Below are 113,976 nucleotides of genomic sequence, written 5' to 3' on the forward strand. Positions count from 1 at the left end.
TGCAGCGCCGGGTCCGCGCCTGCTTCGAGGCGGGCGCCCTCGCCACCGGCGCCACCCTCGAACTCACCCAGCACGGAAGGGACTTCGCGGATCTGCGCCAGGACCCGTTCCTGACCGAGGCCTACGCGGCGGCCGCCCGCTCCCTCGGCCGCACCCCGCTGTCCCGGCACGGCGCCACCACCGCGTCCACCGACATGGGCAACGTGTCCCGCCTCCTGCCCGCGATCCACCCCACCATCGGCTACGACACCGAGGGCGCGAGCCAGCACACCGTCGAGTTCGCGGCACACGGCACGACCCCCGGCGCGGACCGTGCGGTGACCGACGGGGCGTCGGCGCTGGCCCTGGCCGCGGCTGCCGCGGCGACGGACGAGGAGCAGCGGAGCCGGCTGCTGAGCGGTGTCGAGCACCGTCGGGCCCAGCGGCAGGCGGCCACCGACTCTGCCTGAGCGGGCCGACGACCGCCCACAAGCCGGTCCGACGCCGTCCGACATTCGAGCGCGGCTTGACGAAACGGCCCTGCGGACGGCTCAATTGGTCCATGACTGCCCAGCGCTTGGTCTCGCGTGACCACATCGACTTCGGTCGGGTGTGGTCCGCGGCGTGTTGCGCCTGAATCGGCAGCGGGCCCTCTGACCGGCCCTTTTCTTCCTTGGTGATTTCTCGGTGACTCCTCGGCGGCTCCCTCTGTGACCCCGCCCGGGCCCGAGCTCTGACGCCTCGCGCGCGCTGCCACACCACCGCATCCCACGACGCCCCGCGTCGTCACGCCCGTATCGACCCGTCTGTATGACGAGTCGTCAATTCCGCCTGCGCGCACGGCTGTTCCGGCCTGCCCGCACGCGGTTTTCGCCGCCTGAGAAAGGCCCACCCCATGCCCGTGGAATTCCTCGGCATCGCCGCCACCAACGACGGCTCCGAAACCACCTCCCGTTCCGGCGCCGCCTTCGACAAGGAGTACACACTCCGTCTCGCCCGCGCCCATGAGGACCACGACTGGGACCGGGTGCTGTTCGCGTACGGCTCCGGGTCGCCCGACCCGGCACCGGCCGCCGCCTACATCGCGAGCCACCTCGACCGCCTGCAGATCCTGCTCGCCCACCGGCCCAACGTCTCGTACCCCACCTTCGCCGCCAAGACCTTCGCCACCCTCGACCGGATCAGCGACGGCCGGCTCACCGTCCACTTCATCACCGGCGGCAACGACCAGGAACAGGGCCGTGAGGGCGACACCCTCACCAAGGACGAGCGCTACAGCCGCACCCGCGAGTACATCCAGCTCGTCAAGAAGATCTGGACCACCCACGAACCCTTCGACCACGAGGGCGAGCACTACCGCTTCCACGACTTCGTCAGTGATGTCTTCCCGGTCCAACAGCCGCGGCCCGGCGTCTCGTTCGGAGGTTCCTCGCCCGCCGCGTACGCCGCCGGGGGAGCGGAGGCCGACATCTACTGCCTGTGGGGCGAGCCGCTGGCCAAGACCGCCGAGCAGATCGAGACCGTGAAGGCCGCCGCGAAGGCCGCGGGCCGCACCGACGTCCCGCGCATCCAGGTCGCCTTCCGCCCCATCATCGCGCCGACCGAGGAGCTGGCCTGGGAGAAGGCGCACCGCACGGTCGGCGCGATCAAGGCCAGGAAGGAGCGGGGCGAGCGCATCGGCAGGCGTCACCACGGACACGCCGAGCCCCAGAACACGGGCTCCCAGCGGCTCATCGCCATCGCCGAGGCAGGGGAGCGCTACGATCGCGCCCTGTGGACCCCGACGGCCGCCGCGACCGGCGGCGCGGGCAACTCCAACGCCCTCGTCGGCACCCCGGAGACCGTGGCCCAGGCGCTCCTCGACTATTACGACCTCGGCGTCGACATCCTCTCCGCGCGCGGCTACGACCTGCTGGACGACGCGATCGACTTCGGCCGGTACGTGATCCCGATCGTGCGCGAGGAGGTCGCCAAGCGCGACGCCGAGCGCGCGGCACGCGGGACCGGGGCGGCGGCGGTGGGCGCGTGACCTCCCTGGCCCAACCACCCGCCCCCTCAGGGGATATGACGGTCGTTCACGTCCCCGTATCCGACCCGCGTGTCGAGCCGCTGCTGCGCGAGCTCGGCGACGAGTACTCGACCCGGTACGGCAAGGACGCCCACGCCGAGATCGCCCGTTACCCCGACGAGGAGTTCACACCTGCCCACGGCGGGCTGCTGCTCCTCGTCCTCGAGAACGGTGAACCCGTCGCGGGAGGCGCCTTCCGCCGCTACGACGCCGACACCGCCGAGCTGAAGCGGATCTGGACGCACTCCGCCCACCGGCGGCGCGGCCTCGCCCGCCGCGTGGTCGACGAGCTGGAGCGCGAGGCCGGCGAGCGCGGCTACCGGCGGATCCACCTCACCACCGGGCCCCGCCAGCCGGAAGCCCGCGGCCTCTACCTGGCCACCGGGTACACGCCGCTCTTCGACACCGAGGCCGATCCCGAGTCCATCGGTCCGCTGCCGTTCGAGAAACACCTCCTCGGCGCCGCGCCCACCGGACAGACCCCGGACGACCCGGCCTCCCTCAAGGTCGTCCCCGTCCGCCACTACGCCCGCTGGGTCGCGGCAGCCGCCGTGCTCGTCCTGGTCGCCCAGTTCGCGCACGGCCTGCTGACCAACCCCGTATGGGAATGGGACGTCTTCCGCGACTACGTCCTGTCCGAGACGATCGTGCAGGCCGTCTGGGTCACGCTCCAACTCACCGCATACGCCACGGTGTTGGGATTCCTGCTCGGTACGGTGCTGGCCTTCATGCGGCTCTCGCAGAGTCCGGTGCTGCAGACCGTGGCCTGGACCTACATCTGGATATTCCGGTCCATCCCGATGATCGTCCAGCTCGTCTTCTGGTTCAATCTCAGCGCGCTCTACAAGGAGTTGGGCCTCGGCATCCCCTTCGGCCCGGTGTTCTGGTCCGTCGACAGCAACAGCCTCATCGGCACCATCGGCGCCGCCATCATCGGCCTCACTCTGCACCAGGCCGCGTACGCCGCGGAGATCGTGCGCGGTGGTGTCATCTCCGTCGACCGGGGCCAGCTGGAGGCCGCCGCCGCCCTCGGTATCCCGCGCCTGCGGCAGATCCGTCGGATCGTGCTGCCGCAGGCCATGCGCGCCATCCTGCCGACGGCGGGCAACGAGATCATCGGCCTGCTCAAGGGCACATCGGTGGTCTACGTGATGTCCATCGGCGAGCTCTTCTACCAGGCCCAGGTCATCTACGGCCGCAACGGCCGGGTGATCCCGCTGCTCCTCGTCGCCACCGCCTGGTACGTGGTCCTGACCTCACTCCTCTCCATCGCCCAGCACTACGTGGAACGCCGATACGCCCGGGGCACCGCCCCGAAGACCCTCCGGGCCCTGGGAGGCCGACGATGAGCAAGCCCATGGTGGACATCCAGGACGTCCACAAGAGTTTCGGCCCGCTGGAGGTGCTGCGCGGCGTCGACCTGCGCGTGCACGCCGGTGAGGTCACCGTGATCCTCGGCCCGTCAGGATCGGGGAAGTCCACGCTGCTGCGCACCATCAACCACCTGGAGAAGGTGAACAGCGGCTGGATCAGCATCGACGGCGAACTCATCGGCTACCGCCGCCAGGGCGACAAGCTGCACGAACTGCGGGAGAAGGACGTCCTGAAGCAGCGCACCCACATCGGGTTCGTCTTCCAGGACTTCAACCTCTTCCCGCACCTGACTGTTCTCGACAACCTGATCGAGGCCCCCGTCTCCGCCCTGCGCCGTCCGCGCAAGGAGGCGGAGGACACCGCCCGGACGCTGCTCGAACGGGTGGGGCTCGGCGACCGGGCCGATTCCTATCCGCGCCAGCTCTCCGGCGGCCAGCAGCAGCGCGTCGCCATCGCCCGCGCGCTCGCCCTCGAACCCAAGGTGCTGCTCTTCGACGAGCCCACATCGGCGCTCGACCCGGAACTGGTGGGTGAGGTCCTCGATGTCATCAAGGACCTGGCGAGCACCGGAACCACGATGATCGTCGTCACCCACGAGATCGGCTTTGCCCGCGAGGTCGCCGACACCGTGGTGTTCATGGACGGCGGTGTCGTCGTGGAGCAGGGGACACCCGCGGCCGTCCTCGACGCCCCGCAGCACGAACGCACCCGTGCCTTCCTCTCCAAGGTCCTGTAACGCCCTGCGCCGATAACCCTCTGCGCCGATAACCCTCTGCGCCGACCACCCCTGCTCTCTGCTCTGCCGTCTGCTTTGCACACAAGGAGAACGACCGTGCCCCTCACCCTCACCCTCGCCCACCGGCGCCGCACCACCACCGCGGCCGCGCTCTCGCTCGCGGCCACCCTGCTCCTGGCCGCCTGCAGCAACCCCTCCGACGGTGGCACGACCGAGGTCGCGGACGGCTCGGGCGCCAAGGCGAAGATCAACCTCAGTCCCGAGCAGCACCGCGTCACCACCGGCAAGGTCGACTCCATAGCCGACGAGGTGCCCGAGCGGATCCGTAAGAGAGGCACCCTGGAGGTCATCGGCTCCTCCAGCTCCGCCGCGCCGCTCGGCTTCCACGCCACCGACAACAAGACCGTCATCGGTGTCGAGCCGGACCTCGCCCATCTCGTCGCCGACGTCCTCGGCCTCAAGGTGCGCCGCACCACCGCCTCCTGGGAGAACATCTTCGTCGGCCTCGACAGCGGCAAGTACGACGTGGGCCTCAGCAACATCACGGTCACCGAGGACCGCAAGGAGAAGTACGACTTCGCGACCTACCGCAAGGACAACCTGGGCTTCGAGGCGAAGAAGGGCAGCGGCCTGAAGGTCAGGGGGCCGAAGGACGTGGCGGGCAGGACGGTCGCCGTGGGCAGCGGCACCAACCAGGAGAAGCTGCTCATCGAGTGGAGCAAGGCGAACGTGAAGGCGGGCCGCAAGCCGGTCGACATCAAGTACTACCAGAACGACAGCGACACCTATCTCGCCCTGCAGTCCGGCCGCATCGACATCTATCTCGGCCCCAACCCGACCGCCGCCTACCACGCGGCCAGCACCGGGAAGACCGAGGTCGTCGGCACGTACTCGGGCGCGGGCGCCGAGCTCCAGGGCCTCATCGCCGCCACCACCAAGAAGGACAGCGGGCTCGTGAAGCCGCTCGCCGCCGCGCTCGACCATGTCATCGACAACGGCAGCTACGCGAAGGTCCTCAAGCGCTGGGGGCTGTCCGACGAGGCCGTGACCAAGTCGAGGATCAATCCGCCCGGCCTGCCGAAGACCGGCGAGTAGTCACTCCTGTCGGCTCTTCCCGACCTGTCCTACAGACCTGTCGGCTCTTACAGAAAGGCACCTTCGTGTCTCCCTCGCCCTCTCCCCATCTGCACCTCGCCGTCGCCCTCGACGGCACCGGATGGCACCCCGCTTCCTGGCGCGAGCCGGTGTCCCGGCCGCGCGAGCTGTTCACCGCCGCCTACTGGGCGGAGCTCGTTGCCGAGGCCGAGCGGGGCCTGCTCGACTTCGTCACCATCGAGGACGGACTCGGCCCGCAGTCCGCCCACTTCCTCGAACCGGACGAGCGCACCGACCAGGTCCGCGGCCGCCTCGACGCCGTACTGATCGCCTCGCGCATCGCCCCGCTGACCCGGCACATCGGCCTGGTCCCGACCGCCGTGGTCACGCACACCGAACCGTTCCACCTCTCCAAGGCGATCGCCACCCTCGACTACGTCAGCGAGGGCCGCGCGGGGCTGCGTGTGCAAGTCACCGCCCGCCCGAGCGAGGCCGCCCACTTCGGCCGCCGCACCATCGACCGCATCGACGCCTACGACAGCCCGGACGCAAGGGAGTTGGTGACCGAACTCTTCGACGAGGCCGCCGACTACGTGGAGGTCGTGCGGCGGCTGTGGGACAGCTGGGAGGACGGCGCCGAGATCCGGGACGCCGCGACGGGCCGCTTCATCGACCGGGACAAGCTGCACTACATCGACTTCCAGGGCAGCCACTTCAGCGTCCGCGGCCCCTCCATCACACCCCGCCCGCCGCAGGGCCAGCCGCTCGTCACCGCCCTCGCGCACGACACCGTCCCGTACCGCCTGGTGGCCCGCGCCACCGACGTCGGATACATCACCCCGGGCGACACCGAGCAGGCCCGTGCCATCGTGGGCCGGATCCGCGCCGAGCAGGAGACGGCCGGGCGGGCCGGGGATCCCCTGCATGTCTTCGGCGACCTGGTGGTGTTCCTCGACGAGGACCCGGCCGCCGCGACCGCCCGCCGGGACCGGCTCGACGCCCTCGACGGAGCGCCGTACGTGAGCGACGCCCCGACCTTCGCGGGCACACCCGCACAACTCGCCGATCTCCTCCAAGAGTTGAACGGCGCCGGCCTCACGGGATTCCGGCTGCGCCCCGCCGTCGCGGGACACGACCTCCCGGCGATCACCCGGGGCCTCGTCCCCGAACTCCAGCGCCGTGGTGTCTTCCGCCGCGCGTACGAGGCCGACACCCTGCGCGGCCTCCTCGGCCTCGACCGCCCCGCCAACCGCTATGCCGCCGCGTGAGCCGGAGGGAACCCTCATGACCAAGCCGCTGAAGCAGATTCACCTGGCCGCCCATTTCCCCGGCGTCAACAACACCACCGTGTGGAGCGACCCGCGGGCCGGCAGCCACATCGAGTTCGGCTCCTTCGCCCACTTCGCGCGCACCGCCGAACGCGCCAAGTTCGACTTCCTGTTCCTCGCCGAGGGGTTGCGCCTGCGCGAACAGGGCGGCGAGATCTACGACTTGGACGTCGTAGGCCGGCCCGACACCTTCACCGTCCTCGCCGCGCTCGCCGCCGTCACCGAGCGCATCGGACTCACCGGCACCATCAACTCCACCTTCAACGAGCCCTACGAGGTGGCCCGCCAGTTCGCGAGCCTCGACCACCTCTCCGGCGGCCGCTCCGCCTGGAACGTCGTCACCTCCTGGGACGCGTTCACCGGCGAGAACTTCCGCCGCGGCGGCTTCCTCCCGCAGCGCGAACGCTACTCACGCGCCCGGGAGTTCCTCGCCACCGCGAACGAACTGTTCGACTCCTGGCACGACGACGAGATCCTCGCCGACCAGGAGACCGGAGCCTTCCTGCGCGACGCCAAGGCAGGATCCTTCGTCCACGCCGGACAACACTTCGACATCCACGGGCAGTTCAACGTCCCGCGCTCCCCGCAGGGCCGCCCGGTCGTCTTCCAGGCCGGCGACTCCGACGAGGGTCGCGAGTTCGCCGCGGCCGAGTCCGACGCCATCTTCAGCCGGCACGGCACCCTCGACGCGGGCCGGGAGTTCTACGCGGACGTGAAGTCCCGCCTCCCCAAGTACGGCCGCGGCAAGGACCAGTTGCTCATCCTGCCCGCCGCCACCTTCGCCCTCGCCGACACCGACGCGGAGGCCGAGGAACTCGCCCGCGAGGTGCGCCGCCACCAGGTCAGCGGGGCCACCGCCCTCAAGCACCTGGAGTTCGTCTGGAACCGGGACCTGTCCTCGTACGACCCGGAAGGGCCGCTGCCCGACATCGACCCGGACGTCGGCGACACCCACATCGCCGAGGGTCGCGCCCAGGTCCGCATGTACCGGGACCCGCTGGCCACCGCCCGCGAGTGGCGCGAGCTCGCCGCCGCCAACAAGTGGTCCATCCGCGACCTCGTCATCCACACCGGCAACCGGCAGAACTTCGTCGGGGCCCCGGCCACCATCGCCAAGACCATCAACGAGTACGTCCAGGCCGACGCCGCCGACGGCTTCATCCTCGTCCCGCACATCACCCCGGGCGGCCTCGACGAGTTCGCCGACAAGGTGGTCCCGCTCCTCCAGGAGCAGGGCGTCTTCCGTACGGAGTACGAGGGCACGACGCTGCGCGACCACCTGGGCCTGGCCCATCCCGACGACGCCCCCGCGCCCACCGAGGAGTTCTCCCGTGTCTGACATCCCCCTCGCCGTCCTCGACCTGGTCCCGGTCCCGTCCGGCTCGACCGCGGGCGACGCCCTGCGCAACTCCATCGACCTCGCCCAGCAGGCCGAGCGGTTCGGCTACGCCCGCTACTGGTTCGCCGAGCACCACCTCAACCCCGGCGTCGCCGGCACCTCGCCCGCCGTCGTCCTCGCCCTGACCGCGTCCGCCACCGACACCATCCGGCTCGGCTCCGGCGCCGTACAGCTCGGACACCGCACCGCGCTGTCCACGGTGGAGGAGTTCGGCCTCCTCGACGCGCTGCACCCCGGGCGCATCGACCTGGGGCTCGGCCGCTCGGGCGGACGGCCGCCCGCGCAGCCCGCGGAGCCGACGCCGACCGCGACCCCGGTCGTCGACGGCGCCGCCCCCAACGGCCTCGTCATCCCGCCCCGCTTCTCCTTCGAGTACCTCCTCGGCTCACCCCGCGTCGCGCTGCAACGCAAGCTGCTCCAGCAACCGGGCGCGCAGGCGCAGGACTACGCGGAGCAGATCGACGACATCCTCGCCCTGTTCGCCGGCGCCTACATATCCCCGGACGGGGTCGAGGCGCACGTCGTGCCGGGGGAGGGGGCCGACGTCGACGTGTGGATCCTGGGCAGCAGCGGCGGCGAGAGCGCCGAGGTGGCGGGCGCGCGCGGACTGCCGTTCGCCGCGAACTACCACGTCAGCCCCGCCACGGTGCTGGAGGCGGTGGAGGGCTACCGGTCCTTCTTCCAGCCCTCCGACACCCTCGACAAGCCGTACGTCAGTGTCTCCGCGGACGTGGTCGTCGCCGATGACGACGCCACCGCCCGCGAACTCGCCACCGGCTACGGCCTGTGGGTGCGCAGCATCCGCAACGCCGAGGGTGCCATCGACTTCCCGACGCCGGACGAAGCGCGTAAGTACGAGTGGAGTGACGCCGACCGGGCGCTCATGCAGGACCGCCTCGACACCCAGTTCGTCGGCTCGCCGACCACCGTGGCCCGCCGCCTCGCCCAGCTCCAGGAGGCCACCGGAGCCGACGAGCTGCTCATCACGACGATCACCCACGACCACGCCGACCGGGTCCGCTCCTACGAGCTGCTGGCCGAGGAGTGGAAGCGCTCTTGACGCGGCGTCCCGGCGGCCACACACTCCTCTAAGGGAATCCTAGTGAAACGGTAGGGAATCATGGGTGGTGCGGCGTGCGAGCTCAGCGGCGAGGCCGCCCGCGCCGCCGTCGGGGCACTGCCCCGGCTCACGTCCCGCCGTCACATCGATCTGGCACGGGTCTGCAGTGCGGCGAGTTCTCGCCACGGTGGCGGTCAACTCGCCGCCCACGCCTGACACTTCCGTACGCATGCCCGTACGCCCGTGATCGAGCACCCCCAGGGAGACGCATGTCCGCACCGGCCCCTTCCGCCGTGCCCACCTTCCGGAGCAGGATCGGCTGCGACGCGCGCAGCGGCTACTACGCCGCCCCGCACCGCTACCGCCTCCACCTGTCGCCGTCCTGCCCGCACTGTCTGCAGATCGCCGTCACCCACAGCCTGCTCCGCCTCGACGACACCCTCCCGGTCACCCTGCTGCCCGCCGCGTCCGACACACTCGGCGGCGGGCACCGGGCCCTGGCTCCCCTGTACGAGGCCACGTCCCACCAGTACCCCGGACCGGCCCTGGCGCCGGTGCTCAGCGACGACTGGACCGGGCGGATCGTCAGCACCCACCCGGGGGACATCCTGCGCGACCTCGCCCGGCACTTCGGCGAACACGGCCCCGACCTCCTTCCGCGCGGCACCGAGGACGCGATCGACGCGGTGGGCCGCCTCTGTGAGCGGGGCATCACCGCGTCGGCCCGGCGCGGCGACGACACCGGGCTCGCCACCCTGCTGCGTGCGCTGAACGTCCTCGAACGACGGCTCGCGGGCAGGGAGTTCGTACTCGGCGGCCAACTCACCCTCGCCGACGTGCGGTTGTGGTCGACCCTCGTGCACCCGGACACCGCACACCGGACGACGGGTCATCCCCGGCTCTCGGCGTACCTGCGCCGCCTCTCCGAGCACCCCGCCTTCGCGCCGCACCTCGCGAGCTACTCCTTCGCGCTGGCCTGACGCGAGTTGAACTCCTCGACGTTCTTCTTCTGCTCCTCATAGCTGTCCGTGAACCGGGTGTCCCCGGGCGCGACCGTCACGAAGTACAGCCAGTCGCCCTTGGGCGGGGCGATCGCCGCGTCGATGGCGTCCTCCCCCGGATTGCCGATGGGGGTGGGCGGCAGGCCCTTGTGTTCGTACGTGTTGTACGGGCTGTCGGTCCTGGTGTCGGCGTGGCTGGTGTCGAGGGTCGAGCGGTTCAGGGCGTAGTTGATCGTGGAGTCCATCTGGAGCTGCATGCCCTGGTCGAGCCGGTTGTAGATGACCCGGGCCACCTTCCCCATGTCCTCGTGGGTGTCGGCCTCCGCCTGCACGATGCTCGCGATGATGACCGTCTCGTACACGGATACGCCGTTGGTGTCCGCGCCCTTGGTGACATGGTCGGCCTTCAGCCGCTGGTTGGCGGTGTTGTTCATGTAGGAGAGAAGGGACGCCGGAGTGGTGTTCTTGTCCACGGGGTACGTGGCCGGGAACAGGTAGCCCTCGGGGTTGCCGTCCGCCGCGCTCGGCAGGGTGAAGTGCGCCTTCGACGCGGCCTTCTTCGTGGTCCCGCCGTCGACGGCGAGCGCCTTGTCCACGGCCTCGTACACCTGACTCGCGCGATACCCCTCGGGGATCACGAGCTTCTCGGACCGGGTGGCCTCCTTCCCACCGAAGACCACCACCAACGTCACGACTACGGCCGCGACGACCGCGAGAACCACGACGGCCAACACGATCAGCTTGCCGCGGCGGCTCAGCCGACCCTTCTTCCCTGTCTTGTCCTCAGGCACAGGGGAACGCTAACCCGATCAAGCCCCGCCGGCGATTGAGGCGCGGGGCCCGGGGCAGAGCCCCGCGACCGCAACCACGCCACCGGCACACCTCACCGCACCCGCAACGCCACTGCCAACAGCGCCGCGTCCGCCGGCCTCCGTAGATCCCGACCCGTCAGCTCGTGAAACCGGTTGAAGCGGTGCTGCACCGTGTTGCGGTGGCAGTAGAGCGCGTCGGCCGTGTCCGCGATGGAGCCGGAGCCCGACAAATGGATGCGGACGGTGTGCAGCAGACGGTCCGCCTCGGTGCGGGTGACACCGGGCCCGCGCAGTGCGCCCAGCACATCCGCGGCCAGGTCGCGGCCGAAGTCACCGGCGCGGTGGGCGAGGACGTCCAGCCAGCTGTCCTCCAGGAGCCGCGGCGAGCGCGTGTCGGCGGGCAGCACCTGCGCCGTCGCCACCGCGAGCACCGTGGCCCGCGGCACGGCGGCGAGCCCGGCCGCCTGCGGGGCCACCCCGCACGGCGAGTCCTGCAGCTGGTCCAGGACGTACGGGCGGGTGATCCGGCCGCTGAGCTGCACCACCAGGACCGCGTCCCCGCCGACCATCTGCTGCTGTACCGCCGCCCCCGCCCCGCGCAGTGTCAGGCCCGCACGGTGCAGTCCTGGCCCGGCCGCCGCGGACGACGCCGCGCACAGGAACCGGCCGTCGTCCGCGAGACCCAGGGCGCGGCCCGCGTCGCGTACGACGGTCGGGTTGCGGCCCTCCGTCTCCAGGAGCCGGGCGAACCACATGCGCCGCTCGTCCTCCTCCCGGCGCCCCATCTCCAGGACCGTGCGCTGATACGCCGTCATGATCCCCGTGACATGCCGCTCGACCGCCTCCCACACGTGGTACGCCGAGCCCGCCAGATCGGCCATGTCCTCGGGTCGCGCCCGGTTCACGAGCGCCTGCCACACCACCCGGAAGTCGAGCCGCGCCGCCTCAAGCAGGGCGTCGAGCGGGACGCCCTGCCGGGCACGCTCCTCACCGACCCGCCGTGAGACGTCCGTGATGTGCGGCGGCACCGGCAGCCGCGCCACCGTACGGAGCAGCAGCTCGAAGGCCTGCCAGGCCGAATCGCGGAACTGGACGTCCGGCACCTGGGTCGCGTACGAGGTGCGCAGCGGGCCGACCATTCCCAGCCATTCGCCGATCAGGTCGTCCACATTGTCCAGGCACTGCCCGGCGAGTTCCGCGATGCGCGGCGAGGTCGGGGGCAGGCCGGAGAGGCCCTGACCTTCGGAATTGTGCATGTGACCAATTCTCGGTGGTGCGAGGGCGATGTTTCAACGTTGGTTTGGTGCCCGTAGCCAAGGATCCTGGTGCGATCCCTGGGCGGAGCGTCCGGGGCCCGCCGACCAGGAGGGCCATCCGACCGTGCACTTGACCCCTCGTGAACAGGAACGGCTCCAGCTGTTCACCGTCGCCGAACTCGCGCGCAGGCGCCGAGCCCGCGGCCGCCGCCTGAGCGCCCCCGAAGCGATCGCCCTGATCTGCGACGAGATCCTGGAGGCCGCCTGGGACGGGCTGAGCCTGGACGAGGTGATCGAGACGGCGGAGCGGGTGCTCACCGTCGACGACGTGCTGGACGGGGTCGCCGACATCGTGACGACCGTGCAGGTGGAGGCGCTGTTCCCGAGCGGCACGTCCCTGGTCGCCGTCGACCGGCCGATCGGTCCCGCCAGCGCCGAGGGCCCGGGCGCCGTGCGCACCGCCGAGACTGCCATCGAGATCAACGTGGGGCGGCCGCGCACCACCCTCACCATCCGCAACACCGGCGACCGCGTCGTCTACATCTCCTCGCACTACCCGCTGCACGAGGCCAATCAGGCGCTGGAACTCGACCGCGAGGCCGCCCGCGGACTGCGGCTCGACATCGCCGCCGGCACCGCCCTCGCCTTCGAACCCGGCGAGAAGCGCGAAGTCGTCGTCATCCCCGCCAGCCGCAAGACCCGTACGACCCAGGAGCGCGCATGACCAGCGTCGACCGCCGCACGTACCACGCCCTGTACGGGCCCACGACCGGCGACCGGATCCGGCTCGGCGACACCTGCCTGTGGGTGGAGGTCGAGGCCGACGACGGCACCCCCGGCGACGAACTCCTCGGCGGCTGCGGCAAGACGGTCCGCGACGGCCTCCTCGCCTCACCGCGCTCGGACCGGGACTCCGCCCTCGACATGGTCGTCGCCGGGGTAGTCCTGATGGACCCGGTGCTCGGTGTGCGCAAGACCGACATCGGCATCAAGGACGGGCGGATCGTCGCCGTCGGCGGGGTCGGCAACCCGGACGTCATGGACGTCGAGTACGCCATCGACTCGCACACCTCCGTGGTGCCGGGGGAGGGGCTCATCGCCACACCCGGCGTCGTCGACAGCCACGTCCACCTGTCCTCGCCCGAGGTCGCGCCCGCCGCGCTGTCCGCCGGAGTCACCACGCTCGTCGGCATGGGGCTCGGCGGCGTCTGGGAGATCGGCTGCAACCCCACCCACAACCTGCACACCCTGATGAGCGCCTGGCAGGACACGCCGCTGAACATCGCCTTCCTGGCCCGCGGTTCGTCCAGCTCGCGGGCGCTGCTCGACGAGATCACCCTCGCCGGGGCCGGCGGCTTCAAGATCCACGAGGACTTCGGGGCGACCCCGCGCATCATCGACACCTGCCTGGACACCGCGGAGCAGGCCGACCTTCCGGTCGCGCTGCACACCGACTCCATGAACGAGTCGGGGTACTTGAGGGACACCCTCGGCGCCACCCGCGGCCGCACCGTGCACGCGTACCACGTGGAGGGCGGCGGCGGTCACCCCGACCTCCTGGAGATCCTCTCCGAGCCGAACATCCTGCCCTCGTCGACGACGCCCACCGTGCCGTACACCCCCAACACGGTCGGCGAGCTGTTCCCGATGACGATGACTGTGCACCGGCAGAACCACGCCTCCGCGAGCGATGTCGCCATCTCCAAGGGCCGGATCCGCGAGCACGCCATCGCCGCCGAGAACGCCCTGCACGACCTCGGCGCCATCTCCATCGTCAACTCCGACTCCATGGGCATGGGCCGGATCGCCGAGACCGTGCGCAGGACGTGGCAGCTCGCCCACGTCCAGGCGCTCGCGAACGGCGGCGGGGGAGTGGAACACCCCGACAACGCACGGGTGTTGCGCTACCTCGCGAAGATCACCCTCAACCCGGCGCTCGCGCACGGCCTCGCCCACGAGGTGGGCACCGTGCAGGCCGGGCGGATGGCGGACCTGGTGCTGTGGGACCCCAAGTGGTTCGGCAGCAAGCCCGAGTTGGTCATCAAGTCCGGGTTCGTGGCGTGGGGCAACACGGGCTCGGGGTCGGGTTCGACCCGGCTGACCCAACCGCGTTCCTACAAGCCCTACTTCGGATCCCTTGGCGCCGCGCCCGCCCGGCTCGCCAAGGTCTTCGTCGCCGAGGCCGCGCTCAACGACCGCGCCGCGCGGGCGGCCCTGCCGAGCGGACTCTCGTACGCCCCGATCCGCGACAGCCGCGGCCTGACCCGCGCCGACATGCTGCACAACACGGCGACGCCACGGGTCGTGGTGCCGCGCGAACCCGCGCCGGTCCTCGTCGACGGGGTCGAGACGGGGACACCGGCCGCCACCGTGGTGCCGCTCGCGCAGCTGCACCACTTCGCCTGATCCCGAGGGGGCATCCGTCACATGCAGCTCGATCTGCTCGTCCGCAACGCCCACATCCGCACCCTCGACCCCGAACGGCCCACCGCCACAACTATGGGCGTCATCAACGGCGTTGTCGTAGGACTCGACGAGGACGTGGCCGGACTTCCCGCGCGCCGGACCCTCGACGCGGGCGGCGCCACCGTCGTCCCCGGCTTCAACGACGCGCACTGTCACACCTCCTGGTTCGGCCTGAACCTCACTCAGCTCGACGTCTCCACGGCCCGCTCCGTCGACGACGTGTACGCCGCCGTGGCCGCGCACGCCGAAGGGCTCGCCCCGGACGCCTGGGTGCTGGGCGCCGGGCTCGACCACAACAACTGCGGGGGCCACTGGCCGCACCGCGACGCCCTCGACCGCGCGGCGGGCGGCCGGCCCGTCTGGATCAAGCACACCTCGGGGCACGCCTGTGCCGTCAACACGCCCGTGCTGCACGCAGCCGGAGCGCTGGAGGACGGGTTCCGCGATCCGGACGGCGGAGTCGTCTCCCGCGACGAAAACGGCCGCCCCGACGGCTTGTTGGAGGAGACGGCCCAGAGCCTCGCGCAGCGCCAGGTGCTGCCGTACCCGGTGGAGACCGTCGCCGACGCCGTCGGCGCGGCGACCCGGCACTACCTCACCGAGGGTGTCACCAGCTTCACCGAGGCCGGGATCGGCGGCGGCTGGATCGGTCAGACGCCGGTCGAGCTGGCCGCGTACCAACTCGCCCGTGAGACCGGCCGATTGCACACCCGCGCCCAGTTGATGGCCGCCTCCGACGTGCTGCACCCGCTGACGGCGCACACCGACGACGACATCACCCTGGGGCTCGACCTCGGCATGCGCACCGGCTTCGGCGACGACATGCTCTCCCTCGGCCCGGTCAAGATCTTCCTGGACGGCTCGCTGCTCGGGAGGACGGCGGCCGTCACCGAACCCTTCTGCGGCTGCCCCCACAACGAAGACCGGCCCACCGGCTACTTCCAGGGCGACGCCGGATCCATGACCGACCTCGTCGTCGCCGCGCACCGCTCCGGCTGGACGGTGGCCGCGCACGCCATCGGCGACCGCGCCGTCGACCTGGCCCTCGACGCCTTCGCCCGCGCCCACAAGGAACGGCCGCGGCCTGGCGTCCGCCACCGTATCGAGCACGCCGGTGTCGTCCGCCCCGAGCAGCTCGCCCGCTTCGCCGAACTCGGCGTCGTGCCCGTCCCGCAGCACAACTTCCTGCACACCTTCGGCGACGCCATGGCCACCGCACTCGGCCCCGAACGCACCGCCTGGTCGTACCGCATGAAGTCCTTCACCGACCTCGGGCTGCCCGTCCCCGGCAGCTCCGACCGGCCCGTGGCGCCCGGCGCGCCGCTGCCCGCGATCCAGTCGATGGTCGTGCGCCTGACCGAAACAAAGGTGCCGTACGGTCCGGACGAAGGCGTTCCGGTCCTTGCCGCGCTGCGCGCCTGGACCGAGGGCTCGGCCCTCGCCACCGGCTTCGGCGGGCGCAAGGGGCGGCTCGCCCCCGGGTATCTGGCCGACCTCACCGTCCTGGACGGCGACCCCGTCCGCACGGACCCCGACCGCATCGGCGCGATCGGCGTCCTCGCCACCGTCGTGGGCGGCGACCCCGCCCACGACCCGCACAAGCTCACCCGCACTCCCGCACGCTCCGGTCCCCCTTCCGCTCCGGCCACCCAGGCCGCCCCTCCCCAGGAGACCCCGTGAGCACGACCACCAAGCCCCCGGTGAAGGACATCAGAAGGCTGTTGTTCGCCGCGTTCAGCGGCACCGCCCTGGAGTGGTACGACTACTTCCTCTACGGCACCGCCGCCGCGCTCGTCTTCAACAAGCTGTTCTTCACCGACATGAACGCGGCCGCGGGCACCCTCGCCTCCTTCGGCACATTCGCCGTCGGTTTCGTCGCCCGGCCCATCGGCGCCGCGATCTTCGGCCACGTCGGCGACCGCTACGGGCGCAAGGTGTCCCTCATCATCACCGTCGTCATGATGGGCGCCACCACCGGCTGTATCGGCCTGCTGCCCACGTACGGCACCATCGGCATCTGGGCGCCGATCCTGCTCACCGTGCTCCGCTTCGTGCAGGGCATCTCCGTCGGCGGGGAGTGGTCGGGCGCGATGCTGCTCACGCTCGAGCACACCCCGAAGGAGAAGCACGGCAGCTACTCCTCCGTGCCCCAACTCGGCTCACCGGTCGGCACGTTGATGTCCAGCGGCGCCTTCGCCGTCGTCGGCATGCTGCCCGACGACGCCTTCTACTCGTGGGGCTGGCGGCTGCCGTTCCTCGCCGCGTTCCCGCTGCTCGGCTTCGCGCTCTACCTGCGCGTACGCATCGAGGAGTCCCCGGTCTTCCGTGCGATGCAGGAGGACGCGGAGCGCGACGGGCCGCCGCCCGCGCCGCTCATCGAGGCGTTCCGCCGCACCTGGGGCCGCATGGTCGTCGGCGTCGGAGTCGCGCTCCTCGGTGTCGGCGGCTTCTTCCTCATGACCACCTTCATCATCAGCTACGGCACCGGCGAACTCGGCATCGACAAACAGACGATGCTCAACGCGACGGTGGTCGGCGCCCTCGTCGAGATCATGGTCATCATCGCCGGCGGACGGCTCGCCGACCGCATCGGCTCGTGGAAGGTGTGTGCCATCGGCGCCGCCGTCACGATGGTGGCCGCGTTCCCCGCCTTCTGGCTCGTCGACACCAAGCAGACCCCGCTGGTGTACCTCGGCGTCGCGCTCGGTATCGGCGCGCTCTCCATCCCGTACGGCCCGATCGGCGCGGTCGTCGCCTCGCTCTTCCCCGAGGAGTTCCGCTACAGCGCCGTCGCCATGTCGTACAACCTCGCCGGCGTCCTCGGGGGCTTCATCCCGCTCATCGCGGCCTCGGTCACCGGCGCCGCGGACGGCGCCTCGTGGGGCGCCGCACTGCTCCTCGTCGTCGTGGCCGCCTGCACCGTCGCCGGGGCCGTCGCGGCCGGCACGGTACTGCGCCGGCACGGCTCCCTTCCCTCCAGCGACACACTGAACGCAAAGGTTGCAGCATGACCGTGCATCACCCTGCCCGCACCGGCGGCCAGGTCCTCGTCGACCAGCTCCGGGCCCACGACGTCGACACCGTCTACGGCGTGCCCGGCGAGAGCTACCTCGCCGTCCTCGACGCCCTGTACGACGCGCCGGTCCGCATGGTGGTGTGCCGCCACGAAGGCGGCGCCGGGTACATGGCCGAGGCCTCCGGCAAGCTCACCGGGCGCCCCGGCGTGTGCTTCACGACGCGGGGGCCCGGCGCCACCAACGCGTTGGTCGCCCTGCACACCGCCCACCAGGACGCCACTCCGCTGGTCCTCTTCGTCGGCCTCGTGCCGCGTGACCACACTCACCGGCACTCCTTCCAGGAGCTGGACCTGCGGGGCACGTTCGGCACGAACGCGAAGCTCGTCGAGACCATCGAGGACGCGGCCCGCATTCCCGAGTACGTGGCCCGCGCCTTCGCCGTCGCGAGCAGCGGGCGGCCGGGGCCTGTCGTCCTCGGGCTGCCGGAGGACATGCTGACGGATGTCGTCGAGGTGGCCGACGCCCGGCCGCTGCCGGTGCCGCAGGGCGGCGTGTCGGCCGAGGAACTGGCTGTGCTGGAAAGCCTGTTGGCCACCGCCGAGCGGCCCGTGGTGCTGCTCGGCGGCAGCCGCTGGACGGACCGGGCGCGCGCCGACGTGCGTGCGTGGGCCGAGGCCTGGTCGCTGCCCGTCGCCGTGGACTTCCGCTGCCAGGACCTGATGGACAACGAGGCCGAGGTCTACGTGGGCAACCTCGGCTACGGGCGCGCCAAGCCGCTCGCCGAGCTGGTGCGCGAGGCGGACCTGCTGCTGAGCGTCGGCACGGCGCCGGGGGACGTCTCGACGGACGGGTACCGGATGCTGCCCACGGTCGGCGGCGACGTGGCGGGCCCGCGCCTGGTGCAGGTGCTCCCCGAGGCGCAGCCGCCCGGCGTCGTCCACCACGCCGAACTCTCCCTGCTCGCCGCCCCCGAGGCGTTCGGCACCGCGATACGCACCTTGCGCCCCGCCGCGCCCGTGCCCTGGGTGGAGCGCACCAAGCAGGCCAGGGCCGCGCACCTGACCGCCCGCACACCGGAGCCGGACGGCGACCCGCTCGACCTCGGCGCGGTCTTCGCCCACCTCGACAGCCGGCTCCCGGAAGACACCATCGTCACGTTCGGCGCGGGCAACCACGCCATCTGGGCGCAGCGCTTCCTGACGTACCGCGACGGCATGCGCCAACTCGGCCCGCGCAACGGCTCGATGGGCTACGGCATCCCCGCCGCCGTGTCGGCCGCCATCGCGCACCCGGACCGCCGCGTCGTCTCCGTCGCGGGCGACGGCTGTTTCCTGATGAACGGTCAGGAGCTCGCCACCGCGATGGCCGAGGGGGCGGCCCCGCTGATCCTCGTCCTGGACAACGCCCAGTACGGCACGATCCGCGTGCACCAGGAGCGGGAGTACCCCGGCCGGGTGAGCGGCACGGCCCTCGGCAACCCGGACTTCGCCGTGTATGCCCAGGCCTTCGGCGCCCACGGTGAAACGGTCACCACGACCGAGGAGTTCGCCCCGGCCCTCGACCGCGCGCTGACGTGCGGCCGCGCTGCGATCATCCAACTCAAGGTGACGGAGGGACGGTTGTCCCCCGGCGTCACCGTCGACTCGCTGCGCGAGAGGGGGCGCGCCAAGGGCTGAGGCTCAGGGACGCAGATGGATCAGGGGCGCAGATGGATCAGGCCCGCCTCGGTGGGCCGGAATCCGCACGCCTCGAAGTAGAAGTCGCGGAGTTCGGGCTCGAAGTCGACGTGGAGCCACTCGCAGCCCGACTCCCGCGCACGGGACGCCGCGAGGCGCACGACCGCCGTGCCGATGCCGCGATGCTGGTGTGTGGCCCGGGTCTTGGTGTCGATCAGGAAGGCGTGGTCGCCGCCGTCCCACGCCACGTTCACGAAGCCGACGAGGAGCCCGTCACCGTCGCGGGCCGCCACCCAGCCGAGGCTGTACTTCTGGACCTTGACCCACCAGCCGGCGACATCATTGCCGCCGTGGGACCGGACCAGGTCGACCATCTCCTCGTCGGACACCGGGTCGCGCCATGTGTACGTGATCGCATCGTTCATGGGGCCTCACCCTGGCACAGGGCGTGATCCCCGCCACGTACGAAACGGTTTCGTTTCATCTCATCGGCAAGATACTCTGCCGACGTACGAAACCGTTTCGTTCGGCGCGGATGCCGTGCGTGAGAGATGTGGACGTGATGCTGCGTGCCCGAGACCGGCACCGTGCGGCGCAGACGCATGACGGCGGAGCGCGAGGCGGAGTTGTACGACGCCGTGCTCGGGCTGCTGCGTGAAGTCGGTTACGACGCGCTGACCATGGACGCCGTCGCGGCCCGCACCCGGTCCAGCAAGGCCACGCTCTACCGCCAGTGGGGCGGCAAGGCCGCGCTCGTCGTCAAGGCGATGCGGCACAACAAGCCGGTCGACATCGCCCAGATCGACACCGGCACCCTGCGCGGGGACCTCCACACACTCGCCGGCAGGCACGACGACTGCTCGGTCGAGGAGTCGACGGCGCTGATGCGGGGGCTCGCCATGGCGATGCACAGCGACCCGGATCTGCTGCGCGCGTTCCGGGAGTTGCTGATCGAACCGGAGCTGGAGGAGCTGGACCAGGTCCTCCAGAGAGCCGTCGCACGGGGCGAGATCCGCGAGGACAACCCGGCGATGGACTACACGCTGCACCTGATGGTCGGAGCCATGGCGACCCGCGGCGTGATCGACGAACTGCCGCCCACCCAGGAGTACCTCATCTCATACATCGACGCAGTGGTCCTCCCCGCCCTCTGCGCCTGATCCCCCCCCCACACACACCACAGACTCTCCCCGCACCTGACGCCACCGCTCACCGTCGTCGGGCCGAAGTCCCATGCCCAGCACCATTACGACCTGACCGGGAGTACGCCCTCGTGGCTCGATTCCTCTACAAAATGGGCCGATTCGCCTATCGGCGACGGTACGTCGTCGCCCTCTTCTGGGTGGTGGTCCTCGCCGCCGTGGGCGTGGGAGCCTCCCAGGCCCCCACGGCCGCATCCTCCTCCTTCTCGATCCCGGGCACCGAGGCCCAGAAGGCCTTCGACCTGCTCGAGCAGCGCTTCCCCGGCGCCAGCGCCGACGGCGCCACCGCGCGCGTCGTGTTCAAGGCGCCGGACGGGGAGAAGATCACCTCCGCCGCCAACCAGGGCGTGGTCCGCGACACCGTCAAGGAGCTCGGCGGCGGCTCCGAGGTCCAGAGCGCGACCGACCCGTTCAAGGCCAAGGCAGTCAGCCGCGACGGCACCATCGCGTACGCGCAGGTGTCGTACAAGGTCTCCGGCATGGAGCTGGAGGACTCCTCGCGCGACGCGCTGAAGGACGCCGCGCAGGACGCCCGTGACTCCGGCCTCACCGTCGAGGTCGGCGGCGACGCGCTGCAGGCCGTGCCCGAGACCGGCTCGACCGAGGTCATCGGCGTCGTGGTCGCCGCCGTCGTCCTCGTGATCACCCTGGGCTCGCTGATCGCGGCCGGACTGCCGCTGGTCTCCGCGCTGTTCGGCGTCGGCATCGGTGTCTCCGCCATCACCGCGCTCGCCAAGCCGCTCGACCTGGACTCCACGACGTCGACGCTCGCGATGATGATCGGCCTCGCGGTCGGCATCGACTACGCGTTGTTCATCGTGTCCCGGTATCGGGCCGAACTGGCCGAGGGCCGCGAGCGCGAAGAAGCCGCCGGGCGGGCCGCCGGTACCGCCGGGTCCGCCGTCGTCTTCGCCGGACTGACCGTCGTCATCGCCCTCGTCGGCCTCGCCGTCGTGAACATCCCGATGCTGACGAAGATGGGCTTCGCGGCCGCGGGGACCGTCGTCGTCGCCGTCCTTGTCGCGCTGACCCTGATCCCCGCCCTGCTCGGCATCGCCCGCAGCCGGGTGCGCCCCGCAGGCGCCAAGAGCAAGCGCAAGGAACGCAAGGCGCAGCGCGCGGCGCAGGAAAACGGCCACGTCCACGGGGAGCACGCCGAACCCAAGCCCGCCCTGGGCACCCGCTGGGCGCGCCTCGTCGTGAAGCACCCGGTCGCCGTGCTGCTGCTCGGCGTGATCGCCCTGGGCACGGCCGCCGTACCGGCGATGGACCTCGAACTCGGCCTGCCCGACGACGGTTCGCAGCCCACGAGCACCACCCAGCGCAAGGCGTACGACCTGCTGTCGGAGGGCTTCGGGCCCGGCTTCAACGGGCCGCTGATGGTCGTCGTCGACGCCAAGGACAGCGACTCCCCGAAGTCCGCCGTCGCCGATGTCACCAAGACCGTCAAGGGACTCGACGACGTCGCCGTGGTGACCCCGGCGACGTTCAACAAGTCCGGTGACACCGCGATGCTCAGCGTCGTCCCGAAGTCGAAGCCGACCTCGACGGACACCGAGGACCTGGTGCAGAACATCCGCGACGCGGGTGACGGCATCAAGGCCGACTCGGGCGCCGAGCTGATGGTGACCGGCACCACCGCGATGAACATTGATGTGTCGCAGAAGCTCAACGACGCGCTGCTTCCGTACCTCGCGCTCGTCGTCGGACTCGCCTTCCTGCTCCTGATCGTCGTCTTCCGCTCGATCCTGGTGCCGCTGAAGGCCGCGCTCGGCTTCCTGCTCTCCGTCCTCGCCGCGCTCGGCGCCGTCGTCGCCGTGTTCCAGTGGGGCTGGCTCGCCGACCTCATGGGCGTCGAGGAGACCGGGCCCGTGATGTCGATGATGCCGATCTTCATGGTGGGTGTCGTCTTCGGACTCGCGATGGACTACGAGGTCTTCCTCGTGACGCGGATGCGCGAGGCGTACGTCCACGGCGAGACGGCCAAGGACGCGATCGTCACCGGGTTCCGGTACAGCGCCCGCGTGGTCACGGCGGCCGCGGTCATCATGATGGCCGTGTTCGCGGGCTTCATCGGCTCGACCGAATCCATGATCAAGATGATCGGCTTCGGGCTCGCCGTCGCCGTCTTCTTCGACGCGTTCATCGTGCGCATGGCGATCGTCCCCGCGGTCCTCGCGCTCATCGGACGCGGCGCCTGGTGGCTGCCCAAGTGGCTGGACCGCGCGCTGCCGAACGTCGACGTCGAGGGCGAGGGCCTGCGCGAGCTCGACGAGGCCCGCGCGGCGCGGCCCGCCGACGAGGTGCGGGGCGGCGCCGTTCCGCACCCGACCGAGCCGGAGCGCGAGCTCGTGACGGCCTCGGTCGGGGCGCAGGGCGCGGCGCAGCCGCAGAAGCACCTGGCGACGGCGTCGGCCGCGGAGGTCGGCGGGGGCGAGCGCTCGTTCGCCCCGAGCGGCAACGGCATCCTCGGCGCCGTCCGCACGGGCGGCGGCGAGGCCGTGGCGCGCGCCGCGATCACGCTGATCTCGACGGGCGGCCGGCAGATCAGCCGCTCCGTCACCGACTCCGGCGGCTCCTACAGCCTCGACGTTCCCGGCGCGGGCACGTACGTGCTGATCGTCGCGGCCGACGGGCACCAGCCGCAGGCCTCGACGGTCACCGTGGACGGGGAACTCCTCTCCCACGACATCGTGCTCACCGGCACCGGCGGACTCGCGGGTCTGGTGCGGGAGTCCGGCGGTCGTCCGGTGCCCGAGGCGCTGGTCGTCGTGACGGATGTCCGCGGCGAGGTCGTGGCCACCGCGCGCACCGGACTGCACGGCGACTTCGCCTGCGGCGGTCTGGTGAACGGCATGTTCACGCTCGCCGTCAACGCGCCGGGTTTCCGGCCGACGGCGCAGCAGGTGGAGACCGGCGCGCAGGGCGTGACCCAGGTCGAGCTCGTGCTCGGGGTCGGCAAGCGGGTCCAGGGCGTGGTGCGCGCGGGTACGGACGACGGCCCGTTGGCCGACGCGCGGGTCACGCTGGTCGACGCGGCGGGCAATGTGATCGCCTCGACGACGACCGGCCCGGACGGCGCGTACGCCTTCACCGACCTGGACGCGGGCGACTACTCGGTCATCGCGACGGGGTACCCGCCGGCCGCGCAGACGCTGCGGGTGGGCGACGCGGAGCCGGGTGATCTGGACATCAGGCTGCGGCACCCGGGGGCGTAACCCGCTTCCAGTAGCTGTCCCAGGGGCGGCACCCGCCATCGTTGGCGGGTGCCGCCTTTACTGTTGCGCAGTACAGCAGTACGGGCCCGCCGCCTCCCCGGATATGGGAGCGTGGTGATGATCCTTTTCCTGAACTCCACGCAAGTTCCTGAACTCCACGAAAATTCCCGAACTCCACGCAAGAGAGAGCCCGTTACCGATGGACCTGGACACCCGCCGCAGACGGACGGCCCTGTTCCTCTTCTTCCTGATACCCGGCCTGTCGATGTCGTCATGGGTGACCCGCACACCCGATGTGCGGGACCAACTGGGCGCGTCGACCGCACAGATGGGGCTCATCCTCTTCGGGCTCTCGGTCGGCTCGATGATCGGCATCCTGTGCTCGGGAACGCTCGTCGGCCGGTTCGGCTCGCGGCCCGTCATGGGCGTGGCCACGGTGCTGATCACCATCAGCATGGCGGTCATCGGCCTCGGCGCGATGGCGTCCTCCGCGCCCCTCGTCACCGCGGGACTGCTCCTCTTCGGCGCCGGAATGGGCGGGGGAGAGGTCGCCATCAACATCGACGGCGCCGAGGTGGAACGGATCACCGCGCGCACGATCCTGCCGACGCTGCACGGCTTCTTCAGCCTGGGGACGGTCGTGGGAGCGGCGGTCGGCATCCTGTGCACGGCGGTCGAGTTCCCCGTGCAGTGGCACCTGATCGCCGTCGCCGTGGTCACCACCGCCATGTTCGGCTACGCGATCCGGGCCATCCCCGCGGGCGTCGGCAAGGCGTCGGCCGGCTCGCCGACGGAGGGCGCCGCGGACGGCGCGTCCAAGGCGAAGGTGTGGCGGGACCGGCAGTTGCTGCTCCTCGGAGGCATCATCCTCGCGATGGCGCTCGCCGAGGGAGCCGCGAACGACTGGCTGCCGCTGCTCATGGTCGACGGCCACGACATGGACCCCGCGCTCGGCTCGGCCGTCTACACCGGCTTCGCCGCCGCGATGACGATCGGCCGGTTCGTCGGCGGGTTCTTCATCGGTCGGCTCGGCCGCAAGCCGGTCGTCCGCGCGAGCGCCGTGTCGGCGACGCTCGGCATCGCCCTGGTCGTCTTCTCCGACTCCGCCGCCCTCGCCAGCGCGGCCGTGCTGTTCTGGGGGCTCGGTGCCTCGCTCGGCTTCCCCGTCGCGCTCTCGGCGGCCGGTGACTCGGGCGAGAACCCGGCGGCGCGGGTGAGCCTGGTGGCCATGCTCGGCTACGTCGCGTTTCTCGTCGGACCGCCGTGCCTCGGCTTCCTCGGTGACCACTACGGACTGCGGACGGCCATGGTGGTCGTGCTCGCGTTCACGACGATGGCCGTCTTCCTCGCTCCGGCGGTGGGCGCGCGTTCTTCGGCGACGGTGGCCTCGAAGAGCGATGACGAGCGGTCGCGGCAGCACTGCGAATGACCGCGGTGGGCCCCGCCCTTGGAGGCGGGGCCCGGTGCGACTACGGCAGCGTGTGCCCCGCCGCGCGGAACAGGCGGTACCACTCCTCGCGGGTCAGCGGGATCTCCGAGCCCGCCGCGGACTCGGCGACCCGCCCCGGGTTGGTGGTGCCGAGCACGACCTGCATGTCGGCCGGGTGCCGGGTGATCCAGGCGACCGCGATGCCGGTCGGTGTCACCTCGTACTTCGCGGCCAGCTCGTCGAGCGCGGTGTTGAGCTCCGCGTAGTTCTCGCGGTCGCCGATGAAGACGCCGTCGAAGAAGCCCTTCTGGAACGGCGACCACGCCTGAAGGGTCATCTTGTGCAGACGCGAATAGTCGAGCAGCCCGTTGTCGCGGCTCACCGACTGGTCGAGCCCGGCCATGTTCGCGGCGACACCCGAGGCGATCAACGGGGCGTGCGTGATGCTCAGTTGCACCTGGTTGGCGACGAGCGGCTGACGCACCGCCGTCTTCAGCAGCTCGACCTGGCCCGGCGTGTGGTTCGAGACACCGAAGTTCACGACCTTGCCCGCCGCGTGCAGCTCGTCGAAGGCCGCCGCGACCTCCTCCGGCTCCACGAGGGTGTCCGGGCGGTGCAGGAGTAGGACATCGAGGTAGTCGGTGCGCAGCGCCGCCAGCGACTCGTCGACGGTGCGCACGATGTGCTCGCGTGAGAAGTCGAAGAAGCCGGACCGGATGCCGACCTTGCTCTGGATGACGATCGACTCGCGCTCCGCGGCGCTCAGCGTGACCGCCTGCCCGAAGTGCTCCTCGCAGGCGTGCCGGGTGGGCCCGTAGATGTCGGCGTGGTCGAAGCTGTTGATCCCGGCGTCGCGGGCGCTGTCGTAGAGGACCCGGACGTCCTTGTCGTCCAGCTCCGCGATGCGCATCAGGCCGAGGACGACGTTGGAGGACGGCGCCTTGGCACCGGGGAAAGAGATCGATTTCATGGGGCCATCCTGTCCGAGTGGCCCCTCCCGATGCCAGTGTCCGCGGCTACGCGTCCTCTACGCGTCCTCGCCGGTGTCCGAAAGCGCGTACAGCTTCGGCAGGTTGACCACGATGGCCTCCTGCGTGCTGCGGGCGATGACGACCACGGCCTCGTCGGCCGGATCGGGGTTCTCCTCGCGGTGGGGCACGTAGGGCGGGACGAAGATGTAGTCGCCGGGGGAGGTGCGCAGCCTGACCTCCTCCTCTTCGGCGCCCGAGTCGTCGAGGAACACGAACTCCGGGTGCCCGCTCACCACATAGATGGCGGTCTCGGACTCGCCGTGGTGGTGATCGGAGGACGCGGTCGACGGGGCGACATGCGTCTGGCCCATCCACAGCTTCTCGGACCCCACCGTGTTCCCGCTGACGGCGGCGAAGCGCCGCATGCCGCCGCTCTGTGCGGTGTCGCCGTCCAGGGCGTCGGCGCGGACGTGGTGCAGCCGCGAACGCAGGGGAGTGGAAGGGGAGTTCGGGGCGTCGTGGAGATGGGGGTGGAAGCCCTCACCGGGTGTCGTCAGCGGCTCGGTCATGGTGGCGACGCTAGAGCGGTGAGAGAAAAGATGTCAAGAGGTGTCCATTGGCTCTCACCTGCGGCAATGTTCCCGCAATGTTCGGGGAGAGGGGGGCTCGGACCTTGCCCCGCCGCGGTCTTCGGGCATCATGTGGCCATGCATATCTCCGCGAAGGCGGACTACGCCACGCGCGCGCTCCTCGAGCTCGCCCGCGCCCCCGAACAACCGCTCACCTGCGAGGCCATCGCCGACGCCCAGGGGATTCCGTTCCGGTTCCTCAAATCGGTGGTGGGCGAGCTGCGCAGGGCCGGGCTCGTACGCAGCCAGCGCGGCTGCGTGGGCGGGTACTGGCTGGGTGTGCCGGCCGACGCGATCACGCTCCTCGATGTCACCCGCGCCGTCGACGGCGAGCTGATCACCCTGCGCGGCGAGCCACTGTCCGCGCTCGGCTACTCCGGCGCCGCACGCGGCTTGCCAGGGGTGTGGCGGCGGATCGAGGCGGACGCCGCGGCCGTGCTGGGCGGGGTGACCGTGGCGGCGCTGCTGGCGGAGGCCGAGGCCGAGCGCGGGGCCGAGAACGGGGCGGAGTCGGTCCCCGCCCAGGGCGCCGCGTGACCGGCGAACCAGTGGCTCCGCGGCTCGAAGTCGTCGAGTACACCGACCCGTTGTGCCCCTGGTCCTGGGGATCCGAGCCGACCTTCCGCAGGCTGCGGCAGGTGCTGGAGGGGCGGGTCCGCTGGCGTCGGGTGTACTGCATCCTCTTCGACGACGACGATGATCCGGCCCCCGATGCCGCCGCGGAGACCGCCTGGTACGCGCGCTACATCGAGGAGGTCGGCGCGCACACCCGGGCCCCGTATGCCGCCCGCCTGAGCCGGGTCGCGGCGAGCTCCTGGCCCGCGTCCCTGGTGGCGAAGGCGGCGGAGGCCCAGGGTGAGGAGGTGTCCGGCCGGGCGCTGCGCCGCTTGCGCGAGACCGTCTTCGTCCTCGGCGAACCGGCCGACACGCTCGACCTCGCCCTGAGCGCCGTACGCGACGTACCCGGACTCGATCCCGACCGCCTGCGGCGTGACGCCACATCAGAAGCGGTACGAGAGAAGGTCCTTGCCGATCGCGGCGAGGCCCGACGGCCGGTCGCGGAGGTGCTCGCGCCGCCTCCAGGTGACTCGCCGCACCCCGGCGCGGCCAAGGAGACGGACGACGGGACGGGGCTGCGGTACGCCCTGCCCACGGTGCTGGTGCGCGGGGAAGCGGGACATCGGGCGGTGCCGGGATGGCGGCCGTACGACGAGTACGTGGCGGCCGTGGAGGAGTTGAGCCCCGGCCTGACGAAACCGGCCCGGCCGCTGCCCGCCGATGAGGCGCTGCGCCGCCACCGCACCCTGACCGAACCCGAGCGTTCGGCCCTGGCGTGCGGGCCCTGGCCGCCCCCGGGCGCGGTCCGCGCCGACACCGCGAACGGCCCGCTGTGGCTCTGCCCGAGCGAGGCCGAGGTGCATCCGGCGACCCGCCCCCACGACAACTCCGGCCCCCTGGCACCGCGTTGACCAGCGACATCGGGGCGTCCCGCGTAATGAGACACCAATTGGTGTCCATTGACAGTCGGGGGCGGGGCAGGTCAGGATGTGCAGCATGCTGACGACGCACCCCGGCGTGGTGTGCCGCTACGTGGACCTGCGGCGCACGTGTAGCGCACTCTGTCGCTGACTTCCTCTCCCTCCACGTAGCCTCCCGCGTGCCTGAACGCTCTCCCTGGGATTCCCCGGGAGCCCAGGACGCCCCGGGCGCTCTTTCCTGACGGCCTGACGGCCGGCTCTTCGAGCCGCTCATCCGTCATGCCTCCTTCACCGCGTTCCACCCTGCCCATCGGTGTGCCCCGGCGCATCCCATGGGGTGGCTGCGCGTGCCTTGTCCTTCGCTCCTTCGCGCTGCCCTCGATGCGCGGGAGCCGTCGCAGAGAGACACACATGTCCGGACGCCCCATGCCCAGAATGCGCCGACGATCCCTGAAGGCCGCCGCCCCGGCCGCGGGGGCCGCCCTCCTCCTCGTCTCCACCCTCAGCGGATGCGGTGGCGACGGCGCCTCGGCGGCGGGCGGGGGTGCCACCCTGAAGTGGACCTCCACCTACTTCCCGACCCACTGGGATCCGGTGGTCGGCGGCAGCGGAGCCCAGTTCCGTGAACTCTCCATGGTCTACGCCTCGTTGACGCGCACCGACGAGAAGGGCGACGCGGTCCCGGACCTCGCCAAGAGCTGGGACTACAACAAGCGCGGCGACCGGATCACCTTCCATCTGCGCCCGGGACAGAAGTTCAGCGACGGCGAACCCGTCGACGGGGCAGCGGTGAAGGCGGCGATCGAGCGGGCCAAGAAGCAGAAGAACTCGGCCCTCTTCGGTGACCTCACATCGATCGAATCGGTGCGGGCGAAGGGCCTCGACGCGATCGTCGACCTCAAGCAAGTCGACTACCAGATACCGCAGTTGCTGGGGCAGCGCGTCCTCCAGATAGCCAGCCCCAAGGCGGCGAAGTCCCCCGCGAAGCTCGACCAGCAGCCCGTCGGCGCCGGACCGTTCACCGTCACCCAGCTCATCCCCGGCACCAAGGCCGTCCTGAAGAAGAACCCGAAGTACTGGGACGCCAAGAACATCCACATCGACCAGGTCGAACTGACCTCGGCGCCCGACGCCTCCACCGTCGTCTCCGGCCTGCAGACCGGCGTCTACAACTTCGCCGACATCGAGCCCAGCCAGGCCGACGCCGCCAAGAAGGCCGGACTCGACGTCTTCGTCCAGCCCGGCTTCAACGCCTCCAACATCAGCCTGAACGTCAACAAGAAGCCCTTCGACAACGACAAGGTCGTCGACGCGGTCCGCCATGCGATCGACCGTCAGGAGTTCGTGGACAAGCTGACGTTCGGCTACGGGGAGGAGACCGACCAGCCGTTCCCCAAGGGATACACGGCCTACGACCCCACGTCGGCGAACGCCTACCCGTACGACCCGGCGAAGTCGAAGAAGCTGCTCGCCCAGGCCGGCTACAAGGCGGGTGACATCAAGCTCGACCTCGTCATCCCGGAGGAGCAGCCCGAGGCCGAGATCGTCCAGTCGCAGCTCGCCAAGGTTGGCATCAAGGTCAACATCAAGATCGACAAGAACTGGGCGACACCGTTCTTCGCCAAGGACCTGACGTTCTCCCTGTACTCGACGACCGGCCGCGACTCCGCCGCGCAGACCCTCACCGCGCACTTCGGCCCCGACGGGCCGCTCAACCTCAGCACCCCGTACGAGCCGAAGGGCTTCGAGGACGCCATCGCGAAGGTCCGGGAGACCCGCATCGCCGACCCCGACTACCCGAAGGTGCTCCGGGCCGCGACCCGCGCGGGACTGAACAGCAAGGCGCTGGTCTTCACGTACTCCCAGCCGAACCTCATCGCCAAGAGCAAGACCGTCTCCGACCTCCCGAAGAACCCGGCCCACATCGACTGGACCGGCGTCACCATCAAGCCCGGGGCGTGAGCGGCATGCCAGACACCATGAGCGGCATGCCAGACACCGTGAGCGGCGTGCCCGACACCGTGAGCTTCATGCCTGACACGCGGAACAGGACCGCGCATGTACTGGGGCGCGTCCTGGCGACCGTCGGACGCTCCGTGGCGATCTTCATCCCGGTCTTCGTGGTGGCGACGTTCGTGACGTTCGCGCTGCGCTCGATGAGCGGACTCAGCCCGGCCCGCATCCAGTTGGGCGAGAAGGCGACCCCGGAGGCCATCGCCCGCGTCGAGTCCCAGTGGGGCCTCGACCGGCCCTTCCTCGCCCAGTACGGCGACTGGTTCAACGGCGTCCTGCACGGGCAGTTGGGCACCAGCTGGACGAACGGCTCCGACATCTCCACCCTCATCGGGACCGGCCTCGGCGTGAGCCTGTCCGTGGCGGGCGCCGCGCTCGTCATCGGCGTGGTCCTGGGCTTCGTCCTCGGCACCGTGGCCGCGCTGCGCCGGACCACCTGGATCGACCGGGCGGTCACCGGCTTCGTCACCGTGATCTCCGTGATGCCGGCGTTCGTCGTCGGCATCGTCCTGGTCACCGTGTTCGCCGTCGGCCTCGGCTGGTTCCCGTCCGCCGGATACGTGCCACTGGCGCAGGGGCTCGGACCGTGGTCGCTGCACATCCTGCTGCCCGCCCTCGCGCTCAGCTGCGACGTCGTCGCCGACGTGGCCCGCCAACTGCGCACGAGCCTGATCGCCGCCTCCCGCGAGAACTACGTCACCGGGGCCGTCGTCCGGGGCCTCAGCCCCCGACGGATTTTCCTCGGACACGTCCTGCGCAACGCCCTCGGCCCGACGCTCGCCACCCTCGGCCTCAAGTTCCCCGCCCTCGTGGGTGCCTCCGTCGTCACCGAATGGATCTTCGGCCTGCAGGGCTTCGGCCGGTTCGCCAACGACGCCGCGCAGGCCGGCGACGTACCCGCCGTCCAGGGAGTGCTCGTGGTGTCGATCGTCCTCGTCGTCGGCTTCAACCTGATCGTCAACCTGGTCCTGGCGCGCGTGACGCCGGCCGCGCAGAGGGGGGTGTGAGCCACCATGATGCGCCGCATCCTCGCCCTCACCACGGGCCGCATCGCCGTCGTCATCCTCGCCGTCGTCGCCCTGCTCGCTCTCCTCGGACCGCTGCTCGCCCCGCAGAGCCCCCTGGCGACGAGCGGTGACACCCTCGCCGCCGCCTCCGGGGAGCACTGGCTGGGCACCGACTACCTCGGCCGCGACGTGCTCAGCCGGCTCCTCGACGGGTCCCGTGTCAGCGTCCTCGGCTCGCTCGAAGTCGCCCTGACCGCACTGGTCGTGGGGGCTATCCCGGGCATCCTGTCGGTGTACCTCGGCAGGGTCTTCGAGTGGCTGACGCTGCGCCTCGCCGACACGCTCGTCGCGCTGCCGTTCCTGCTGTTCGCCGTCGCGGTGATCGCGCTGCTCGGCAACGGCATCACCCAGGCGATGCTCGTGACCGGCGCGCTGGTGTCCCCGCTGTTCTACCGGGTGTCCCGCGCCGCCACGCTGGCCGTGGCCCGATCCCCTTACGTAGAGGCCGCGTTGATCTCCGGGGCCTCGATCGGCTGGATCGTGCGACGTCATGTCTGGGCGAAGGTGCTGCCGCCGCTCGCGGTCGCCCTCGCGCAGACCATCGGCACCGGCTTCGTGATCGTGTCGAGCCTGACGTTCCTCGGCATCGGCGTCCAGCCGCCCGAACCCACCTGGGGCGGGCTGCTCGCCTCCGACCTCGGCTACCTCGGCCAGCAGCCCTGGGCCCCGCTCCCGCCCGCCCTCCTGATCATGGCGACGGTGTGGGCCGCGAACCTGCTCGCCGACGCGATCCGCGACGTGTCCGGAACGGCCACGAGCGGCCGGGCCCCCACCGGCGCCGGCCGGAACCGCCTCGACGAGACCGCCCCCGCCGGAGGTACGACATGACCACAGCGCCCACCGACCTCGCCCGCGAACAGGACCACGACGACGGCATCCGGGCCGCGCCCGTGCTGTCCCTGCGGGACGTGCGCATCGCCGACACGGCCAGCGACCGGGAGATCGTCCACGGCGTCGGCTTCGAGCTCAGGCCCGGCACGACGGTCGGCATCGTCGGCGAGTCCGGCAGCGGAAAGACCCTCACCTGCCGCGCGGCGCTCGGCATCCTGCCGCCGCACTTCGAGATCACCGGCGGCCACGTCGAGCTCGACGGCACCGACACCGCCACCCTGACCGCGAAGCAGTGGACCCGGCTGCGCGGCACCACCATCGCCGCCGTCTTCCAGGACCCGGCCTCCTACCTCAACCCCTCGATCCGCGTCGGCGCACAACTCGCCGAGGTGCTCCGCGTGAAGAAGGGCCTGAACCGGCGCGAGGCACGGGCGAAGGCCATCGAGCTGCTCCGGACCGTGCACCTGCGTGACCCGGAACTCAGCTACGGCCAGTACCCCCACGAACTCTCCGGCGGCATGCTGCAACGCGTCCTGATCGCCACCGCGATCGCCGCCGAGCCCCGCATCCTCATCGCCGACGAGGCCACGACGGCACTGGACGTCACGGTCCAGGCGGAGATCCTCGACCTCCTGGCGGACCTGCGCAACCGCGCGGGCCTCGCCCTCGTGGTCGTCTCCCACGACCTCGCCGTGGTGGCCCAACTCTGCGACGAGGTACTGGTCATGAGGGAGGGCGCCGTCGTAGAGCAGGGCCCTACGAGCGAGGTGCTGCACGCCCCGCGGCACGAGTACACCCGGCTGCTCATCGCCGAACACGAGCTGTACGGCCTCGAAAGGTTCCGCACGGCGACGTCGGCCGCTTCCGTCAAGGGGGACGCATGAGCGACAACGACCGTACGGAGTCGGCAGGTTCGGGCCTCGACAATGCGGCGGGTTCGGTCCTCGACGTCGCCTCGCTCGACGTCCACTACGGCCCCCGCAGGCGCCGCCGCCAAGCCCTGCACGGGGTTTCGCTCAGCGTGGCGCCCGGCGAGACGCTCGGTCTGATAGGCGAGACAGGATCGGGAAAGTCCACGCTCGCCCGCGCCGTCCTCGGCCTCGTGCCCGCCACATCCGGCACGATCACCGTCGGGGGAGCGGACGTCACCGGCCACAGTCGCCGCCAATGGCGCGGACTGCGCCGCCGGGGCGTGATCCAGTACGTCTTCCAGGACCCGCTGCGCAGCCTCGACCCGGACCTGACCATCGAGGAGTCCCTGAGCGAGCCACTGCGCGTCGGTGGCGTGCCGCGCGCGGAGGCGGCCGAGCGGATCCGCGAGTACCTCGAACGGGTGCGGCTGAGCGAGGAGTTGCTGGGTCGACTGCCCGGCGAGCTGTCCGGTGGACAGCGTCAACGCGTCGCCGTGGCAAGGGCGTTGGTGACACGCCCCCGACTCGTCATCCTCGACGAACCCGTCAGCGCCCTCGACTCCGCCAACCGCGTCCAGATCCTGGAGATCCTCAAGGAACTGCGAGCGGACGGCACGGCCCTGGTCTTCATCTCCCACGACCTCGGCTCCGTCGCAGGCGTCGCCGACCGTGTCGCCGTCCTGTACCGCGGCGAACTCGTCGAGACCGGATCGACGGGCGCCGTCGTCAACGAGCCGCAACACCCCTACACGCGCCTCCTGCTCGGCTCCGCACCCACCCTGCACGGCGCCCCGGCCACCCGGGCCGAACGCGAGGCGCTGCGCGCCCTGCTGCCCGCCTGAGCCACCCGCCGCCCGCTCCCACAGAGAGGCACACCCATGCCCCGCAAGAAGATCCACCTCGCGCTGCATCCCTACGGCGTCGGCGGCCCCGGCCAGCACGGCCTGTGGAAGGACCCGCGCGTCGCGAACAACGCCAGCATCGACATCAACTACTACATACGCCAGGCGCAGGCCGCCGAACACGCCCTGTTCGACGCCCTGTTCGTCGTCGACAGCCAGTTCATCAACGCCACCTATCCCTCCCACTACCTCAACCGGCTCGAACCCCTCACCCTGCTCTCCGCCGTGGCCACGCACACCCGGCACGTCGGTCTCGTGGGCACGGCCAGCTCGACGTACAACTCGCCGTACAACCTGGCCCGCCGCTTCGCCTCCCTCGACCACATCAGCGGTGGCCGGGCCGGCTGGAACGTCGTCACCAGCTTCGACACCGGCACCTCGCGCAACTACGGGTTCGAGGAGCACCTCGACTACGCCACCCGCTACGGCAGGGCCCTGGAGTTCGTCGAGGTCGCCCGCGGCCTGTGGGACTCGTACGAGGACGACGCGTTCCCTGCCGACGTCGAGCGGAACGTGTTCCTCGACCCGGCCAAGCTGCACGAACTGAACCACGTGGGCGAGCACTTCAGGGTCGCGGGCCCGCTCAACCTGTCGCGCTCCCCGCAGGGCCAGCCGGTGATCTTCCAGGCCGGTGTCTCCGAGGAGGGCCGCGACCTGGCCGCCCGCGTCGCCGAGGGCATCTACGCACCCGGCGGCTCCCTCCAGCAGGCCCAGGAGTACTACACCGACATCAAGCGCCGCACCGCCGCCCACGGCCGCGACCCCGAACACATCAAGATCTTCATCCACGGCGGACCGGTCGTCGCCGCCACCGACGAGGCCGCCCGCCGCCGCGAGCGCGAGATCTTCGAGGAGGACAACGACTTCGACCGCCACCTCGGCCTGCTCGGCCGCTCCTTCGGCGCGTACGACTTCAGCGTCCACGACCTCGACGCGCCCTTCCCCGACGTCGCCCACCTCGCCGAGAAGGGCGGCAGGACGGGGGCCGCGAAGATCATCGAACGGGCCCGGACCGAGAACCTCACCCTGCGTCAAGTCGCCCAGTCCCTGGCCGAGTTCCGGCGCTCGCCGTTCGTCGGCGCGCCGGAGACGGTCGCCGACCGGATCGAGGAGTGGTTCGACGCGGGCACCTTCGACGGCATCAACCTCGCCTTCCGCACCGAGGAGGAACTCGAGCTCTTCGTCGACGGCGTCGTACCGATCCTCCAGAAGCGCGACCTGTTCCGCACCGCGTACGAGGCCGACACCCTGCGCGGCAACCTCGGCCTGCCGATCCCGGCCAACCGGCACACCACCGAAACCGCCTCCCTGGGAGCCCAGCGATGACCAGCCAGTACACCGACCACCTCGCCCCCGCGGGCCTGCTCACCCGCGGCACCGTCATCGTGGTGCCCGGACGCGGCGAGAGCCGTGCCGTGTACGAGCGGTTCGGCAGGCGGCTCGCCGCGGACGCCTACCGCGTACGGGTCGTGGACACCCCGGACCTGAGCGGCGACGACCTCGACGCCTCCCTCGACGCTCTGGTCGGGCGGCTCGCCGAAGCGGCCGACGGCACGGCGTCCGAATCCGGCGGCGCCCCGGCCGCCCCGCTGGTCCTGGTGGGCTCCGACAGCGGCGCCGCGGCGGTCGCCGCCCTCGTCGCGGACCCGGCCCGAGCCCGCCGGCTGCACGCGGACGCCGTGGTCCTCGCGGGACTGCCGGGCAGGGCGGCCGCCACCACCGAGGAGTGGGACGAGGAACTCGACGTCCGCACCTCCTGCCCGACACACCGTGGCGTGCTCACGGACGACACCCTCGTACGCCGTGGAGAGCTGAACACACCCGTGCCGGATCCGGTCCTGGAGCTGGCCCACGACAGTGCGGCGGACCTCCCGCAGCTGTTCCTCGTCGGTGACGCCGACCCGCTGGCGGACCGCGACGCCCTCGCGCTCACGGTGGAGAAGTCGGTCTCGGCCCGGCTCGCCGTGGTGCACGGCGCCCACCACGACGTACTCAACGACAAGCAGCACCGCTCGGTGGCCGCGGAGGTCGTGACGTTCCTCGAAGCGCTGCGCGAAGGCCTGACGCCCGCGGTCACGGTCGTGTCGAGCGCGTGGTGACTCGCACGGCCCTGCGGCGCCCGTAGTCGCCCGCCCTCCCGCCCTCACCTCTCACGAAAGGCCCCACCATGGCCACCATCCTCTCCGTGTCCGGCAGCCCCTCCGCCACGTCCCGCACCGCGCGACTCCTGGAACATCTCGACGAACGGCTGCGAGACCAGGGACACGAGGTGACCTCGTTGCAGGTACGCACCCTGCCGGCCGACGCGCTGCTGGGCGCGGAGTTCGGGCACCCGGCCATCGTGGAGGCCATCGCGCGGTTCGAGCGGGCGGACGGCATCGTCATCGGCACGCCCGTCTACAAGGCCGCCTACTCGGGCCTGTTGAAGTCGCTCCTCGACCTGCTCCCGCAGTACGCCCTGGCCGGAAAGACCGTGCTGCCCCTGGCGACGGGCGGCACCACGGCCCACGTCCTGGCCCTCGACTACGCCCTGCGCCCCGTCCTGAACTCGATGGGGCCGCACCACATCCTGCCGGGCTGGTTCACCCTCGACCGTGATGTCACGGTCGGCGAGGGTGGGGAACTGGTCGTCGCCGAGCCGTCCGCCGAGGCGCTCGCCGAGGTCACGGACCGGTTCTCCGCGGCGCTCGGTGGGCGGACGGTGGCACTGGCGCAGGCGGGATGACGCTCAGCCCGTGGTGAGGGCACCTCGTGCGCGCTCGGCGACGTCGGCCGGGGCGGCGGCGATGACGTCGTCGAGCGCGGAACGGGAGGACCGCAGGTCGTCGATGGCCCGGGAGATGCGATCCCGCTCCTTCAGCAGGTCGCCGACGAGGTCGGGGCAGGTCGGCACAAGACGCTCGTCCTCGTCGCGCAGGCACGGCAGGATCGTGGCGATGGTGGCGGTGTTCAGGCCGGCGGCGAGCAGGCTGCGGATGCGGCGCACGGTGTGCACGTCGGCCTCGCCGTATTCGCGGTAGCCGCTGGGGCGGCGCACGGGATGCAGCAGCTGCTGCTCCTCGTAGTAGCGCAGCAGCCGCTCGTGGACGCCCGTCCTGCGGGACAGCTCACCGATCCGCACGTGATCCTCCTCGACACGACTTGACTGTCACCTTGACTCTCACATTGATGTGAGACTTTACCGTTCCGGGTGTGAGCGGGGGAGGCCGCCGGACGGCAGCCTCCTCGGCCACGTGGTCCAACCCCGCACCCCTGGAAGGGTTTTCACACCATGCGCGCCATCCGGATCGACCGCCACGGCGGCCCCGACGTCCTGACCATCGACGACATCGCCGAGCCCGACCTCGCTGCCGACGAGGTCCTCATTCGCACGACCGCCACCAGTCTGAACCCGGTCGACTGGAAGACCCGCGCCTGGGAGGTCGGCCCGCCGCTGCCGGCCACGCTCGGCTGGGACATCTCCGGCCGCGTGGTCGCCAGCAACGACCCTTCGTACCAAGTGGGCGACGAGGTGTTCGCGATGTCCGCCCAGATCGCCACGGGCCGGGGCACATGGGCCGACCTGGTCACCCTCCCGGGACACCTGGTGACCGCCGCGCCGACCGGTGTCCCTCTGGCGGACGCGGCGGCGCTGCCGTTGGCCGGAGTGACCGCGCTGCAGGCCCTGCGCAACGCCGAACTGGCGGCAGGGGAGCGGATCCTGGTCGTTGGAGCCGCCGGGGCGGTCGGCGGCCTGGCCGTCCAACTGGCACGCACGATGGGCGCCCACGTCGACGGCCTGGTGTCCCGCCCCGAACACGAGTCGTCAGTGGTGGAGTTGGGCGCCGAACACGTCTGGCACCGCGCGGCCGATCTGCCCCAAGCCCACTACCCGGTCGTCCTCGACACCGCGGGACTCGACGCGTCCGCCGCCCTCGCCGCCGGGGGCCGCTACGTATCGATCTCCGACGAGCCGCTGCCCGACGTACCGGGAGCGCGCAAGAGCTACGTGCAGGAGAGCGCGGCCGACCTCGCGTGGATCGCCAAGCTGGTCGACAGCGAGGAACTCCGTCTGCGTATCGCCGCCCGCTACCCGCTGGCGGACATCCGGGCTGCCCACGAACGCTTCGAGGCGGGCGGAGTCCTGGGGAAGATCCTGGTCACGTTCTGAACGCTGGGCGGGCCCGGGGGCGGCCGCAGGTACCCCCGGGCAGCCTCGGGTCGCAATATCGGTGGCGGTCATGGGCCGCCACCGACCACCATGCAGCCCATGACCGACGAACCCGCGCGCTGGACCGAGGCAACTGTCTACCCGGACATGTGGGCGGACCCGGACGACGACCCACGCGAGAACGACAGTAGCCCAGAAGGCGAACTCCCCACGCTGCTGGACTTCCTGACGAACTATCGCCTGACCCTGCGGATGAAGTGCGCGGGCCTGACCCCGGAACAGCTCGCCCGGCGTTCCGTCCCACCGTCGACGATGTCGCTGCTCGGCCTGGTCCGCCACCTCGCCGAAGTGGAACGCGACTGGCACAACTGGATCACCGAGGGCGACCCACTGCCCAAGCTGTACGGCAAGAAGGACACGGACTTCGAAGGCGCCACCGCCGACCGGGCCGTGGTGGACGCGGCGTTCGCGGACTTGGAACGCGAACAGGCCGTGACCGACGCGGCCTTGGCCGAGCACTCGGACCTGGGCGCGAAGGTCGGCAGGGAACGGATCGCCGTCCGCGAGCTGATGGTGCACAGGGTGGAGGAGTACGCCCGACACTGCGGACATGCCGATCTGCTGCGGGAGTGTGTCGACGGGAGGGTGGGGCAGTAAAGCAGGCAACTGGGTGTCGGTACAGGAGAGTTGTTTCGCCCCGTGCTCGTCGTCTCCATGGTCGGCGAATTAGGGTGAGGCCCCGTGCCTGATCGCATACACGCTGGGAGACGCATCTCGTGACCGACACCGCGCAGCCCGACAACCTGCGTACCCGTATCGACACCAGCAGGCCGCACACCGCCCGTATCTGGAACTACTGGCTGGGCGGCAAGGACTTCTACCCCGTCGACGAGGCCGCGGGCGAGCAGATCCGCACGCTGCACCCGGGGATCGCCGACTACGCCCGCGCGGACCGCGCGTTCCTGGGGCGGGCCGTGCGGTACCTGACCGAGGACGTGGGGATACGCCAGTTCCTCGACATCGGCACCGGACTGCCCACCGTCGACAACACCCACGAGGTCGCCCAGCGCATCGCCCCGGAAACCCGGGTCGTCTACGTCGACAACGACCCGATCGTCCTGCGCCACGCCCAGGCCCTGCTGACCAGCACGCCGGAGGGGCGCACGGACTACCTCGACGCCGACCTGCGCGATGTCGACCAGATCCTGGAACGGGCCGCCAAGACCCTCGATCTGACCCGTCCTGTGGGTCTGATGCTCCTTGGCGTGATCATTTTCGTCGGCGACGACGAGGACCCGTACGGATTCGTGCGGCGCCTCCTCGACGCACTGCCCTCGGGCAGCCACCTCGTGCTCTCGCACACCATCACCAGTCCCGCCATGCCCGACGTGGACGCGGCGGTCGCGTTCTGGAACGAGAACGGCACCCCCAAGCTGAACCAGCGCACGCCGGAGCGGATCGCCCGGTTCTTCGACGGGCTGGAGCTGCTGGAACCGGGCGTCGTCTCCTGCACACGCTGGCGTCCGCGGACGAGCGACCCGGAGGAGCTCGCGGAGGTCGCGATGTTCGGTGGGGTCGGGCGGAAGAACTAGGAACCGGCGTGGTGTCTTCCTCGACACCGGGCCCTCAGAAGCGCCGGGCCCTCAGAAGCGCCGGGCCCTCATGAGCGCCGGGCCCTCATGCGACCGCGGCACGCACCAGATGACCGGACCCCAGTGAGTCCGTGACGGTCCTGCCCAAGTAGCGGCCCAGGACCTCCGCGGCGGAGCGGTCCTCGACCGTGGAGAAGCCGGTCCCGCTCAGTTCACCGCGCAACTCGTCCGCCGTGAACGACGACAGCCACGGCTCACCGGCGGCCGCGACGCGCTTGGCCCGTTCGTCCAGGGCCGCGGCCGCCGCGCCCGCCGCCGGATGCAGATAGTCCATCACCAGGACCGAACCACTGCCCTGCTCGGTAATGAAGCGCCAGGTGGCGGTGAGGGAGGGGAGCGTCAGATACATCGCGACGCCGAGCATGAGGAAGGCCGTCGCGTGCGTCCGGTCGAAGTCCACGCCCGCAAGCCCCTCGGCGAGCGTGGTGGACTCGAAGTCGACCGGGACGAACGTGAGCGTCGGCGGCACCGCGATCCCGGCATCGGCCAGTCGGTGCTGCTTCCAGCGCTGCGTGTCGGGATGGTCGACCTCGAAGAAACTCACGTCGGGGTGGGTGTTGCGGAGGGCCGATGTGTCGAGCCCCGCGCCGAGGACCACCACCTGCCGGCACCCTGAGGCGACCGCCTCGGTCACCGTGTCGTCGGCGAAGCGGCTGCGGGCGGCGATCCACAGCCGCCGCCGACGCACCAGGTCCGGGTCGAGCCCCCGGTCGAACCCGCCCTCGCCCAGGGCCGCTTCGCCCACGACGCGGACGGCGAACGGGTCGGTGAACACCCGCGGCTCGTCGGCGAGTTGATGCTGCGCCCTGGCCCGCGCGACCGCCATCGCGGTCCTGCTCGGCTGTCCGGTCTCCATGGCCCACCTTCCACGCAATGCGGCTTCGACACGATCGAGACGCAGCGCGAAGCCCTCCGGCGCGGTCGCGACGGGACATCATCGTATTCCCGCATACAGGCCGACCGCGCCCGAGGGCCGGTCCCACCCGGGGCGCTACCCCTGGAGCGCCGCCTTGCGGTGCCGCTCCGTCAGGCGGGAGCCGGATTCGCGGCGGGCGGCGCGACGCAGCAGGGGGATCGCGAGGAGGAAGCCGAGGGCGGCCCAGGCGGTCAGGACCAGGGCGACCATGGGCAGTTCCCAGGAACCGGCCGGCTCGGCGGCCCGTGCCGCATCCGGCAGCAGCGCCGAACGCAGGCCCTGCGCCATCCACTTGAGGGGGAAGAGCGAGGCCACCTGCTGCAAGGGGACGGGCAGCACGGTGATCGGGAACACCGCCCCGGAGGTGACGAGGAGTCCCATCACCGGCAGCATGATCAGGGCCAGCGCCTCACGCGGGTTGGGCAGCACCGCGCCGATCGCGGCGCCGAGCGGCACGACGGCAAGCAGCCCGAGCGTCGTGACCCACGCCAGCGTCAGCCAGCCGCCCGGCCCCTGCGGCAGTGGCCCGTCGGCCACCAGTGCGGCGGCCGCCAGGAGCAGGGCCAGGGTGGCGACCGAAACGACAACGATCAGCAAGGACTTGGCGACCAGGTACGCCGGAATCCCGCCGGGCGTGGCACGCAGCCGCAGCAGAGCGCCCTCCTCCCGCTCCGTCACGAGGATCTGCGGGAGCGTGACAAGGCCGACCTGGAAGAGGAGGTACGCGGCGAAACCCGCCACCACCAAGTGGGACATGGGTGTCTCGGTGCCCGGTACGTCGCTGCTGATGTACGCGGCGATGACCAGCGCGACGACGACGTTCGTCACGTGGCCGGACATCTCCTTGCCGTTGCGCACGAGGTGCCGCAGCTCGATGCCGCCGCGCTGGATCCCGGCACGCCAGCTGTTCGTCATGGGTGTCGTCCTCATGCGGCGCGTGCCTCCTCGTCCTCGTCCTCGTCCGGCTCCGCGCCCAGGTCCGCGCCGTCGGCCGCCAGGTTCACCATGTGCAGATACGTGTCCTCGAGCGTCGGCCGCCGGACCTCCAGGTCGGCGATCGGGCCGGGGGCGTTCCGGTGCAGCTCCCATACGAGCTGCGAGGGGTCCGCGGTGCGCTCGCGGCGGGGCGTCCCGTCCTCGGACGTCCAGCGGACCTCGGCGCGGGCAGCGGCTCGCCGGGCCAGCTCCGCGGGTGTGCCGCAGGCCCGGATCCGGCCGCCGACCAGCATGGCGATCCGGTCCGCGAGCCGCTCGGCCTCCACCAGGTCGTGGGTCGTGAGCAGGATGGTGACACCCTCGTCCCGGGCCAGGCGCTCGACCAGGGCGTGGAACTCGTACCGCGCCTCCGGGTCGAAACCGGTCGTCGGCTCGTCCAGGAAGAGCAGATGGGGACGCCCGACGATGCCGAGCGCCACGTCGAGGCGTCGACGCTGTCCGCCGGAGAGCCGGGCCACCTGCCGGTTTGCCTGGTCGGTGAGGCCCACCAGGCCCAGCAGCTCGGCCGGGTCGCGCGGGTCGGGGTAGTACGTGGCGAAGTGCCCCAGCAGCTCGCCGACCCGCCAGCGGCCGTGATCCCGCCAGGACTGCAGGACCAGGCCGATCCGCGCCCGCCACGCGTCGTCGCCCCGCTCCGGATCCGTACCGAGCACGCTCACGTCCCCCGCGGAACGGCGCCGGAAGCCCTCCAGGATCTCGACGGTGGTCGTCTTCCCGGCCCCGTTGGGGCCGAGCAGCGCGAAGACCTCGCCGCGGTGGATGTCCAGGTCCACGCCGTGCAGGACGTCGATGGCGCCGTACGTCATCGTGATGTCGCGGGCGTGGACGACGGGTCCTTCGGATGTGTTGTGCCGTGCCGTCATCGCTTTGCCCCCGAGGCTGCGGGGACCGCGGAACCGGCGCCCTCGACGATCGCCCGGAGCGCCGAGACATGCCCTTCGAAGGCGGTGCGCCCACGGTCCGTCAGCCGCACCCTGGTGCGGCGGCCTCGGCCACCGCCCTCCTTGCGGAGCTCCAGATACTCCGCCTCCTCAAGGGTGTGCAGCTGCTTGGAGAGCGCGGAGTCGCTGAGCGAGAGGCTGTCGCGGACGAAGGAGAACTCCGCCCACTCCGTGGCGGCGAGCAGCGAGACCACCGAGAGCCGGGTGGCGGGATGGATCAGCTCGTCGAAACCTGCGGGAACGCTCATCGGCCCGCCCCCGTGCCTGCCGCGTCCGTCGCGCGCGCCTCGTGGCGCCGAGCCGACTTGGCCGCCCAGCGGCTCATCGGCCCCACGAACAGCACGAACACCGCCGCCGAGACCGTGGCCTGGATCAAGCTGCCGTGCAGCGGCTTCAGCGAACCGACCAGATGGCCGGAGAGCAGCACCGTCGCGCCGGTCACCACCCCGCCCGCCACGAAGGTGGCGAACATCCGTGATGTGCACCGCGTGTGGTGCAACCGCACCCGGCTGCGCCGCTGATGGAGCACGGCAAGACCGCCCAGCAGCGCGACGTACACGGCCATGACCAGGCCCACGCCCCACCCCGGCAGCTCAAGACCCAGGCCGGCCAGGAACAGCCACATGATCGCGGCCGTGGCCCAGGGGCTGCCCGTACCGGCCGCCGCGGACCGCTCCACCTCGTCGTACACCCGCTCCTGCGGCACACGAATGCGCTGCAGATCCCTCCATGCCTGTTCGGCATCCACCGGCGTGCTCACGCGTCTCGCCCTCCCCGTTCCCCGTTTTACTTTCCCGGGAGGAAAGTTACGCGCGACTTTCCTAGTAGGCAAGTAAAGGTTCTGGTGTGGCCGATGAGTAGCCGTCCCCGTGGTCGCTCCCCAGTAAAGAAAAAATTGATGACAGCACAACCCATTGTTGTCCGGCCACAGGCTTGTTAGGTTCCGGCCATGGCGAACGATCACTCCGGCCCCCCGGCCGAGGTCGGCGCACGGCTGCGCCGCCGCAGGAAAGCTCTCCATCTCACCCTGAAGGAAGTGGCTGAGCGGACAGGGCTCACGGAGGGGTACCTCTCGCAGGTCGAGCGCGATCAGGCGAACGCGAGCGTGCGCACGCTTCAACGGCTGTGCGAGGTACTGAAACTGACGGTGGGTGACCTGTTCGACCAGGCGGGGAGCGCGGCCGGGCCCGTCCTTCGGTTCCGTGACACCCACGGGATGTCGTTCGGCAAGGGTGCCACGAAGATCAAGCTCACCCCCGGGGCCTTCGACCATCTCGAAGTCCTCCTCGGTCACTTCACGTCCGGTGGCTCCACGGGCGTCGAGCCGTACACGCACGGCAGCTCGGAGGAGTTGCTGCTCGTCCTGACCGGCGAGGTGGACGTGTGGGTGCGCGGCCAGCACCACCGGCTGTCCGCCCTCGACTCCATCCACTACCGCAGCAGTGACCCCCACCGCGTCGCCGAGGCCACGGGCACCGACGAGGCCAGGGTCCTGTGGGCGATGGCACCTCCCACCTACTGAGCGCCCACTCAGCGCCCACTGGGCGTACGCACGTGCACGAAGGAGTCACCGATGACCGCCTACCGCAACGGCGAGATATCGCACTGGATGCAGGCCTCCCGGCCTTCACCGGCCGCGGGCACCCCGCCTGAACGCGACGACCAACTACCCGACGGGACACAGGACTTCGTCATCGTCGGCGGCGGTCTCACCGGCCTCTGGGCCGCCTATCACGCCGCTCTGGAACACCCCACCGCGAAGATCACCGTCCTCGAGGCCGAAGAGGTCGGCTACGGAGCCTCCGGGCGCAACGGCGGCTGGCTCTCCCCGCTCATCCCCGGCAACCGCGCCGTCTACGCGAAGGCCGCCCGCAAGCGGGGCCAGGACGGCGCCGCCGCCGTCGCCGCGTTCCAGCGCGCGATGGACGGCGCCGTCGACGAGGTCCTCCGCGTCCTCGACAAGGAGGGCATCAAGGCGGACCAGCAGCGCGGCGGACACCTGCGCGTCGCCACCACCCCCGCCGCGATGAAGCGCCTCGAACTCACCCACGCCGCCGACCTCGCCAACGGCTACCGCGCCGACGACCTCCAACTCCTCGACGCAGAAGCCGTCAAGGAGCGCATCGCGATCGGTCCCGCGCTCGGCGGCCTGCACAATCGCACCACGGCGCGCGTCGACCCGGCCAAGCTCGTCCACGGGCTCGCCGACGTCGTGACCGCCAAGGGCGTACGCATCCTGGAGTACACCCGCGCCACCCGCATCGCACCCGGCGCCGTCACCACACCCCGCGGAACCGTGCGCGCCACCACCGTCCTGACGTGCCTGGAAGCGTATTCGGGACAGGTCGAGAGCGACGTCCCCGCGCTCGGCGCCCGCGAGGTCATCCCGGTCAACTCCTCGATGATCGTGACCAATCGGCTCCCCGACGACGTGTGGGAGCGGATCGGCTGGGAGGGGCGGGAGTGCCTGGGCGACGCCGCCCACACCTTCGTCTACGCCCAGCGCACCGAGGACGGCCGCATCGCCATCGGCGGCCGCGGCACGCCGTACGCGTTCAACTCCGGCATGCCCGGTGAGGGCCGCGTGGACGCCCGCACGGTGCGCACCCTGAGCGAGCGGATCCAACTCTTCTTCCCCGACGTGCGGTTCACCGTCGACCACGCCTGGCGCGGCGCGATCGGAGTGACCCGCGACTGGTGTGCCGGAGTCACCTTCGACCCGGCCACCCGCATCGGCGTGGTCCGCGGCTTCGCCGGACACGGGGTCACCGCCACCCAACTCGCGGCGCGCACCCTCCTGGACCGCGCCGAGGGCCGGGACACCGACCTCACGCGGCTGCCGTGGAACGACCACGACTCGGGCCGCTGGGAACCCGAACCGCTGCGCTGGATCGGCGTCCACGCGATGTACCGGCTGTTCGGCGTCGCCGACCGCTGGGAGGAGAAGCGGCACTCCCACAGCACCTCGCTCATCGCCCGCGTCGGTTCGAGATTGGCAGGACTCAGCGAATGACCGGAACTCCCGTGCCCGACACGGCACTTCGCGAAGACGGCGCACGCCGGGATGCGGCCGATGAGCGGTCCCTGCGGCGCGGCCTGTGGAGCATGGCCTTCACCGAGCTGTGGGAACGCTATTCGTTCTACGGACTGCAGGGCATCCTCTCCTTCTACCTGCTGTACAAGGTGGCCGACGGCGGCCTCGCCCTCGACCCGGCCGTCGCCTCGGGCATCGTCGGCGCGTACGGCGGAGCCGTGTACCTGTCGCAGGTCCTGGGATCCTGGCTGGGGGACCGGCTCGTCAGCCCCCGGAACATGGTGCTGTACGGCGCCGTGGTCATCACCGCCGGACACGTGGTGCTCGCGTTCGCCCCGGGTGTCACCGGACTCGCGGCCGGACTGGTGTGCATCGTGCTCGGCACCGGCGCGCTGAAGACGAACATCACCTCGATCGTGGGCTTCGTCCTGGACCAGCACCCCGACGAGCGCTACCGCGACGCCGGATTCACGTACTTCTACATGGCCATCAACATCGGTGCGGTGGTCGGCCCGCTCACCACAGGGCTGGCGCAGAACGAGCTCGGCTTCCACTACGGCTTCGGGCTCGCCGCGATCGGCATGGCCGGCGCGCTCGTCCAGTACCTCCTGTCGATGAAGCACCTGCCCGCGCGGGCCCACACCGTCAACAACCCGCTCCCGGCGGGCCGTCGGCCACTGGCCGCACTCGTGGCGGTCGGCTTCCTCGCGGTGGTGGGCGGCGCCGTCGGCGCCGGGCTGCTGCGGGCGGAGAACCTGTCCACGGTGGTGACCGTGGCCGCACTCGTGGCCGCGGCCGTCTACTTCCTGACCATGACCACCTCGAAGGCGGTCAGCCGCGACGAACGCCGCCGCGTCCTCGGCTATCTGCCGCTGTTCCTGGCCTCCGGTATTTACTTCGGGTTCCTCTTCCAGAAGTTCACCGCGATCTCCATCCTCATCACCGAGCGCATCGATCTGCACATCGGCGGCTGGACCTTCCCCGTCGCCTGGATCACGACGGTCAGCCCGCTCGCGGCGGTGCTCATCACGCCGCTGATCGCCCGGCTGTGGACCCGCCTCGGGGAGCGCCAGCCAGGTCCGGTGACCAAGGTCGCCATCGGCCTTACCCAGATCGGCTGCGCCTATCTGTTCCTGCTGGTGCTGTCCGAGGCCACAGGAAACGCGCAGATCCCGCTGTTCCTCATCCTCGTCTTCATGGCGGCGGCCGGTTCTTCGGAGGTCTTCGTCGGACCCATCGGCCTTTCCCTGGCCACCCGGATCGGCCCGAGCACCTTCCGCTCCCAGATGGTCGGTCTCAACTTCCTTACACTCGCCCTGGGTTCATCCCTCGCGGGCCTGCTCGGCCAGCTGTTCACGGCGATCGACAACGCCTCGTACTTCACCATCACGGCCGTGTGCGGCATCGGGATCGGGCTCGCGCTGATCGCCACCCGCAAGCCGCTGGGCCGGCTGCTGAACGCGGGTCTGGAGAGCTGACCGGCGTGCCTGGTGTCCCTACTGCTCGACGGACGTCTCCGGCGTCGCAGCCCACGCCGCGAGCAGCTGCAGCTTGTCGTGGTCCGGGGTGTTCGGCGCGCTGCTGTACGCGGTGAGGGTGAGGCCCGGCTGGGCGGGGAGCTCCATGGCGTCGAAGTCGAGGGTGAGCTCGCCCACGACGGGGTGCCGGAAGGACTTGCGGCCGGTGCGGTGCAGGCGCACGTTGTGCTTCGCCCACGCCACGCGGAACTCGTCACTGCGGGTGACGAGCTCGCCGATCAGGCCGGTCAGACCGCTGTCGCCGGGCGCCCGACCGGCTTCGGTGCGCAGCAGCGACACCGTGGTGTTCACGGACTCCTCCCACTCGGGGAAGAACTCGCGCCCGGCCGGGTCGAGGAACTGGAAGCGGGCGATGTTGACCGGCTCCCGGGACGCGTCCGCGTAGAGCGGGCTGTACAGGGCGCGGCACAGCGGGTTCGTGGCGAGGACGTCCAGGCGGCCGTTGCGGATGAAAGCCGGGCAGTCGCTCATGGAATCCAGCACGCGCACCACACTGTCCGGCAGCGGCCCGCGGCTGCGCTTGGTACGGCGGGCCGGGCGCTTCGCGGCGGCGCGCGCCAGGTCGTACAGGTGCGCGCGCTCGGCGTCGTCGAGCTGGAGCGCACTCGCGACGGAGTCGAGGACCTCCTCGGAGGCGCCGGCCAGATGGCCGCGCTCCAGGCGCACGTAATAGTCGATGCTCACCCCCGCGAGCAGCGCGACCTCCTCGCGCCGCAGCCCCGGCACGCGCCTGTTCCCGCCGTACGCGGGCAGGCCCGCCTGCTGCGGGGTGATCTTGGCGCGGCGGGAGGCCAGGAACTCGCGGATGTCGCTCTCGGTGCTCACGTTTCCAGGCTAAGGCGGGATGTGCGCATGTGGGGGGTCCTGTCAGTACCTGTAACGGCAGACCCTTCTCCACTCCGGTGACCTGCGGTTTCCTCGATATCGGCAGCTACGCAGGAAGAACAGCCACAGGAGCAGCAGCATGACCAGAGTCTTCTTCATCACCGGCGCGGGCCGTGGCCTCGGCGCCGACATCGCGCGCCGCGCCCTTGCCGCGGGACACCAGGTCGTGGCCACAGGACGCCGGCCCGAGCGCGTCGTCGAGGCGCTCGGCGGCGAGCAGGACAACCTGCTGGCCACCGCCCTCGACATCACCGACCCCGAGGCCGCCGAGCGTGCCGTCCGCGCCGCCGTGGAGCGCTTCGGGCGCATCGACGTGCTGATCAACAACGCGGCGAACTTCTACGCCGGGTTCTTCGAGGAGCTCAGCGACGCGCAGGTCCGCGCGCAGATCGAGACGAACCTGTTCGGCCCGATGAATGTCACCCGCGCCGCCCTGCCCGTGCTGCGCGCCCAGCGCTCCGGGCATGTCATCACCATCTCGTCGCTCGCCGGCGCGATCGGGGTCGACTTCTGCGTGGCGTACTCCGCCGCGAAGTTCGGCGTCGAGGGCTTCATGGAGAGCCTGCGCCACGACGTGGAGCCGTTCGGCATCCGCACCACCATCGTCGAACCGGGCTTCTTCCGCACCGAGCTGCTCGTCGACGCCTCCACCACGTACGCGGAGGGCTCCATCGACGACTACGCCGAGCGCACCGCCGCCACGAAGAAGCAGTGGGAGTCCATGAACGGGCAGCAGTCCGGCGACCCTGCGAAGCTGGCGGATGCCCTGCTCAAGGTGGCCGACCGGGAGGAGCCGCCGCTGCGCTTCGTCGCGGGCGACGACTGCCTCGCCGCCGTCGAGGCCAAGGCGAACGAGCTGCTCGCCCAGGTGGCGGCCTCCCGCGAGCTGGGCTCGGGCCTCGACCACACCTCCTGATCCCACGACGACCGCAAGGAAACGCGCCATGGAACACATCACCAGCACCCCCACCGTGAAGACCCCCGCCGAACGCTTCACCGGCGATGTCTACCTCAACCTCATCGAGGCCCCGGCCGCCCCCGCCCACCTCGCCGTCGGACACGTCCGGTTCACCCCCGGCGCCCGCACCAACTGGCACTCCCACGCCAACGGCCAGACCCTGCACATCACCGACGGCGTCGGCCTCGTCGGCACCCGCGAGGGACACGTGGTGCGCGCGAGCGCGGGCGAGACCATCAAGTGCCCGGCAGGCGAGGAGCACTGGCACGGCGCCACCGACACCACGTTCATGGCGCACATCGCCATCGTCGTCGGTGACTCGGGCGGCGACGGCACCACCTGGCTGGAGCCGGTCACCGACGAGCAGTACGAGAGTGCGCTGGGAGCGACCTCCTGATAGCGGACTTCACGTCCCCGTCTACTCCATCGCGTTGACCAGAGGTTCGCCGCTCGCCCAGCGGCGTACCTGGTCGACGATCAGGCGCTCGGCGCGCGGCCGGAACGTCGCCGAACCGCCGCCCACGTGCGGCGTGATGAGGACGCCCGGCAGCGCGCGCAGCGGGTGGTCGGCGGGGAGCGGCTCGGGGGACGTGACGTCGAGGGCCGCGCGGAGCCGGCCGGTGCGGGTCTCGGCGAGCAGCGCGTCGGGGTCCAGGGTGCGGCCGCGGCCGATGTTGACGACAAGCGCGTCGTCGGGGAGTGCGGCGAGCTCGGCCGCGCCGAACAGGCCCACCGTGGACGGGTTCTCGGGCAGCACGAGCACCGCGATGTCCACCTGCGGCAGCAGCTCCGGCAGGTCCGTGACCGCGTGGACGTCGCTGTCGGGGCGGGCGCGGCGGGCCACGCGCACGACGGTGGCCTCGCACGCGAGCAGGCGCTGTTCGAGCGCCGCACCGATCGACCCGTAGCCCACGATCGCCACCCGCGAGTCCGCGAGGGAGCGCGTGAAGTGCGGCTCCCAGCGGCCCCCGTCCTGGTCGCGCACCCACCGCGGGAGGTCACGCTGCGCGGCGAGGGTCAGCGCGAGGGCGTGCTCGGCGGCGCTCGCGTCGTGCAGCCCGCGCCCGTTGTGCAGCGCCACCCCCTCGGGCAGCAGCGGCCGCAGTTTCTCCACGCCCGCGCTCAACGACTGCACGGCGCGCAGCCCCGTGAGCTCGGGGAGCAGCTTCGTGGCCTCGGGCGTCGCGTACGGCATGACCCAGTAGCCGATCCGGGCGAGCTGCTCCGCGTCGAGCCCGATGGGTGTCACCCCGTCCCACACATGGACGCGCACCCCGTCCGGCCACGGACCGTGCGCGCGCTCGAGATCGGGCCAGGGCACCAGCACATCGGGCGCCTCGGAACCGGGTCCTGTCCGGTCGGACAGGTGGGTGGAGTCATGGCTGGGCATACATGCACCTTTCCGGGCGGCATCGGCCGAAGCGCGGCAAATCACGGATCCGCCAAGGCTGTTGACCTGGCGACGCGTCGACCCTAACGTCTTTCCGTCTCACAGAACACTTTCCACCCCACGGAAAATTGCCTCGGGAAAGTGTCTCGGAAACCCTCACGGAAAACAGGAGGTGTGACGGATGACAGCGACGTCGTCCCGCGCCGCACGCGGCAGTGGATTCTGGTCGTCCACGCGGACCAAGCACATGATCCCGATCGCGTTCGTCACGTACTCGCTCGCCTACCTGGACCGGTCGAACTACTCGATCGGCTCGGCCGGCGGCATGGCCGATGACCTCAACATGTCCAGCGGCATGGACGCGCTGGTCGCCGCCTCCTTCTTCCTGGGCTACTTCTTCTTCCAGATCCCCGGCACCATCTACGCCGAGCGCCGCAGCGCCCGCCGCCTCGTCGCGTACTCGACCATCGCCTGGGGAGTGCTCGCCGCCGTCCAAGGCATGCTGCACAGCCCGGCCATGCTGGTGGCCGTCCGCTTCCTGCTCGGCGTGGTCGAGGGCGCGGTCATGCCGTCCATGGTGATGCTGCTCGGCCGCTGGTTCACGCAGCGCGAGCGCGGACGCGCCAACACCTTCCTGATCCTGGGCAACCCGGTCACCGTGATGTGGCTGTCCGCCGTCTCCGGGCTGCTCATCGAGGCCACCAGCTGGCGCGAGATGTTCATCATCGAGGGCTTCCCTGCCGTGCTGTGGGGCCTGCTCTGCCTCAAGATGATCAAGGACCATCCCACGGAGGCCACGTGGCTGCCCGAGAGTGAACGGGCCGAGCTCGACGCCGAGTTGGCGAAGGAGCCCACCGTCGCCGTGGCCCGCACCGCCGAGTACCGCAAGGTGCTCTCCTCGCGTCCGGTGCTCATCCTGGCCGCCCAGTACTTCTGCTGGTCGATCGGCGTGTACGGGTTCGTGTTCTGGCTGCCCTCGATCATCAAGGAGGCGTCGGGCCAGGGCATCGGCGCCACCGGCCTGCTCTCGGCGGTCCCGTACCTCTTCGCCTCGATCGCGATGCTCGTCAACTCCCAGCTCTCCGACCGCAGCGGCAGGCGCGGCCTGGCGATCTGGCCCTGGCTGGTGGTCGCGGCCCTCACGCTGTACGGCTCCTACCTCGCGCACTCCTCCTTCGCGATGTCGTTCGTGCTCCTGATCGTCGCCGGCCTCTGCCTGTACGCGCCCTACGGTCCGTACTTCGCGCTCGTCGCCGACCAGGCGCCCAAGAACGTCTCCGGAGCGGCCATCGCCCTCGTCAACTCCTTCGGCGCGCTCGGCTCGTTCGTCGGCACGTACCTCGTCGGCTGGATCCGCGGCAGCTCCATGGGTGACATGGGCGCCTTCGCCGTCATGGCGATCGGCACGCTGATCTCGGCCGCGCTGATGGCCTTCGTACGACGGCCCGCGGCGCTCGAAACACCGGCTGCCAAGGTCGGCGAACACCACGCCACGTAAGCTTCGGCAGCGAACAGACAAGCAACTCGGCGACGAAGGCACAGGTGGGGGCGGGCGTGAACCATGAGCGATGACATGCTCGGCCGCGGGCTCAGGCTGCTCACCACGCTCTCCCGCCACCCCGAGGGCCTCGGTGTCAGCGCCGCCGCGCGCGCCGCGCAGCTGCCGGTGAGCAGCGCCCACCGGCTGCTCGCCCGGATGACCGAAGAGGGCTTCGTCGTCCACGACTCCAGCGCACGCACCTACGCCCTGGGGCTGCGCGCCCTGGAGCTGGCGCACGGCTTCCACCGGACGCCGGCCGGGTTCAACCATCTCCTCGGCCCCATGCGGCAGTTGGCGGAGCGCACGGGCCTCGTCGTCATCGCGGGCATCCTCGACGGCGACCAGGTCCTCCTCGTCCGCTCCGTGCAGGGCAGCCAGCACCTGCAACTGCGCAGCGACGAGGGCACCCGCAACCCCTGGCACGCCACCTCGCTGGGCAAGGCCCTCGTCGCGGCCCGGCCCGAGGCCGACCAGGAGCGCCTGCTGGCCGGTCCGCTGCCGCGCAGCGCGCCCAACACGCTCAGCGACCCGGACGAGCTGCGCGCCGAACTGGCCCGCGTCCGGGAGCTCGGCTGGGCGGAGGCCGAGGAGGAGAACGAGCGCGGGGTCCGCTCCATCGCCGTGTGCGTCCCGGCCGCCGACCCGGACGGCGGGCCGCCGCAGCTCGCCCTCTCCCTCGGTGCCACCGTCGTCCTCACGGGCCGCGAGGAACTCCACGACATGGTTCCGCTGTTGCGGACGGCGGCGCGGGAGGCGGCGGCGTACGGCAGGTGACCGTCGTACGGGTCACCCTTGCCGGCGCAGGTCCTTCAGGCGCAGGTCCTTCAGCTGGGCCGACTGCGCCCGCAGCTTGCCGAACAGCCATCCCTGGACGAGCCCGACGGCGAGACCCGCGGCGACCGGGCCGTACTTGGCCAGGAGCGGCCCCGCGACCAGCGACAGTCCGTCGAGTTCGGCGGGCGCGGTGGGAGTCCCGGTGGTCGCGGCCTTGGGCTGTGCCGCCGAAGCGGGGGCGGCGCCCGTGGCGGCGGACCCCTGATCGAGCAGCAGATTCCCGAGGTTCTGCGCGAACTGTTGCAGGATCCGGTCCGAGACCGTGGCGATCGCGCCCTTGCCGAACTGGGCCAGCTTCCCGCGGATCAGCAGATCCGTGCTGAGCTCAAGACGTGCGCCCTCCGGGGCCTCGCCGATGTCCAGGACCACCTCGGCCTCGGCGTCACCGTTGCCGTGGGTGTCGGCGCCGCTCGCGTGCACACGCAGCCGGCGCTTCTCGGTGTCGACCTCCAGGAACCGCACCGTTCCCGCGTACGCGGCGCTGATCGGTCCCACCTTGACCTTGACCGCGCCCCGCCAGGCATCGCCGTCCCGGCCATCGAGGGCCGCGCCCGGCATGCAGGACGCCACCTTCTCCACGTCGCTGACGAGCGCGAACACCGCGTCCGGAGCGGCGTTGACGACGACGGTGTTGGTCAGCTGCATGCTGTCTCCTCGATTGCGGTGCAGGTCTTGGCGCAGCCGGCGCGGCGGGCCGTGGCGCAGGAGTCGATCGCCTCGACGATGGTCTGGTAGCCGGTGCACCGGCACAGGTTGGCTGCCACGACCTCCCGGATCTCCTCCTTGGTGGCCTCCGGACGCTCGGCGAGGAAGCCGTCCGCGAGCATCAGGAAACCGGGTGTGCAGAAGCCGCACTGCAGGCCGTGGTGTTCGGTGAACGACCGTTGCAGATCGTTGAGTTCACCGGTCGCCGGGTCCGCGAGGGACTCGACGGTACGTATCCGGGCGCCCTCGGCCTGCGCGGCGAACATCAGGCAGGCCCGCGCGGGCCGGCCGTCGACCAGGACCGTGCAGGCCCCGCAGATGCCGTGCTCGCAGCCGACATGTGTGCCGGTCAGACGCAGATCGTGGCGGAGCACGTCGACGAGGGTGCGGCGCGGCTCGGTGATCACCTCGTGCTCCTCGCCGTTGACGTCCAAGGTAAGCAGCAGCAGGTTGTCCGGGGTGGTGGTCATGAGGTGGGCTCCAGGTTCAGGGCGCGGTGCACCGTCTCCGGGGTGATGGGGGTGTGGTCGAGTTCCACAGCCGTCGGCCGCAGCGCGTCGTTGACGGCGTTGAGGACCGCGGCGGGCGCGCCGATGGTGCCGCCCTCGCCCGCGCCCTTGGCGCCGGTCTCGTTGAACGTGCACGGCGTTTCGAGGTGGTGGATGAGCACGTCCGGGATCTCGTGGGCGGTCGGCACCTTGTAGTCCATGAAGCTGGTCGCCGACGGCTCGCCCTGCGCGTCGTACGTCACCTGCTCGAAGAGCGCGCCCGCGATGCCCTGGGCGATGCCACCACGGCACTGCCCCTCCACGACCTGCGGGTTGATGGCGACGCCGCAGTCCTCGACGCACACGTAGCGCAGGATCTCCACCTGCCCGGTGCCCTGGTGGAGTTCGACGACGACGGCGTGGGTGGCGTTGGAGAAGGTGCCGTCGTTGAACACGTCGAAGGTGGCGGTGGCGCTCAGTCCCGGCTCGATGTCACGGGGCAGCAGGTGGGCGCGCAGATACGCGATGTCGGCCAGCTCCTCGTACGTGAGGAACGCGGGGTCACTGCCGTCCTTGCGCCGCACGCCGCCGCGCGTCAGCTCCACCTCACCAGGGTCGGTCTCCCAGAGCGCCGCCGCGATCCGGCACAGCTTCTCGCCGAGCTTGGCGGCGGCGATCCGTACCGCGCTGCCGCCGATGGTGACGGAGCGGCTGGCGAAGGTGCCGTAGCCGTACGTGACCCGGTCGGTGTCGCCCTGATGCAGCTTCACCTTGCCGAGTTCCAGGCCGAGTTCGTCGGCGACGATCTGCGCGAACGTCGTCTCGTGGCTCTGCCCGTGGCTCATCGTGCCACTGGTGACGGTGACCGCTCCGCTGGTGTCCATCCGCACCTCGGAGATGTCGAAGCCGGGGACGACCTGCATCTTGCGCTGGGCGAAGGCCGTGGACCCGTATCCGGTGCGCTCGCTGAAGCAGGAGTAGCCGATGCCGAGGTACCGGCCCTCGGTGGCCGCGGCCGCTTGCTTCTCGTACCAGCCCTCGTCCTTGACGAGCCGCTCGCACAGGTCGAGCGACTCCAGGTAGGAGCCGGGGTCGTACGTGATGTTGTTGACGCCCGTGTAGGGGAACTCGGTGATGACGTTGCGGCGACGGATCTCGACCGCGTCGAGGCCCAACTCGCGTGCGGCGCGCTCGAAGAGACGCTCCATCACCATCACGTACTGCGGACGGCTCACTCCGCGGTACGGGGCGGTGGGCGCCTTGTTGGTGGTGACCGCACGGCCGCGCACCCGGTAGGCGGGTACCTTGTAGACGCCGGGCATCTCCGCCGAGGCCATCAGCGGCTCGATGCCCGCGGTGAACGGGTAGCAGGAGTACGCACCCATGTCGCACACCACGTCCGCGTCGAGCCCCAGGATGTGTCCGTCCGCGTCGAAGGCGGCCCGCACGTCGTAGTGCTGCTCGCGGGCGAGGAACGAGGCGGACAGCGCGTCCTTGCGGTCCTCGATCCACTTCACGGGCCGGCGCAGGCGCAGCGCGGCGGCGGCCGCGGCGATCTCCTCGCGGCCCACGACACACTTCTGGCCGAAGCCGCCGCCCATGTCCGGCACCACGACCCGCACCGCCCGCTCGTCCAGGCGCAGACAGCGGGAGGCCACCGTCCGTACCTGGTGCGGTACTTGGGTGCAGGTGTTGAGGACGAGCTGTTCCTCCCGGTCGTCCCAGTGGGCGACGGCCCCTCGTGTCTCCAGGGGGAGGGCGTTCTGTCGGCCGGTCCGCGACTCGACATGGACGACACACGAGGCGGCGTCGAAGACCTCGTCGATGCCCTCCGTGGCGAACAGGGAGACGTCCACCAGGGTGTTGCGCACGGCCTCCTCGTGGACGAGCGGGGCGCCGGGCGCCAGGGCTTCGTTCTCGGAGGTCACCGGGGGCAGGGTCGTGTAGCGGACCTTGGCCGCCTCCAGGCAGTCCTCCGCGGCGTACGCGTCGCGCGCCACCACGATCGCGACGGGCTCCCCGACGTAGCGCACCCGGTCACGGGCGAGCACCGGCATGGCCGTGGGCACGAACTCCGAGCGAGGGCGTCCGAGTTCGGCCGTGATGTCCGTCAGTTCCAGGTCGTCGGCGGTGAAGGCCGCGACCACGCCCGGCACGTCGCGTACCGCCGTCAGATCGACGGAGGCGATCTCGCCGTGCGCGACCGTGCTGCGCACGAACTGGGCGTGCAGCATGCCTGGCAGCGCGATGTCGTCGACGAACCGGCCGCGCCCGGAGAGAAGCCGCGGGTCCTCACGACGCGCCACCGACCGCCCGGTCAACCGCCCCTTGTCGTCTGCCGGGTGTGTCTTCGGCGCATCCGGGTGTGTCATGGGCGAATCGGGGTGTGTCATCGGCTCATCGCCTCCTCACAGGCACGCAGGACCAGCGTGCGGACAAGCTGCTTGCGGTAGTGCGCGCTGCCCGAGGCGTCCGACGGGGGCTCGACGGCATCGGCCGCCGCCTCGGCGCAGTCGGCGAAGGTGCCGCCGGCCGCGAGCACCGCCTCCGCCTCCGGCACCCGGACCACCGAGGCCGCGACCCCGCCGAGCGCCACCCGGCCGCCGTGCACCGAGCCGTCGGTGACATCGAGGTCCACGGCGGCGGACACCAGCGCGAAGTCGCCCTGGCGCTCGGCGAACTCGGTGAGCGCGGCGTGCGGGGCCGGGCGCGGGAAGACGACCTCGACCAGCAGCTCGTCGGGATCGAGCACGCTGGTGTAGTAGCCGAGGAAGAAGTCCCCGGCCGCGACGCGGCGCTCACCGCGTGGCCCGCGGGCCACGAACTCCGCCCGGAGGGCGAGAGCGAGCAGACACCACTCGGCGGTGGCGTCGGCGTGCGCGATGCTGCCGCCGATCGTGCCGCGCGTCCGGATGGGAAGGTGTCCGATCCACCGCATGGCCTCGCGCAGCACCGCGAACTCGCGGCCGAGCACACCCTCCGGGTCGCTCTCCACCGTGTGATGGGTGGTGAGCGCCCCGATGTGCAGCGCACCCGTGGTGTCCCGGTGCATGCCGTCGAGTTCGCGCAGGCCGCCGATGTCGACCAGGTGGCCGGGCCGCGCGAGCCGGAAGTTCATCATGGCGACCAGGCTCTGGCCGCCGGCGATGACCTTCGCGTCATCGCCGAGCTCGGCCAGGAGCCGGGTGGCGCCGTCGACGTCACGAGCCCTGTGGTAGCCGAAGGGGGCTGGTTTCATGGTTCTCCTGGTCTTCCTGGTTTTCCTGTCGCGGGGACGGCCGGCCGCCGCCGTCGTGGTCCGTGTCGTCCAGCTCCCGGCCCTTCGTCTCCGGCGCCGCCACGGCCATCCAGCCGACGGCGAGGAGCACGGCCGCGCCGAGCACCGCGAACGTCAACGGAAGGCCCAGCAGGGGCCACAGCACCGAGCCGAAGAACAGCGGGGCGAACCCGGTGAGTGCCCGGCTGACCGAGGAGGCCCAGCCGAAGCCACTGGCCCGCAGTTCGGTCGGGTACAGCTCGGAGACGTACGCGTACAGGGCGGGGATGGCGAGTTGGGCGAGGAAGCCGAACACGCCGATGGTGATGACCGAGCCGGTCGGCATGTCCCGCACGATCGCGAAGATCACGAGGGCGAGCGAGGCGACCGGGGCCGAGACACCGATCAGCCACTTGCGGCCGACCAGGTCGACCAGGGCCGTCGAGACGAGGACGCCGATGATGCCCACGCCGCTCATCAGCGTCGTGCTCATGAAGGCGGCCGTGTCACCCTGCCCCTCCTCCTTGAGGATCGACGGCATCCAGCTCAGCGCCGCGTAGTAGACGAGCATGATGGTGGCGAACAGCAGCCAGGCCGCCGAGGTGATGCGCGGGCTGAACGACCAGATGTTGCGCAGCTGTTGGGCGGCCGCGGCCACCCCGCGCGGACCCTCGTCCGGTACCGGCTCGGGGATGACGTACGGCTCGACGGGCGCGCCCGTGCGGGCCACCAGGTCGTCGATGACGGTCCGTGCCTCGGCCTCGCGGCCCTTCTTCGTCAGGTAGATGGGTGACTCGGGGATGCCGCGGCGCGCCCAGAACAGCAGCAGCGCGGGCAGCACCATGGTGGCGAGCATCCAGCGCCAGTTGCCGTCGAGGGACAGCATGCCCGTGGACACGAGCCCGCACAGGGTCACCCCCACCGGCCACCAGGCGTCGAGCGCGGTGAGGACCCGGCCCCGGTACTTGCGCGGCGAGAACTCGCCCACCAGCGCGTAGTCGACCGGGATGCAGCCGCCGAGCCCGACTCCCGCGAGGAACCGCAGCAGCAGGAAGACCGGGTACGTGGGGGAGAGCGCGCCCAGGACCGAGAACAGGGCGAAGATCAGCAGGGTGACACTGAACGCCTTCTTGCGGCCGATCCGGTCCGCGACCGCGCCCCAGGCGATGGCGCCGACGGCCATGCCCACCAGGTTGGCGGTGGCGACGAGCCCTCGGGCACCGAGGGACAGGTCGAAGTGCTGGCCCAGGAGCGGCATGAGGAAGCCGTTCAGGGCGATGTCGTACGCGTCGAAGAGGTAGCCGAGACCTCCGATGATGAAGATCTTTCCCTGGACGTTCCATCTCCAGGGGAGGTCCTGAACGATCTGATCGCCTGTTCTCACGTGCGCTCCACAGGGTCGTGTCGGGGACGAACTGCGACGGGAGGTGCCTGAGTTGCTGATGAGGCGGGGGAGCGGGCGGTGCGGGTGCTTCGGGGGAGACAGTCAGTGCGCGGACTGAGGTAATCCGAGCACGTACGAATTTGCTTGGCAAGGGTTCGTGCACGGAGTTAACACGGCGGTTTCACGGCGCGGTCGGTCCGGCCAGCAGGCGGCCCGCGTTCGGCGCCAGCGGCGGCAGGCCCAGCTCGGACAGGATCCGGTACGCCGTGGCGGTGGCCGCCGACAGGACCGGGAGCCCCAGCTCGTCCTCGACCGGCTGGATCGCCGGCAGGGACGGCATCTGTACGCAGGCGGACAGCACCAGCGCGTCCGCGTCGCCGAGCTTCAGGCGCTTGGAGTGCTCGCGCAGGTCCTGCGGGTCGAGCCGGGCGACGGCCAGGTTGTCCGGCACCTCCAGGCTCAGCGCGTCCACCACCTCGACGCCCGCGTCCTCGATGTAGTCGGCGACCTTCTGGGTCAGCGGCTTCATATAGGGCGTGACGATGGCGACCTTCTTGGCGCCGAGCGCGGCGATCCCGTCGAGCAGCGCGCCGGCGCTGGAGACCACGGGGACCAGCGCCTCCTGGGCGCGCAGCACGTCCTTGATCTCGTCCTCGGCCGTGCAGTGGTGGCCGGGTCCCTGCGCCATGATGGCGACGAGGCAGGCCGTCGCCACGACGTCGGGCCGGGCGTCGGCCAACTCCAGGACCGCGCGCTCCGTCTGCGCGTTCATCGCCCGCAGCTCTTCGGGGGTGACGTGCTTCATGCGCATCCGGCTGCTGTGGAAGACGAAGCGGTCCTCCGGGGAGACGGCCTCGCGCGCCCGCATCAGGCGGGGGAGTTCGGTCTCCATCGTGAGGTTCGAGCTGGGGACGATCATCCCTATGTGATGGTCTGTCATGATTCGCTCCAGGTTTTTGGGCATGCTTGATGAGGGCGGGGGCCTGCATGTCCTCTTCGGGCGGGTCGGTGGCGGAGGTCAGTGCTGCTGACCGAGCCGCTCCCAGTGGTCGGCGAGCACCGCCAGGTGCCGCAGGACGTCGGCGCGCTGCTCCGCCGGGATCGGCCGCAGTAGCTCCTCGTCCAGCTTGCGGGCCCGCAGGTTCGCGTCGTGCACGGTGGCGCGGCCCTCCTCGGTGAGGTTGAGGAGCTTGCGCCGCGCGTCGGCGGGGGAGGGGGCGCGGGACAGCAGGCCCCGGTTCTCCAGGCGCCGGGCGACGTCGGCCATCGTCGAGGTGTCGAGCGCGGCGAGCGCGGCGATGGAGCGCTGGTCGCAGCCGGGGTTCTCGCCGATGATCTGCAGGACGGCGAACTGCGGCCCGGTCAGCGTCGCGTCGACGTCGTGCAGCCACGCGGCGAGGTACGCCTGGTACAGCCGGCGGGCCAGGAAGCCCGGCGCGTGGGTGAGTTCGTCGGGCGCGGCGACATCGTCGGCCTGGCTGGGGGTGGAGGGCGAGGTCATGGCACCGCTGTCGTGTGGAGGGATCGAGTGGGCCTCCGGCTCCGGGGAGAGGGTCTGCCGCAGCGCGGTGCGCAGCAGGTCCAGGGCCGTCGCCGGGTTGTCCCAGAAGACCATATGTCCCGCCGCCGGGATGCGAACCATGCGCGCCGCCGGGTTCGCGGCGGCGGCCTCCGCGGCGCCCTCGGCGGTGACGACCGGGCTGTCGGCCCCGTACAGCAGCGTCGTGGGGCCCGGCACCTGGGGCCACCAGGCGAAGAAGTCCTCGCTCTCGAAGCCCTGGTGGGCGCGCTCGATCGCCTCCAGGCCGCAACTGGCGAGCCAGCGGGCCCGCAACTCCAGCTCCCGGCGCGGCCACGTCGGCCAGAAGCCGCCGACCTCGTCGGCATCCGTGCCGCGCCGGGCCTGCGACAGTTGGCGCGTGAACGCCGCGAGCGTGGTCGGGTACGGTCCCCGGCTCGGGCCGCTCATCGGCGGGTCCACCAACAGCGTTCCACCGAGCGGGACATGGCCCCGCACCGCGGTGGCGGCGGCGATCCGGGCACCCATGGAGTGTCCGAAGAGCACGGGGTCCGCCAGCTCCAGCTGCTCGATCACGGCTTCCGTGTCGGCGGCGAGGGCATCGAGCGAGTGGTCCGCCGCGTCGTCGCTGAGGCCGCGGCCGCGGATGTCGAGGACCAACGGCCTTGCCAGGTCCGTCAGTTCACGGGCGACGAAGTCCATGGTGATCGCCGGGCTGGTGATGCCGGGCAGGATCAGCAGGGGGACGCCGTCGCCGCCGTAGTCCAGCACGTGCAGCCGCACGTCCCCGCTGCGGGCCCAGCGGCTGACGGCCGGGATGTCGGCGAGGTCCGCGAGGCCGGGCTGCGTCAGGTAACGCTCCGGCCGTCGGGCCTCGCGGTCCTGAGCGGCATCCTGTCCGGCATCTTGTGCGGCTCCGGAAGACGCGTTCATGATCTCAAACCCCCTTCGTCGTCAGGTACTTCACCATGTCCTCGTGGCCCACGACATCCCCGTACTTGGCCTGGATGTCGAAGAGCGCCGCCTCGTGCGGCCCCGCGGCCCGGTCGCCGCAGGCCTCGGCGGGTACGAGGACCGGCCAGCCGTGCTGCACCGCGTCCACCGCCGTGGCCCGCACACAGCCGCTCGTGGTGGCGCCGCAGACGACCGCCGTGTCGCACCCGAGGCCGGTGAGCAGGGAGGCCAGAGCGGTGCCGAAGAACGCCGACGCGCCCTTCTTCACGATGAACTGGTCCCCCTCCTCGTACGGCAGCCGGGGGTCGAGGGCGACGGCCTCGCCACCCTCGCGCAGCGCCCGCATGCCGGGGGCCTTGGCGAGCCAGGTGACCGCGTCGCCCTCGGCCTCGGCGGCCGTGTAGGCGATGACCGTCCACACCACGGGTACGCCGCCGGCGCGGGCCGCGCGCACCAGCTCCGCCGTGGCCTCGACGGGGGCGGTCAGATCGCTGCCGGTGGCGAAGCCCGGCTCGGTGAAGCCGCGCGTCAGGTCGACCACGATCAGGGCGGGACGGTGGCCGCGGGCGACGGCGGCGCCGAATCCGGCGCGTTCGTACACGCGGTCGGTGGCGGGGTCGTACGGGGTGGGCACGGGACCTCCAGGGCGCGGGATCTGGCCGGTGGAATCGGCTCAGTGGTGGTGGCGGTAGGCGAAGGACTCGTCGTCGGAGGTGTCCAGCGGGGTGCCGCGCCACAGCCAGTCGTAGGACACGTCGGACTCGCCGTCGTAGCGCTCGCCGAGCTTGGCGTCGCGGGCCTGCTGCTCCGGGCCGTCGGGGAAGCGGTAGAAGACCTGGTTGCGCAGCGAGGCCTGCTGCACCATCCCGGCGTGCCGGGCGCGGCGGTTGACGTACCGCTGCAACGCGCCGGGGATCCCCTCGCGGGTCACCGCGCCCAACTCCTCGGCGAGTACGGCCCCGTCCTCCATGGCCTGCGAGGCACCCTGCGCCTGGTAGGGGAGCATCGCGTGGCAGGCGTCGCCGAGGAGGGCCACGCGGCCGTCGACCCAGTTCGGGTCGCGGCGGCGGTGGTAGAGCGGGAAGCAGGTGATGTCGCCCTTGGCCTTGGCGAGCATGGCCGGCGCGCGGTCGTCCCACTCCGCGTAGGCGTCGACGAGCATCTCGGTGGTGCCGGAGAAGGTGGTCTTCTCGCCGTACTCGTCCTTCCACGGGACGCAGCCGACGATGTTGAGCCACTCGCCGCCGCGGATCAGGTAGTGGACGAGATGGCGCCCGGGCCCGTACCAGATGGTGCTCTGGTAGCGGTCGAAGAGGAAGCGGGTGGCCGGGTCGGCGTGCAGCAGCTCGCCGGGTATCAGCGTGCGGAAGGCCATGTCGCCGGAGAAAACCAGCGTGTCCTCCGCGCCGATGAGGTCGCGTACGCGGGAGTGGATGCCGTCGGCGCCGACCAGGACATCGGCCTCGTGCCGGACGCCGTCGTCGGTGACCGCGACGGGACGGTCCGGGGACGTACGGTCGAGTTCCACGACGCGCGCCCCGGTGACGATCTCGACGGCGGGCCCGGGGCCCAGCGGGTCGGTGCACGCGTCGAGGATGGTGCGGTGCAGATCGGCGCGGTGGTAGTGCCAGTAGGGGGCGTTGAACTCCTCCTGGACACGGCGGCCGAGCGGGGTGAGCCCGATGATGCTGCCGTCCTGCCAGCGGCGGCGCACCTGGTCCTGCGGCTCGGTGCGGATGGCCTCGAGCTGCTTGCGCAGGCCGAGCCGCATCAGGACCCGGCTGGCGTTCGGCGCGGTCTGGATGCCGGCGCCCACCTCGCCGAGTTCGGCGGCCTGTTCGAGGACGGTGACGCGCAGTCCCTTGTGGCGCAGGGCCAGGGCGGCGGTGAGGCCGCCGAGACCGCCGCCGACGACGGTGACTTCGTAGGACTGGCTGAGAGGCAAGACTCCTCCAGGGATGCTGCGTTGGGGTGGGGGACCGGGCTCAGCCTTCGACGAGGTGTCCGCCGGTGACGACGTCCGTGCCGTCAAGGCTGACCGTGCAGCCGCGCATCGCGATGTCGAGGTGGGCGTAGGAATCGCGCTGGAGGTGCGGGTGCGGACCCGTGGACCAGAGGAAGTTGCCGGCGAAGGCGCGGGCGTCCATGCCCATCAACTCGTCCTTGCCGTACATCGCGGTGGCGAACCAGTCGGCGGACTTCATCAGGCCCCAGCCCATGTGGGAGAGGCTGCGGGCCCACTTGTCGTGCGAGTCCTCGAAGAAGGTGTTCAGCAGCTTGGCCTCGGCGCCGCCGGTGACCTCCTGGATGTGACCGCCCGAGACATGGAGCGTGACGGGACGCTGGACGTACTCCTTGAACGGCAGCAGGATGTCGCCCTCGGCGAGCACGATCCGCCCGTCGGAGATCTCCGGCCAGCACAGCACCATGGTGCTCGGCCAGTGGTCCCAGCGGCCCGGGTCGTCGGCGAAGCCGGTCTGGAACTCCGGGTGGGAATCGGCCAGTTGGACCGTCAGGTCCGTGCCGGCCTCGGAGGTCACGCGCATGACGGAGGAGGTACGGACCCGGTCCACGCCCTCCTGGACGCGCACCTTGTCCTGCTCGTTCGGCAGGTTGCGGATGAGGACGTCGGGGGCGTCGCAGACGAAGATGATGCGGGTGCCGGTCTTGAGGATGTCCTGCTGCAGCGGGGCGTGGATGAAGCCCTCGCGGGTCAGGTCCACGACCAGGTCGGCCGCCTTCAACAGCTCTTGCGCGGCCGTGTCGTTGAGGACGGATACGAGGCCGGGTCCTGCGCCCGTGTGGGTGCTGGGCAGCGGGGCCGGGCTGCCGCCGGGCACCGTGGCGGACACGACGTGGGCGCCGAGGCTCTTCGCGGCCCCGAACGCGGCGGCGACGTAGTCACCACGGCTGCCGGGCTCGGAGAGCACGACGACGTGCTCTCCCTCGCGGACCTTGCACAGCTGCAGTTCACGGGTGAAGGCGTCGAGGACGTCGACGGACGAGAAGTCGAACATCGGGTGTTCCTCCGGGAGACGAGCGCGGACGTACTGGGCACGTGCGGGTGGTGCGGAGGGTGCGAGGGCATGCGGGATCACCGCGGCGGACGCCGTACGGGGGCGCCACCGGGGGTTCTTGCGAACCCGCCTGCCGAGATAATCCGAGCACGTACGATCTGGGAAATCAAGGGGTCGGGTGGCGGGGGTGGGTGCGCGGGACGGTGTGAGCAGGCAGGGAGGTACTTGTCAGGACCCGACAATGTCTCGCGGCGGAATCGGTCGACTCCTCGCCTGATGGACCTGCTGCTGGCTGGCAGGATCGCAGGCAGGTCAGATCGACAGCTATGTAGCATCTGAACAATGCAAGGAGGCTCGGGTGACTGGGAACGGTCATGTGCAGGTGACGGGCGTCGGCGCGATGACGCCGCTGGGAGCCGATGCGCCGACGACGTGGGCGGGGCTGTTGGACGGCACGTCGGGGGTGCGGCTCCTGGAGGAGGAGTGGGCCGCGGAGCTGCCCGTGGGCGTCGCGGCCGGGCTCACCGTGGACCCGGCGTCGCTGCTTCCGCGGCCCGAGGCCAGGAAGCTGGACCGCGGTGAGCAGATGGCCCTCCTCAGCGTGCGCGAGGCATGGCAGGACGCCGGCGCCCCGCAGGTCGAGCCGGAGCGGCTCGCCGTCGTCATCGGCACCGGGACCGGCGGTGTGCTCACCACACTGGGGCAGGACGACATCTTCGAAGCCTCCGGGATCCGCCGACTTTCACCCTTCACCGTCCCCATGCTGATGCCGAACGGTCCCGCGGCCTGGGTGAGCATGGACCTGGGTGCGAAGGGCGGCGCCAGGACCCCGGTGAGCGCGTGCGCGTCCGGGGCGGAGGCCCTCGCCATGGGGCAGGACCTGATCCGCGCCGGGCGGGCGGACGTGGTGGTCGCCGGTGGTGTGGAGGCGTGCCTGCACCCCTTCACCCTCGCGGCGTTCGCCCAGATGAAGGCCCTGTCGACGCGGTCCGACGACCCGGAGGTGGTGTCCCGCCCGTTCGACGTCGAGCGGTCCGGGTTCGTCATGGGCGAGGGCGCGGGGATGATGGTGCTCGAACGCCCCGAGTTCGCGCGGGCCCGAGGCGCACGCGTCCACGGCACGCTGGCCGGCAGCGCCGTGAGTTCGAGCGCCGACCACATCACGGCATCCGACGCGGACGGCCAGTCCTTCGCCATGGAACTGGCGCTGCGCGACGCCGACGTGCCTCCGGCGGACATCGGGGTCGTGCACGCCCACGCCACGTCCACGGAGTCCGGTGACGTGGCGGAGGCCGAGGCGATCGGCCGCACGATCGGCAGGCACGCCGCGGTCACGGCGACCAAGTCGATGACCGGTCACATGCTGGGAGCGTCCGGGACGGTGGGCGCCATGGCCGCGTTGTTCGCGCTCAGGGACGGGGCGTTGCCGGCCACGCGCAACCTCGACACACTCGACCCGCGCGTGGACCTGGACGTGGTCTCCGGTGAGCGGCGCTCCGGGCAGTGGTCGGCGGCGCTGGCCAACTCGTTCGGGTTCGGCGGGCACAACGTGAGCCTGGTCTTCACCGGCTGACATCGGCCTGGTCTTCACTGGCTGACGTCAGTCCGGTCCTCACCGGGCGAGGAAGGTCCTACACACCGGCGCGGGCCACGAACAGCGGTTGGAAGAAGCCGGTTTCCTCCGGCGCTCGCCATGCGCGGTCGACGAACCCGGCCTCCGCCGCGAGCCCGGCAAGCCGCTCCTGACCGAGCGCCCAGTAGGAGGTCCGGCGCACCCGGACCCGCCAGTCTTCCCCCGCGTCCGGGAGGAGCTGGAAGTGCTCCAAGTCGTAGTGCTCGCCGTCGTCCTGCCAGTGCCAGAGCTGAAAGGTGACCGTCCGCCCCTCCTCGGAGCGGTGGACCTGCGGAGGCATCGACGCGGGATGCTCGCGCAGCAGGTCCTCGTACGGGCGCGTGCTGGCCAGCAGCAGTCCGCCGGGGCGCAGCACGCGGCGCATCTCGGTGAGGCCGGTGCGTACGTCCTGCTCGGTGAGCAGGTGCGGCAGCGCGTTGTCGGCGCACACGACGACGTCGAACCGGCCGTCGGTGAAGGGGAGTTGCCGCATGTCGGCGGCGGCCGTGTGCAGTGGCAGCCCCCGGCTCGCGGCCTCACGGGCGGCGCGGGCCGTGGCGCGAGGGCTGATGTCGGTCCCGGTGACGCGGTGTCCGTGCAGGGCCAGGCCGATGGCCTGCGTGCCGATGCCGCAGGAGCAGTCGAGTACCGCGGCGCCCTCCCGGCCGATCACAGCGTCCAGGGCCGCGCCCTGCCGCCGGGCGCTCGCGTCCCAGTCCGGGTAGATCAGGTGGTAGTCGTCGGCCAGTTCGTCGTAGAAGCGCGCCACGGTGGGTTCGGACATGGCTGGAGGGTACCGGCGCCGTGCGCGTCACTTCTTGTTTCTGAGCCACTGCCCGAATGTCCGGCGTGGGGGACGGACCACCACGCTGCCGTGGGTCTTGTGGCCGACGAGCTCGACGCGCAGGGTGACAGGCACGTCCGGATCCCCGGGCCTGTGCCGCTGCTTGACCTTGCAGTGCGCCAGTTGCAGGGCATCCATGTCGACCACGATGCCCGGCTTCGTGATCAGCGTCAGTCGCTTCCCGATCATCGACGAGTCGATCACCAACGTGTCGTGGGTGAGCACGGCGTCGGTGAAATCGAGCGTCACCGCGCAGAAGGTCACCGCGAGTTCCAGCCTTCGCGGCACCACCCAGCGCCCCCGGCGTTCGATGGCGCCGGAGTGCGCCTGCTCGATCCGGACGACGTCCTTGGCCTCGGCCGAGGGCCGCAAGTCGGCGGTGAGCGGAACCAGTTCGGCCAAGGTCCGCGCCGACAGGGCGACCTCGAGCCGCTCGTCCAACTCGTCCGCCGTCAACAGGCCGTCCCCCGCCGCGACGCGCAGCACGTCCACGATCCGGTCCCGGTCGGCGTGCGAGGCCCGCAGCTCGGGCGACGACGGGCCGGCACCGGAGTCGCTCCCGGCAGGCGAGATCTCTCCCGACATGTTTCCCTCCCGGCAGCGGCCGTGGGTCGGTCGCCGCTGCTCCACCCGTGGCACCGTACCGTGGGCACCGCCTGCCGAGTACCGCGTGCCGAGTACCGCCCCTCCCGCCCGTGACAGGAGACCTTTCCCATGGCCGACACTGCCGATCCGGTCTGGAGCCTGATCCATCAGGAACGCGCCGCGCTCGCCGCCGACCTCGACGCGACGACGACTGCCCAGTGGGCGACGCCCTCGCTGTGCGCCGGGCTCAGCGTCCGTGAGGTGCTGGCGCATCTCACGGCGGGTGCGAGCCTCAACGCGGTGCGGTGGCTGGCCGGTGTGATCCGCTGCCGGTTCGACTTCGACAAGCAGGTGGCCGTGCGGCTGGCCGAGCAGTTGGGCGCGAGCCCCGCCGAGACGCTGGAGCGGTTCCGGAGCATCGTCACCAGCACGACGAAGCCTCCCCTGCCCGTGATCGCCATGCTGGGGGAGACGCTCGTGCACGGGGAGGACATCCGGCGGCCCCTGGGGATCCGCCGCGACTATCCGGTCGAGACGGTGACGAGGGTCGCCGAGTACTACCGGGGCACGGACCAGGTGGTGCTGGCGAAGGGGCGCATCGGCGGGCTCGAACTCGTCGCCACCGACGGCCCCTTCGCGACCGGCACCGGGCCACTGGTCACCGGGAGCACCGTGGCCCTGGTGATGGCGATGACGGGACGCGCGGCCCTCTGCGACGACCTGAAGGGCGACGGGGTCGAGGTGCTGCGCGGGCGCTGCGCGGGTGCGTGAGGCCGTGGGCCGGCCTCACGCGGCGGAGAGGGCGGCACGTACGTCGCCGACGTGCCGCACCCTGAACAGCCGCTACGCGAGCTCCGGTTGAGGGTCCGCCGTGCCCGCCTTCGGCAGGGGCGACGGCGGAGGCGGCGGCGTGGCCTGCGCGCTCCACTGTCTCGTCGTCCGTACGTAGAGGAGGACCACGGAGCCCGTCAGCACGAGCAGCAGCGGGCCGAACGCCCAGGGGTGTGCGGCCATGTGCGTCGGGAGGTAGCGGTAGGACACGAGCAGCATCGTGAGGACGGCCGCCCCGTAGCTCGCCATCAGCGTGGCCCGGCGGTCCCAGCCGCGGGAGAAGGCGCGCATCGACGCCTCGATGGACAGGGCGAAGACCGTCCCGGCGAGCAGGTCCACGCCGTAGTGGTAGCCGAAGCCCAGGGTCGCGGTGAGGGTCCCGACCAGCCAGAAGGTGCCCGCCCAGCGCATGGCGCGGGAGCCCTCGCGGGTGTGGATGAAGAGCGAGATGGCCCACGCGGTGTGCAGGCTGGGCATGCAGTTGCGCGGGGTGATCTCGTCGAACGGGAAGGGGTGCGGGGCGCCGATCGCCGGGAGGGTGTTCGGCCAGATGTCGGCCACCGCCCAGTGGCCGCCGTCGTGGCCGAAGGCGTACAGCGGGCCGACGACCGGGAAGATCATGTAGATGGCCGGTCCGAGGAGGCCGATGGCCAGGAAGGTGCGCACCAAGTGGTGGGCGGGGAAACGGCGTTCCGCCGCCACGTGGCGCAGCTGGTACAGGCCGACGAGGGCGGCGGCCATGGGGAGTTGACCGTAGACGACGGTGAGGAGGCCGCTGCTGATCGGTGAGGTGGTCTCGACGAGGTGACCGACCAGCCACGAGGGGTTGGCGAGGGCGTGATCGGCGGTGGCCACGTACTGATCGAGCACCGTCGGGCGGGTCTTGGACGTGATGAGGAGCCAGGTGTCGCCCGTCTTGTGGCCGAAGACCAGAAGAAGGCCGAGGCCCGAGCCCTTGAGGAGGACCGATCTCTCCTGGCCGGTGCGGCGGGCGAGGCCGAGGACCGCGACGCCCAGGATCACCCACAGCGCGCCGTTGCCGAAGTTCATGTCGGCGCCGACGATCAGCCGCACGAGCCAGAACACGATGTCGATGCCGACCGCCGCGCAGGCCGCGATCAGCCGCTGCCGCCAGGTGAGCACCACCATCGTCAGCGCCAGGCCGCCGTACAGCAGCGGGCCCGAGTGCGGCGCGAAGATCACCTCTTGGGCCTCTACGGTGATCGGCCCCGGCTGCCCGTAGCGGCGAGCCACGAACTCCAGGGCGATGTGGAAGCCGAGCGTCGCCAGGCCGGCCGCGATCCACAGGAGGGTGCGCGGTTGCCGCCAGGCGGGCGGCCGGCGCTCGGCGCCGCGCTGGTGCGGCAGGGACAGGGGAGGTGGTGTGGTCTTCAATTGTCCGACTTGGTGGCTTGGTTCCGGCTGCGGGCAACTGCGACGATCTGGATGATCGTCGCAGTTCGAACATGCTAACGGGGCGCAGGCCGGGTAGGTAGAGGCACGTCCCGGGCCAGGGCCTGATCGCCTGATCCGAACGACAGGCCCTACTCCGCGGGCAGCACCCTCGCCAACGCCCGCAGCACCGGCTCCCGTCGGATGTCGATGTGCGCGTAGGTGAGCGCCTCGGCGAGACGGGGGCGGCCGTCGCCGATCGCCCGGCAGATCTGGTCGTGCTCGGTGCGGTGCTGCGCGGCGCCGTGCTCGGTGGCCGTGAGCCGGAACAGCCAGTGCATCAGGCCGAGCGAGCGCTGGAACGAGGACTGGAGCAGCCGGTTGCCCGTCATCGTGATCAGCTCGGCGTGGAAGGCCGTGTTCGCGGCAGCGATACCGGCCTGGTCCTCGCTCCGGGTCGCCGCGTCGGCCTCGTCCATCACGGCCCGCAGGCCCTCGTGGCCGCCGCCGTCCGCGACGATCTCGGCCGCCCGGCGCGCCGCGAACACCTCCAGGCTGAGGCGCAGATCGAAGAGTTCCTTGACGTCCCGGAGGGTCAGGCGGCGCACGCGGGCGCCCCGGCGCGGCTCCAGCTCGACGAGGCCCTCGGCCGCGAGCCGCATCAACGCCTCGCGGACCGGGACCCGCGAGACACCGAGAGCCTCCGCCAGCTCGCGCTCCCGCAGCCGCGAGTCGGGCGGGTACGCGCCGGAGTGGATACCGGCCCGGATCAGCTCCTCGGTGCGCTCCACCTGCGAGGCGGTCCCGGCTCCGGTTCCAGCTCCGGTTCTGGTCCCGGTTCCGGCGCGTTCTGCGGTGAGTGTCACGCGGGCGACTCGCTCTCGGGCGCGGCGGAGCCGGGCGCGCGGAACGCGGGGAACGTCGGCGGGAAGAGCGCCGCCGTGTCCCGGCGCTCGGTGTCGCGTTCGCTGTAGGCCGCGCGCATCTTCTCGAACAAGGCCTGGGCGCTGCGCGCCAGTTGCGGCAGATCCGTGCCGGGCAGCGCGCCGTCGACCAGGACCGGGTTGCCCGCGACGACCGAGTTCGTGGCCTGCCGGGCCGTGCCGTTGAGCAGGAACGTACGGACCGGGTCGTCCATGACACCGTCGCGGATGTCGTCGAGGGAGAACGCGACGAGGTCCGCCTGGGCGCCGACGGCGATCCGGCCCAGGTCCTCGCGGCCGAGCGCGCGGGCCCCGCCCAGCGTGGCCGCCTTCACGTAGTGCTCGGCGGGCGCGGCGTCCGTGCGCCCCTCGGCGATCTTCGCCAGGTGGACGCCGACGTCCATGCCGCGGATCAGGTCCGGCGGGAAGGAGTCCGTGCCCAGGCAGAGGTTGACGCCGGCCTCGCGGTAGGCGCGGAACGAGTGCAGCATCTCGCTGTAGCGCAGCGACGTCTGCGGGCAGTGGATCACCGAGATGCCGCTCGCGGCGAGCAGCGCCAGGTCGCCGCGGTCCTCGCCGTGGACGGCGGGGTGCCGGTCGAGCAGCACCGTGTGCGGGATGAGCAGGTTCGGGCCCAACAGGCCGTGCTTGTCGAGGAGTTCGAGCGGCGTCAGGCCGTCGTGCCGGCGCTGGATGATCTCGCGTTCGGCCAGGCCCTGGAGCGCGTGCAGCCGGATCAGGGTCCCGCGCTCGCGCGAGATCCGGGCCGTCTCGACGAGCAGCTCCTCGGTGAGCGTCTCGATGCGGCAGGGGAGCAGGACGCCGGTGAGCAGGGGGTCGTCCAGCTCGTCGAGGTGGTCCAGGAAGCGGACGGCGTCGCGCAGTCCAGTGCGGCCCTCCTCCTCGTCGAAGGCCACATCGCGGGTGCCGTCCGGCAGGACGACGTTGACCCCGGAGCGGTAGGCCGGGCCGAGGTAGCCGCGCAGGCCGATGCGGCGCGCGGTCTCCGCCATGTCGACCAGTTCTTCGTAGGGCTCCGCCCAGCGGCTGTGCACCTCGGAGGCGATCGGCATGAAGGTGGTGATGCCGTGCAGGGCGAGCTGGGCGAGCGCGTACTCGCGGATGGTGGCCCGCTCCTGCGGGGTGAACACGTCGTGGCGGCGGTGGGTGAAGTAGTCGAGGGACCACTGCAGTCCCTTGCCCCGCTCGGGCCCGGCCCAGGAGTCGAGGACGAGGTGGTCGACGTCGGTGAGCGCGTCGAGGTCGATGAGGCCCGGCATGACCAGGGACTGGCCCAGGTCGCGCTCCTCGTCGACCTCGCCCTCGTACCGCGGTCCGACGTAGATCACGGTGTCGTCCTGCCACACCACCTCGCCGTCCCGCAGCAGCGCGTGGCCGCCGTCCTGGTGGGCGAGGACGTGTCGGGCGCGCCAGCGGGTGCGCATAAGTGCCTCCTGGGGTGGGGGTGTTGCGGACGTGGGTGATCGTACGGGTTGGTATACCGGGTGGGGAAGGCGGTCCTCGCGGAAGTGTCATCCGGGTGTCGGAGGGGCGTGGATGGCCGCCGAAATGTCCCGTGGTGCGGCTTAGTTCGGGCGGTCGGTATACCAAGATGCGGTTACCCCTATCGCCGCCCGGTGGAGTTGGTATACCGTCCCGCCAACCTTCCCCCTTGCGCCGAATGGATCACGCGACGTGACGGATTCCCCAGTGCTGCCCGCTCGGTCGCCCTCCGGCGCCGACGGTGAAGCCGCGCCCAACTCACCCTCGGTGACGCCGATTTCGGCACCGCCTGTCGTTGCCGCCCGCTCCCTCATCGGCACCGCCTGGCTGCGCATCCGCCGCAGTCGGATCGCTCTCGCCGCGCTCGCCGTGGTGATCCTCATGATCCTTTTCGCGGTGCTCGCCCCGCTGCTCACCGCGATCGAGGGCCAGAACGCGTACACCACGAGCACCAGCCCGGACGTCCTGGACGACTACGGCACACCGGGCCTGCCGCTGCCCTACTACCGCTACCCCTCCGGCGACCACTGGCTCGGACTCGAACCGGGCCTCGGCCGCGACATCTTCGCGCGCATGGCACACGGAGCCCAGGTCTCCCTGATCATCGCGCTGCTCGCGACCGTCGTCTCCGTCGTCCTCGGCACCGTCCTCGGCGCCGCGGCCGGCTACTTCGGCGGCAAGGTCGACATGGTGATCAGCCGGGTCATGGACCTCTTCCTTGCCTTCCCGCACCTGCTGCTCGTGCTCTCCCTGACGCCGATCCTGCAGTCCCGGCTCGGTGACACGGCGCTGGGCGACGGGAGCCTGCTGCCGATCGCCTCGCTCGTGATCATCCTCGGCTTCTTCGGCTGGGCCTATCTCGCCCGCGTCGTACGCGGACAGGTGCTGTCCATCAGGGAGCAGGAGTTCGTCGAGGCCGCCCGCGCCTACGGCGCCTCGCACCGCTCGATCATCCTCAAGCAGATCGTGCCCAACGTGATGGGCGTCGTCCTCGTCTACGCCACGATGATGATCCCCACCAACATCACGGCCGAGGCCGCGCTCTCGTTCCTCGGCGTCGGCGTCAAGGACCCCACCCCGTCCTGGGGCCAGATGCTCAACGCCGCCCAGCAGGGCAACTGGTACCTCACCGACCCCTGGTTCCTCGCCGTACCGGCCGGCGCCCTGGTGATCACGGTGCTCGCCTTCAACCTGCTCGGCGACGCCGTCCGCGACGCCCTCGACCCCAAGTCCTCCCGTGGCTGACCGCGTTCGCGTTCGGACAAGCCAGGAACAACAGGAGCAGCAGTGAATCGACGCACCGTGGCGGCTCTCGCCCTGACGGTGACCGCCGGGATGGCTCTCACCGCCTGCGGCGGCGCCAAGCCCGCGCCGGGCTCGGGCTCCCGCGCCCCCGCCGACGCCTTCGACCCGGTCAAGGTCGGTGACGGAGACACCACCAAGGGCGGCAACGTCAACGTCCTGATGTCCACCGACTTCCAGACCCTCGACCCCGGCAACAGCAACTACGTCCAGACCGCCAACGTGGGCCAGCTCTACTACCGCACGCTCACCATGGCGAAGGAGGAGGCCGGCAAGCCACCGAAGGTCGTCCCCGACCTCGCCACCGACCTCGGCAAGGTCTCCAAGGACGGGCTGACCTGGACCTACACCCTGAAGAAGGGGCTGAAGTTCGAGGACGGCAGGCCCATCACGGCCAAGGACGTGAAGTACGGCGTCGAGCGCACCTACGCCCGCGACGTCTACACCCAGGCGCCGCAGGAACTGAACGCCGCCCTCTCCGACGACGGCTACAAGGGCCCTTACGCCAAGGGGGCGGCCGGGGACTTCAAGGGCATCGAAACACCCGACGACCGCACCGTCGTCTTCAAGCTGAAGCAGCCGTTCGCCGAGTTCCCCGCCCTGGTCTCCCGCTCCAACACCGCACCGGTGCCGCGCGCCAAGGACACCAAGCTCGACTACACCAACCACCCGGTGTCCACGGGCCCGTACAAGATCGAGTCGTACCAGCGCGGGCGCGCCATGAAGCTCGTCCGCAACAAGCACTGGGACCCGGCCACCGACCCGAACCGCAGCGCCCTGCCTCAGACGTTCACCTTCAGCCTCTCCACCGCGCAGTCCACCATCAGCCAGCAGCTCCTCGCGGACTCCGATCCCACGGCCATCACCCTCGACAGCGCGGGCGGGCTCCAGGCGTCGGACGCGGCCAAGCTCGACCAGCCGAGCATCGCCCGGCGCACCGCCTCTGGGATCATCGGCTGCACCGACGTCCTCGACTTCAACACCGAGACCATCAAGGACCCGGTCGTCCGCAAGGCCCTCGCGCTCGCCATCGACCGCAAGGCCATCCAGCTCCAGTACGGCGGCGCCCGCTTCGGCAAGCTCACCCAGTCGTACATCAACCCCCAACAGCGCGGCTACGTAAAGCAGCACACCGACCTCGACCCGACGGGCCAGCCCAAGCTGGACGAGGCGAAGAAGCTGCTCAAGGGGCGCTCGTACCCGAAGAAGCTCGTCTACGGCTACGCGGACGCGACACCCCGCTTCAAGAACATGGGCACCTCGCTCCAGGAGAACCTCAGGCAGCTCGGCATCGACCTCGAACTGCGCCCCATCCCCGCCGCGAACTACTTCACCACCCTCGCGGGCAAGGCGATGCCGGACCTCGCCCGCAGCGGCTGGTGCGGCGGCGCCGACAGCGGCTCGGTGCGCACCACCATCGACCCCAACCTGGGCCCGAGCGTCGACGGCAAGACCTTCGGCTTCTCCAACATCCCCCGCTACCACGACCCGGAGATCTCCAAGGCCATGTACGCGCTGCGCGGTGAGAACGGTACGAGCGAGGAGCTGGGCCGCAAGTGGTCGACGCTCTTCGACCGCGCCATGCAGGACTATCCGCTCGTCCCGCTGATCAGGAACGTGACGCGCAGCGTCGTCGGCTCCGACATCCGGGGTGCGCAGGTCGGCTACTTCTTCGGAGGCATCGACCTGTCGACCGTCTCCGTCGCGTCCGGCCCGGGAAAGGGGTGACCTGAGATGCTCGCCTTCCTGACGCGGCGCCTGGGCGCCACCGTCGTTCTGCTGATCGTCATCAGCTTCGTCACCTTCACCCTTTTCCAGTTCGGGCCCGCCGACCCGGCGGCCGCCGCGTGCGGCCAGGAGTGCACCCCCGAACGCGTCGCCGAGGCGCGGGTCGCCCTCGGCATGGACAAGCCGTTCCTCACCCAGTACGTGAACTACATGTCGGGCCTGTTCCACGGCCGGATGATCGGCGCGCCCGGCGCCGAGACGCTCTGCCAGTGGCCCTGCCTCGGAAAGTCCTTCCAGACGAACGAGGACGTCGCCGCCGTCCTGGAGCGCGCACTGCCGTACACGGTGTCGGTCGCCGTCGGCGCCATCGTGCTGTGGACCGTCGCCGGAGTCACCCTCGGCACGCTCGCCGCGCTGCGCAAGAACAAGCTCACCGACAAGCTGATCGTCGGCGCCGCGTCCATCGGGGTCTCGCTGCCGATCCCCGTCACCGGACTGCTCCTGCTGCTCGTCTTCGTGTCGACCTTCGACGTGCTGCCGTTCACCACCAACGCCATCACCTCACCGTTCGGCCCGGCCGGCTTCGACGGCTGGTTCCTCAACTACCTGCTGCCGTGGGTCGCGTTGGCGGTGCTGTTCAGCGCCCAGTACATCCGCGTCACCCGCAGTTCCATGCTGGAGACCTTCGGCGAGGACTTCATGCGCACCGCCCGCTCCAAGGGCCTGTCGAAGGCGGCCATGGTCGTGCGGCACGGCGCCCGCGCCGGACTGACCCCGGTCGTCACCATGCTGGGCCTCGACATCGGGCTGCTGCTCGGCGGCGCCGTGCTCACGGAGCAGATCTTCTCCGTGCCCGGCGTCGGCTTCACCGCCGTCCGCGCCGCGCAGGCCGGCGATCTGCCCGTGACCATGGCGATCACGCTGCTCGCCGCCTTCTTCATCATCGTCGCCAATGTCGTCGTCGACGCCTTCTACGCCGTCATCGACCCGCGAGTGAGGGCCGCCTGATGACCACTTCTTCCTCCGGTTCTTCTTCCGGTTCTTCCTCGGGCTCTTCCTCGGGCGAACCGCTGCTGCAGATCAGGGATCTGCACGTCGCGTTCCCCACCGACGACGGGCTCGTGCACGCCGTCAACGGCATGGACCTCAGCCTCGCCAAGGGCGAGACCGTCGGCCTCGTCGGCGAGTCAGGATCCGGCAAGACCGTCACGAGCCAGGCCCTGATGGGCCTGCTCAAGGAGACCCGCGCCCGGGTCGGCGGCGAGATCGTGCTCGACGGCACCGACCTCAACACGCTGTCCGAGCAGCGGATGCGGGCCTGGCGCGGCAAGAAGATCGCCATGATCTTCCAGGACCCGCTCTCCGCGATGCACCCCTTCCACGCGGTCGGCGACCAGATCGCCGAGGCGTACCGGGTCCACAACAAGGTGTCGAAGCGGGCCGCGCTCACGGTCGCCGTGGACATGCTGGGCCGCGTCGGCATCCCCGACCCGAAGCGACGGGCCCGCGCGTACCCGCACGAGTTCTCCGGCGGCATGCGCCAGCGCGCGATGATCGCCATGGCTCTCGTCTGCGAGCCCGAACTCCTCATCGCCGACGAACCGACCACCGCCCTCGACGTCACCGTCCAGGCGCAGATCCTCGACCTGCTCGGCGAACTCCAGCAGGAGACCGGCACCGCCATCGTCATGGTCACCCATGACCTCGGTGTCGTCGCCGAGGTCTGCGACCATGTCGCCGTGATGTACGGCGGGCAGTGCGTGGAGCGGGGGAGCGTGCGCGAACTGTTCCGCGACCCGCGCCACCCGTACACGCAGGGCCTGCTCGCCTCCATGCCGACACTCGGCGACGACGGCGAGCGGCTGCGCCCCATCCCCGGGTTCCCGCCGTCGCTCACCGCGCTGCCCACCGGGTGTCTCTTCGCGGACCGCTGCCCGCAGACCCACCTCGTGCCGGGCGACCTGTGCCGCAGCGAGCGTCCCGTGTTCCTCGCGAGCACCGGCGCCGATCACCCCTCCCGGTGCCACCAGGAGAACCTCGCCACCGCCGAGGAGGCCGCGCGATGACATCAACCTCTCCCGAGACCCCGCCCTCTGCCGAGACCCCATCCTCTGCCGGGACCCCGCCCTCTGCCGACACCCCGCCCTCTTCCGGGACCCCGCTGCTCGAGGCCGAGGGGCTGACCAAGCACTTTCCGGGGCGGGGCGGACTGCTCGGCCGGGGCGGCGCGCCGGTCAAGGCCGTCGACGGTGTGAGCTTCTCCGTCGGGTCCGGGCAGACGCTCGGCCTGGTCGGCGAGTCGGGCTGCGGAAAGTCCACCACCGGGAGGTTGTTGATGCGCCTCCTCGACCCCACGGCGGGGACCATCCGCCTCGACGGCCGGGACCTCGGCTCGCTGAACCGGGCCGAGGCCCAGGAGTACCGGCGGCAGGTCCAGATGGTGTTCCAGAACCCGTCCTCCTCCCTCAACCCCCGCCAGTCCGTCGGCAGCGCCATCGCCGCCCCGCTGCACGCCCAGGGCATCAACCCGCCCGGCGGCGTCAAGGCGCGGGTGCGCGAGCTGATGGACCGCGTCGGCCTGCGCCCCGACCACTACAACCGGTTCCCGCACGAGTTCTCCGGCGGCCAGAAGCAGCGCGTGGGCATCGCGCGCGCCCTCGCCCTCGAACCCCGCCTCATCATCTGCGACGAACCCGTCTCGGCCCTCGACGTCTCCGTGCAGGCGCAGGTGGTCAACCTCCTCCAGGACATCCAGGCCGACACCGGTGTCTCGTACGTCTTCATCGCCCATGACCTGTCCGTCGTACGGCACTTCGCGGAGCGGGTCGCCGTGATGTACCTGGGCAAGATCATGGAGAGCGGGCCGACGCGGGAGGTCTTCGACGACCCGCGCCACCCCTACACCCGTGCCCTTCTCTCGGCCGTCCCGCAGCCGGACCCGGACGCCGACCGAAGCCGCAGGATCCGCCTCAGCGGCGACCTGCCCACCCCCGCGGACCCACCCTCCGGCTGCGTGTTCCGTACGCGGTGCCCGCTGCGGCCGACCCTTGACGAGGCCGAACAGGCGCGGTGCGCGGGCGAGTTGCCACCCATGGCGGGTGCCGAGGGCCCCGCATGCCACTTCGCGGACAGGTCCCTCGTGACCCACTGACCGAGCCGCACACACACCACCCCCACGACCCCCACTTTTGGCATCACCGAACAGAAAGAAGTCGCACCACATGCTCATCCGTGACGTCCGCCCCTGGGGCGGCGAGCGCAGTGACGTACAGCTCGACGGCGCCCGCATCGCCGCGATCCGCCCGCACGACCCGCAGGCCGAGCCCGTCGTCGGGGACGTCGTCGAGGGCCGCGGCCGGCTCCTCTTCCCCTCCTTCAGTGATGTGCACGTCCACCTGGACTCCACCCGCATCGGCCTGCCGTTCCGCCCGCACACCGGAGGCCCCGGCGTGTGGACGATGACGATGAACGACCGCGAGAACTGGCGCGACGCCGAGGTCCCGCTGAACGAGCGGGTGGCCGGCACGCTGGAGCGCATGATCGCGCGCGGCACGACGCGGGTGCGTTCGTACGCGCAGGTCGATGTCGACTGCAAGCTGGAGAAGTTCGAGGCCGTGGTCGCGGCCAAGGAGAAGCACGGGCACCTCGCCGACGTCCAGATCATGACGTTCCCGCAGGCCGGCATCCTGCGCGAGCCGGGGACCGAGCAGTACCTGGAGGCTTCGCTCAAGGCCGGTGCGGACGTCATGGGCGGCATCGACCCGTGCACGCTTGACCGCGACCCCAAGGGCCACCTCGACGTCGTCTTCGGGCTCGCCGAGAAGTACCAGGTCGAGGTCGACATCCACCTGCACGAGCCCGGTGAACTCGGCGTGTTCTCCACGGACTTGATCCTGGAGCGGGTCCGCGCCCTTGGCATGCAGGGCAAGGTGACGATGTCGCACGCCTACGAGCTCGGCTCCGTGAACGAGTCCACCAGCCGCCGCCTCATCGACGAGTTCGCGGAGCTGGACATCGCCATGGCGACGGTCGCCCCCGCCGGGCGCGGCCACCTCTCGCTCGTCGACCTCACCGAGGCGGGCGTCCGCGTCGGCCTCGGCGAGGACGGACAGCGCGACTACTGGAGCCCGTACGGCAACTGCGATCTCCTCGACCGCACCTGGCAGTTGGCGTTCACCAACAACTTCCGCCGCGACGACCACATCGAGATGGCCCTGGCGGTGGCGACGATGGGCGGCGCCTCCATCATGAGTCACGACGTGCCGCGCCTCTCCGGTGTCACCGACCGCCCGGGCCTCGCGGTGGGCGACCGCGCGGACCTCGTCCTGGTCGACGGCGAGACCCCGTCCAGCGCGGTCATGGACCGGGGCAAGGACCGCACGGTGCTGCACGACGGCCGCGTCGTGGCCGAGGGTCTTGAGCTGGTCGCCGGGGTGTGACACGTGGCGCGCGGGGGCCGGCCGGTGTGCGCGGCCGGCCCCCGCGGCTCTCTGCGCTACTGGACCGGGCGACTCGCTACCGGACCGGACGCCCGCCCTGTACGACGGCGACCTGATGCCGCGCAGGGTCGGCCAGCGCCGCGATGTCGGCGAGCGGATCGCTGTCGAGGACCAGCAGATCGGCGCGGGCCCCGGCAGCGAGCGTCCCGATCTCCCCGCTCATCCCGAGGAGTTCTGCGGCGACCGACGTCGCGGACCGGATGACGTCGAGCGGCTTCTGCACCTCCGAACGGATCCGGAACTCCTCGTTCTGATGGCGGTGCATGCCACCGAGGAGATCGGAGCCGTACGCGATCCGGGCCCCGCCGCGCGCAGCGCGTTCGAGGGCGCCGAGGCCCGCCCCGAGCACGTCGTCGACCTTGCGCCAGCTGTCCTCGGAGAGCCCGAACTCGCGGCCCTCCTTCTTGAGCGCCCAGTACGTGACCAGCGTCGGCACGAGGAACGCGCCGTGCTCCGTGAGGAGTTCGACGCTGCGGTCGTCGATCAGGTTGCCGTGCTCGATCGACCGGACGCCCGCCTCCAGGGCCCGGTTGACCGCGCGGGCGGTGTACGCGTGCGCGGCGACGTACCGGTTCGCGGCCTCCGCCTCCTCGACGGCGGCGCGCAGTTCGGCGGGGGAGTACTGGGTGGAGTCGATGCGGTCGGTGGGCGACGCGACACCGCCGGAGGCCATCACCTTGATGTGGTGCGCGCCCTTGCGCAGTTCGTCGCGGGCCGCGACGCGTACGGCGTCCTCGCCGTCCGCCACCCGTCCGTGGTCGGCGCAGCACGGGTGCTCGTCGTGGTGCCAGCTGCCCGCGTCGCGGCTGTCGCCGTGGCCGCCGGTCTGGCTCAACGCCTTGCCGCCGAAGGCCAGCCGGGGGCCGCGTACGAGACCTTCCTGCTGCGCCCTGGCGAGCCCGAAGTCGGCGCCCGCCATGTCGCGGACCGTGGTGAACCCGCGGTCGAGCATCTCGCCCATGATGCGGGAGGCCTGCGCGGTGACGTAGCTGGCCGGAGTGGTGGCCAGCGAGCCGAGCGCGGCGGTGAACGCGGTCACGTGGACGTGCGCGTCGATGAGGCCGGGCAGCACGAACCCGCCCTGTACGTCGAGGACTTGCGCGTCGTCCGGCCGGTCGGCGCCCTCCTCGGATATCCGGCCGTCGGCGCAGAGGAGGTTGCCCTCACGCCAGGTGCCGGACTCCAGGTCGAGGAGGTGGGCGTTGCGTACAACGAGAGCGTCACCGGTGTGCGGCGAAGGGGTGTTGGTCATGGTGCGGGATCACTCCTTGGTTGTGGGTGCGGTTGCGGGGGAAGTCGAGGTCGGGGAGACCTCGGGCGTGTACGCGTACGGGGTGCTGCACCGGGTGGCGACGCTGAAGTGGGACGGGAGCCGCTAGCGAACGGGGAGGCTTGGTGGCTCCCACACCGCACTATCGTGCGCGAAGAGCACGCGGCGCGGGTCGAAGGGGAGAATCCGGTCCAACCAGGGCGCGTGGGTGGGCCGTGGGGGATCGAGGCCGTCGAGAGCGGCCTGCCGGGCCGCGTGGTCCAGGGCGAAGTGGGTGGCGAAGTCGTGTGCCTGCCCGGCCAGGATCACCGTGCCGTCGGGCTGCTGGATCACCAGTGACTGGTGGCCGTCGGTGTGCCCCGGCGTGGGGATGACCCGGACGCCGGGCCGGAGTTCGGCCTCGCCGGAGATCTCCAGGTAACCGGCGTCAGGGAAGTCGACGAGTTCATCGATGGTGTAATCGCCGCGACGGGCGGTGGCCAACTCCGTGGCCTGAACCACGATGGGCGTCTTGCGGAAGAGCGGGTTGCCGCCGCAGTGGTCGAAGTGCAGGTGACAGTTGACCACCATGGAGACGTCCGCGGCGCTCGCTCCGGCTGAGGCCAGTGCCGACTGGAGGGTCCTGCGGCGCGGGCGGTAGTGGGCCTCGGTCTCGGGGCCGGCGGCGCCGATGCCGGTGTCGAAGAGAATCAGCCCGTCGGCGTGCCGAACCAGGTAGGCGAACACCGGCTCCACACGCGGCTGCGCGGTCCCCGCCTCCTCCGCCGGTCGGACGATGTAGCCGAGGTCGAGACGGCGTACTTCCGTGCACTTCGTCATCGAACCATGGTGGCAGCGGGGGCCGTCGGCGTCGTGAGTGTGTGGCACAGCACGTCCGTTCCGGCGCAATTCGCGTGCTGATTGTCAGTGGCGCCCACTATTCTCTTCACATGATCCCCACACCCGAGCCTGGTCCCGCCCGGTCTGCCGATGAACTCAACGAGCGGATCCGTGACCTGATGCTGCGCTCCGGTGGTCGGTTGAGTGCCGAGCAGCGTCGGGAATACGAGGTGCTGGTCGCGGAGTGGGCGGCGGCCGAGCGTGGCGGGATTGTGAAGGCGGCGTAGGGGGTGCCTCAGATGCCTTGAGCGCCGTGGGTGCCTTGGGTGTCGGCTAGCCGTGGGTGGGCGGGAGTCGGACGATCGCCGTTCCGCCGTCCAGATTGACCGTCGTCCTGTTCGGCGGCGCCCCGTCGTCCTCGTTGTCCGGCATGACCAGCGCCGACTGCCGCTCCTTGAGTTCGTGCTGCTTGCCGGGCGACAGCGCGCCGTGCAACTGCTCGAACCCCGTGGCCGAGACCTGGCCGTGCCGCGTACGCGTACCGGGGCGCCATGGCAGCACACCGGCCCGGCCCGCGCGCAACAGCAGCTGGTCGACGAAGGCCAGCAGCGTCAGGACGATGACCAACCCCGGCAGTGTCATGAAGAAGACGAACTCCATGACACTCACAACTGGCGGCGGGCGTTCAGAGTTCCCGGGAGGGCCCCGGGCGGATGGTGTCGTGGGCGAGGGGGTCAGGCGGCGAAGACAGTACTGGCCAGCACGACATGGACGACGGTGCCACCGAGGATGCTGAGCAGGGCGTTGCGGCGCCACAGATGCAGCCCGACCGTGACGGCCAGTGCCGCCAGCGGTGCCACGGCGCCGACTTCGGTGACCGGGAGGTCGCGGAGGCAGTAGACGACCAGGATGACCATGACGCCCGCGGGCATGCGTCTGCTCAGGTACTGCACCGTCGCGCTCTCACGCAGCGGGGCCAGCGCGGCGAACGGCAGGGCGCGCAGCGCCCAGGTGACCGCGGCGGTGACCAGGACCGCGGCGATGGCATACGTGGTGTCAGGCATGGCTCGGCCTCTTGGTGGTCATCAGGTGCCGGGTCAGCAGCCCGGCGGTGAACAGGGCGAACGCCACCAGGAGCATCTCGCCCGGGACGACGACCCGGGCCACCAGGGCGCTCGACACGGCGAGCAGCGGCGTGGGCAGGTCGCCACGCAGGTCTCGTAGCGCGTCGAGGGCGAGCACGGTGAACAGGGCGGTCAGGGCGAAGTCCAGGCCCGTGACGCCCTCGGGTATGAGGGGGCCGAGCAGTGCGCCGGCGGTCGCGCTTCCCACCCAGTACATGTGCAGGAAGAACTGCATCCACAACAGGCGCGGTCCTGGCCACGAGCGGGCCTGCTCGGCGGAGGCCAGCGCGTAGGCCTCGTCGCACAGGGCGAAGGTGCCGTACGCCTTGCCGAGCCGGCCCGAGACGCGATGCAACGGGAACGACAAGGCGTAGAAGACATGACGGACGTTCACCATGAACGCCGCGACCGCGATCGACGCGAGCGGTGTCATGGCGACGACGAGACCGATCAGCAGGAACTCGAACGACCCGCCGAAGGCGACCGCGGCCGACAATGAGGCCCACCACCAGTCCAGACCCGACTGGACGACGAGTGCGCCGAAAGCGAGACCCAGCGGGACGAAGACAAGGCCCACGGAGAGCGACTCCCGGAAGGCCGCCGGCGCCTCGGACGGGCTCCGACCTGGTGGTTCAGTGGCAGGCCGCACGGGGGCCGCGGCCACGATGGAACGTGTGCGCACGGAGACATTTTAGAAAAGAACTCGCCTAATATGGTTGCGTATCATGCCCTTATGATCTCCATATGGGCAATGAAGTGGCACTCGACGCGACCGACCGTGAAATTTTGTTTCATCTGCGCGAAGACGGACGTCTGACCAACGTCGAGCTCGCCAAACGGGTCGGCCTCACACCACCCCCGTGCCTGCGCCGTGTCAGGCGGCTGGAGGAGGCCGGCATCGTCTCCGGATACCGGGCCGTCATCGATCCGGCGGCCCTGGGGCGAGGCCTCGAAGTCCTCATCGACGTCGAGATCTACGCCAACGACCGCAAGAGCTTCGAGGAGTTCGAGGAAATCGTCGCCTCCTACGAGGAGGTCACCGAGTTCCGCCGCATGTACGGCCGCCCCGACTACTTCATCCGCGCCGCGGTGGCCGACCACGCGGCCTGCGAGGCTTTCCTCACCGAAAAGCTGAGCGGGCTACCGGGAGTTCAGCGCTTCACCTCCCACCTCACCATGAAAACGATCAAGTCCGACGGGTGAGCCCGGAGGGGCGGAACACATCTCCGTGGATCAGGTCTGACCGAAGGTGCGGCGGTAGGCGCCGGGCGTGGTGCCCAATTGCGCTCGGAGGCGGCGGCGCAGGTTGAGAAGGTGGCGGTGGGGCGGGTCAGCGGCGTAAGCACACCACGTACCCGGAGCCACCTGGCTCCCGCCGAAGCGTCTCCAGCGTCCAGGGTGACGCGTCGATGGGTGCGGTGAGTTCGTCGGGTGCCGCAAGCCAGTAGTCGAACCACGGAGTCGCGGTCGCCTCGTCCCTGACGCGGAGACGGAGTTGGCCTCGTGCCCGTCCGTGGCGGAGGTTGCGGGCGTGATACGCGCGGTGGTCGGTACCCCCGTCGCCGGGGTCCGAGCCGGAGGCGATGAGGAGCGCGCCGGGGCGGCTCACGGCGGCGAGGGTGGCCAGGACCCGCGGCGCCCGGTCCGGGCCGCCGAGCAGACCGAGGTTGTTGCCCATCAGTGCGATCGTGTCGAACCGGCCGAGGCCGTCGGGAAGTTCGGGAAGCGAGGCGACCACCGCTTCGACGCCGCGCTCACGGGTGATGCGTACGGCTTCGGCGGAGGGATCCACCCCCACCACCTCGTGTCCACGGCCCAGCCACTCGACGGCGTGCCGCCCGCCACCGCACCCCACGTCCAGCACCCGTCCCGTGGCCTGTGCCCACGCCCACTGCTCCAGCGTCGGCCACTCCTCCCGCGCGCCGAAGTATCGCGCGGCATCGTTCGCCCGGATCAGTCCGTCGTCGCGCTCGATGATCTCCACGGCCGACCACGGCGTGGCGCCGGCCTGCCAGCAGCGGGCGAGGACGTGGCCGAAGGCGTCGCTGGTGCGGGGGTCCTCCAGAGGTGGCTGCATGAGGCAACGATGGCACCAACGACCGTGCGGCGCACGCGAAGTGAGGCCCCTTGGTTCCTCGGTGCGACGCCTTCGTTCCGACGCCGGACACGGTCGAGGTGGTCCGCCCCGATTGACATGCAGCCGAACGGCTGCCTATCGTCGATTACGAGATAAGGCAGTCGATCGGCTGCATGTCGAGTCGACCGGAAGAGGGCACGACCCCCGTGGACGCGATATTCAAGGCGCTCGCCGACCCCGGGCGCCGGCGGCTGCTCGACAGCCTCAACGACCGGGGCGGGCAGACGCTGGGCGAACTGTGCGGGGAGCTGGACATGGCCCGGCAGTCGGTCAGCAAGCACCTCGCCGTCCTGGAGGCCGCGGGTCTGGTGACGACCGTGCGCCGGGGTCGCGAGAAGTTGCACTACCTCGACGCCGCGCCCCTCAACGCGGTCGCCGACCGCTGGCTCAGCCGCTACGACCGGCATCGCGCCGCCGCCCTCGACGACCTCCGCACCGCACTGGAAGAGGAACCCCCCATGAGCAACGCCACCGCCGGCGGCCCCGCCGCCGTAGAGCCCTTCGTGCACACCAGCTACATCCGCACGACCCCCGAGCGGCTGTGGGAGGCGCTCACCTCGCCCGCCTTCACCCGCCGCTACTGGGGCGTGGCCTTCGAGACCGACTGGAAGCCCGGCTCGCCCATGGTGTGGCTGGAGGGCGACGGCCGCACCGAGGATCCCGAGCAGGTCGTCCTGGAGGCCGACCCGCCGCGCCGCCTCGCCTACACCTGGCACACCTTCACGCCCGCGTGGGCGCAGGCCGTCGGCGTCGACGAGGAGCTGCGGCAGCGCATCGCCCGCGAGAGCCGCTCGAAGGTGTCCTTCGATCTCGAGGCGATGGGCGAGACCGTGAAGCTCACCGTCGTCCACGACGGCTTCGACCCCGACAGCACCGTCCGCACGATGATCGGCGACGGCTGGCCGGCCCTGCTGTCCAGCCTCAAGACACTCCTGGAGACCGGGGAGCCGCTGCCGGAGCCGCAGGCGCAGGGCTGAGCGCGGGCGCCGACGTCGGCCCCGGACCGGACCGGGGCCGACCGCTCGGGTCAGGGGCGGCGGGCCACCAGAAGATCCACCACGTAGCTCTCCTCTACGTCCCCGGAGGGGAACGCCTCGGCGAGGCGCTCGCGTTCACGGGCGAGGAACGCGTGCCGGTCGCACTCGTCGAGGACCAGGAAGGCGGACCGGCTGCCGATGTTGGCGAGATGCGTGTCGCGCGGGACGGTGCGGGTCCAGGGCAGGTGGCGCCGTGCGACCCGCAGTCCCGTGAGGCCCGCCAGGCGGATGGCGTCGCTGTCCGAGGGGCGTGCGGCGGGCTTCGGAGTCGCTCCGCAGTGCCGTGCCATGCGCGTGTGCTGGTCGCGGATCCACGGCACGTCGAAGTCCGTCGTGTTCCACCAGATCGCCAGCGCGCCGCCCGGCCGCAGCACCCGCAGCGCCTCGGGTACGGAGTGTGCGGGGTCGGTCCACTGCCAGGCCTGCGCGTAGGTGATGAGGTCGCGGGAGGCCTTTGCGAGCGGCAGAGCGTTGCCGTCGCCGCGCACCACCGGCACGCCCGTGACTCGCTCGCGGCACTCACATGCCATGGCCTCACCCGGCTCCACGGCGATCACCTCGGCGCCCCGGTCCCGCAGCAGCGCGGTGGCGATCCCCGTGCCCGCGCCGACATCCGCGACGCGGGCGCCCGCGAGGTCGTTACCCGTGAACTCCTCGATGGCGTCGAGGAGTTCGGCCGGATAGGAGGGGCGGCTTGTCGCGTACTGGCCTGCGGCCTTGTCGAACGACAGGGCGCGTGACGTGGTGCTCATCCCCGCATTGTCGCGCATCGGCCCGGCCGGGTGCGTTGACGCGTCGCCCTTATTCATCGCATGATGAATAAGGGCACGGTCCGGCGTCACCAGACGCGCCGGGCGGTCACCGCAGGCAGGAAGGAACGTCATGCCGCTCGTCCTCGACCTCCGTTCCATCGACGCGACGATGCTCGCCGCCGTCGGCGGCAAGGCGGCCAACCTCGGCGAACTGACCAGGGCCGGGCTTCCCGTGCCGCACGGCTTCTGCGTCACCACGGACGCGTACCGGACGCTCTCGGTGACGGACGGCCTCGCGGGTCTGGAGTCCGACAAGGCGCGCCGGCGCATCCTCGAAGCGGAGGTGCCGGGCGAGCTCGGGGACGCGATCCGCGCCGCGTACGCGGGACTTGGCGACGACGCGGCCGTCGCGGTGCGCTCCAGTGCCACCGCAGAGGACCTGCCGTTCGCCAGCTTCGCGGGGCAGCAGGACACGTACCTGAATGTCGTCGGGGCGGACGCCGTCCTCGATGCCGTACGCCGCTGCTGGGCCTCGCTGTGGACCGACCGTGCGGTGAGCTACCGGGAGACCAACGGCATCGACCACGGATCGGTCCAACTCGCCGTCGTCGTCCAGCGGATGGTGGACTCGGCGGTGTCCGGCGTGCTGTTCACCGCCAACCCCGTCACGGGCAAGCGGGACCAGGCGGTCATCGACGCGAGCCCCGGCCTCGGCGAGGCCGTCGTCTCCGGAGCGGTCAACCCGGACCACTTCGTCGTCGACGGCCAGGAGATCGTCGAACGGAAGCTCGGCGACAAGCGGTTCCTCATCTGCTCCCTGGCCGGAGGCGGCACGGAGAAGGTCGACATCGGCGAGAACCCCGCGCCGTGTCTCACCGACCGTCAGATTCTCCAACTCGCCGCCCTCGGCGCCAAGGTGCAGGCGCACTACGGGAGTCCGCAGGACACCGAGTGGGCGATCGACGCCCGGGGCGCCCTGCACCTCACCCAGTCGCGGCCCATCACGACCCTGTTCCCGGTGCCCGAACACGCCGAGGGCGACTTCCGCGTGTACTTCTGCTTCAGCCTCGCCCAGGGCCTGGAACGGCCGATCACCCCGGCCGGGCGCGCCGCGATCCGGGAGATCGCCGGGGCCGCCGGCCGGATCATCATCGGCGACCCGGGCTCGCAGGGCTGCACCGAGGCGGCCGGACGCGTCTTCATCGACCTCACCAACGTCCTACGTAGTAGGACGGGAAGGGCCTTCTTCCCGCGCGTACTCGACGTCATGGAGGCCCGCTCGGCGCACGTCCTGCGCGGCCTGTACGACGATCCGCGCCTGGCTCTGACGAGCACCTCACCCTGGCCCGCGATCCGGCGAGTGGCGCGCCTCGCCCGCAGGTTCCACGCTCCCTCCACCGTGCTGCGGGCACTCGCCAACCCGGAGGCGGCGGTGCGGCGCGCACGGCGCACGGAGGCGCGCGTGCTGAAGGCGGCCGAAGCGAGGTCCGTCGAGGGGGCCCTGCGCGACTGCGTGATCCCGGTGCTGCCCACCGTCGCCCCGACCGCCCTGGTCGGCTTCGCGATGCTGGGCCTCGCCGGCCGGCTCGTCCGCACCGAACCCGGCGAGCTACAGACGGTCCTGCGCAGCCTCCCGAACAACGTCACCACCGAGATGGACCTCGACCTGTGGAACCTGGCACGTACGATCCGTGCCGAGCGGGACGCCATGGACTCGTTCCAGGAGGCCAACGTCCAGGAGCTGGTGGCCCGTTACCGCGCCGGTGAACTGCCGCCGGTCGCGCAGGACGGGCTCCGCGCCTTCCTGGGCCAGTGGGGCCACCGCGCCGTCGCCGAGATCGACCTCGGCCTCCCGCGCTGGTCCGACGACCCCACGCACATCATCGGCGTCGTCCGCAACTACCTGCGCCTGAATGACCAACAGGCCCGGCCCGACGCCGTGTTCGCGCGCGGAGCGGCCGAGGCCGAGGCGATGATCGAGCGGCTCGCGCGGCGGGCCAAGGGCCGCGGCCGACTCGTCCGGTTCGCCCTGCGTCGCACCCGGCTGCTGGCGGGACTGCGCGAATACCCGAAGTATCTGGCGATCACGCTCTTCGGCTCCCTCCGCGCTCGCATCGCCGAATGCGGAACCGAACTGCACGCGCAAGGGCGCCTCGACGCCGCGCAGGACGTCTTCTTCCTGGACTTCGAGGAGATGCGCTCGACGGACGGGGACCTGCGCCCGACGGTCGCCGTACGCAAGGACGAGTACGAGCGGGAGATGCGGCGCCGGCACATCCCGCGCGTCCTCCTCTCCGACGGAACGGAACCCGAAGCGGCCGCGCGGACGGTGCCCAGCGCCCCCGGTGACCTGGTCGGCACCGCGGCCTCCGCGGGCGAGATCACCGGGCACGCGCGCGTGGTGACCGATCCCGTCGGCGCGCACCTGGAGCCGGGCGAGATCCTCGTCGCCCCGTCCACCGACCCCGGCTGGACCCCGCTGTTCCTCACCGCGGGCGGCCTCGTGATGGAGATGGGCGGCGCCAACTCCCACGGCGCGGTCGTGGCCCGCGAGTACGGCATCCCGGCCGTAGTCGGCGTGCCGGACGCCCTGACGCGGATCGAGACCGGTGACGTGATCACGGTGGACGGCAGCGCGGGGGTGGTGCGGGCGCGCCGAGAGGGCGCGTAGCCGCGGCACGGCGCCTATCCTGGAAGCCACCGCGCAGTAATCCGGGGGGAAGGGGCGGTAGATGAACTGGGTTTGGGCGATCCTCATCTTGTTCTGGACAGGAGCGTTCGCCTGGGTGGCGGACACCGCACGCGGCGCGCTGCGCAGCAGGCACGAGCGGAGGTTGGAGCGGCTCGAGGCCGCCAAGCAGGCGCGCCTCGCGGTGGAGGCCGCGAACAAGCCGCCGGAGCCGATCTGCGGCTGCGCCCACCACCTCGCCAAGCACGACAAGACGGGGCGCTGCCACGAACGCGTCGAGGTCCCCACGGCCTGGGACGAGAACAAGAAGCCGACCCACTACGAGGCGGGTCAGTGCAACTGCCAGCAGTACGTGGGGCCCCAGCCGCTGTCCCAGGTCTACGCAGAGGAGCTCACGGACCGGATCTAGATCCGGTCGTGGCTGATGGGCCGGGCTTGGAGTCTGGAGACTGGATCCAGTCATGGCCGACGGACCGGATCTAGCATCCAGTCATGGCACGAGACACGGCACCAGAAGCAGACACCTCCGCCTCCGCCTCCTCCTCCGCCTCCATCTCCGCTTCCTCCTCCTTCGACACCGTCGTCGACCGCACGCGCTCGAACTCCATGAAGTGGACCTTCGCCGACTCCCTCCTGGCCCCCGACGAGGCCGCGGCCGAGCCCCTGCCGATGTGGGTCGCGGACACCGACTTCAAGGCCCCGCAGGCGGTGCTCGACGCGCTGCACGACGCCGTCGACCACGGAGTCCTCGGCTATCCCGGCGGCGCGACCGACGGCTATCTCGACGCCGTGGTCAACTGGCAGGCCAAGCGCTTCGGTTGGGAGATATCGCGCGACTGGGTGGTACCGGCGGCAGGCGTCATCACCTCCCTCAAGACCATCGTCCAGGCCTTCTCCGCGCCCGGCGACTCCGTCCTGATCCAGCCGCCCGTCTATGTGCACTTCCACGAGGACGTGCGGCTCAACGGCCGCCACCTCGCGTACGCGCCGCTGGAACGCACCGAGGACGGCTACCGGTTCGACGCCCGCACCTTCGAAGCCGCCATCCGCCCCGACACCAAGCTGTTCATCCTCAGCCACCCCCACAACCCCACCGGCAACGTGTGGACCGAGGACGAGCTGCGCACCATGGGCGAGATCTGCGCCCGGCACGGTGTCCTGGTCGTGTCCGACGAGATCCACCAGGACCTGGTCCTCAACCCGGCCAGGACACACATCCCGTTCGCCTCGCTCGGCCCGGAGTTCGCCCGCGCCAGCATCACCTGCACGGCCCCCAGCAAGACGTTCAACCTCCCCGGGCTGCAATGCGCGAACATCCTCATCCCGGACCGTCGGCTGCGCGAGGACTTCGCCCGCCAGTACGAGCGCAATGTGTTCCCGCTGGTCAACGTGCTGGGCATGGTCGCTGCCGAGGCGGCGTACACACACGGCGAGCCCTGGCTCGAGGAGTTGCTCGGCTATCTGCGCGGCAACCACGAGCACTTCGCGAAGGCGGTCCACAGCGCCACCTCGAAGCTGCGCGTGCTGCCCGCGGACGCGCTCTACCTGGCGTGGATGGACTGCCGGGGCCTCGGGATGGACGCCGAGGCGCTGGACAGGTTCATGCTCACCGAGGCGCGCCTGTGGCTGGACCGGGGCCAGAAGTTCGGGGCCGAGGGCCACGGCTACATGAGAGTGAACCTCGGCTGTCCGCGCTCCACGGTGGACGAGGCGATCCGCAGGCTCGGAGACGCGGTCGCCGGGCTCGGCTGACGGCCCGAAACCGCCGGTGACTCACCGTTCAACTCCTGGTCATGGGCTGCCTGTTGAGGATCTATGGCGTACGGTCGCCAATCGCACCTGAGACAGACCGAATTTGCCAGGAGCAAGGGAGCGAAGGGTGACGGACATCTTCAACTCGTGGTGGGACAAGGCGGCGTGCAAGGCCGCGGACCCCGAGGACCTGTTCGTGGAAGGCGCGGCGCAGTCCCACGCCAAGCGGTTCTGCGACACGTGCGTGGTCAGGACCGAGTGCCTGGCGCACGCCCTGGACGAGCGCATCGAGTACGGCGTCTGGGGCGGCGCCACGGAACGTGAACGGCGGGCCCTGCTGCGCCGGCGCCCCACGGTCACGTCCTGGCGCAACCTCCTGGAGGCGGCCCGCGCGGAGCACGCGCAGGACGGCCGCCACGTCAGGGCCTCGTGAGGTCCGGGGCGCCGCGCGCGGTCAACTCCGCCCGGGATCGAATGCGAGCACCTGCGTCAGTCGGATGTTGTTGCCCGAGGGGTCCCGGAACGAGGTGTCGATGCCGTACGGCTGCTCGGTCGGCGGGTCGTTGAACGCGACGCCCCGCGCGGACAGCTCGTCGTAGGCGGCCTTGCAGTCATCGGTCTCCAGGAACAGCGTTCCGCCGGCCCCCTTGGCCACCAGCTCCGACAGCTGGACGCTGTCCTTCTCGTCGAGCATCGGCGGCCGGGGCACCGGCATCAGCACGAGCGCGGGCCCCTCGCCACCGGGCGGCCCGACACACAGCCACCGGAAGGCCCAGGACTCCATCGTCACGTCGGCCCGGACCTCCCAGCCCAGCTTCGTGGTGTAGAAATCGAGCGCCTCGTCCTGGTCGTGCACCCAGAACTGCGCATTGGCAATCTTGATCGTGGTCGGCATGACACTCCTCGCGCTTCACTCATCGGCCGTCCTGCTCCGGGACACGCACCGTCCCGACACCGACGACGCTAGGCACCCGGTCAGCCGCTGTCTTCTCGAAACGTGCGGTTCCGCGGCCGTCCGTAGGCCATCGCGACGCACCGGGGGATGCGCACATGACGCGCGGCGGGAGGATTCGCCGCCCGGTACGCCTGCGGGGTCACCCCGTACATGCGCCGAAAACTCGTCGTGAACGACCCGATACCGCGCAGCCCCACCGCGACCCCGACATCGGCCACCGTCCAGTCCGTGGCAAGCAGCAGATGGGCGGCCCGCTCCAGACGCCGGGTCAGCAGATACTGATGCGGCGACTCCCCGAACGCGGCCTTGAAACTCCGACTGAAATGCGCGGGCGACAGCGCGGCCGCCGCCGCAAGATCCCCCACCGTGAGCTCCTCCGCGTACCGCGCATCCGCGAGATCACGGGCACGAAGCAGATGGCGGGAGGGCGGGACGTGGGGCACGGGTCCATTGTGCGGGGTGCGGGCGCCCGACAGCCCGGTGGAGTGGATCCACCGGGCGATGCCGTCGAGCGGCCTGGCCCTGCTACTCGTCGTCGGCGGCGGCCGGACCGGGCACCGCACGCCGTCTGGTCTGCATGCGATCGAGGTGGGTCACCACCGACGCGTGGAACTTGTTGACCGCTTCGTCGACGCTCCGGATGAATCCGGATTCCGTGTTGCCCCGCTGCGTCCCCATGCCCTTGAACAACGAGAGCCGGAATCCGGTGATCTTCGCAGCGCCGCCCGGCAGCAGGTCGCCGGGTTCGGGCCGTAGCCGTTCCAGAGTTCCCCGTGGCCCTCCACCGTCCCCCTCGACCAGGGTCTCGATGTGCAGATCCGCCGGTGCCTCGGAGAGCTCCCGGACGATCCGCTTGGCCCAGGAGAGCGGGTAGCCGTGTGCCGGCGGAGCGATGTCGATGGACGTGCGGATCTTGTACGTGCGCAGATCGGCGGCGACGGCGAGCACTCCGGGTGTCTGGTCGATGCGCAACTCGGCCCGGAGCCTGCCGTCCCGGCACAGCTCGTCGGCCATGCGGGTGCGGCGGACCACGGCGTCGGTGCCGCGCCGCGCCCGCTGCACCGGGAGCACCTTCCGTCCCAGCTCGCCGCCCAGGCCCAACGACACCTGGCGTACCAGCCGCTCCCAGCTCTCGACGGCCTCGAGTGCCCGGGGATCGCCCTGGCACAGGGTTTCGTCCTGGATCCCGTTGCGTACCGGCACCCAGGCCGGCCCCATGTTGTGGAAACCGTGACAGCCCGAGTTCTCGTGGTGCAGGTAGTGCAGGAGCTCCTCCAGCAGCCAGGCGTGCGCCGGGTTGCCGAGCCCCTCGTGCCGCAGCAGCATCTGGGCCTGGTGGGCGACTTCGGCCCACGACAGATGCCACAGGCCCACCTTGTTCTTCCGCCGCCGGTCGATCTTCACCTCGACCAGTGGGCTGCCTTCCAGAGCCACGTCGTTGGAGAGGGTGATGACCGCCTCGTAGCCCCTGCGGGCCGCGATGTCCGCGTAGGCCTGTACTTGCTCGGCCTTGAGGGGATTGCCGTTGGTCTTGGTCTCGACGAGTGCGGTCCAGAGTTTGCCGGCTCGCTCCACCCGGATGACACCGTCGGGCCGGCGGGGCGCATCGCCGTGGGGGAGAGACACCTCGGTGAAGGTCTCCATGCGTCCGGCGTGGGCGCCGAAGCCGGCGGTGAGCCGCCGACCGAACTCCGGCACCTGTGCCATCACGGCCAGCAGCACCGACGTGGCACGGGTCTCCCTGTCCCTGTCACTCTTCAGCGCGGACACGGGAAAGAGGCGCGCACCCGCCCAGGACTCGTTCTCCGCAAGGGACTTCTTGGGTGTTCTGGGGAGCGTGACCTTCTTCTTCGAGGTGCGCGGGCGTGCGGCTCTCTTGACGGAGGGTGCCGGGGCAGCGGCCTCGGCCGACGCGGCGACATCCGTGGCGGGCGTGGTCGGTGGGTCCGGTTCGGGATCCCGCCGGGGCTGTTCGTCGGCCGCGGGCTGGAGCGGCTCCACCGCCTCTTCCTGGGCAGCCGGTTCGGTCTCGACGGTCTCTTCGGCGTCGTCATCGATGTCCACGCCGTGATCCGATGCGAGGGCCGCGAATCCCGCTTCGTACCCTTGTCCCACGGCACGGAACTTCCACTCACCCGCGCGCCGGTACAGCTCCCCGAAGATCAGCGCGCTCACGGCGCCCGCGTCGTCGATCGCGAACCGTAGGAGGGGTTCCCCGGCCCCGTCGCTCAACGTCAGCTGCAGGGCGCCGAGTTCGTCGAACCGGGCGGACTCGTACCGGCTCGCCGTGATGAGGACCGTGGTGACATCGCTCGGAACGGCACTCAGATCGAAGCTGATCCGGTCCTCGCTGCCCTCGCCCGTCGGCGTCTTGCCGAGCAACTGCACGCTGCCGTCCAGCGCGCAGGAGTTGTTGTAGAAGTAGAAGTCCTCGTCGCTGCGGACCTTGCCGCTGTCGTCCAGCAACAGGACGGAGACATCGGCGTCCCCTTCGCCGGTCGGGCTGACCCACCCCAGGCCGACGATCACCGAGTCGGCCTCCCCCTCGATCAGGCTCCCCAGCCCCACGTTCGCGCCCTTGACCATCTCGTACATTCGGCCTCCCCCTCGATCGTCCAGGTACGAGGAACCCCCCCTCGCTCGCCGTCGACACATACGGACAAACGGTGAACCTGGCCTGGAGATAGTGGCCTGAATCGGGCGTCAGGAGCAAGGGTCGCGTGGGCGGCGCCGATGGCTCGTCACCGTGGCGTCCGCGCCCCACTCGATCCCCGATAGTTGAACACCGCGCGATTCCTTGACATGGACGCGACCGAAGAGCACTCTCGCGAAGGTTTCGTTCCCGGGCACCGTGGCTCGACCGATGGCAGGGCAGGGAGTCGGCGTGAACACGCAAAGCGCAGGGTCAGAGGCGGGGCGGTCCGACGTGCGCGGGCACCGCAATCGCGCCGTCGTCGCCAGTACGGTGGGTACCGCCATCGAGTGGTACGACTTCTTTCTCTATGGCACGGCTGCCGCGCTCGTCTTCCCACATCTGTTCTTCCCGGGGCAGTCCGAGTACGCGGGCGTGCTCGCCTCCTTCGGTACGCAGTTCGTCGGGTTCGCCGCCCGGCCGCTCGGCGCCGCGATCTTCGGGCACTTCGGGGACCGGGTCGGCCGGAAGTCCACGCTCGTCATCACCCTGCTGCTGATGGGTGTGAGCACCGTCCTGATCGGCTGTCTGCCCACCTACTCGTCGATCGGGCTCGCCGCGCCGATCCTGCTCGTAGTACTTCGCGTCTTCCAGGGCATCGGGGTGGGCGGCGAGTGGGGTGGCTCGGTGCTGCTGTCCATGGAGTGGGGGTCGAAGAAACGCCGTGGGCTGATGGCGAGTTGGCCGCAGATGGGGGTGCCGCTCGGGCTGCTGATCTCCACCGGCATGGTCAAGTGGCTGAGCTCCGCCTCCGGCGACGGCTTCGAGAGCTGGGGGTGGCGGATTCCGTTCCTTGCGAGCGGCGTTCTCGTCGTCATCGGCCTCTACGTACGCCTCAAGGTCATGGAGAGTCCGGACTTCACCGCCGTCAAGCGTGAAGAGGCCGTCGTCCGGGTGCCGTTGTGGGACGTGCTGCGGCACCAGTGGCGCGAGGTGATCGCCGCCGCGTTCGTCCGGCTCTCCGAGCAGGCGCCGTTCTATCTCTTCATCACCTTTGTTTTGACATACGGGACCTCTCATCTCGGTCTCGCCCGCGATGACTTGCTCAATGACACGCTCGTCGCCGCGGCCATCGGGCTGCTCACCATCCCCCTCTTCGGGCACCTCTCCGACCGCTACGGGCGCCGCCTGGTGTACGGCGTCGGGATTGTGTGCGTGGGTGCGTTCGCGTTCCCGTACTTCGCCCTGCTCAACACCAGGACGCCGGGGCTGGTGCTGCTCGCCATCGTGCTGTCCCTGGTCTTCCACGGCATGCAGTACGGGCCCCAGGCCGCGCTCATCGCCGAGGGCTTCGGCGCCAACGTCCGCTACAGCGGCGCCGGACTCGGCTATCAGCTGGCCTCGGTCATCGCCGGCGGCCCCGCCCTGCTGATCGCCGCCGCCATCCTGGAGGACACCGGGTCGAGCACCGGCATCAGCCTGTACATCGTGGGCTGTTGCGTGTTGTCCATGGGGGCGTTGTTTCTCATTCCGAAGCGGGGGGAGGGCGGGGCCGAGGCGGGTGAGAGGCGCGTGACCGTTACTCCGAGTTCCACCGAATCCACCTGAGGGGGCTTCCCCGGGCACGGGGATCAGGAGGCCGTACCGTCGTGGCGTCGGCGGTGCGGCCTCTCTTTCTGCTCAGAAATCAACAAAGTCCTACGGCGTCATTGTGTCGGTTGTGTTGTCTTCTTAGGGTGGTGCCGGCTCAACAGGCACTCCGCGCCCCACCAGTTGCACGTGTCCACACCCGCAGAAGGGCACAGCCATGCCGCAACCGCACCGCCCCCACACCGTGCCGCTCAGCCGTCGCCGCCTGCTCCAGGCGGGCGCCGTCGTCGCCGGCGCGCTCGCCCTGCCCGTGGGCCTCCCCGCGACGCGGGCCGGCGCGGCCGACGGTGACGAGTGGAACGGCCACATCGACCAGTTCCGGCTCGGCACCGAGCCCCCGCACACCACACTCATGCCGTACGAGGCTGTGGCGCAGGCACTCGCCGCCGACCGGACCCGCTCCCCGTTCCGCCAAAGTCTCGACGGGGACTGGAAGTTCGCCTACGTCGACCGGCCCTCGGAGCGTGACGAGGACTTCCACAGGACCGACCTCGACGACGGGGACTGGGACACCATCCCCGTGCCCGCGGTCTGGCAGCTGCACGGGCACGACCGCCCGATCTACACCAACATCACGTACCCGTGGTGGGGCGCCAACGGCCTCGGCGAGGACGCCCAGCCGCCCGCGTCGCCGACCCGCTACAACCCCGTCGGTCAGTACCGGCGCACCTTCACCGTGCCGAAGGGCTGGCGGGGCAGACGCGTCTTCCTGCACTTCGAGGGCGTCAAGTCGGCCCACTACGTGTGGGTGAACGGCAAGCTCGTCGGCTACCACGAGGACTCCTACACCCCGGCCGAGTACGACATCACCCCGCACCTCACCGAAGGCACCAACCAGCTCGCCGTCGAGGTCTACCGCTTCTCCGACGGCGACTGGCTCGAGGACCAGGACATGATCCGGCTGAGCGGGATCTTCCGCTCGGTGTATCTGTACTCGACGCCAGGCGTGCACCTGCGTGACTTCAAGCTCGACACCCCGCTCGGCGACGGACACACCACCGCCGAGCTGTCGGTCACCGCCACCGTGCACGACTACGCCGGTGACCCGGGCGCGTACACCGTCGAGACCCAGCTCTACGACGCCGCGGGCCATGCCGTCTGGCCCCGTCCGCTCACCCAGAAGGCCACCGTCACCGGCTCCGACGACGACTCGGAAGTGACCGTGCGGGCCGCCAAGTCCGTTCCCTCGCCGCGCCTTTGGTCCGCCGAGAGCCCGTACCTCTACACCGCCGTGCTCCGCCTGCGCGACCCGGCGGGCAAGGTGACCGAGACGCTCTCGCACCGCGTCGGCCTGCGCGAGTTCGCGCTCAAGGACGGGCTGATGCGGATCAACGGAAAGCCGGTGTCGTTCCGCGGCACCAACCGGCACGAGATGCACCCCGACCGCGGCACCGCGCTCACCCGCGCCGACCTGGTCAAGGACATCGAAATCATCAAGCGGATGAACATCAACACCGTCCGCACCTCGCACTACCCCAACAACTCGATCTGGTACGAACTCGCCGACGAGTACGGCCTGTACCTCGTCGACGAGACCAACCTCGAGACCCACGGCGTCCGCGACGACTATCCCGCCAGCCGCCCCGACTGGACGAAGGCGTGCGTCGCCCGCGCCCAGAACATGGTCCACCGCGACAAGAATCACGCCTCCGTCGTCATCTGGTCGCTCGGCAACGAGGCGGGCGAAGGCTCCACCTTCACCGCCATGCACGACTGGATCCGCTCCTACGACACCACCCGCGTCATCCAGTACGAGGGCGACGACAGCCCCGGCGTGAGCGACATCCGCTCCGAGATGTACCCGTCGACGAGCCACGTCGAGTCGAAGGCCAAGGACACCGCCGACACCCGCCCGTACGTGATGATCGAGTACTGCCACGCGATGGGGAACTCGAACGGCAACTTCAAGGAGTACTGGGACCTCGTCCGCCGCTACGACGTGCTGCAAGGCGGCTGGATCTGGGACTTCGTCGACCAGTCGCTGAGCTGGCCGACACCGCCGCGGACGCTGCTGACCGAGACAGGACCCGTCGGCCTCAAGGGTGAACTCCTCAACCCCGCGGGCTCGTTCAACCGGGACAAGGGGCTGAGCGGCGCCACCGTCTTCGCCCGCGACGACCGTCTCGACCTGACCGGGTCGCTCACCCTCGAAGCCTGGGTGACCCCGCATGTCACCGGCTACCACCAGCCGATCCTGGCCAAGGGCGACACCCAGTACGCGCTCAAGCAGAGCGACAAGAACCTGGAGTTCTACATCTACTCCGGTGGCCAGTGGATCACCGCGAGCTGGGCCACCCCTGACGACGGCTGGACGGGCAGTGAGCACCATGTCGCCGGTGTTTTCGACGCGAGCGCGGGCACGCTCACGCTGTACGTCGACGGCGCGGCGAAGGCCACGAAGAACACGACCGCCAAACCGACCAGCAACACTGCGCCGCTCGCCCTCGGCGTGGACGTCGACAACATGGTCCGCGAGTTCAGCGGCACCATCCGCCGCGCCCGCGTGTACTCCCGCGCGCTGAAAGCCGCCGAACTCGCCGACGACGGACGCGGCCCGGACGGCGAAGGCGTGCGCTTCTGGTTCGACGCCAAAACGGTCGGCGTCACGGAGAAGCAGCCGCGCGACAAGACCTTCTTCGCGTACGGCGGCGACTGGGGCGACAACCCCAACGACGGCAACTTCGTCGCCGACGGCATCATCACCGCGGACCGTGGTCACACCGGCAAGGCCGCCGAGGTCAAGCGGATCTACCAGGCGATCCAGGTGGCACCCAAGGAGGGCGGCGGGGGAGCGGGAGACATCACCCTCACCAACGAGTTCCTCTTCACCAACCTCCGTGAGTACGACGGCCGTTGGGAACTGGCCCGGGACGGCGAGGTGATCCAGCGCGGCAGCCTGAGCCGCACCCAGCTCGACGTCGCCCCGCTCGCCCGCAAGAACATCACCGTCCCGCTGAAGCTGCCGAGCAACCCCGCACCCGGCGCCGAGTTCTTCCTGCACCTGTCCTTCCGGCTGAAGGACGACACGGTGTGGGCCGACGCGGGCTTCGAGGTGGCGCGGGCGCAGCTCCCGATCGACGCGGGCAGCCCGAAGGTGACACTCGTACCGCTGAAGAGCGTGCCGACACTGCGCTACGAGGACGGGGACAAGGCCGTCTCCGTGACCGGGAAGGGCTTCAGCCTCACCCTCGACAAGGCGACCGGCGTCATCACCTCCTACGAAGCCGGCGGCGTCCGGCTCGTCGACGCGGGCCCCGTCCCGAACTTCTGGCGCGCCCCGACCGACAACGACCACGGCAACGGCCAGCACACCCGCAACCAGACCTGGCGGGACGCGGGCGCGCGCCGCAAGGTGACCGGGGTGAGCGCGCACGACCTCGACGGCCGTGCCGTGCGCATCGAGGTCAAGGGCACCCTGCCGACCACCACCGAGTCCACCTACGCCACCACGTACACGGTCTTCGGCGACGGCGCCGTCAAGGTCGACAACGCCCTGCACCCCGGCGCCGTCACCCTCCCGTACCTCCCCGAGGTCGGCACGATCCTGCGGCTCCCCGCGGCCCTCGAGCGGCTGCACTACTACGGCCGCGGCCCGGAGGAGAACCACTGGGACCGCAACGACGGTACGGACGTGGGGCGTTGGGACTCGACCGTGACCGAGCAGTGGACCTCGTACATCCGCCCACAGGAGAACGGCAACAAGACGGACGTGCGTTGGGCGGCGCTCACCGACGGGCGTGGCCGCGGCCTCCTCGTCGCCGCGGACCCGACCGCGGAGCACCCGCTGCTGGAACTCACCGCCTCGCACCTCATCCCGGAGGACCTGTCCGTCGGCGCGCGCCACGACTACCAGCTCGACCCGCGCGACGAAGTGGTCCTGCGGGTCAACCATCGCCAGATGGGCGTCGGCGGCGATGACAGCTGGGGCGCCCAGACCCACGCCCCGTACAAGCTGCTCGCCGACCGGGACTACGCGTACACGTACTGGCTGCGGCCGATCACGGACGTGAAGGAGGCGATGGCGCTGGCACGGAGGCCGGTGGCGGGGGAGTAGTGGCGGAGGGGTGGCCGGGGGGCTCGGTGTCCTCCGGCCGCCTGTTCTCCGGCTGTCCGCCCTCCTGCTGACTGCCTTCCTGTTGACTGCCCTCCCGCTGCCCGCCGCTCCAGCGCAGCCGGACAGCGAGGTGCGTGCTCGCCTTGGCGCTGCTGATGATCGCGCCGAGCTGCGCGTCGAGGGTGACGCCGAACTCCACCTCGATCTCCTCCGGATGCAGGGCGCCGGCCCGGAACTCGGCGATCACCTCCGAGGCGGCGCGGGTGACCGGGGCGAGCGACGCGCGCAGGGTGCTCGTCGCGTTGGACACGTGCGTGCCGAGGCCCACCTGTTGGACACCGTTCAGGGCCGGTGGGGAGACGAGGACCGTGGTGTCGTCGGAGAGCTTGAACTGGACTGCTTCGGGCATGGGATTCCCCGTTCGGTTGGTCGGTGGCGGTCACGTCGGGATGGCGCAGATGCTCTGCCGCGGCACCCCGGTCCCGCCCAACTTCTCCTGGACCTGCTGCAGGTTGCCGAGCAGAGTGCCCGGGTCCTCGCTCCCGTCCGCGTAGTCGAGGACGGTGGAAAAGAACGCGGCGGCGACGTCGGGGCTCATCGCGTCGGCCGCGCTGAAGCACAAGGTGTGCTCCCGTGACCGCAGCATCCCGGCGATCCGCTGCCGCACCGGATGGGCGTAATCGGTCACCTTCCGGTGCGCGGAGAAGGCGGCGGAGCCGGCCGCGTCCACCCAGGCCTGCTGGGCCTTTGCGCCCGCCAGGTAGCTCACGAACCGGCGGGCGCCGGGGTTGTGCGCGCTGAACATCCCGACGAAGTCGCCCGACACCTCGATGGGCCGGCCGGCATCGGGCGCGGCGAACGTGAACCGGGAGTCCTTCTGGAGGGCCGGGGCGAGGCCCGAGCGGGCGCCGTGGGCCAGGCGGCACGTCGGCGAACTCTCGGCCAGCTCTCCGGTCGCCGCGACGAAGCCCCGTCGGCCCGCGCCCTTCAGTACCTTCCGGCCCACGGACTCGGCCCAGTCCGACCAGGCCCGCCGCACCGGCTCGGACGTCCAGGGCAGCTCGCCGGAGACCCACTGTTCGTAGGTGTCCGCTCCTGCGCCCGAGAGCAGCAGGTCCGCTATCCAGTCGGCCCCCGGCCACCCGGACGTCGGACCCGATTCGAGGCCGAGGCACCAGGTGAGGTCGGTCTGCCCGGTGACGGAGCGCCATGTCGCGTCGTCGCCCGGTGCGCCCGATGCCTGCTCGTCGTACCAGACGAGGCTCTTGACGTCGACCTTGACCGGGACCGCGTAGGTGACGCCGTGCACCTGGGCCAGACCGCGGAACGGCTGCTGATAGTCCGCGATGTCGACCGTCTTGTCCAGGGACCGCAACCGGCCGCCATTGGCCGTGGTCGTGTCCGCGTACCGGATCACGGCGGCCGCGCTCGGCAGCACCGCCAGGTCCGGCGGGACACCGGCCTGCACCGAGGCGTCGAGTTGCTGGGTGAGGTCCCGCGTGACCTGGACGTCGACGGGGATGCCGGTGGAGCGCTCGAAGTCCTTGACGAGGCCGTAGAAGGCCTGGAACTCGTGCGGCTGGGTCCACGGAACCATGATCGTCACGCTCTCGCGGGTGCCGGGGCCGCCGCAGCCCGCCAGGGCGATGACGAGGCCCATGACCGCGAACAGGCAGGCCAGGCGCGGGTGTCGGAAGGTCGATGTCGTCATGAGCGGGGGAACCTGTACTCGGCGAGGCGTGGCCGGTAGGCGAAGTAGATCAGGACGCCGGCCCCGGTGAGGGCCAGCAGGGCGAGGGCCATGACGAGCGGAGCCCCGGCGGTCGGACGGGCCGCCAGGCGCTGCTCGTCCCAGCCGGTGAGGAGGGCGGCGAAGAGAGTGACGGCGGCGGTGACGGCGAGCGAGGCGGGCAGCAACGGGCCGATGTGGCGGTGGAAGTGCCGGAACAGGATCACCGTGGTGATCAGCGTGAGGGCCAGCATCACGAGCAGCGGGGCACAGGCGAGCATCCACAGCTGCACGGGGTCGAGCCACCCCTCGCCGCGTTGCCGGTCGAGGCCGGACGTCTGCAGCTGTTCCAGGTCGTCCAGGGAGGCGAGCACGCCACCGGTGCCGGGGATCGGCTTCCCGGTGTCGGGGTCGCGCATCGATGATGCCGTCAGGGTCCCCTGCGCGGCGTCCACCGCGTGTTCACCGCTGCGCGGGTAGTCGCGGACCGCCGCGGCCGCCATTTTCAGACAGGTCGTCAACTGGCCCTGGACGAACTGGAATTGGGAGCGTCCCGCGGTGCCTGCCGCATTGCCCTCGGCCGCCGACGTCAGCAGCGTGTTGATGCGCGCGGTCGCGTTGGCGAACTCCGATCCTGTGCCGATGAGTTGCAGCTGCCCGGTGCGCGCGGCCGTGGCGAGCGCCTTGTCGGCGGACTGTGCGGCGGTGCGCGCCGACCGGATGTCGTGCACGGCCGCGTCGACGCGGCGGGCGGAGGTGATCTGCTGCGTTCCGTCGGTGGCCACCAGGATGTAGACGATCGCGACCGCGCACACCATGGCGAGCATGCCCACACGGATCCACCGCAGGACCACCACCGGGTGGAGCGTGCGCAGGACGGCGCGTGCCGCGGTCCTCAACCTGCCCCCTCGGGACCGATCCTGGCGCCGCACGGTTCGCAGAACTTCGCGTCGGGCGCGACGAGCGGTCCCTGACAGTTCGGGCAGACGCCGGTGTCGCGGCGGGGTCCGGTGTCGGCGTCGACGGGGTCGTCGGGCACGGGGCCGGTATGCGTCGCGTCCAGGCCGATCTGCTGAATCTGCCCGTTCGAGACACCGGTCCGCACGACGGGCTTCCCGTCGGGGCCGTCCTGCGCCATGGCGTGAAGGAGGCGCAACCGGCGGGTGTCGCCGAGCTGTTCGGCGAGAGCGAGCGCCTGCCGCAACTTCGCGTCGGCGAGCGCGCTGTCCCCTCGCTCGTGCGCGTCGGCGCAGTCCTGCATCGCGAAGCGGAGTTCGCGTTCGGCCTCCACGCGGGTGAGGTTGGCGGAGACCGGGATCGCGAACGCCTTGTTCGACCGGCGTTTCACGACCAGAACGCGCTCGTCGGTGCACGTGGGCCGGTCGGCCTGCCCCGCCGCGGGTTCGGTCCGCAGCGTGATGGTGGCGGCCTGCACCCGATGGTTCAAGGGGAGGCTCTCGGGCTCGAAGTGCACGGACACGTGGTACTGATGTGCCCCCGCGGCCCAGGCGCCGAGCGGGATGTGGATCTCGGCCCCGCGCTCCTGGCGCTTGTCCGTCAGGTCGACCTGGACGGGGCGGGTCTGGCGCACGAAACCCAGGTCGAACCGGTCGGTGAGGCTCAGGGCGAGGTACATCCTCGGTATGACCAGCTGCTGGGCATCCTGCATGAGACGGACGAAGTCCTCGGTGAGGTCGGGGATGTCGAGCACCGCGGCCGCGCTTCCGTGCAGGCCCTCGGTGACCGTGCGGATCGCGGTGCGGTGCCAGTGCTCGCCGAGGCCGCGGGCGTCACAGGTGAATCGGTCGGCGCAGCCGCGCACCGCGTTCGCGAGCTGCTCCGGGGTCTCGTGCTCGTTCTTGCCGTCCGTGTAGAGGACGGCGTGGCAGACGGTGTCCGAGCCCGTCGACGTGTCGAAGAGGTCCCGGGCGAGGGTGAGCCAGCGGCCGATCCGCGTACCGCCCTGGGCGACTTGGGCGGCGACCTGGTGTTTCGCGTGCTGTCGCACGTGCTGGTCGACCGGTGCGAGGGGGCGACCGGGGGGCGGGTAGATCACCGTGGCTTCGTGGTCGCCCGCGACGATTCCGAGCAGGGTGCCGTCCCGCAGGGTGTCGATCGCGGCCGACACGGCCTTCTTGGCCTCGTCCAGCTTGCCGCTCGCGGCCATCGACTGGGAGCGGTCCATGATGAGGACCTCGGCGTGCCGCGGACCGTGCCCCGCCTTCTCGTCCCCCGGGCGGTCCGGGGCCTCGCCGGCGGGGCGGGCGCGTACGGTGAGGAGCGCGTCGGCGCGGGCCGCGTCGACGGCCAGGTCTTCCGGCGCGTCCACCTCCACCGTGAAGGTCAACCGGCCACGCGATGTATTCCCCATCGCTCTCCCCCCGACTGCATGGCACACAGCGTCCGTGCGGTGGGCCTCCCTGCCCCGGATGCCCAGCACGGACCAGCGTGAGCCTAGCGTCTGCCGTCACTGTCCGGAACTGCTGAGGCGCAGGGAGTTATCACCCTGGGGTCCGGGCTCGATCGCTCGCGTGCGACGGCGCGGGCTCCACGGCCATCGGGGCGGCGGTCGGAGGTGATTGGCCAAGTCGACCAGGGTTCTGGCCTGTTGGTCGCCGATGGCGTGCCGCGCCAGGGTGCGTATCTCCCTGGACAGGGCCAACCGGGCGCCTTCGCGGACGAATTGGGCGTGGGCCAGTTCCGCGCCGAGGCTCGCGTGGTCCGCTTCGTCCACGTCCAGGGCCGTGAACTGCTCGCGCAGCTGCGCACCGCTGTCGAGTCCCGCTTCGTAACGGGCGACGCCGAGCCGGAACTGTGCGATCCGGGCCTCCTGTTCGGAGGAGAGCTCGTGCGTCAGTGTCTCGACGACCCGGGCGGCGGCTTCCGTCTCCCCGGTCCTGTGCAGGACGCGGGCCAGGCCGAAGCCGGCGGCGCCGAGCGCCGGAGCGGTGTCGAACGCGGTGGTGTAACGCGCCCTCGCCGAGGAAGGGTTGCGGTCGAGCTCGAAGCACAGGCCGAGTGCCAGGTGGGGGACGAGTTCGCCAGGGAGCGCGGCACGTACTTCTTTGAAGCGGGCGATCGCCTCCTTCACCTGATCGTGCGTCAGCGCGAGCAGTGCCGCGTACCAGGCTCGCATCCAGTGCCCAGCGGGGAGCGGTACGTTCTTCAGTGCCTGCGCGCACTCCTCGACCTCGCCCGCACCCAACATGCTTCTGCACAGCGCCAGTTGGTGTTGTACGTCCTCGGTGACCAGTCGGTCGTCGGGGTCCCGTACGGGCTTCGGCAGCGCAGCCGCGATCGCCGCCGCCCCCGGTGTCGAGAACGGTGGCGGCAGCGGCAGCAGCAGGGCGCGTACCTCGTGCGGTGGGGGCGGCGGGTCCGTCGGCTCGGGCTGCGCGGGCACCCTGTCGGTCCAATGGGGCAGTGGTACGGCGCCGGTCCAATGGGCGAGCGGCCGGGCCGCTCCGAGGCCCCCGTGCAGCGTCGGGGCGACCGGTCCGAACAGTGCGGACGCCCGCTGGACGGGGCGGGGCACCGAGGACGCCGCGGCGACCTGGCGCAGCACACCGCTGAGTTGCTCGCCGAACTGGCGGGCCGAGGTGAACCGTCGGTCGGGCCCGCCGTCGTGGGTGGCCCTCTGGAGCAGCAGCGTGAGCGCCTGCACGCCAGGGGCCGACGGGGTGGCCAGATGGGCCCGGCACAGTTCCCGAAGTGACTCGCCCAACCCGTACAGATCGAATCCGGGGGTCGGGCCGATCGTGTACTCCGCGTCGTCCGGCCCGGGCGCGTACGTGGGCGTGTATTCGACGAACGGTGAGGTGTCGTCCGTGGTGCGCACGGCCCCGAAGTCGATGAGCCGCACCCGGTCACGGGCGAGGTCCGGGGCGTTCTTCTGGACGCGTGCCGTGGTCGTCTCCTGGAAGCGGATGATGTTCAGCGGCTTCACGTCGCAGTGCAGCAGGCCGCGGTGGTGCAGATAGTCGAGGGCCTGCAGGATGCGCAGGCCGTGCGCGAGCAGGTCCGCGAGCTCGTCCCCCGGACGTGCCGAGAGCGCGGAACCGGGAACGTACTCGAGGACGAGATAGCTGCGGCGGTGCTCGCCCTCGCCCTCCTCCTCGTGGCCGAGGATGCGGACGATGGCGTCGTGCCGGAGGTCGACCAGGACGTCGCGCTCCCACTTCGACTTGGACGTACGCAGCTGCTTGACGACGACCTGGATCCCGAGCCTGCGGTCGTAGGCGAGGTAGGCGGCGCCGTAGGAGCCCTGTCCGAGCAGCTGCCTGACCTCGTAGCGGTCCGCGATCACGAGACCTTCGATCTGCGTGAAGTCGAAGCGCGTCCCGCAGTACGCGCAGAAGCCCGCGGTGAGCCCGGCCTGTCCGTCCCGGCCGCGTCCGACGGGCTTCCCGCAGCCGGGGTTCGCGCAGAACCGGTGCGACTCGTTGAGCGTCCCCGCGTCGGTCGGCCGCGTGGTCGTGGCCCCCCGGTGCAGCTGGGGGTCGTCGACCAGGGCGAGGCCGTACCACGGGTCGGGGCGCACCCGGCGCACACCGACGCGCGGTGGTGGCGCCACGGCGGGCGGGCCCATGCGCTCGGGCGGCAGCGGCTCCAGGGCGCACACCGTGCAGAACCCGTGCTCATTGATGGTGCCCTCACCGCATTCGGGACGGTTGCACTCCCTCATGGCCTCACCCCTCTTGACGTATCCCTACTGCCCCGCATCGCCCTCGATGCGCCGGTCGATCGCCGCGACGTACCGGGGAACGCGACGCCTGGCCGCCGCGAGATCGACGGGAACGCCGTGCAGGGCACGCGCGGCGGCCGCGTACAGCTCCACGAGCTCCAGGTCCCCCTCCTCCCGGTGCTCCTCGCCGATCAGCCGGGCGGCGCGACCCCGGTACAGATCGAGGGTGACGCCGAGCTCCGTGCGCTCGCTCTGCATCGTCCGCAACTCGTCGGTGTAGTGCGCCAGCGCCTCCTGGGCCGCCCGCGCGTGCCGCGCCACGGCGGCCAGTTCACCGCCAGGGTCGGCGGTGCCGGCCACCGCGAGCCGGACGGCCAGGCGCGGGGCCTGGGCCACCGGCAGGCGCGGCGGCTCCAGGAACCTGTTCGCGGGCGTCTGCTTCGCCCGCACCGCACGCTCCTCGACCCGGGCGAGCCGGTCGACGGCCTCAAGGGCCTCTTCCGGAGTCACCCTCTCCTCCGATCCGTCGCCGGACAGCGGGGTCGGATCGAGCGACGTGTCGTGCGGGAGGTCGCGAGGCGGTGGCTCCTCGAAGCCCAGGACGAGCCGCATCCCGCGGGCGCGGGCCCGCCGCGCCAGCGGAGCCAGCACGTCGGAGATCAACCGCTGGGGATCGGTGGCCTGGTCGACGCCGTCCACGATCACGCAGGCGGGCGGCCGCCGATGCGTCAGGACGTGCACCAACTCCTGGGCGGAATCCGTGTGGTGGGCGATTCCGAAACGCCGTACGAGATACTTGATCACCTCGTCCGTCGACCGGCCCCGTGCGTCGTACGCGGCGTCCACGGCGCCGAATCCGAGCGAGGTGTCGCCCGTGGTGCGGGAGCGAACGCCCCGGTCGTCGGCTGGCGGGGCCGCCGCGTCCGAGGTACGGGCGAGACGCACCAACCACGACGAGCCGGGTCCTGTGGCCCGTCCCGTCACCAGGACGACGGCGCCCGACCAGGAGCCGCCGCTCAGCATCCCGGCCAGCTCCTTCGTCAGCGCGCGCTGCAGCGGATCCTCGAGCAGTGCGTCGCCCGTCCCGTTGCCGTTGTCGGGAGCGCCGAGCAGGGCGATGCCGGGCTCGCCGTCGCAGAACTCCCTGATCCGGTCCACGTAATACAAGATCGTCTCGGTGGGCAGTATCCAGGCCGCCCTGGCGTTCTCGTCCCGGTACTCGGCGACGACGATGCCGATCACCTTGTCCTCGAAGTCCCCGTCCAGGGCCATCACCCCGGCGCCCGAATACCCCGGAACGATCCACGGGCCGTCCGGGTCCAGCTTCTTGAGCTGACCCCACTCGCCCTCCGCGCCGCCCGACCCGGCCAGCTCCGCGTCGGCGCTGAGACCGTTCGGTACGTTCGCCGGGAATCCGTAGGCACGGACCCTGCCCCCGGAGATCGGCGCCCTCCACAGCGTGGTGCGCTGCCCGCACCCCGGCTCCTCGGCCAGTTCGAGGAGTGCGACGTCACCGCGCTGCGTGCCCTTGTACACCCAGGTGCCGTCGACGACTTGGGCGTCGAGCGTCCACCCCGGCACACAGGCCACGCTGCGTACGCGCACCCGCGCCGCGGGCTGGGGCGCCTCGCTCGTGCCGGATGTGCCGCCGGCGTACTTCACCACGTGCGCACACGTCAGCACGTACCGGTCGTCGAGCAGGACCCCCGCGCCGTGCCACTGCCCGTTCACGTCGTCGATCCGCACCCGCCACGGCTCGTCGTGGTGCTGATGCTGTGTCATCCCGTCCACGTTACCCACCGGACGGGTGGTGCAGGAGGCTTCGTCCGCAGTTCCTGCTTTCTGGTAATTCCCCTTCCCCCGTACTGACTTGAGTCCTGACGCGTGGTTGGTCTCAGTTGAAGACGACCGTCCGGTTTCCGTGCAGCAGGACGCGGTTCTGGCAGTGCCAGTTCACCGCGCGGGCCAGCGCGACCCGCTCGGCGTCCCGGCCGACGAGGACGAGTTCCCGGGCGCTCTGGCGGTGGTCCACGCGGATCACCTCCTGCTCGATGATGGGTCCCTCGTCCAGGTCCCCGGTGACGTAGTGGGCGGTCGCGCCGACGAGCTTGACGCCCCGCGCGTGGGCCTGGTGGTAGGGCTTGGCGCCGGCGAAGCTCGGCAGGAACGAGTGGTGGATGTTGATGGCCCGCCCCTCCAGCGCCTTGCACAGGTCGTCGGAGAGGATCTGCATGTACCGGGCGAGCACCACCAGGTCGATGGCGTGCTCGTCCACGAGCCGCAGCAGCTGCTCCTCGGCCCCCGCCTTGGTGTCACGGGTGACCGGCACGTGCAGGAACTCCACGCCCGCCTGCTCCGCCTGTTCGCGCAGATCGGGATGGTTGGAGACGACGAGGGCGATGTCCCCGTCGAGGGTGCCGCTGCGCCACCGGTACAGCAGGTCGGCAAGGCAGTGGTCGAACTTCGACACCATGACGAGCACCCGGGGTGTGGCCGCCGCGTCGCGCAGCCGCCAGTCCATCGCGTACGTCTCGGCCGTGGCGGCGAAGCGCTCCTCCAGGTGGGCCGGTACTGTCCCGGCGGGCGCGGTGAAACTCGTCCGCAGGAAGACGGTGTCGTTGTCGGTGTCGTCGAACTGCTGGTGCTCGGTGATGTCGCAGCCCTCGCCGACCAGGAACGCGGTGACGGCGTGCACGATGCCGGGGCGGGCCGGGCAGTTGAGGGTCAGGATGTACTGATCGCTGTCGGTGCGTGCGCTGCGTGTGGTGGTCACGGCAGGTGTCTCCTCAGCATTCGACGGCGTACTCGGTGCAGGCGTCGGCGAGCCACGCCGCGAGGTACCCGGCGAAGGACGACCGGACGAGCAGCCAGACCGCCCGCGGGCCCGCTTCGCGCACCACGAGCGTGACACCGGCCTGCGCGAGCAACGTGGTGTGGCAGGCGCCCCCGTCGGCCTTGTCCGGCGCGAGATCCAGGGCGCAGCCCTGCGACAGGACCTCCGGCAGCAAGGGGCCCGCGAGGGCGAGGACGGTGCGCTGCGCGGAGGTGTCGGTGACGGTGGCGAACTCTTCGCCGATCGCCGACCGCAGCCCGGCTGTCAGCTCCTCGGCGCGACCTGCGGGTGCGACCAGGAGCCATTCGTCGGGGCCGAGCCAGAGTGCCTTGACCTCGGTGTCCAGTTGGGCGCGGCAGGCGTCGGGCAGCGTGTACCCGAGGTACCTCTCGATGATGGTGGCCGCCGCGCTGCCCGGTGTCACCCGGAGCGTCAGTTGGGTCAGGTACGGGAGTTCGCGGGCGGTCAGGCCGGAGGGGAGCCGCGGGGCCCAGTCGGCGAGCGGGCTGATGCGTGCGGGGGTGTGCGCGGGCGTGGGGGCGGGGGCGTCAGCCGTCACGGCGGGCTCCTTCCTTGTCGAAGAGGACGGGTTCGGCGACGGTCACCGGCACGGTGGCGCCGTCGAGCGGGACGTAGAGGGTCTCGCCGACGCGGGCGGCGCCGGAGCGCACGAGCGCCAGGGCGAAGGTGCGCTGCAGGGCGTCGCTGCGGTAGCTGGAGGTGACATGGCCGAGCATCGGGACCGGCGGTGCGGGGACCGCCTCGGTGGCGATGATCTGCGCGCCTTCCGGCAGCAGGGTGCGCTCGTCGGTGGGCAGCAGCGCGACCAGCCGCTTGCGGTCGGGGCGCTGGTTCTCGGGCCGGGCGAAGGAGCGCTTGCCGACGAATTCCGGCTTCTTCTTGGAGATCACCCAGTTCATGCCGAGGTCCTGCGGGGTGACCGTGCCGTCGGTGTCCTGCCCGATGATCGGGTACGCCTTCTCGGCGCGCAGCACGTGCATGGTCTCGGTGCCGTACGGGGTGAGGCCCAGCGGCTGCCCGGCGTCGTACAGCGCCTGCCAGACCGTGGTGGCGTACCAGGCCGGCACATTGACCTCGTACGCGAGCTCGCCGGAGAAGCTGATGCGGCACAGTCGGGCGTCGACGCCCGCGATCACCGTGTCCCGCCAACTCATGAACGGGAACGCCTCGTTGGAGACATCCAGGCCGTCGCCGACGACCGCGGCGAGCACCTCCCGGGAGCGCGGGCCCACGAGCGGGACCGTCGCCCAGTGCTCGGTCACGGAGGTGAGGTGGACGCGCAGCTCCGGCCACTCCGACTGGAGCCACTCCTCCATCCACTCAAGGACCTTGGCGGCGTTGCCCGTTGTGGTCGTGACGAGGAACTCGTCCTCCGAGACGCGGATGACCGTGCCGTCGTCGATGGCCATCCCGTCGACGCCGCACATGACCCCATAGCGGATCCGGCCGGACTTCAGCGTGGCCATCATGTTCGTGTAGAGCCGGTTGAGCAGCTCACCCGCGTCCGGGCCCTGCACGCTGATCTTGCCGAGCGTCGAACCGTCCATCATGGCCACGCCGTTGCGCGCCGCGCGGCACTCGCGCTGCACCGCGTCGTCCATCGTCTCGCCGGGCAGCGGGTAGTACCAGGGCCGCTTCCACTGGCCGACGTCCTCGAACAGCGCGCCGTGCCGCTCGTGCCAGGCGTGCAGCGCGGTCACCCGCACCGGGTCGAACAGCTCGCCCCGGTTGCGGCCCGCGAAGGCGGCGAACGCGATGGGCTGCACGGGCGGCCGGAAGCTGGTGGTGCCGAGATCCGCCACCTCCTCGCCGAGCGCCTCGGCGACGATGCCCGAGGTGAGGATCCCGGACGTACGCCCCTGGTCGTGGGCGGTGCCGATGGTGGTGTAGCGCTTCACGTGCTCGACGGAGCGGAGCCCGGCGCGGGTGGCCCGGAACACGTCGCTGACGAGCGCGTCGCGTTGCAGGTCGACGAACTGCGCCGTGCCGTCCACGCCGTCCCGCGGGCTGGGCACCCGCCACAACACCGCGCTGGGAGACGGGAGTTCGGTGGCGGCTGCCGGAACGCCGAACGGCGCGACCGCGACGCCGAGCGCCTCCAGCGCCGTGGCCGTCGCGGCGATGCCGCTGCCGAGACACTCCCCGAGCGTGCGCAGACCGTCCGCGGCGCCCGCCGTCCGTACGGTCGGGAGCGCCTCGGTGGGCACGAACGTGGCGAGCTCCGCGTCGTAGCGCAGCTTCCCGCGCGCCTGGCTGAACAGGGCCACGGCCGGGTTCCAGCCGCCGGAGACGAGCAGCACGTCGCAGTCGACGCCGTGCCGCCGGGCGTCGTCCGCCGAACGCTGGGCGATGTGCGCACGGGAGAGGCGCTCGGCGCCGCTGGTCCCGGTGACGACATGGTCGCGGTGCAGCGGGATGCCGCGCTCGGCCAGCGCCCCGGCGAGCCGCGCGGGGACGGTCGGCCGCGCGTCGACCACGGCGGCGAACTCCACACCGGCGTCGGCGAGTTCGAGCACCGCGTCGTACGCGGAGTCGTTCGTCGTGAAGACGGCGGCCCGGCGGCCGGCGAGGACGCCGTACCGGCCCAGGTACGTACGGGCCGCGGAGGCGAGCATGATGCCGGGGCGGTCGTTGTCGTCGAAGGCGATCGGCCGCTCGGTGGCGCCGGTCGCGTGCACGACCTGCTCGGCCCGGATGCGCCACACCCGCTGCCGGGACACGTGGCTCGGGGCGGCGGCGCCGAGGTGGTCGGTGCGCTTCTCCAGGGCGAGGACGAGGTTGTCGTCGTAGTGGCCGAAGGCGGTGGTGCGGGTCAGGACGGTCACGTTCCCGGACGCCGCGAGCCGCCGCGTCACCGAGTCCACCCACTCCTGCGCGGGCCGGCCGCCGACGGTCTCCCGCGTGCCGAGCAGGCTGCCTCCCAACTCCGGTGCGCTGTCGACGAGGACGACCCGGACCCCGGCGTCGGACGCGGCGAGCGCGGCCGCGAGACCGGCAGGGCCCGCGCCGACGATCAGCAGCTCGGCGTGCAGGTGCTGCGCGTCGTAGCGAGCGGGATCGGGCTCACCGGCGAGCCGCCCCTGGCCGCCGAGGCCGCGCGCCACCAGACCGTCGTAGAGCTCGACCGTGGTGGCGGTGAGCATCGGCTCGGGGAACGGCGCCTCGATCTGCACGAGCGCGTTGGGCTCCTCGACACCGGCGGCCAGGATGCCGCGCGGGCGGCCGTACTTGATGCTCGTCGCCACCCGGTGCACGCCGTTCGCCAGCAGCGCGGAGGCGAGGGTGTCACCGGGGTGCCCCGTGTACGGCGTCCCGTCGAAGACGAAGTCCAGCGTGGTGGAGCGGTCGATGCGCCCGTACGCGGCGGAGGAGGTACGGAAGGGAGTGCTCATGCGGTCGCCTCCTGGCGCTCTCGCGTGCCGGTGCCGAGCGGGTTCGGGGGCCCCACGGGGTACACGGTCAGGAACTCGTAACTCACGGTGTCGCGCACGGCGTTGAACCAGCGGCGACAGCCCGCCGTGTGCGCCCACCGCTCGGCGAAGGGACCCTTGGGGTTGTCGCGGAAGAACACGTACTGGGCCCACTGCTCGTCGTCGAGCGCATGCGGGTCCGCGGGGTGCTCGACGTGCGCCTGGCCGCCGTAGTGGAACTCGGTCTCCTCGCGCGGCCCGCACCAGGGGCAGGGAATCAACTGCATCTCACGGTCTCCTCAGAAGGTCCCTAGGCGGGTGTTCAGTGCGCGACGGCGGCGGCGCCGTGCTCGTCGACGAGGGCGCCGGTCGTGAACCGGTCGAGGGTGAACGGCGCGTTGGTGTCATGGGGTTCACCGGTCGCGATGGTGTGCGCGTACGCCCAACCGACACCCGGCGTCGCCTTGAAACCGCCGGTTCCCCAGCCGCAGTTGAGGTACAGGTCCTCGACCGGGGTGAGCCCGACGATGGGGGAGGCGTCCGGGGTGGTGTCGACGATGCCGCCCCAGGTGCGCAGCATGTGGGCGCGCGCGAACACCGGGAACAGCTCCAGGGCGGCGGCCATCTGCCGCTCGATGATGTGGAAGGCGCCGCGCTGCCCGTACCCGTTGTAGCTGTCGATGCCCGCGCCCATGACGAGTTCGCCCTTGTGCGCCTGGGACACGTACACATGCACCGCGTTGGACATCACGACGGTCGGGTGCACGGGCTCCAACAGCTCCGACACCAGCGCCTGCAGTGGATGGCTCTGCAGCGGCAGCCGCAGGCCGACCATCTGCGCGAGGACGGAGGTGTGCCCGGCCGCCGCGAGCGCGACCTTCCCTGCGGCGATCCGGCCCCGGGTGGTCCGCACCCCGGTGACCCGGCCCCCGCTCACATCGATGCCGGTGACCTCGCAGTTCTGGATGAGGTCGATGCCGTACGCGTCGCAGCGGCGGGCGAAGCCCCAGGCCACGTAGTCGTGCTTGGCGATGCCGGCGCGCGGCTGGTACGTGGCGCCGTGCACCGGATAGCGCACGTCCGGGCTGGTGTTGACGATCGGACACACCTTGGCGACCTCGTCCGGCTCCAGCC

103 protein-coding genes and 2 pseudogenes (2 of these 105 running past the window's edge) are annotated in these 113,976 nt (G+C 70.9%); 56 read left to right on the top strand and 49 right to left on the bottom strand.

Translation table 11 applies throughout. The features are described from left to right. The 10 genes and pseudogenes from OG746_RS42595 to OG746_RS42640 all read left to right on the top strand — a co-directional run. Window positions 1–449: the 3' end of an amidohydrolase gene (locus OG746_RS42595; RefSeq protein ID WP_266724559.1), read on the top strand. The gene continues 763 nt to the left of window position 1, outside the view; the window shows 449 of its 1,212 coding nt (coding positions 764–1,212); the start codon falls outside the window, past its left edge; it ends in the stop codon at window positions 447–449. A 425-nt stretch (window positions 450–874) separates the two neighbouring features. After that, window positions 875–2,008 (top strand): LLM class flavin-dependent oxidoreductase, encoded by a 1,134-nt coding sequence (locus OG746_RS42600; RefSeq protein WP_266724561.1) that lies wholly within the window; start codon window positions 875–877, stop codon window positions 2,006–2,008. Between the two features lie 35 nt (window positions 2,009–2,043). After that, window positions 2,044–2,394: pseudogene (locus OG746_RS42605) on the top strand (GNAT family N-acetyltransferase); the annotation flags it as partial. Window positions 2,395–2,481: 87 nt separating this feature from the next. Next, the gene (locus OG746_RS42610) at window positions 2,482–3,396 is read left to right on the top strand and encodes an amino acid ABC transporter permease (RefSeq protein ID WP_443063244.1); all 915 of its coding nucleotides are present in this window, start codon (window positions 2,482–2,484) and stop codon (window positions 3,394–3,396) included. Continuing rightward, a complete protein-coding gene (locus OG746_RS42615) occupies window positions 3,393–4,157 on the top strand; it encodes an amino acid ABC transporter ATP-binding protein (protein WP_323179746.1) in 765 nt (254 codons plus the stop codon). The genes OG746_RS42610 and OG746_RS42615 overlap by 4 nt, the downstream gene beginning before the upstream one ends. A 96-nt stretch (window positions 4,158–4,253) precedes the next feature. Further along, complete coding sequence (locus tag OG746_RS42620) at window positions 4,254–5,252, top strand: ABC transporter substrate-binding protein (RefSeq protein ID WP_266724563.1); 999 nt, start codon at window positions 4,254–4,256, stop codon at window positions 5,250–5,252. 65 nt (window positions 5,253–5,317) lie between these two features. Further along, on the top strand, window positions 5,318–6,520 hold the full coding sequence (locus tag OG746_RS42625; protein ID WP_266724565.1) for an LLM class flavin-dependent oxidoreductase: 1,203 nt from the start codon (window positions 5,318–5,320) through the stop codon (window positions 6,518–6,520). 16 nt (window positions 6,521–6,536) lie between these two features. Next, window positions 6,537–7,919 (top strand): NtaA/DmoA family FMN-dependent monooxygenase, encoded by a 1,383-nt coding sequence (locus OG746_RS42630; protein WP_266724566.1) that lies wholly within the window; start codon window positions 6,537–6,539, stop codon window positions 7,917–7,919. Next, window positions 7,912–9,039 carry an MsnO8 family LLM class oxidoreductase gene (locus OG746_RS42635; protein ID WP_266724567.1) on the top strand — a complete coding sequence of 376 codons (1,128 nt, stop codon included), beginning with the start codon at window positions 7,912–7,914 and terminating at the stop codon, window positions 9,037–9,039. The genes OG746_RS42630 and OG746_RS42635 overlap by 8 nt, the downstream gene beginning before the upstream one ends. A gap of 269 nt (window positions 9,040–9,308) precedes the next feature. Next, window positions 9,309–10,019, top strand: a complete 711-nt coding sequence (locus OG746_RS42640; protein ID WP_266724569.1) for a glutathione S-transferase C-terminal domain-containing protein — start codon at window positions 9,309–9,311, stop codon at window positions 10,017–10,019. On the opposite strand, the gene mltG is transcribed toward OG746_RS42640, so the two are convergent. Continuing rightward, a complete protein-coding gene (gene mltG, locus OG746_RS42645) occupies window positions 9,998–10,831 on the bottom strand; it encodes an endolytic transglycosylase MltG (RefSeq protein ID WP_266724571.1) in 834 nt (277 codons plus the stop codon). The genes OG746_RS42640 and mltG overlap by 22 nt on opposite strands. Window positions 10,832–10,923: 92 nt before the next feature. Beyond that, window positions 10,924–12,108 (bottom strand): PucR family transcriptional regulator, encoded by a 1,185-nt coding sequence (locus tag OG746_RS42650; RefSeq protein ID WP_266724572.1) that lies wholly within the window; start codon window positions 12,106–12,108, stop codon window positions 10,924–10,926. A 124-nt stretch (window positions 12,109–12,232) separates the two neighbouring features. Between OG746_RS42650 and ureA the strand changes: the two genes are divergently transcribed. Genes ureA through OG746_RS42675 form a run of 5 tightly spaced genes read left to right on the top strand, consistent with a single transcriptional unit; the run spans window position 12,233 to window position 19,267 of the window. After that, complete coding sequence (gene ureA, locus OG746_RS42655; protein WP_266724573.1) at window positions 12,233–12,832, top strand: urease subunit gamma; 600 nt, start codon at window positions 12,233–12,235, stop codon at window positions 12,830–12,832. After that, a complete protein-coding gene (locus OG746_RS42660) occupies window positions 12,829–14,514 on the top strand; it encodes an urease subunit alpha (RefSeq protein ID WP_266724574.1) in 1,686 nt (561 codons plus the stop codon). Before ureA ends, OG746_RS42660 begins: the two co-directional genes overlap by 4 nt. 21 nt (window positions 14,515–14,535) lie before the next feature. Next, a complete protein-coding gene (locus tag OG746_RS42665) occupies window positions 14,536–16,254 on the top strand; it encodes an amidohydrolase (RefSeq protein WP_266724576.1) in 1,719 nt (572 codons plus the stop codon). Beyond that, window positions 16,251–17,585 carry an MFS transporter gene (locus tag OG746_RS42670; RefSeq protein ID WP_266724578.1) on the top strand — a complete coding sequence of 445 codons (1,335 nt, stop codon included), beginning with the start codon at window positions 16,251–16,253 and terminating at the stop codon, window positions 17,583–17,585. Before OG746_RS42665 ends, OG746_RS42670 begins: the two co-directional genes overlap by 4 nt. Continuing rightward, entirely contained in the window at window positions 17,582–19,267 is a 1,686-nt protein-coding gene (locus OG746_RS42675) for a thiamine pyrophosphate-dependent enzyme (RefSeq protein WP_266724580.1), read from the top strand. Before OG746_RS42670 ends, OG746_RS42675 begins: the two co-directional genes overlap by 4 nt. A gap of 20 nt (window positions 19,268–19,287) precedes the next feature. Here OG746_RS42675 and OG746_RS42680 read toward each other — a convergent pair whose 3' ends face one another. Further along, entirely contained in the window at window positions 19,288–19,692 is a 405-nt protein-coding gene (locus OG746_RS42680) for a GNAT family N-acetyltransferase (protein ID WP_266724582.1), read from the bottom strand. A gap of 144 nt (window positions 19,693–19,836) precedes the next feature. Between OG746_RS42680 and OG746_RS42685 the strand changes: the two genes are divergently transcribed. From OG746_RS42685 to OG746_RS42700, 4 genes and pseudogenes are all read left to right on the top strand, one after another. Further along, window positions 19,837–20,427 carry a TetR/AcrR family transcriptional regulator gene (locus OG746_RS42685; protein WP_266724584.1) on the top strand — a complete coding sequence of 197 codons (591 nt, stop codon included), beginning with the start codon at window positions 19,837–19,839 and terminating at the stop codon, window positions 20,425–20,427. Between the two features lie 113 nt (window positions 20,428–20,540). Beyond that, window positions 20,541–22,745: pseudogene (locus OG746_RS42690) on the top strand (MMPL family transporter); the annotation flags it as partial. 75 nt (window positions 22,746–22,820) lie between these two features. Next, window positions 22,821–23,687: an MSCRAMM family protein gene (locus OG746_RS42695; RefSeq protein ID WP_266725756.1), complete on the top strand. Its 867-nt coding sequence runs from the start codon at window positions 22,821–22,823 to the stop codon at window positions 23,685–23,687. A 199-nt stretch (window positions 23,688–23,886) separates the two neighbouring features. Beyond that, the gene (locus tag OG746_RS42700) at window positions 23,887–25,116 is read left to right on the top strand and encodes an MFS transporter (RefSeq protein WP_266724586.1); all 1,230 of its coding nucleotides are present in this window, start codon (window positions 23,887–23,889) and stop codon (window positions 25,114–25,116) included. A gap of 40 nt (window positions 25,117–25,156) precedes the next feature. Here the strand turns inward: OG746_RS42700 and OG746_RS42705 are convergent, their stop codons facing one another. Both OG746_RS42705 and OG746_RS42710 read right to left on the bottom strand, forming a co-directional pair. After that, complete coding sequence (locus tag OG746_RS42705; protein WP_266724588.1) at window positions 25,157–26,086, bottom strand: aldo/keto reductase; 930 nt, start codon at window positions 26,084–26,086, stop codon at window positions 25,157–25,159. Between the two features lie 57 nt (window positions 26,087–26,143). Further along, entirely contained in the window at window positions 26,144–26,656 is a 513-nt protein-coding gene (locus OG746_RS42710) for a cupin domain-containing protein (protein WP_266724590.1), read from the bottom strand. A 138-nt stretch (window positions 26,657–26,794) separates the two neighbouring features. On the opposite strand from OG746_RS42710, the gene OG746_RS42715 reads away from it, so the two are divergent. The 10 genes from OG746_RS42715 (at window position 26,795) to ssuE (ending at window position 36,643) form a co-directional block, all read left to right on the top strand. Beyond that, a complete protein-coding gene (locus tag OG746_RS42715) occupies window positions 26,795–27,253 on the top strand; it encodes an RrF2 family transcriptional regulator (protein ID WP_266724592.1) in 459 nt (152 codons plus the stop codon). After that, entirely contained in the window at window positions 27,250–28,185 is a 936-nt protein-coding gene (locus OG746_RS42720; RefSeq protein ID WP_266724593.1) for a DsbA family oxidoreductase, read from the top strand. The genes OG746_RS42715 and OG746_RS42720 overlap by 4 nt, the downstream gene beginning before the upstream one ends. 444 nt (window positions 28,186–28,629) lie before the next feature. Continuing rightward, entirely contained in the window at window positions 28,630–30,156 is a 1,527-nt protein-coding gene (locus tag OG746_RS42725; protein WP_266724595.1) for an ABC transporter substrate-binding protein, read from the top strand. A 68-nt stretch (window positions 30,157–30,224) separates the two neighbouring features. Next, window positions 30,225–31,214 (top strand): ABC transporter permease, encoded by a 990-nt coding sequence (locus tag OG746_RS42730; protein ID WP_266725758.1) that lies wholly within the window; start codon window positions 30,225–30,227, stop codon window positions 31,212–31,214. Between the two features lie 6 nt (window positions 31,215–31,220). Beyond that, on the top strand, window positions 31,221–32,102 hold the full coding sequence (locus OG746_RS42735) for an ABC transporter permease (RefSeq protein WP_266724597.1): 882 nt from the start codon (window positions 31,221–31,223) through the stop codon (window positions 32,100–32,102). Next, the gene (locus OG746_RS42740; protein ID WP_266724599.1) at window positions 32,099–32,989 is read left to right on the top strand and encodes an ABC transporter ATP-binding protein; all 891 of its coding nucleotides are present in this window, start codon (window positions 32,099–32,101) and stop codon (window positions 32,987–32,989) included. The genes OG746_RS42735 and OG746_RS42740 overlap by 4 nt, the downstream gene beginning before the upstream one ends. Continuing rightward, window positions 32,986–33,858 (top strand): ABC transporter ATP-binding protein, encoded by an 873-nt coding sequence (locus OG746_RS42745; RefSeq protein WP_266724601.1) that lies wholly within the window; start codon window positions 32,986–32,988, stop codon window positions 33,856–33,858. Before OG746_RS42740 ends, OG746_RS42745 begins: the two co-directional genes overlap by 4 nt. 36 nt (window positions 33,859–33,894) lie before the next feature. Continuing rightward, entirely contained in the window at window positions 33,895–35,244 is a 1,350-nt protein-coding gene (locus tag OG746_RS42750; protein ID WP_266724603.1) for an LLM class flavin-dependent oxidoreductase, read from the top strand. Continuing rightward, window positions 35,241–36,017, top strand: a complete 777-nt coding sequence (locus OG746_RS42755; protein ID WP_266724605.1) for an alpha/beta hydrolase — start codon at window positions 35,241–35,243, stop codon at window positions 36,015–36,017. Before OG746_RS42750 ends, OG746_RS42755 begins: the two co-directional genes overlap by 4 nt. Before the next feature lie 68 nt (window positions 36,018–36,085). Next, window positions 36,086–36,643 (top strand): NADPH-dependent FMN reductase, encoded by a 558-nt coding sequence (gene ssuE, locus OG746_RS42760; RefSeq protein WP_266724607.1) that lies wholly within the window; start codon window positions 36,086–36,088, stop codon window positions 36,641–36,643. A gap of 3 nt (window positions 36,644–36,646) precedes the next feature. Here the strand turns inward: ssuE and OG746_RS42765 are convergent, their stop codons facing one another. Continuing rightward, a complete protein-coding gene (locus tag OG746_RS42765) occupies window positions 36,647–37,039 on the bottom strand; it encodes a MerR family transcriptional regulator (RefSeq protein WP_266724608.1) in 393 nt (130 codons plus the stop codon). A gap of 150 nt (window positions 37,040–37,189) precedes the next feature. Between OG746_RS42765 and OG746_RS42770 the strand changes: the two genes are divergently transcribed. From OG746_RS42770 to OG746_RS42780, 3 genes are all read left to right on the top strand, one after another. Continuing rightward, a complete protein-coding gene (locus tag OG746_RS42770; RefSeq protein WP_266724609.1) occupies window positions 37,190–38,068 on the top strand; it encodes an NADP-dependent oxidoreductase in 879 nt (292 codons plus the stop codon). 90 nt (window positions 38,069–38,158) lie between these two features. Then, a complete protein-coding gene (locus OG746_RS42775) occupies window positions 38,159–38,725 on the top strand; it encodes a DinB family protein (RefSeq protein WP_266724610.1) in 567 nt (188 codons plus the stop codon). A 119-nt stretch (window positions 38,726–38,844) separates the two neighbouring features. Continuing rightward, window positions 38,845–39,660: an SAM-dependent methyltransferase gene (locus OG746_RS42780; RefSeq protein WP_266724612.1), complete on the top strand. Its 816-nt coding sequence runs from the start codon at window positions 38,845–38,847 to the stop codon at window positions 39,658–39,660. Between the two features lie 85 nt (window positions 39,661–39,745). Here the strand turns inward: OG746_RS42780 and OG746_RS42785 are convergent, their stop codons facing one another. From OG746_RS42785 to OG746_RS42805, 5 genes are all read right to left on the bottom strand, one after another. Next, entirely contained in the window at window positions 39,746–40,576 is an 831-nt protein-coding gene (locus OG746_RS42785) for a class I SAM-dependent methyltransferase (RefSeq protein ID WP_266724614.1), read from the bottom strand. A 135-nt stretch (window positions 40,577–40,711) separates the two neighbouring features. Beyond that, window positions 40,712–41,566 (bottom strand): ABC transporter permease, encoded by an 855-nt coding sequence (locus OG746_RS42790; RefSeq protein WP_266724616.1) that lies wholly within the window; start codon window positions 41,564–41,566, stop codon window positions 40,712–40,714. After that, window positions 41,563–42,495, bottom strand: coding sequence for an ABC transporter ATP-binding protein (locus OG746_RS42795; protein ID WP_266724618.1), 933 nt, complete (start codon window positions 42,493–42,495; stop codon window positions 41,563–41,565). Before OG746_RS42795 ends, OG746_RS42790 begins: the two co-directional genes overlap by 4 nt. Next, window positions 42,492–42,821 (bottom strand): transcriptional regulator, encoded by a 330-nt coding sequence (locus OG746_RS42800; protein ID WP_266724620.1) that lies wholly within the window; start codon window positions 42,819–42,821, stop codon window positions 42,492–42,494. The genes OG746_RS42795 and OG746_RS42800 overlap by 4 nt, the downstream gene beginning before the upstream one ends. After that, the gene (locus tag OG746_RS42805; RefSeq protein ID WP_266724622.1) at window positions 42,818–43,333 is read right to left on the bottom strand and encodes a hypothetical protein; all 516 of its coding nucleotides are present in this window, start codon (window positions 43,331–43,333) and stop codon (window positions 42,818–42,820) included. The genes OG746_RS42800 and OG746_RS42805 overlap by 4 nt, the downstream gene beginning before the upstream one ends. Window positions 43,334–43,522: 189 nt before the next feature. Here OG746_RS42805 and OG746_RS42810 point away from each other — a divergent pair, with 189 nt between their 5' ends. The 3 genes from OG746_RS42810 to OG746_RS42820 are packed head-to-tail and all read left to right on the top strand — an operon-like array spanning window position 43,523 to window position 47,085. After that, window positions 43,523–44,095, top strand: coding sequence for a helix-turn-helix domain-containing protein (locus OG746_RS42810; RefSeq protein WP_266724624.1), 573 nt, complete (start codon window positions 43,523–43,525; stop codon window positions 44,093–44,095). 51 nt (window positions 44,096–44,146) lie between these two features. Beyond that, on the top strand, window positions 44,147–45,586 hold the full coding sequence (locus OG746_RS42815) for an NAD(P)/FAD-dependent oxidoreductase (RefSeq protein WP_266724626.1): 1,440 nt from the start codon (window positions 44,147–44,149) through the stop codon (window positions 45,584–45,586). Next, a complete protein-coding gene (locus tag OG746_RS42820; RefSeq protein ID WP_266724628.1) occupies window positions 45,583–47,085 on the top strand; it encodes a peptide MFS transporter in 1,503 nt (500 codons plus the stop codon). Before OG746_RS42815 ends, OG746_RS42820 begins: the two co-directional genes overlap by 4 nt. A gap of 18 nt (window positions 47,086–47,103) precedes the next feature. Here the strand turns inward: OG746_RS42820 and OG746_RS42825 are convergent, their stop codons facing one another. After that, the gene (locus OG746_RS42825; protein WP_266724630.1) at window positions 47,104–47,970 is read right to left on the bottom strand and encodes a helix-turn-helix transcriptional regulator; all 867 of its coding nucleotides are present in this window, start codon (window positions 47,968–47,970) and stop codon (window positions 47,104–47,106) included. A 139-nt stretch (window positions 47,971–48,109) separates the two neighbouring features. On the opposite strand from OG746_RS42825, the gene OG746_RS42830 reads away from it, so the two are divergent. Next, window positions 48,110–48,946, top strand: coding sequence for an SDR family oxidoreductase (locus OG746_RS42830; protein ID WP_266724632.1), 837 nt, complete (start codon window positions 48,110–48,112; stop codon window positions 48,944–48,946). Window positions 48,947–48,974: 28 nt separating this feature from the next. Continuing rightward, window positions 48,975–49,385 (top strand): (R)-mandelonitrile lyase, encoded by a 411-nt coding sequence (locus OG746_RS42835; RefSeq protein ID WP_266724634.1) that lies wholly within the window; start codon window positions 48,975–48,977, stop codon window positions 49,383–49,385. Between the two features lie 21 nt (window positions 49,386–49,406). Here the strand turns inward: OG746_RS42835 and OG746_RS42840 are convergent, their stop codons facing one another. Then, window positions 49,407–50,378, bottom strand: coding sequence for a 2-hydroxyacid dehydrogenase (locus OG746_RS42840; protein ID WP_266724635.1), 972 nt, complete (start codon window positions 50,376–50,378; stop codon window positions 49,407–49,409). Between the two features lie 181 nt (window positions 50,379–50,559). On the opposite strand from OG746_RS42840, the gene OG746_RS42845 reads away from it, so the two are divergent. Together OG746_RS42845 and OG746_RS42850 are read left to right on the top strand one after the other, a co-directional pair. Next, on the top strand, window positions 50,560–51,876 hold the full coding sequence (locus tag OG746_RS42845) for an MFS transporter (protein WP_266724636.1): 1,317 nt from the start codon (window positions 50,560–50,562) through the stop codon (window positions 51,874–51,876). A gap of 63 nt (window positions 51,877–51,939) precedes the next feature. Beyond that, on the top strand, window positions 51,940–52,692 hold the full coding sequence (locus OG746_RS42850; protein WP_266724638.1) for an IclR family transcriptional regulator: 753 nt from the start codon (window positions 51,940–51,942) through the stop codon (window positions 52,690–52,692). Window positions 52,693–52,704: 12 nt separating this feature from the next. Here the strand turns inward: OG746_RS42850 and OG746_RS42855 are convergent, their stop codons facing one another. The 10 genes from OG746_RS42855 to OG746_RS42905 form a co-directional block, all read right to left on the bottom strand. Next, a complete protein-coding gene (locus tag OG746_RS42855) occupies window positions 52,705–53,397 on the bottom strand; it encodes an SRPBCC family protein (RefSeq protein WP_266724640.1) in 693 nt (230 codons plus the stop codon). Then, window positions 53,388–53,927 carry a (2Fe-2S)-binding protein gene (locus OG746_RS42860; protein WP_266724642.1) on the bottom strand — a complete coding sequence of 180 codons (540 nt, stop codon included), beginning with the start codon at window positions 53,925–53,927 and terminating at the stop codon, window positions 53,388–53,390. Before OG746_RS42860 ends, OG746_RS42855 begins: the two co-directional genes overlap by 10 nt. After that, window positions 53,924–56,317 carry a xanthine dehydrogenase family protein molybdopterin-binding subunit gene (locus tag OG746_RS42865; RefSeq protein ID WP_266725760.1) on the bottom strand — a complete coding sequence of 798 codons (2,394 nt, stop codon included), beginning with the start codon at window positions 56,315–56,317 and terminating at the stop codon, window positions 53,924–53,926. The genes OG746_RS42860 and OG746_RS42865 overlap by 4 nt, the downstream gene beginning before the upstream one ends. A 17-nt stretch (window positions 56,318–56,334) precedes the next feature. After that, a complete protein-coding gene (locus OG746_RS42870) occupies window positions 56,335–57,183 on the bottom strand; it encodes an FAD binding domain-containing protein (protein ID WP_266724644.1) in 849 nt (282 codons plus the stop codon). Further along, window positions 57,146–58,585 carry an MFS transporter gene (locus tag OG746_RS42875; protein WP_266724646.1) on the bottom strand — a complete coding sequence of 480 codons (1,440 nt, stop codon included), beginning with the start codon at window positions 58,583–58,585 and terminating at the stop codon, window positions 57,146–57,148. The genes OG746_RS42870 and OG746_RS42875 overlap by 38 nt, the downstream gene beginning before the upstream one ends. A gap of 181 nt (window positions 58,586–58,766) precedes the next feature. Next, window positions 58,767–59,525, bottom strand: a complete 759-nt coding sequence (locus OG746_RS42880) for a maleate cis-trans isomerase family protein (RefSeq protein WP_266724648.1) — start codon at window positions 59,523–59,525, stop codon at window positions 58,767–58,769. A gap of 78 nt (window positions 59,526–59,603) precedes the next feature. Continuing rightward, a complete protein-coding gene (locus tag OG746_RS45515) occupies window positions 59,604–61,037 on the bottom strand; it encodes an alpha/beta fold hydrolase (protein WP_323179747.1) in 1,434 nt (477 codons plus the stop codon). Window positions 61,038–61,041: 4 nt separating this feature from the next. Beyond that, window positions 61,042–61,692, bottom strand: coding sequence for an isochorismatase family protein (locus OG746_RS42895; protein WP_266724650.1), 651 nt, complete (start codon window positions 61,690–61,692; stop codon window positions 61,042–61,044). Window positions 61,693–61,731: 39 nt separating this feature from the next. After that, the gene (locus tag OG746_RS42900) at window positions 61,732–63,003 is read right to left on the bottom strand and encodes an FAD-dependent monooxygenase (RefSeq protein ID WP_266724652.1); all 1,272 of its coding nucleotides are present in this window, start codon (window positions 63,001–63,003) and stop codon (window positions 61,732–61,734) included. A 40-nt stretch (window positions 63,004–63,043) separates the two neighbouring features. Continuing rightward, window positions 63,044–64,075: a 2,5-dihydroxypyridine 5,6-dioxygenase NicX family protein gene (locus tag OG746_RS42905; protein WP_266724654.1), complete on the bottom strand. Its 1,032-nt coding sequence runs from the start codon at window positions 64,073–64,075 to the stop codon at window positions 63,044–63,046. 358 nt (window positions 64,076–64,433) lie between these two features. Between OG746_RS42905 and OG746_RS42910 the strand changes: the two genes are divergently transcribed. Beyond that, window positions 64,434–65,648, top strand: a complete 1,215-nt coding sequence (locus OG746_RS42910) for a beta-ketoacyl-[acyl-carrier-protein] synthase family protein (RefSeq protein WP_266724656.1) — start codon at window positions 64,434–64,436, stop codon at window positions 65,646–65,648. Between the two features lie 58 nt (window positions 65,649–65,706). On the opposite strand, the gene OG746_RS42915 is transcribed toward OG746_RS42910, so the two are convergent. Together OG746_RS42915 and OG746_RS42920 are read right to left on the bottom strand one after the other, a co-directional pair. Beyond that, complete coding sequence (locus tag OG746_RS42915) at window positions 65,707–66,471, bottom strand: class I SAM-dependent methyltransferase (protein ID WP_266724658.1); 765 nt, start codon at window positions 66,469–66,471, stop codon at window positions 65,707–65,709. Window positions 66,472–66,498: 27 nt separating this feature from the next. Beyond that, the gene (locus OG746_RS42920; protein ID WP_266724659.1) at window positions 66,499–67,116 is read right to left on the bottom strand and encodes a DUF1707 SHOCT-like domain-containing protein; all 618 of its coding nucleotides are present in this window, start codon (window positions 67,114–67,116) and stop codon (window positions 66,499–66,501) included. Between the two features lie 129 nt (window positions 67,117–67,245). On the opposite strand from OG746_RS42920, the gene OG746_RS42925 reads away from it, so the two are divergent. Further along, window positions 67,246–67,887, top strand: coding sequence for a maleylpyruvate isomerase family mycothiol-dependent enzyme (locus OG746_RS42925; protein ID WP_266724660.1), 642 nt, complete (start codon window positions 67,246–67,248; stop codon window positions 67,885–67,887). A gap of 72 nt (window positions 67,888–67,959) precedes the next feature. Here OG746_RS42925 and OG746_RS42930 read toward each other — a convergent pair whose 3' ends face one another. From OG746_RS42930 to OG746_RS42940, 3 genes are all read right to left on the bottom strand, one after another. Next, on the bottom strand, window positions 67,960–69,342 hold the full coding sequence (locus tag OG746_RS42930) for a phosphatase PAP2 family protein (protein ID WP_524540535.1): 1,383 nt from the start codon (window positions 69,340–69,342) through the stop codon (window positions 67,960–67,962). 149 nt (window positions 69,343–69,491) lie between these two features. Next, window positions 69,492–70,130, bottom strand: coding sequence for a GntR family transcriptional regulator (locus OG746_RS42935; RefSeq protein WP_266725766.1), 639 nt, complete (start codon window positions 70,128–70,130; stop codon window positions 69,492–69,494). A gap of 71 nt (window positions 70,131–70,201) precedes the next feature. Then, the gene (locus OG746_RS42940; protein WP_266724662.1) at window positions 70,202–71,707 is read right to left on the bottom strand and encodes a chlorohydrolase family protein; all 1,506 of its coding nucleotides are present in this window, start codon (window positions 71,705–71,707) and stop codon (window positions 70,202–70,204) included. 265 nt (window positions 71,708–71,972) lie between these two features. On the opposite strand from OG746_RS42940, the gene OG746_RS42945 reads away from it, so the two are divergent. The 6 genes from OG746_RS42945 (at window position 71,973) to OG746_RS42970 (ending at window position 79,234) form a co-directional block, all read left to right on the top strand. Continuing rightward, on the top strand, window positions 71,973–73,010 hold the full coding sequence (locus OG746_RS42945) for an ABC transporter permease (RefSeq protein WP_524540556.1): 1,038 nt from the start codon (window positions 71,973–71,975) through the stop codon (window positions 73,008–73,010). A 42-nt stretch (window positions 73,011–73,052) separates the two neighbouring features. Then, a complete protein-coding gene (locus tag OG746_RS42950; protein WP_266724666.1) occupies window positions 73,053–74,795 on the top strand; it encodes an ABC transporter substrate-binding protein in 1,743 nt (580 codons plus the stop codon). 6 nt (window positions 74,796–74,801) lie between these two features. Next, entirely contained in the window at window positions 74,802–75,803 is a 1,002-nt protein-coding gene (locus OG746_RS42955) for an ABC transporter permease (RefSeq protein WP_266724668.1), read from the top strand. Then, window positions 75,803–76,861, top strand: a complete 1,059-nt coding sequence (locus tag OG746_RS42960) for an ABC transporter ATP-binding protein (protein WP_266724670.1) — start codon at window positions 75,803–75,805, stop codon at window positions 76,859–76,861. Before OG746_RS42955 ends, OG746_RS42960 begins: the two co-directional genes overlap by 1 nt. Continuing rightward, window positions 76,858–77,946, top strand: a complete 1,089-nt coding sequence (locus tag OG746_RS42965; protein ID WP_266724672.1) for an ABC transporter ATP-binding protein — start codon at window positions 76,858–76,860, stop codon at window positions 77,944–77,946. The genes OG746_RS42960 and OG746_RS42965 overlap by 4 nt, the downstream gene beginning before the upstream one ends. A gap of 70 nt (window positions 77,947–78,016) precedes the next feature. Continuing rightward, complete coding sequence (locus OG746_RS42970) at window positions 78,017–79,234, top strand: amidohydrolase (RefSeq protein WP_266724674.1); 1,218 nt, start codon at window positions 78,017–78,019, stop codon at window positions 79,232–79,234. 76 nt (window positions 79,235–79,310) lie between these two features. On the opposite strand, the gene OG746_RS42975 is transcribed toward OG746_RS42970, so the two are convergent. Both OG746_RS42975 and OG746_RS42980 read right to left on the bottom strand, forming a co-directional pair. Further along, a complete protein-coding gene (locus OG746_RS42975; protein ID WP_266724676.1) occupies window positions 79,311–80,546 on the bottom strand; it encodes a metal-dependent hydrolase family protein in 1,236 nt (411 codons plus the stop codon). 123 nt (window positions 80,547–80,669) lie between these two features. Then, window positions 80,670–81,383: an N-acyl homoserine lactonase family protein gene (locus tag OG746_RS42980; RefSeq protein WP_266724678.1), complete on the bottom strand. Its 714-nt coding sequence runs from the start codon at window positions 81,381–81,383 to the stop codon at window positions 80,670–80,672. A gap of 110 nt (window positions 81,384–81,493) precedes the next feature. Between OG746_RS42980 and OG746_RS42985 the strand changes: the two genes are divergently transcribed. Next, the gene (locus OG746_RS42985) at window positions 81,494–81,670 is read left to right on the top strand and encodes a hypothetical protein (RefSeq protein ID WP_266724679.1); all 177 of its coding nucleotides are present in this window, start codon (window positions 81,494–81,496) and stop codon (window positions 81,668–81,670) included. 46 nt (window positions 81,671–81,716) lie between these two features. On the opposite strand, the gene OG746_RS42990 is transcribed toward OG746_RS42985, so the two are convergent. The 3 genes from OG746_RS42990 to OG746_RS43000 all read right to left on the bottom strand — a co-directional run bounded on the left by OG746_RS42990 (window position 81,717) and on the right by OG746_RS43000 (window position 83,189). Then, window positions 81,717–82,043, bottom strand: coding sequence for a DUF6191 domain-containing protein (locus OG746_RS42990; protein WP_266724680.1), 327 nt, complete (start codon window positions 82,041–82,043; stop codon window positions 81,717–81,719). 74 nt (window positions 82,044–82,117) lie between these two features. Then, window positions 82,118–82,447, bottom strand: a complete 330-nt coding sequence (locus OG746_RS42995) for a branched-chain amino acid transport AzlD family protein (protein ID WP_266724681.1) — start codon at window positions 82,445–82,447, stop codon at window positions 82,118–82,120. Then, a complete protein-coding gene (locus OG746_RS43000) occupies window positions 82,440–83,189 on the bottom strand; it encodes an AzlC family ABC transporter permease (protein ID WP_266724682.1) in 750 nt (249 codons plus the stop codon). The genes OG746_RS42995 and OG746_RS43000 overlap by 8 nt, the downstream gene beginning before the upstream one ends. A gap of 62 nt (window positions 83,190–83,251) precedes the next feature. Here OG746_RS43000 and OG746_RS43005 point away from each other — a divergent pair, with 62 nt between their 5' ends. After that, entirely contained in the window at window positions 83,252–83,710 is a 459-nt protein-coding gene (locus tag OG746_RS43005) for an Lrp/AsnC family transcriptional regulator (protein WP_266724683.1), read from the top strand. A 127-nt stretch (window positions 83,711–83,837) separates the two neighbouring features. Here OG746_RS43005 and OG746_RS43010 read toward each other — a convergent pair whose 3' ends face one another. Then, on the bottom strand, window positions 83,838–84,584 hold the full coding sequence (locus OG746_RS43010; RefSeq protein ID WP_266724684.1) for a class I SAM-dependent methyltransferase: 747 nt from the start codon (window positions 84,582–84,584) through the stop codon (window positions 83,838–83,840). Window positions 84,585–84,757: 173 nt separating this feature from the next. Here OG746_RS43010 and OG746_RS43015 point away from each other — a divergent pair, with 173 nt between their 5' ends. Next, on the top strand, window positions 84,758–85,621 hold the full coding sequence (locus OG746_RS43015; protein ID WP_524540536.1) for an ArsR/SmtB family transcription factor: 864 nt from the start codon (window positions 84,758–84,760) through the stop codon (window positions 85,619–85,621). Window positions 85,622–85,671: 50 nt separating this feature from the next. Here the strand turns inward: OG746_RS43015 and OG746_RS43020 are convergent, their stop codons facing one another. After that, window positions 85,672–86,433 (bottom strand): class I SAM-dependent methyltransferase, encoded by a 762-nt coding sequence (locus OG746_RS43020; protein ID WP_266724685.1) that lies wholly within the window; start codon window positions 86,431–86,433, stop codon window positions 85,672–85,674. Between the two features lie 130 nt (window positions 86,434–86,563). On the opposite strand from OG746_RS43020, the gene OG746_RS43025 reads away from it, so the two are divergent. The 4 genes from OG746_RS43025 (at window position 86,564) to OG746_RS43040 (ending at window position 91,307) form a co-directional block, all read left to right on the top strand. Next, a complete protein-coding gene (locus tag OG746_RS43025) occupies window positions 86,564–89,104 on the top strand; it encodes a PEP/pyruvate-binding domain-containing protein (RefSeq protein WP_266724686.1) in 2,541 nt (846 codons plus the stop codon). Between the two features lie 61 nt (window positions 89,105–89,165). After that, complete coding sequence (locus OG746_RS43030; protein WP_266724688.1) at window positions 89,166–89,531, top strand: hypothetical protein; 366 nt, start codon at window positions 89,166–89,168, stop codon at window positions 89,529–89,531. Between the two features lie 83 nt (window positions 89,532–89,614). Beyond that, window positions 89,615–90,874, top strand: a complete 1,260-nt coding sequence (locus OG746_RS43035) for a MalY/PatB family protein (RefSeq protein WP_266724690.1) — start codon at window positions 89,615–89,617, stop codon at window positions 90,872–90,874. Between the two features lie 136 nt (window positions 90,875–91,010). Beyond that, on the top strand, window positions 91,011–91,307 hold the full coding sequence (locus OG746_RS43040) for a WhiB family transcriptional regulator (RefSeq protein ID WP_266725769.1): 297 nt from the start codon (window positions 91,011–91,013) through the stop codon (window positions 91,305–91,307). A 21-nt stretch (window positions 91,308–91,328) separates the two neighbouring features. On the opposite strand, the gene OG746_RS43045 is transcribed toward OG746_RS43040, so the two are convergent. The 3 genes from OG746_RS43045 to OG746_RS43055 all read right to left on the bottom strand — a co-directional run bounded on the left by OG746_RS43045 (window position 91,329) and on the right by OG746_RS43055 (window position 94,424). After that, window positions 91,329–91,769 (bottom strand): VOC family protein, encoded by a 441-nt coding sequence (locus tag OG746_RS43045; RefSeq protein WP_266724692.1) that lies wholly within the window; start codon window positions 91,767–91,769, stop codon window positions 91,329–91,331. A gap of 80 nt (window positions 91,770–91,849) precedes the next feature. Further along, complete coding sequence (locus OG746_RS43050) at window positions 91,850–92,272, bottom strand: helix-turn-helix domain-containing protein (protein ID WP_266724694.1); 423 nt, start codon at window positions 92,270–92,272, stop codon at window positions 91,850–91,852. An 82-nt stretch (window positions 92,273–92,354) separates the two neighbouring features. Further along, window positions 92,355–94,424, bottom strand: coding sequence for a TerD family protein (locus tag OG746_RS43055; protein ID WP_266724696.1), 2,070 nt, complete (start codon window positions 94,422–94,424; stop codon window positions 92,355–92,357). Between the two features lie 289 nt (window positions 94,425–94,713). Here OG746_RS43055 and OG746_RS43060 point away from each other — a divergent pair, with 289 nt between their 5' ends. Together OG746_RS43060 and OG746_RS43065 are read left to right on the top strand one after the other, a co-directional pair. Then, on the top strand, window positions 94,714–96,069 hold the full coding sequence (locus OG746_RS43060) for an MFS transporter (protein ID WP_266724698.1): 1,356 nt from the start codon (window positions 94,714–94,716) through the stop codon (window positions 96,067–96,069). A 199-nt stretch (window positions 96,070–96,268) separates the two neighbouring features. Further along, the gene (locus OG746_RS43065; protein ID WP_266724700.1) at window positions 96,269–100,165 is read left to right on the top strand and encodes a glycoside hydrolase family 2 TIM barrel-domain containing protein; all 3,897 of its coding nucleotides are present in this window, start codon (window positions 96,269–96,271) and stop codon (window positions 100,163–100,165) included. Here the strand turns inward: OG746_RS43065 and OG746_RS43070 are convergent. The 11 genes from OG746_RS43070 to OG746_RS43120 form a co-directional block, all read right to left on the bottom strand. Further along, window positions 100,110–100,574 carry a CU044_2847 family protein gene (locus OG746_RS43070; RefSeq protein WP_266724702.1) on the bottom strand — a complete coding sequence of 155 codons (465 nt, stop codon included), beginning with the start codon at window positions 100,572–100,574 and terminating at the stop codon, window positions 100,110–100,112. The two genes, OG746_RS43065 and OG746_RS43070, sit on opposite strands and share 56 nt — an antisense overlap. A gap of 30 nt (window positions 100,575–100,604) precedes the next feature. Then, complete coding sequence (locus tag OG746_RS43075; protein WP_266724704.1) at window positions 100,605–101,876, bottom strand: ABC transporter substrate-binding protein; 1,272 nt, start codon at window positions 101,874–101,876, stop codon at window positions 100,605–100,607. After that, entirely contained in the window at window positions 101,873–102,793 is a 921-nt protein-coding gene (locus tag OG746_RS43080) for a hypothetical protein (RefSeq protein WP_266724706.1), read from the bottom strand. The genes OG746_RS43075 and OG746_RS43080 overlap by 4 nt, the downstream gene beginning before the upstream one ends. After that, complete coding sequence (locus OG746_RS43085; protein WP_266724708.1) at window positions 102,790–104,265, bottom strand: VWA domain-containing protein; 1,476 nt, start codon at window positions 104,263–104,265, stop codon at window positions 102,790–102,792. The genes OG746_RS43080 and OG746_RS43085 overlap by 4 nt, the downstream gene beginning before the upstream one ends. A gap of 96 nt (window positions 104,266–104,361) precedes the next feature. Next, on the bottom strand, window positions 104,362–106,578 hold the full coding sequence (locus tag OG746_RS43090; protein ID WP_266724710.1) for a tetratricopeptide repeat protein: 2,217 nt from the start codon (window positions 106,576–106,578) through the stop codon (window positions 104,362–104,364). Window positions 106,579–106,602: 24 nt separating this feature from the next. Then, on the bottom strand, window positions 106,603–108,360 hold the full coding sequence (locus OG746_RS43095; RefSeq protein WP_266724712.1) for a trypsin-like serine peptidase: 1,758 nt from the start codon (window positions 108,358–108,360) through the stop codon (window positions 106,603–106,605). Window positions 108,361–108,472: 112 nt separating this feature from the next. Next, window positions 108,473–109,351 carry a formyltetrahydrofolate deformylase gene (gene purU / locus OG746_RS43100; RefSeq protein WP_266724714.1) on the bottom strand — a complete coding sequence of 293 codons (879 nt, stop codon included), beginning with the start codon at window positions 109,349–109,351 and terminating at the stop codon, window positions 108,473–108,475. Window positions 109,352–109,364: 13 nt separating this feature from the next. Beyond that, complete coding sequence (locus tag OG746_RS43105) at window positions 109,365–109,970, bottom strand: sarcosine oxidase subunit gamma (RefSeq protein ID WP_266724716.1); 606 nt, start codon at window positions 109,968–109,970, stop codon at window positions 109,365–109,367. Further along, on the bottom strand, window positions 109,960–112,824 hold the full coding sequence (locus OG746_RS43110) for a 2Fe-2S iron-sulfur cluster-binding protein (protein WP_266724718.1): 2,865 nt from the start codon (window positions 112,822–112,824) through the stop codon (window positions 109,960–109,962). The genes OG746_RS43105 and OG746_RS43110 overlap by 11 nt, the downstream gene beginning before the upstream one ends. Further along, window positions 112,821–113,129: a sarcosine oxidase subunit delta gene (locus OG746_RS43115; protein ID WP_266724720.1), complete on the bottom strand. Its 309-nt coding sequence runs from the start codon at window positions 113,127–113,129 to the stop codon at window positions 112,821–112,823. Before OG746_RS43115 ends, OG746_RS43110 begins: the two co-directional genes overlap by 4 nt. Before the next feature lie 35 nt (window positions 113,130–113,164). Beyond that, on the bottom strand, window positions 113,165–113,976 hold the 3' portion of the coding sequence (locus tag OG746_RS43120; RefSeq protein WP_266724722.1) for a sarcosine oxidase subunit beta family protein. 415 nt of this gene lie beyond the right edge of the window; the window shows 812 of its 1,227 coding nt (coding positions 416–1,227); its start codon lies beyond the right edge, outside the window — the gene reads right to left on this strand; the stop codon is at window positions 113,165–113,167.

The sequence above is a fragment of the Streptomyces sp. NBC_01016 genome, assembly GCF_026341035.1.
Taxonomy (GTDB): Bacteria; Actinomycetota; Actinomycetes; order Streptomycetales; family Streptomycetaceae; genus Streptomyces.

What these genes read in the sequence shown, in the direction of transcription:
- OG746_RS42600 (WP_266724561.1), top strand. Translation starts at nt 875, where the DNA reads ATGCCCGTGGAATTCCTCGGCATCGCCGCCACCAACGACGGCTCCGAA.
- OG746_RS42615 (WP_323179746.1), top strand. Translation starts at nt 3,393, where the DNA reads ATGAGCAAGCCCATGGTGGACATCCAGGACGTCCACAAGAGTTTCGGC.
- OG746_RS42630 (WP_266724566.1), top strand. Translation starts at nt 6,537, where the DNA reads ATGACCAAGCCGCTGAAGCAGATTCACCTGGCCGCCCATTTCCCCGGC.
- OG746_RS42640 (WP_266724569.1), top strand. Translation starts at nt 9,309, where the DNA reads ATGTCCGCACCGGCCCCTTCCGCCGTGCCCACCTTCCGGAGCAGGATC.
- OG746_RS42650 (WP_266724572.1), bottom strand. Translation starts at nt 12,108, where the DNA reads ATGCACAATTCCGAAGGTCAGGGCCTCTCCGGCCTGCCCCCGACCTCG.
- OG746_RS42660 (WP_266724574.1), top strand. Translation starts at nt 12,829, where the DNA reads ATGACCAGCGTCGACCGCCGCACGTACCACGCCCTGTACGGGCCCACG.
- OG746_RS42665 (WP_266724576.1), top strand. Translation starts at nt 14,536, where the DNA reads ATGCAGCTCGATCTGCTCGTCCGCAACGCCCACATCCGCACCCTCGAC.
- OG746_RS42675 (WP_266724580.1), top strand. Translation starts at nt 17,582, where the DNA reads ATGACCGTGCATCACCCTGCCCGCACCGGCGGCCAGGTCCTCGTCGAC.
- OG746_RS42680 (WP_266724582.1), bottom strand. Translation starts at nt 19,692, where the DNA reads ATGAACGATGCGATCACGTACACATGGCGCGACCCGGTGTCCGACGAG.
- OG746_RS42700 (WP_266724586.1), top strand. Translation starts at nt 23,887, where the DNA reads ATGGACCTGGACACCCGCCGCAGACGGACGGCCCTGTTCCTCTTCTTC.
- OG746_RS42705 (WP_266724588.1), bottom strand. Translation starts at nt 26,086, where the DNA reads ATGAAATCGATCTCTTTCCCCGGTGCCAAGGCGCCGTCCTCCAACGTC.
- OG746_RS42710 (WP_266724590.1), bottom strand. Translation starts at nt 26,656, where the DNA reads ATGACCGAGCCGCTGACGACACCCGGTGAGGGCTTCCACCCCCATCTC.
- OG746_RS42715 (WP_266724592.1), top strand. Translation starts at nt 26,795, where the DNA reads ATGCATATCTCCGCGAAGGCGGACTACGCCACGCGCGCGCTCCTCGAG.
- OG746_RS42725 (WP_266724595.1), top strand. Translation starts at nt 28,630, where the DNA reads ATGCGCCGACGATCCCTGAAGGCCGCCGCCCCGGCCGCGGGGGCCGCC.
- OG746_RS42730 (WP_266725758.1), top strand. Translation starts at nt 30,225, where the DNA reads ATGCCTGACACGCGGAACAGGACCGCGCATGTACTGGGGCGCGTCCTG.
- OG746_RS42735 (WP_266724597.1), top strand. Translation starts at nt 31,221, where the DNA reads ATGATGCGCCGCATCCTCGCCCTCACCACGGGCCGCATCGCCGTCGTC.
- OG746_RS42740 (WP_266724599.1), top strand. Translation starts at nt 32,099, where the DNA reads ATGACCACAGCGCCCACCGACCTCGCCCGCGAACAGGACCACGACGAC.
- OG746_RS42745 (WP_266724601.1), top strand. Translation starts at nt 32,986, where the DNA reads ATGAGCGACAACGACCGTACGGAGTCGGCAGGTTCGGGCCTCGACAAT.
- OG746_RS42750 (WP_266724603.1), top strand. Translation starts at nt 33,895, where the DNA reads ATGCCCCGCAAGAAGATCCACCTCGCGCTGCATCCCTACGGCGTCGGC.
- OG746_RS42755 (WP_266724605.1), top strand. Translation starts at nt 35,241, where the DNA reads ATGACCAGCCAGTACACCGACCACCTCGCCCCCGCGGGCCTGCTCACC.
- ssuE (WP_266724607.1), top strand. Translation starts at nt 36,086, where the DNA reads ATGGCCACCATCCTCTCCGTGTCCGGCAGCCCCTCCGCCACGTCCCGC.
- OG746_RS42770 (WP_266724609.1), top strand. Translation starts at nt 37,190, where the DNA reads ATGCGCGCCATCCGGATCGACCGCCACGGCGGCCCCGACGTCCTGACC.
- OG746_RS42775 (WP_266724610.1), top strand. Translation starts at nt 38,159, where the DNA reads ATGCAGCCCATGACCGACGAACCCGCGCGCTGGACCGAGGCAACTGTC.
- OG746_RS42785 (WP_266724614.1), bottom strand. Translation starts at nt 40,576, where the DNA reads ATGGAGACCGGACAGCCGAGCAGGACCGCGATGGCGGTCGCGCGGGCC.
- OG746_RS42790 (WP_266724616.1), bottom strand. Translation starts at nt 41,566, where the DNA reads ATGAGGACGACACCCATGACGAACAGCTGGCGTGCCGGGATCCAGCGC.
- OG746_RS42795 (WP_266724618.1), bottom strand. Translation starts at nt 42,495, where the DNA reads ATGACGGCACGGCACAACACATCCGAAGGACCCGTCGTCCACGCCCGC.
- OG746_RS42800 (WP_266724620.1), bottom strand. Translation starts at nt 42,821, where the DNA reads ATGAGCGTTCCCGCAGGTTTCGACGAGCTGATCCATCCCGCCACCCGG.
- OG746_RS42810 (WP_266724624.1), top strand. Translation starts at nt 43,523, where the DNA reads ATGGCGAACGATCACTCCGGCCCCCCGGCCGAGGTCGGCGCACGGCTG.
- OG746_RS42815 (WP_266724626.1), top strand. Translation starts at nt 44,147, where the DNA reads ATGACCGCCTACCGCAACGGCGAGATATCGCACTGGATGCAGGCCTCC.
- OG746_RS42820 (WP_266724628.1), top strand. Translation starts at nt 45,583, where the DNA reads ATGACCGGAACTCCCGTGCCCGACACGGCACTTCGCGAAGACGGCGCA.
- OG746_RS42830 (WP_266724632.1), top strand. Translation starts at nt 48,110, where the DNA reads ATGACCAGAGTCTTCTTCATCACCGGCGCGGGCCGTGGCCTCGGCGCC.
- OG746_RS42835 (WP_266724634.1), top strand. Translation starts at nt 48,975, where the DNA reads ATGGAACACATCACCAGCACCCCCACCGTGAAGACCCCCGCCGAACGC.
- OG746_RS42840 (WP_266724635.1), bottom strand. Translation starts at nt 50,378, where the DNA reads ATGCCCAGCCATGACTCCACCCACCTGTCCGACCGGACAGGACCCGGT.
- OG746_RS42845 (WP_266724636.1), top strand. Translation starts at nt 50,560, where the DNA reads ATGACAGCGACGTCGTCCCGCGCCGCACGCGGCAGTGGATTCTGGTCG.
- OG746_RS42850 (WP_266724638.1), top strand. Translation starts at nt 51,940, where the DNA reads ATGAGCGATGACATGCTCGGCCGCGGGCTCAGGCTGCTCACCACGCTC.
- OG746_RS42855 (WP_266724640.1), bottom strand. Translation starts at nt 53,397, where the DNA reads ATGCAGCTGACCAACACCGTCGTCGTCAACGCCGCTCCGGACGCGGTG.
- OG746_RS42860 (WP_266724642.1), bottom strand. Translation starts at nt 53,927, where the DNA reads ATGACCACCACCCCGGACAACCTGCTGCTGCTTACCTTGGACGTCAAC.
- OG746_RS42865 (WP_266725760.1), bottom strand. Translation starts at nt 56,317, where the DNA reads ATGACACACCCGGATGCGCCGAAGACACACCCGGCAGACGACAAGGGG.
- OG746_RS42870 (WP_266724644.1), bottom strand. Translation starts at nt 57,183, where the DNA reads ATGAAACCAGCCCCCTTCGGCTACCACAGGGCTCGTGACGTCGACGGC.
- OG746_RS42880 (WP_266724648.1), bottom strand. Translation starts at nt 59,525, where the DNA reads ATGACAGACCATCACATAGGGATGATCGTCCCCAGCTCGAACCTCACG.
- OG746_RS45515 (WP_323179747.1), bottom strand. Translation starts at nt 61,037, where the DNA reads ATGAACGCGTCTTCCGGAGCCGCACAAGATGCCGGACAGGATGCCGCT.
- OG746_RS42905 (WP_266724654.1), bottom strand. Translation starts at nt 64,075, where the DNA reads ATGTTCGACTTCTCGTCCGTCGACGTCCTCGACGCCTTCACCCGTGAA.
- OG746_RS42915 (WP_266724658.1), bottom strand. Translation starts at nt 66,471, where the DNA reads ATGTCCGAACCCACCGTGGCGCGCTTCTACGACGAACTGGCCGACGAC.
- OG746_RS42920 (WP_266724659.1), bottom strand. Translation starts at nt 67,116, where the DNA reads ATGTCGGGAGAGATCTCGCCTGCCGGGAGCGACTCCGGTGCCGGCCCG.
- OG746_RS42925 (WP_266724660.1), top strand. Translation starts at nt 67,246, where the DNA reads ATGGCCGACACTGCCGATCCGGTCTGGAGCCTGATCCATCAGGAACGC.
- OG746_RS42940 (WP_266724662.1), bottom strand. Translation starts at nt 71,707, where the DNA reads ATGCGCACCCGCTGGCGCGCCCGACACGTCCTCGCCCACCAGGACGGC.
- OG746_RS42955 (WP_266724668.1), top strand. Translation starts at nt 74,802, where the DNA reads ATGCTCGCCTTCCTGACGCGGCGCCTGGGCGCCACCGTCGTTCTGCTG.
- OG746_RS42960 (WP_266724670.1), top strand. Translation starts at nt 75,803, where the DNA reads ATGACCACTTCTTCCTCCGGTTCTTCTTCCGGTTCTTCCTCGGGCTCT.
- OG746_RS42965 (WP_266724672.1), top strand. Translation starts at nt 76,858, where the DNA reads ATGACATCAACCTCTCCCGAGACCCCGCCCTCTGCCGAGACCCCATCC.
- OG746_RS42970 (WP_266724674.1), top strand. Translation starts at nt 78,017, where the DNA reads ATGCTCATCCGTGACGTCCGCCCCTGGGGCGGCGAGCGCAGTGACGTA.
- OG746_RS42975 (WP_266724676.1), bottom strand. Translation starts at nt 80,546, where the DNA reads ATGACCAACACCCCTTCGCCGCACACCGGTGACGCTCTCGTTGTACGC.
- OG746_RS42980 (WP_266724678.1), bottom strand. Translation starts at nt 81,383, where the DNA reads ATGACGAAGTGCACGGAAGTACGCCGTCTCGACCTCGGCTACATCGTC.
- OG746_RS42985 (WP_266724679.1), top strand. Translation starts at nt 81,494, where the DNA reads ATGATCCCCACACCCGAGCCTGGTCCCGCCCGGTCTGCCGATGAACTC.
- OG746_RS42990 (WP_266724680.1), bottom strand. Translation starts at nt 82,043, where the DNA reads ATGGAGTTCGTCTTCTTCATGACACTGCCGGGGTTGGTCATCGTCCTG.
- OG746_RS42995 (WP_266724681.1), bottom strand. Translation starts at nt 82,447, where the DNA reads ATGCCTGACACCACGTATGCCATCGCCGCGGTCCTGGTCACCGCCGCG.
- OG746_RS43005 (WP_266724683.1), top strand. Translation starts at nt 83,252, where the DNA reads ATGGGCAATGAAGTGGCACTCGACGCGACCGACCGTGAAATTTTGTTT.
- OG746_RS43010 (WP_266724684.1), bottom strand. Translation starts at nt 84,584, where the DNA reads ATGCAGCCACCTCTGGAGGACCCCCGCACCAGCGACGCCTTCGGCCAC.
- OG746_RS43015 (WP_524540536.1), top strand. Translation starts at nt 84,758, where the DNA reads ATGTCGAGTCGACCGGAAGAGGGCACGACCCCCGTGGACGCGATATTC.
- OG746_RS43020 (WP_266724685.1), bottom strand. Translation starts at nt 86,433, where the DNA reads ATGAGCACCACGTCACGCGCCCTGTCGTTCGACAAGGCCGCAGGCCAG.
- OG746_RS43025 (WP_266724686.1), top strand. Translation starts at nt 86,564, where the DNA reads ATGCCGCTCGTCCTCGACCTCCGTTCCATCGACGCGACGATGCTCGCC.
- OG746_RS43030 (WP_266724688.1), top strand. Translation starts at nt 89,166, where the DNA reads ATGAACTGGGTTTGGGCGATCCTCATCTTGTTCTGGACAGGAGCGTTC.
- OG746_RS43035 (WP_266724690.1), top strand. Translation starts at nt 89,615, where the DNA reads ATGGCACGAGACACGGCACCAGAAGCAGACACCTCCGCCTCCGCCTCC.
- OG746_RS43045 (WP_266724692.1), bottom strand. Translation starts at nt 91,769, where the DNA reads ATGCCGACCACGATCAAGATTGCCAATGCGCAGTTCTGGGTGCACGAC.
- OG746_RS43055 (WP_266724696.1), bottom strand. Translation starts at nt 94,424, where the DNA reads ATGTACGAGATGGTCAAGGGCGCGAACGTGGGGCTGGGGAGCCTGATC.
- OG746_RS43065 (WP_266724700.1), top strand. Translation starts at nt 96,269, where the DNA reads ATGCCGCAACCGCACCGCCCCCACACCGTGCCGCTCAGCCGTCGCCGC.
- OG746_RS43070 (WP_266724702.1), bottom strand. Translation starts at nt 100,574, where the DNA reads ATGCCCGAAGCAGTCCAGTTCAAGCTCTCCGACGACACCACGGTCCTC.
- OG746_RS43075 (WP_266724704.1), bottom strand. Translation starts at nt 101,876, where the DNA reads ATGACGACATCGACCTTCCGACACCCGCGCCTGGCCTGCCTGTTCGCG.
- OG746_RS43085 (WP_266724708.1), bottom strand. Translation starts at nt 104,265, where the DNA reads ATGGGGAATACATCGCGTGGCCGGTTGACCTTCACGGTGGAGGTGGAC.
- OG746_RS43090 (WP_266724710.1), bottom strand. Translation starts at nt 106,578, where the DNA reads ATGAGGGAGTGCAACCGTCCCGAATGCGGTGAGGGCACCATCAATGAG.
- OG746_RS43095 (WP_266724712.1), bottom strand. Translation starts at nt 108,360, where the DNA reads ATGACACAGCATCAGCACCACGACGAGCCGTGGCGGGTGCGGATCGAC.
- OG746_RS43110 (WP_266724718.1), bottom strand. Translation starts at nt 112,824, where the DNA reads ATGAGCACTCCCTTCCGTACCTCCTCCGCCGCGTACGGGCGCATCGAC.
- OG746_RS43115 (WP_266724720.1), bottom strand. Translation starts at nt 113,129, where the DNA reads ATGCAGTTGATTCCCTGCCCCTGGTGCGGGCCGCGCGAGGAGACCGAG.